General features: G+C 58.9%; 96 protein-coding genes, 2 tRNA genes and 3 pseudogenes (1 of these 101 only partly in view). 79 read left to right on the top strand and 22 right to left on the bottom strand.

Going from position 1 to position 89,758, the window contains the following annotated elements:
• Positions 1 to 159: 159 nt before the first annotated feature.
• Positions 160 to 1,601, top strand: a pseudogene (gene tnpC, locus F8N44_RS15495) (IS66 family transposase).
• Here the strand turns inward: tnpC and ltrA are convergent.
• A complete protein-coding gene (gene ltrA, locus F8N44_RS15490) occupies positions 1,497 to 2,822 on the bottom strand; it encodes a group II intron reverse transcriptase/maturase (RefSeq protein ID WP_224794772.1) in 1,326 nt (441 codons plus the stop codon). The pseudogene tnpC and the gene ltrA sit on opposite strands and share 105 nt — an antisense overlap.
• A 565-nt stretch (positions 2,823 to 3,387) precedes the next feature.
• Here ltrA and F8N44_RS15485 point away from each other — a divergent pair.
• A pseudogene (locus F8N44_RS15485) lies at positions 3,388 to 3,639 on the top strand (transposase domain-containing protein); the annotation flags it as partial.
• 143 nt (positions 3,640 to 3,782) lie between these two features.
• Here F8N44_RS15485 and F8N44_RS15480 read toward each other — a convergent pair.
• The 4 genes from F8N44_RS15480 to F8N44_RS15465 form a co-directional block, all read right to left on the bottom strand.
• Positions 3,783 to 4,945 (bottom strand): IS3 family transposase gene (locus F8N44_RS15480; RefSeq protein ID WP_109627876.1). Its coding sequence is split into 2 segments (ribosomal slippage): positions 3,783 to 4,690 and positions 4,690 to 4,945, totalling 1,164 coding nucleotides; the frame shifts between segments, so codons are not numbered across the junction.
• Positions 4,938 to 5,195, bottom strand: a complete 258-nt coding sequence (locus F8N44_RS15475; RefSeq protein ID WP_150650905.1) for a hypothetical protein — start codon at positions 5,193 to 5,195, stop codon at positions 4,938 to 4,940. The genes F8N44_RS15480 and F8N44_RS15475 overlap by 8 nt, the downstream gene beginning before the upstream one ends.
• Before the next feature lie 113 nt (positions 5,196 to 5,308).
• The gene (locus F8N44_RS15470) at positions 5,309 to 5,827 is read right to left on the bottom strand and encodes a DUF4760 domain-containing protein (RefSeq protein WP_150650904.1); all 519 of its coding nucleotides are present in this window, start codon (positions 5,825 to 5,827) and stop codon (positions 5,309 to 5,311) included.
• 393 nt (positions 5,828 to 6,220) lie between these two features.
• Complete coding sequence (locus F8N44_RS15465) at positions 6,221 to 6,952, bottom strand: XRE family transcriptional regulator (RefSeq protein ID WP_150650903.1); 732 nt, start codon at positions 6,950 to 6,952, stop codon at positions 6,221 to 6,223.
• An 87-nt stretch (positions 6,953 to 7,039) separates the two neighbouring features.
• Here F8N44_RS15465 and F8N44_RS15460 point away from each other — a divergent pair, with 87 nt between their 5' ends.
• The 41 genes from F8N44_RS15460 (at position 7,040) to F8N44_RS15255 (ending at position 33,589) form a co-directional block, all read left to right on the top strand.
• Positions 7,040 to 7,255 carry a YdaS family helix-turn-helix protein gene (locus tag F8N44_RS15460; protein WP_098963812.1) on the top strand — a complete coding sequence of 72 codons (216 nt, stop codon included), beginning with the start codon at positions 7,040 to 7,042 and terminating at the stop codon, positions 7,253 to 7,255.
• Between the two features lie 54 nt (positions 7,256 to 7,309).
• The gene (locus F8N44_RS15455; RefSeq protein ID WP_150650902.1) at positions 7,310 to 7,927 is read left to right on the top strand and encodes a hypothetical protein; all 618 of its coding nucleotides are present in this window, start codon (positions 7,310 to 7,312) and stop codon (positions 7,925 to 7,927) included.
• Between the two features lie 65 nt (positions 7,928 to 7,992).
• Complete coding sequence (locus F8N44_RS15450; protein ID WP_150650901.1) at positions 7,993 to 8,784, top strand: Rha family transcriptional regulator; 792 nt, start codon at positions 7,993 to 7,995, stop codon at positions 8,782 to 8,784.
• The gene (locus F8N44_RS31760) at positions 8,784 to 9,566 is read left to right on the top strand and encodes a Pyocin large subunit-like protein (RefSeq protein WP_150650900.1); all 783 of its coding nucleotides are present in this window, start codon (positions 8,784 to 8,786) and stop codon (positions 9,564 to 9,566) included. The genes F8N44_RS15450 and F8N44_RS31760 overlap by 1 nt, the downstream gene beginning before the upstream one ends.
• Positions 9,556 to 10,362 carry an ATP-binding protein gene (locus F8N44_RS15440; RefSeq protein ID WP_150650899.1) on the top strand — a complete coding sequence of 269 codons (807 nt, stop codon included), beginning with the start codon at positions 9,556 to 9,558 and terminating at the stop codon, positions 10,360 to 10,362. The genes F8N44_RS31760 and F8N44_RS15440 overlap by 11 nt, the downstream gene beginning before the upstream one ends.
• Positions 10,362 to 10,775, top strand: a complete 414-nt coding sequence (locus tag F8N44_RS15435; RefSeq protein ID WP_191630893.1) for a DNA translocase FtsK — start codon at positions 10,362 to 10,364, stop codon at positions 10,773 to 10,775. Before F8N44_RS15440 ends, F8N44_RS15435 begins: the two co-directional genes overlap by 1 nt.
• Positions 10,772 to 11,209 carry a hypothetical protein gene (locus tag F8N44_RS15430; RefSeq protein WP_150650897.1) on the top strand — a complete coding sequence of 146 codons (438 nt, stop codon included), beginning with the start codon at positions 10,772 to 10,774 and terminating at the stop codon, positions 11,207 to 11,209. The genes F8N44_RS15435 and F8N44_RS15430 overlap by 4 nt, the downstream gene beginning before the upstream one ends.
• Complete coding sequence (locus F8N44_RS15425; RefSeq protein WP_150650896.1) at positions 11,206 to 11,676, top strand: hypothetical protein; 471 nt, start codon at positions 11,206 to 11,208, stop codon at positions 11,674 to 11,676. The genes F8N44_RS15430 and F8N44_RS15425 overlap by 4 nt, the downstream gene beginning before the upstream one ends.
• Positions 11,673 to 11,903 (top strand): hypothetical protein, encoded by a 231-nt coding sequence (locus F8N44_RS15420; RefSeq protein ID WP_150650895.1) that lies wholly within the window; start codon positions 11,673 to 11,675, stop codon positions 11,901 to 11,903. Before F8N44_RS15425 ends, F8N44_RS15420 begins: the two co-directional genes overlap by 4 nt.
• Positions 11,900 to 12,535, top strand: coding sequence for a recombination protein NinG (locus F8N44_RS15415; RefSeq protein WP_150650894.1), 636 nt, complete (start codon positions 11,900 to 11,902; stop codon positions 12,533 to 12,535). Before F8N44_RS15420 ends, F8N44_RS15415 begins: the two co-directional genes overlap by 4 nt.
• On the top strand, positions 12,532 to 13,212 hold the full coding sequence (locus F8N44_RS15410; RefSeq protein ID WP_150650893.1) for a hypothetical protein: 681 nt from the start codon (positions 12,532 to 12,534) through the stop codon (positions 13,210 to 13,212). Before F8N44_RS15415 ends, F8N44_RS15410 begins: the two co-directional genes overlap by 4 nt.
• Before the next feature lie 134 nt (positions 13,213 to 13,346).
• A tRNA-Thr gene (locus F8N44_RS15405) sits at positions 13,347 to 13,422 on the top strand.
• A 3-nt stretch (positions 13,423 to 13,425) separates the two neighbouring features.
• A tRNA-Asn gene (locus F8N44_RS15400) sits at positions 13,426 to 13,501 on the top strand.
• 258 nt (positions 13,502 to 13,759) lie between these two features.
• Positions 13,760 to 14,461, top strand: coding sequence for a hypothetical protein (locus F8N44_RS15395; protein ID WP_150650892.1), 702 nt, complete (start codon positions 13,760 to 13,762; stop codon positions 14,459 to 14,461).
• A gap of 123 nt (positions 14,462 to 14,584) precedes the next feature.
• Positions 14,585 to 14,908 (top strand): phage holin, lambda family, encoded by a 324-nt coding sequence (locus tag F8N44_RS15390; RefSeq protein WP_150650891.1) that lies wholly within the window; start codon positions 14,585 to 14,587, stop codon positions 14,906 to 14,908.
• Complete coding sequence (locus F8N44_RS15385) at positions 14,905 to 15,282, top strand: hypothetical protein (protein WP_150650890.1); 378 nt, start codon at positions 14,905 to 14,907, stop codon at positions 15,280 to 15,282. Before F8N44_RS15390 ends, F8N44_RS15385 begins: the two co-directional genes overlap by 4 nt.
• Positions 15,251 to 15,433 carry a hypothetical protein gene (locus F8N44_RS15380; protein WP_191630896.1) on the top strand — a complete coding sequence of 61 codons (183 nt, stop codon included), beginning with the start codon at positions 15,251 to 15,253 and terminating at the stop codon, positions 15,431 to 15,433. Before F8N44_RS15385 ends, F8N44_RS15380 begins: the two co-directional genes overlap by 32 nt.
• A gap of 51 nt (positions 15,434 to 15,484) precedes the next feature.
• The gene (locus F8N44_RS15375) at positions 15,485 to 15,673 is read left to right on the top strand and encodes a hypothetical protein (protein ID WP_150650889.1); all 189 of its coding nucleotides are present in this window, start codon (positions 15,485 to 15,487) and stop codon (positions 15,671 to 15,673) included.
• Positions 15,670 to 15,924, top strand: coding sequence for a hypothetical protein (locus F8N44_RS15370; protein ID WP_150650888.1), 255 nt, complete (start codon positions 15,670 to 15,672; stop codon positions 15,922 to 15,924). The genes F8N44_RS15375 and F8N44_RS15370 overlap by 4 nt, the downstream gene beginning before the upstream one ends.
• Positions 15,925 to 16,242: 318 nt before the next feature.
• On the top strand, positions 16,243 to 16,866 hold the full coding sequence (locus tag F8N44_RS15360) for a putative metallopeptidase (RefSeq protein WP_150650886.1): 624 nt from the start codon (positions 16,243 to 16,245) through the stop codon (positions 16,864 to 16,866).
• A gap of 31 nt (positions 16,867 to 16,897) precedes the next feature.
• On the top strand, positions 16,898 to 17,359 hold the full coding sequence (locus F8N44_RS15355) for a DUF2280 domain-containing protein (RefSeq protein ID WP_150650885.1): 462 nt from the start codon (positions 16,898 to 16,900) through the stop codon (positions 17,357 to 17,359).
• Positions 17,346 to 18,647: a terminase large subunit domain-containing protein gene (locus F8N44_RS15350; protein ID WP_150650884.1), complete on the top strand. Its 1,302-nt coding sequence runs from the start codon at positions 17,346 to 17,348 to the stop codon at positions 18,645 to 18,647. The genes F8N44_RS15355 and F8N44_RS15350 overlap by 14 nt, the downstream gene beginning before the upstream one ends.
• Positions 18,644 to 20,107 (top strand): DUF4055 domain-containing protein, encoded by a 1,464-nt coding sequence (locus tag F8N44_RS15345; RefSeq protein WP_150650883.1) that lies wholly within the window; start codon positions 18,644 to 18,646, stop codon positions 20,105 to 20,107. The genes F8N44_RS15350 and F8N44_RS15345 overlap by 4 nt, the downstream gene beginning before the upstream one ends.
• Positions 20,082 to 21,167, top strand: coding sequence for a minor capsid protein (locus F8N44_RS15340; protein WP_150650882.1), 1,086 nt, complete (start codon positions 20,082 to 20,084; stop codon positions 21,165 to 21,167). The genes F8N44_RS15345 and F8N44_RS15340 overlap by 26 nt, the downstream gene beginning before the upstream one ends.
• A gap of 32 nt (positions 21,168 to 21,199) precedes the next feature.
• Complete coding sequence (locus tag F8N44_RS15335) at positions 21,200 to 21,511, top strand: hypothetical protein (protein WP_099759320.1); 312 nt, start codon at positions 21,200 to 21,202, stop codon at positions 21,509 to 21,511.
• Between the two features lie 95 nt (positions 21,512 to 21,606).
• Complete coding sequence (locus F8N44_RS15330) at positions 21,607 to 22,314, top strand: hypothetical protein (protein WP_099759319.1); 708 nt, start codon at positions 21,607 to 21,609, stop codon at positions 22,312 to 22,314.
• Between the two features lie 11 nt (positions 22,315 to 22,325).
• Positions 22,326 to 23,294 (top strand): major capsid protein, encoded by a 969-nt coding sequence (locus F8N44_RS15325; protein WP_150650881.1) that lies wholly within the window; start codon positions 22,326 to 22,328, stop codon positions 23,292 to 23,294.
• A 51-nt stretch (positions 23,295 to 23,345) separates the two neighbouring features.
• A complete protein-coding gene (locus tag F8N44_RS15320) occupies positions 23,346 to 23,921 on the top strand; it encodes a hypothetical protein (RefSeq protein WP_099759317.1) in 576 nt (191 codons plus the stop codon).
• 56 nt (positions 23,922 to 23,977) lie between these two features.
• Positions 23,978 to 24,481, top strand: a complete 504-nt coding sequence (locus F8N44_RS15315; RefSeq protein WP_150650880.1) for a DnaT-like ssDNA-binding protein — start codon at positions 23,978 to 23,980, stop codon at positions 24,479 to 24,481.
• 25 nt (positions 24,482 to 24,506) lie between these two features.
• Positions 24,507 to 24,854: a hypothetical protein gene (locus F8N44_RS15310; RefSeq protein WP_034152690.1), complete on the top strand. Its 348-nt coding sequence runs from the start codon at positions 24,507 to 24,509 to the stop codon at positions 24,852 to 24,854.
• A 58-nt stretch (positions 24,855 to 24,912) separates the two neighbouring features.
• Entirely contained in the window at positions 24,913 to 25,281 is a 369-nt protein-coding gene (locus tag F8N44_RS15305; protein ID WP_150650879.1) for a hypothetical protein, read from the top strand.
• Positions 25,278 to 25,874, top strand: coding sequence for a hypothetical protein (locus F8N44_RS15300; protein WP_150650878.1), 597 nt, complete (start codon positions 25,278 to 25,280; stop codon positions 25,872 to 25,874). Before F8N44_RS15305 ends, F8N44_RS15300 begins: the two co-directional genes overlap by 4 nt.
• Positions 25,871 to 26,299: a phage tail terminator-like protein gene (locus tag F8N44_RS15295; RefSeq protein ID WP_150650877.1), complete on the top strand. Its 429-nt coding sequence runs from the start codon at positions 25,871 to 25,873 to the stop codon at positions 26,297 to 26,299. The genes F8N44_RS15300 and F8N44_RS15295 overlap by 4 nt, the downstream gene beginning before the upstream one ends.
• 39 nt (positions 26,300 to 26,338) lie before the next feature.
• The gene (locus tag F8N44_RS15290) at positions 26,339 to 26,998 is read left to right on the top strand and encodes a phage tail protein (RefSeq protein WP_150650876.1); all 660 of its coding nucleotides are present in this window, start codon (positions 26,339 to 26,341) and stop codon (positions 26,996 to 26,998) included.
• Between the two features lie 9 nt (positions 26,999 to 27,007).
• Positions 27,008 to 27,388: a phage tail assembly chaperone gene (locus tag F8N44_RS15285; protein ID WP_150650875.1), complete on the top strand. Its 381-nt coding sequence runs from the start codon at positions 27,008 to 27,010 to the stop codon at positions 27,386 to 27,388.
• Between the two features lie 53 nt (positions 27,389 to 27,441).
• Positions 27,442 to 27,711, top strand: a complete 270-nt coding sequence (locus F8N44_RS15280; protein WP_150650912.1) for a DUF1799 domain-containing protein — start codon at positions 27,442 to 27,444, stop codon at positions 27,709 to 27,711.
• 27 nt (positions 27,712 to 27,738) lie between these two features.
• A complete protein-coding gene (locus F8N44_RS15275) occupies positions 27,739 to 30,789 on the top strand; it encodes a phage tail tape measure protein (protein WP_150650874.1) in 3,051 nt (1,016 codons plus the stop codon).
• Positions 30,789 to 31,127 carry a phage tail protein gene (locus F8N44_RS15270; RefSeq protein WP_150650873.1) on the top strand — a complete coding sequence of 113 codons (339 nt, stop codon included), beginning with the start codon at positions 30,789 to 30,791 and terminating at the stop codon, positions 31,125 to 31,127. The genes F8N44_RS15275 and F8N44_RS15270 overlap by 1 nt, the downstream gene beginning before the upstream one ends.
• Positions 31,128 to 31,136: 9 nt before the next feature.
• Entirely contained in the window at positions 31,137 to 31,886 is a 750-nt protein-coding gene (locus tag F8N44_RS15265) for a phage minor tail protein L (protein ID WP_150650872.1), read from the top strand.
• Between the two features lie 358 nt (positions 31,887 to 32,244).
• Positions 32,245 to 32,763 carry a hypothetical protein gene (locus F8N44_RS15260; protein WP_150650871.1) on the top strand — a complete coding sequence of 173 codons (519 nt, stop codon included), beginning with the start codon at positions 32,245 to 32,247 and terminating at the stop codon, positions 32,761 to 32,763.
• A gap of 40 nt (positions 32,764 to 32,803) precedes the next feature.
• Complete coding sequence (locus F8N44_RS15255; RefSeq protein ID WP_150650870.1) at positions 32,804 to 33,589, top strand: C40 family peptidase; 786 nt, start codon at positions 32,804 to 32,806, stop codon at positions 33,587 to 33,589.
• Between the two features lie 122 nt (positions 33,590 to 33,711).
• Here F8N44_RS15255 and F8N44_RS15250 read toward each other — a convergent pair whose 3' ends face one another.
• Positions 33,712 to 33,915 carry a hypothetical protein gene (locus tag F8N44_RS15250; protein ID WP_150650869.1) on the bottom strand — a complete coding sequence of 68 codons (204 nt, stop codon included), beginning with the start codon at positions 33,913 to 33,915 and terminating at the stop codon, positions 33,712 to 33,714.
• Between the two features lie 217 nt (positions 33,916 to 34,132).
• Between F8N44_RS15250 and F8N44_RS15245 the strand changes: the two genes are divergently transcribed.
• The 13 genes from F8N44_RS15245 (at position 34,133) to F8N44_RS32215 (ending at position 42,666) form a co-directional block, all read left to right on the top strand.
• Positions 34,133 to 34,597: a hypothetical protein gene (locus F8N44_RS15245; RefSeq protein WP_150650868.1), complete on the top strand. Its 465-nt coding sequence runs from the start codon at positions 34,133 to 34,135 to the stop codon at positions 34,595 to 34,597.
• Positions 34,598 to 34,626: 29 nt separating this feature from the next.
• The gene (locus F8N44_RS15240) at positions 34,627 to 34,848 is read left to right on the top strand and encodes a hypothetical protein (RefSeq protein WP_150650867.1); all 222 of its coding nucleotides are present in this window, start codon (positions 34,627 to 34,629) and stop codon (positions 34,846 to 34,848) included.
• Between the two features lie 81 nt (positions 34,849 to 34,929).
• On the top strand, positions 34,930 to 35,256 hold the full coding sequence (locus F8N44_RS15235) for a hypothetical protein (RefSeq protein WP_150650866.1): 327 nt from the start codon (positions 34,930 to 34,932) through the stop codon (positions 35,254 to 35,256).
• 2 nt (positions 35,257 to 35,258) lie between these two features.
• Positions 35,259 to 35,681 carry a hypothetical protein gene (locus F8N44_RS15230; RefSeq protein ID WP_150650865.1) on the top strand — a complete coding sequence of 141 codons (423 nt, stop codon included), beginning with the start codon at positions 35,259 to 35,261 and terminating at the stop codon, positions 35,679 to 35,681.
• 42 nt (positions 35,682 to 35,723) lie between these two features.
• Positions 35,724 to 36,332, top strand: coding sequence for a tail assembly protein (locus F8N44_RS15225; RefSeq protein ID WP_122843581.1), 609 nt, complete (start codon positions 35,724 to 35,726; stop codon positions 36,330 to 36,332).
• Positions 36,333 to 36,390: 58 nt separating this feature from the next.
• Complete coding sequence (locus F8N44_RS15220) at positions 36,391 to 39,666, top strand: host specificity protein J (protein WP_150650864.1); 3,276 nt, start codon at positions 36,391 to 36,393, stop codon at positions 39,664 to 39,666.
• A 3-nt stretch (positions 39,667 to 39,669) separates the two neighbouring features.
• The gene (locus F8N44_RS15215; RefSeq protein WP_150650863.1) at positions 39,670 to 40,026 is read left to right on the top strand and encodes a hypothetical protein; all 357 of its coding nucleotides are present in this window, start codon (positions 39,670 to 39,672) and stop codon (positions 40,024 to 40,026) included.
• Positions 40,023 to 40,685, top strand: a complete 663-nt coding sequence (locus F8N44_RS15210) for a hypothetical protein (protein WP_150650862.1) — start codon at positions 40,023 to 40,025, stop codon at positions 40,683 to 40,685. Before F8N44_RS15215 ends, F8N44_RS15210 begins: the two co-directional genes overlap by 4 nt.
• A gap of 25 nt (positions 40,686 to 40,710) precedes the next feature.
• Positions 40,711 to 41,316, top strand: a complete 606-nt coding sequence (locus F8N44_RS32040) for a hypothetical protein (RefSeq protein ID WP_150650861.1) — start codon at positions 40,711 to 40,713, stop codon at positions 41,314 to 41,316.
• 3 nt (positions 41,317 to 41,319) lie between these two features.
• The gene (locus tag F8N44_RS15200) at positions 41,320 to 41,673 is read left to right on the top strand and encodes a hypothetical protein (RefSeq protein WP_150650860.1); all 354 of its coding nucleotides are present in this window, start codon (positions 41,320 to 41,322) and stop codon (positions 41,671 to 41,673) included.
• The gene (locus F8N44_RS15195; RefSeq protein ID WP_150650859.1) at positions 41,670 to 42,038 is read left to right on the top strand and encodes a tail fiber assembly protein; all 369 of its coding nucleotides are present in this window, start codon (positions 41,670 to 41,672) and stop codon (positions 42,036 to 42,038) included. Before F8N44_RS15200 ends, F8N44_RS15195 begins: the two co-directional genes overlap by 4 nt.
• A 59-nt stretch (positions 42,039 to 42,097) precedes the next feature.
• On the top strand, positions 42,098 to 42,520 hold the full coding sequence (locus tag F8N44_RS15190; protein ID WP_150650858.1) for a cell wall hydrolase: 423 nt from the start codon (positions 42,098 to 42,100) through the stop codon (positions 42,518 to 42,520).
• A complete protein-coding gene (locus tag F8N44_RS32215; protein ID WP_412071515.1) occupies positions 42,520 to 42,666 on the top strand; it encodes a hypothetical protein in 147 nt (48 codons plus the stop codon). Before F8N44_RS15190 ends, F8N44_RS32215 begins: the two co-directional genes overlap by 1 nt.
• A gap of 162 nt (positions 42,667 to 42,828) precedes the next feature.
• On the opposite strand, the gene F8N44_RS15180 is transcribed toward F8N44_RS32215, so the two are convergent.
• Positions 42,829 to 44,055, bottom strand: a complete 1,227-nt coding sequence (locus F8N44_RS15180; RefSeq protein WP_150650857.1) for a hypothetical protein — start codon at positions 44,053 to 44,055, stop codon at positions 42,829 to 42,831.
• Between the two features lie 1,261 nt (positions 44,056 to 45,316).
• On the opposite strand from F8N44_RS15180, the pseudogene F8N44_RS15170 reads away from it, so the two are divergent.
• Positions 45,317 to 45,433 (top strand): annotated as a pseudogene (locus F8N44_RS15170) (YceK/YidQ family lipoprotein); the annotation flags it as partial.
• A gap of 97 nt (positions 45,434 to 45,530) precedes the next feature.
• On the opposite strand, the gene F8N44_RS15165 reads toward F8N44_RS15170, so the two are convergent.
• Positions 45,531 to 46,088, bottom strand: a complete 558-nt coding sequence (locus F8N44_RS15165) for an NADAR family protein (protein WP_150650855.1) — start codon at positions 46,086 to 46,088, stop codon at positions 45,531 to 45,533.
• Between the two features lie 41 nt (positions 46,089 to 46,129).
• On the opposite strand from F8N44_RS15165, the gene F8N44_RS31330 reads away from it, so the two are divergent.
• Complete coding sequence (locus F8N44_RS31330) at positions 46,130 to 46,360, top strand: hypothetical protein (RefSeq protein ID WP_191630895.1); 231 nt, start codon at positions 46,130 to 46,132, stop codon at positions 46,358 to 46,360.
• Positions 46,361 to 46,367: 7 nt separating this feature from the next.
• Here the strand turns inward: F8N44_RS31330 and F8N44_RS15155 are convergent, their stop codons facing one another.
• Together F8N44_RS15155 and rtcR are read right to left on the bottom strand one after the other, a co-directional pair.
• Complete coding sequence (locus tag F8N44_RS15155; protein ID WP_150650911.1) at positions 46,368 to 46,646, bottom strand: hypothetical protein; 279 nt, start codon at positions 46,644 to 46,646, stop codon at positions 46,368 to 46,370.
• A gap of 99 nt (positions 46,647 to 46,745) precedes the next feature.
• Complete coding sequence (gene rtcR, locus F8N44_RS15150) at positions 46,746 to 48,347, bottom strand: RNA repair transcriptional activator RtcR (protein ID WP_150650854.1); 1,602 nt, start codon at positions 48,345 to 48,347, stop codon at positions 46,746 to 46,748.
• A gap of 203 nt (positions 48,348 to 48,550) precedes the next feature.
• On the opposite strand from rtcR, the gene F8N44_RS15145 reads away from it, so the two are divergent.
• From F8N44_RS15145 to F8N44_RS15125, 5 genes are all read left to right on the top strand, one after another.
• Positions 48,551 to 50,098 (top strand): TROVE domain-containing protein, encoded by a 1,548-nt coding sequence (locus F8N44_RS15145; protein ID WP_150650853.1) that lies wholly within the window; start codon positions 48,551 to 48,553, stop codon positions 50,096 to 50,098.
• Between the two features lie 335 nt (positions 50,099 to 50,433).
• A complete protein-coding gene (locus F8N44_RS15140; protein WP_064120146.1) occupies positions 50,434 to 51,660 on the top strand; it encodes an RtcB family protein in 1,227 nt (408 codons plus the stop codon).
• A 15-nt stretch (positions 51,661 to 51,675) separates the two neighbouring features.
• Complete coding sequence (locus F8N44_RS15135) at positions 51,676 to 52,464, top strand: nucleotidyltransferase domain-containing protein (RefSeq protein WP_150650852.1); 789 nt, start codon at positions 51,676 to 51,678, stop codon at positions 52,462 to 52,464.
• Positions 52,465 to 52,472: 8 nt separating this feature from the next.
• Positions 52,473 to 53,498, top strand: a complete 1,026-nt coding sequence (gene rtcA / locus F8N44_RS15130; RefSeq protein WP_150650851.1) for an RNA 3'-terminal phosphate cyclase — start codon at positions 52,473 to 52,475, stop codon at positions 53,496 to 53,498.
• Between the two features lie 151 nt (positions 53,499 to 53,649).
• On the top strand, positions 53,650 to 53,979 hold the full coding sequence (locus tag F8N44_RS15125; RefSeq protein WP_016987808.1) for a hypothetical protein: 330 nt from the start codon (positions 53,650 to 53,652) through the stop codon (positions 53,977 to 53,979).
• Between the two features lie 51 nt (positions 53,980 to 54,030).
• On the opposite strand, the gene F8N44_RS15120 is transcribed toward F8N44_RS15125, so the two are convergent.
• On the bottom strand, positions 54,031 to 54,450 hold the full coding sequence (locus F8N44_RS15120) for a VOC family protein (protein ID WP_150650850.1): 420 nt from the start codon (positions 54,448 to 54,450) through the stop codon (positions 54,031 to 54,033).
• 225 nt (positions 54,451 to 54,675) lie between these two features.
• On the opposite strand from F8N44_RS15120, the gene F8N44_RS15115 reads away from it, so the two are divergent.
• Complete coding sequence (locus tag F8N44_RS15115; protein WP_150650849.1) at positions 54,676 to 56,487, top strand: ABC transporter ATP-binding protein; 1,812 nt, start codon at positions 54,676 to 54,678, stop codon at positions 56,485 to 56,487.
• On the opposite strand, the gene F8N44_RS15110 is transcribed toward F8N44_RS15115, so the two are convergent.
• The 3 genes from F8N44_RS15110 to F8N44_RS15100 form a co-directional block, all read right to left on the bottom strand.
• Positions 56,484 to 57,428, bottom strand: a complete 945-nt coding sequence (locus F8N44_RS15110; protein ID WP_150650848.1) for an alpha/beta hydrolase — start codon at positions 57,426 to 57,428, stop codon at positions 56,484 to 56,486. The genes F8N44_RS15115 and F8N44_RS15110 overlap by 4 nt on opposite strands.
• A 111-nt stretch (positions 57,429 to 57,539) precedes the next feature.
• Positions 57,540 to 58,538: an NAD(P)H-quinone oxidoreductase gene (locus F8N44_RS15105; RefSeq protein WP_150650847.1), complete on the bottom strand. Its 999-nt coding sequence runs from the start codon at positions 58,536 to 58,538 to the stop codon at positions 57,540 to 57,542.
• A 61-nt stretch (positions 58,539 to 58,599) separates the two neighbouring features.
• Positions 58,600 to 59,799: a YbfB/YjiJ family MFS transporter gene (locus F8N44_RS15100; protein WP_150650846.1), complete on the bottom strand. Its 1,200-nt coding sequence runs from the start codon at positions 59,797 to 59,799 to the stop codon at positions 58,600 to 58,602.
• Between the two features lie 111 nt (positions 59,800 to 59,910).
• Between F8N44_RS15100 and F8N44_RS15095 the strand changes: the two genes are divergently transcribed.
• Together F8N44_RS15095 and F8N44_RS15090 are read left to right on the top strand one after the other, a co-directional pair.
• Entirely contained in the window at positions 59,911 to 60,786 is an 876-nt protein-coding gene (locus F8N44_RS15095; protein WP_150650845.1) for a LysR family transcriptional regulator, read from the top strand.
• A 177-nt stretch (positions 60,787 to 60,963) separates the two neighbouring features.
• Positions 60,964 to 61,428: a hypothetical protein gene (locus F8N44_RS15090; protein WP_224794769.1), complete on the top strand. Its 465-nt coding sequence runs from the start codon at positions 60,964 to 60,966 to the stop codon at positions 61,426 to 61,428.
• 48 nt (positions 61,429 to 61,476) lie between these two features.
• On the opposite strand, the gene F8N44_RS15085 is transcribed toward F8N44_RS15090, so the two are convergent.
• Positions 61,477 to 62,199, bottom strand: a complete 723-nt coding sequence (locus F8N44_RS15085) for a pirin family protein (protein ID WP_150650844.1) — start codon at positions 62,197 to 62,199, stop codon at positions 61,477 to 61,479.
• A 214-nt stretch (positions 62,200 to 62,413) separates the two neighbouring features.
• On the opposite strand from F8N44_RS15085, the gene F8N44_RS15080 reads away from it, so the two are divergent.
• Positions 62,414 to 63,367 (top strand): GlxA family transcriptional regulator, encoded by a 954-nt coding sequence (locus tag F8N44_RS15080; RefSeq protein ID WP_150650843.1) that lies wholly within the window; start codon positions 62,414 to 62,416, stop codon positions 63,365 to 63,367.
• A gap of 89 nt (positions 63,368 to 63,456) precedes the next feature.
• Positions 63,457 to 64,914 carry an ATP-binding protein gene (locus F8N44_RS15075; protein ID WP_150650842.1) on the top strand — a complete coding sequence of 486 codons (1,458 nt, stop codon included), beginning with the start codon at positions 63,457 to 63,459 and terminating at the stop codon, positions 64,912 to 64,914.
• Here F8N44_RS15075 and F8N44_RS15070 read toward each other — a convergent pair.
• On the bottom strand, positions 64,891 to 67,779 hold the full coding sequence (locus F8N44_RS15070; protein WP_150650841.1) for an ATP-binding protein: 2,889 nt from the start codon (positions 67,777 to 67,779) through the stop codon (positions 64,891 to 64,893). The genes F8N44_RS15075 and F8N44_RS15070 overlap by 24 nt on opposite strands.
• Before the next feature lie 125 nt (positions 67,780 to 67,904).
• A complete protein-coding gene (locus F8N44_RS15065; protein ID WP_150650840.1) occupies positions 67,905 to 68,336 on the bottom strand; it encodes a helix-turn-helix domain-containing protein in 432 nt (143 codons plus the stop codon).
• 249 nt (positions 68,337 to 68,585) lie between these two features.
• Between F8N44_RS15065 and F8N44_RS15060 the strand changes: the two genes are divergently transcribed.
• The 7 genes from F8N44_RS15060 to ycaC all read left to right on the top strand — a co-directional run bounded on the left by F8N44_RS15060 (position 68,586) and on the right by ycaC (position 75,248).
• Positions 68,586 to 69,569, top strand: a complete 984-nt coding sequence (locus F8N44_RS15060; RefSeq protein ID WP_150650839.1) for an MBL fold metallo-hydrolase — start codon at positions 68,586 to 68,588, stop codon at positions 69,567 to 69,569.
• Between the two features lie 54 nt (positions 69,570 to 69,623).
• A complete protein-coding gene (locus F8N44_RS15055) occupies positions 69,624 to 70,547 on the top strand; it encodes a LysR family transcriptional regulator (RefSeq protein WP_016987820.1) in 924 nt (307 codons plus the stop codon).
• Between the two features lie 516 nt (positions 70,548 to 71,063).
• Positions 71,064 to 71,423, top strand: coding sequence for a DUF6124 family protein (locus F8N44_RS15050; RefSeq protein WP_150650838.1), 360 nt, complete (start codon positions 71,064 to 71,066; stop codon positions 71,421 to 71,423).
• A 216-nt stretch (positions 71,424 to 71,639) separates the two neighbouring features.
• Positions 71,640 to 72,053, top strand: coding sequence for a DoxX family protein (locus tag F8N44_RS15040; RefSeq protein WP_150650837.1), 414 nt, complete (start codon positions 71,640 to 71,642; stop codon positions 72,051 to 72,053).
• The gene (locus tag F8N44_RS15035) at positions 72,046 to 72,672 is read left to right on the top strand and encodes an antibiotic biosynthesis monooxygenase (RefSeq protein WP_150650836.1); all 627 of its coding nucleotides are present in this window, start codon (positions 72,046 to 72,048) and stop codon (positions 72,670 to 72,672) included. Before F8N44_RS15040 ends, F8N44_RS15035 begins: the two co-directional genes overlap by 8 nt.
• Positions 72,673 to 72,715: 43 nt before the next feature.
• Complete coding sequence (locus F8N44_RS15030) at positions 72,716 to 74,554, top strand: amidohydrolase (protein ID WP_016987824.1); 1,839 nt, start codon at positions 72,716 to 72,718, stop codon at positions 74,552 to 74,554.
• A 70-nt stretch (positions 74,555 to 74,624) separates the two neighbouring features.
• Positions 74,625 to 75,248 carry an isochorismate family cysteine hydrolase YcaC gene (gene ycaC, locus F8N44_RS15025; RefSeq protein ID WP_007913541.1) on the top strand — a complete coding sequence of 208 codons (624 nt, stop codon included), beginning with the start codon at positions 74,625 to 74,627 and terminating at the stop codon, positions 75,246 to 75,248.
• Between the two features lie 322 nt (positions 75,249 to 75,570).
• Here the strand turns inward: ycaC and F8N44_RS15020 are convergent, their stop codons facing one another.
• The gene (locus F8N44_RS15020) at positions 75,571 to 76,998 is read right to left on the bottom strand and encodes a mechanosensitive ion channel family protein (RefSeq protein ID WP_150650835.1); all 1,428 of its coding nucleotides are present in this window, start codon (positions 76,996 to 76,998) and stop codon (positions 75,571 to 75,573) included.
• A 108-nt stretch (positions 76,999 to 77,106) separates the two neighbouring features.
• Complete coding sequence (locus F8N44_RS15015) at positions 77,107 to 78,129, bottom strand: alpha/beta hydrolase (RefSeq protein WP_150650834.1); 1,023 nt, start codon at positions 78,127 to 78,129, stop codon at positions 77,107 to 77,109.
• 161 nt (positions 78,130 to 78,290) lie between these two features.
• Here F8N44_RS15015 and F8N44_RS15010 point away from each other — a divergent pair, with 161 nt between their 5' ends.
• On the top strand, positions 78,291 to 79,190 hold the full coding sequence (locus F8N44_RS15010) for a LysR family transcriptional regulator (protein ID WP_150650833.1): 900 nt from the start codon (positions 78,291 to 78,293) through the stop codon (positions 79,188 to 79,190).
• Between the two features lie 280 nt (positions 79,191 to 79,470).
• Here the strand turns inward: F8N44_RS15010 and F8N44_RS31325 are convergent, their stop codons facing one another.
• The 3 genes from F8N44_RS31325 to gspG form a co-directional block, all read right to left on the bottom strand.
• Positions 79,471 to 79,953 (bottom strand): hypothetical protein, encoded by a 483-nt coding sequence (locus F8N44_RS31325; RefSeq protein ID WP_191630894.1) that lies wholly within the window; start codon positions 79,951 to 79,953, stop codon positions 79,471 to 79,473.
• Positions 79,954 to 80,027: 74 nt separating this feature from the next.
• Positions 80,028 to 81,215 (bottom strand): type II secretion system F family protein, encoded by a 1,188-nt coding sequence (locus tag F8N44_RS15000; RefSeq protein WP_150650832.1) that lies wholly within the window; start codon positions 81,213 to 81,215, stop codon positions 80,028 to 80,030.
• Between the two features lie 14 nt (positions 81,216 to 81,229).
• Positions 81,230 to 81,658, bottom strand: a complete 429-nt coding sequence (gene gspG / locus F8N44_RS14995) for a type II secretion system major pseudopilin GspG (RefSeq protein ID WP_007913548.1) — start codon at positions 81,656 to 81,658, stop codon at positions 81,230 to 81,232.
• A 206-nt stretch (positions 81,659 to 81,864) separates the two neighbouring features.
• Between gspG and F8N44_RS14990 the strand changes: the two genes are divergently transcribed.
• The 3 genes from F8N44_RS14990 to F8N44_RS14975 all read left to right on the top strand — a co-directional run.
• Complete coding sequence (locus F8N44_RS14990; protein WP_150650831.1) at positions 81,865 to 82,473, top strand: lytic transglycosylase domain-containing protein; 609 nt, start codon at positions 81,865 to 81,867, stop codon at positions 82,471 to 82,473.
• A 199-nt stretch (positions 82,474 to 82,672) separates the two neighbouring features.
• Complete coding sequence (gene mnxG / locus F8N44_RS14985; RefSeq protein WP_150650830.1) at positions 82,673 to 88,507, top strand: manganese-oxidizing multicopper oxidase MnxG; 5,835 nt, start codon at positions 82,673 to 82,675, stop codon at positions 88,505 to 88,507.
• Between the two features lie 301 nt (positions 88,508 to 88,808).
• Positions 88,809 to 89,758, top strand: the 5' end (the start) of a protein-coding gene (locus F8N44_RS14975; RefSeq protein ID WP_150650829.1) for a YncE family protein. Its footprint extends 967 nt past the window's final position; 950 of the gene's 1,917 nt are visible here — the first part of the coding sequence; the start codon lies at positions 88,809 to 88,811; its stop codon lies beyond the right edge, outside the window.

The raw sequence follows: 89,758 nt of genomic DNA, 5'->3' as shown, positions 1-89,758 counted from the left end.
TCCGAGCGATTCAAAACATCGCCCGAAGCCCGCGACGAGGCGATTGTCCTGACAGTCCAGGAACTGAACTGGCTACTCGACGGCTTCGACCTCTGGCGCAACCGCCCTCATCAGGTTTTGACACTTCGATACGTCGCCTGATTCGGTATAATCCGCGGCATGATTTCCATGCCCAAAGACCTTCCTGGTGATCCTGTTTTGCTCAGGCAATTGCTTGAGCAAATGATCAGTGAGCGGGCGTCTGACAAAGGCAAGATTGTTCATCTTGAAGAAGAGAACGCGCTGTTGCGCCAAAGATTGTTCGGGCGTAAGTCCGAGCAAACGACTGATCCGGCAACGCCGCAGCTGGCGCTCTTCAATGAAGCAGAAAGTGTTGCAGAGCCTGTCGATGAAGCCTGCGAAGAAGAAGTTGTCGTGCCGACCAAACGTCGCGGCAAACGTAAGCCGCTGCCCACCGACCTGCCCCGAATCGAAGTCATCCATGAACTTCCCGAGCATGAGCTGACGTGTGCCTGCGGCTGCCGTAAACACGCCATCGGCGAGGAGGTCAGCGAACAGCTTGAAATCATCCCGATGCAGATCCGCGTGATCAAGCATGTACGCAAGGTCTATGGCTGCCGCGATTGTGAGTCGGCACCGGTGGCGGCGGATAAACCCGCCCAACTGATTGAAAAAAGCATGGCCAGTCCGAGCGTGCTGGCCATGTTGCTGACGACCAAATACGTCGACGGTCTACCGTTTCACCGTTTCGAAAAGGTGCTGGGCCGTCATGGCATCGATATCCCGCGCCAGACCCTGGCCCGCTGGGTCATCCAGTGCGGTGAGCACTTTCAGCCGCTGCTCAATTTGATGCGCGATAGCCTGTTGGCCAGCCGCATCATCCACTGCGATGAAACGCGCGTGCAGGTGCTCAAAGAGCCGGATCGGGAGCCAAGCAGCCAGTCCTGGATGTGGGTGCAAACCGGTGGCCCGCCTGACAAGCCGGTGATCCTTTTTGACTATTCCACCAGCCGGGCGCAGGAGGTGCCGACGCGCCTGCTCGATGGTTATCGCGGCTACGTGATGACTGACGATTATGCGGTTACAACGCGCTGGGCGCACAGGCCGGGGTTGAGCGTTTGGGCTGCTGGGCGCATGCACGGCGCAAGTTTGTCGAAGCGCAAAAAGTGCAACCCAAGGGCAAGACGGGACGTGCGGATATCGCGCTGAACCTGATCAACAAGCTTTACGGCATCGAGCGCGACCTCAAGGATAACGTCGATGAAGATCGCAAGACCGGTCGCCATGAGCGCAGCCTGCCGGTACTGGCTCAGATAAGAAGCTGGATGGAAAAGACGCAGCCGCAGGTCACGGCTCAGAACGCCTTGGGCAAAGCCGTCGGTTACTTGGCGAGCAACTGGAGCAAACTTGAGCGGTATGTCGAGCAAGGCTACTTACCGATCGGTAGAGTCGGGATGTGGCGCGGTGGTTTGCGCTCCGTTTCCACACCCCGCTCGTCAAACCGGACGTGCGCTACTAACGCATCCGGCTTTCGTCCGAGATCGATATGCCTTCGCACTCGACACATCGGCCATTCGCGTAGGCAACTGATGGAGGCCTAGCTTTCCGTATAGGAACGCATCCGGGTATAGACGGTACCCAGAACGGCCTCGTCGCTTATGCTTCTTGACCAACCAGCGTCGGATACGGCGCTCGGTATAGCGTTGCAGGATTCGATAGTGCTTGAGCACAGGCCCTTGGTCGAAGTAGCCAGCCCAGCCTCGAAGGATCGAGTTGAGTTCGGCTATCCGGTGCTCTACCGCGTCCCACGTCATACTGATCGCCGTTTCGTCATGGATTTTTCCAATAATCGACTTCATCGCCCCTTTCGAAGGTTGAGTGCCGATATAGGCTTTCCCATGACAGTCGTATTGCCTGCCCAGGTTGTACCCCAGAAAGTCGAGTGACTGTTCCGAGAGTTTCACCAGCGCCGTTTTCTCTTCATTGACGCTCAGCCCCAGCCGCGCCATCAAGCCACTCATCAGTACCATTGCCTGCTCTCCACTGCCGGGGCGGCAGCAGATCACCATATCGTCCGCGTAATTCACAATCTTTGCATGCAGACGTTTGGCGTAGCCAAATTTTTCCCAGGCCAGAATGAAGCGCCTGAAGTACACATTGGCCAACAGCGGCGAAATCACCGATCCTTGGGCGCTACCACGGTGCGTGTGCTTGGCTTCGTTGGTGCGTCGAAGCTTACCGTCAATGAGTTCGATAACGGCCACCTCAAGCCATTGCTTGATCAGCCGCAACACCCTGCCATCCGAGATACGGCGGGCCAGGCACTTCATCAAAGGCCCGTGTGGAATGGTATTGAAATAGTCACGAAGATCCGTATCGACAACGTCTCTCAGCCCAACCCTCGCGGTGTAATGGTGCACCTGCCTCACAGCTTCCTTGGCATCTCGACGAGGTCTAAAGCCATACTGCGACGGCTGCATGTCCGCTTCGAAAATCGCTTGGAGTGTGAGATTGACGGCCATTTGAACAACGCGGTCTCGAATGCAGGGAATTCCCAAGGAACGAAGTTTGCCGTTCTTTTTGGGAATCCATACCCGCCGCAGGGGCTGAGGTCGATATCCACCCGACTTCAACTCCTCGCGTAGCTGAGCCAACCACTCCATAGGTCCTGTGTTTTCAATGTCTTCGAATCGCTGACCATCCACACCGTGGCTGCCCCGGTTTGCGCGGCAACGTTGGTAGGCGATGACCAATACATCGATTCGATAGACTTTGTCCCACAGGCTGTAGAAGCGAAAGTCTGGCTCTGTCTTAGCTTTCACATACAGGGCACGCTGTAGTTTCCGAACGCGATTTCTCACCTGGGTTAATAGGCTTGGAGCCAATCCCATCGTTCTTACCACTTTGTACTCCTCTCTTGAACCAGGGCTCCTTTCCTACTCCGGCATTACCCGGCCTCAACGGTACTACGAGCCCATCCGCCACCTGTCCGAGCCAGCGCCCTCCCTCACGGGCGCACTGTTTGTATGGCCGTGTCTAATGGCCACTTCACCCTGGCAGGCTTCCCCTGTTTCGTATGAGTTCTCTTCTGTACATGCCATCACCACTACCCCGGCGGCAGTGCCAAGTTCGTCTGACGCTCGATCCCTTAGCACTATCAACCTTCCCCGTTATTATGGCGGGTCGGCTACCGCAAGGCATTTTCGGGGCCTGCTCGGTGTTCGCTGCGCGCTACGGCCTGCACAGTCACTGACTTCCTAAAGAAGCCTTTTCTTCAGATACTTCAGCCCATTCGTTGCCTCCTGAACTGCTCCAAAGTGCTTCCGGCCGGAGCGACAGTAGCCGGGTGGGATTCGCACCCACTGAACTCATACGCCTTGTCAGGGCGTACACAACAACGCCGCCGAACGTGCGATCCGGCCCTTCGTCATCGGTAGAAAGAACTGGTTGTTCAGCGACACGCCCAAGGGGGCAATGGCCAGCGCTCAACTTTACAGCCTGGTCGAGACGGCCAAAGCCAACGGCCAAGAACCCTATGCGTGGCTGCGCCACGCACTGGAACGTTTGCCACTGGCGTCCTCGGTTGAGGATTACGAAGCCCTGTTGCCGTGGAACTGCACGCCGGTATCACCTGGCTGAGCGCTCACCCCATCCTGAAATCGGTGGGGTTTATGGAGCGCTTAGTGCGCCAGCCAAGCTGGCAGTTGATAAAGGGTGAAAGTCCCTACGAGAGAAGTTATGGCGAAACACCTCGACCCCGAGTCATGCGTTGTGTGTGGTGGTCAACTAATCCCGGACACGACGTTAAGTTTTTCCTCGGCCCGCGCTGGCGCCAACCCATCGTTGAATTGGTGAGGCCGAATCCAGTTGTAGCGATGCATCAAAAAATGGCTGATATCGCGCTGTGCTTCCTGCGCAGTTCGATAGCCCACGGTCGGTATCCATTCTGTTTTCAAGCTGCGAAATACGCGCTCCATCGGTGCGTTATCCCAGCAGTTTCCTCGTCGACTCATGCTCTGGCGCATGCGGTATCGCCACAACCGCTGGCGAAAGAGTCGGCTTGCATATTGCGATCCCTGGTCCGAGTGGAATAGCAGATCCGAAGGCCTGCCACGCTGCTCGTAAGCCATATCCAGCGCTTTGATCACCAGCTCAGCGTCTGGCTTTTCCGACAGCGCCCAGCCCACGATCCGACGCGTACAAAGATCCAGGACGACAGCCAGGTAATGCCACTTTCCTTGCGCCCAAATGTAGGTGATATCGCCGCACCAGACTTGATTGGGCGCTGGCACGTCGAACTCGCGGTTCAATGTGTTCGGGATATCCAGTCTTTCTACTGTTGCTCGTTTGTAGGCATGGGAGCCGGGTTGTTTGCTGACTAAATCAAGCTCGCGCATCAAGCTACGCACTTTGAATCGACCGAGTTGCTCACCGTCTTCACGCATCAGCGACAGGATGCTGCGACTGCCCGCAGAGCTGCGACTTTGCGAGAACAGCTCACTGACGCGACTACGCAATCGAAGCCGTTCAACATCGGGCGTGCGGCGCCGCAGGCGCTGGGCGTAGTAACACGAGCGAGTGACGTCAAACACCTTGCACAGCCAATCAACCGGCTCATGTGCCCTCAACTGGTCAATCAGCGCGAACGCTCGTGATCTTCCGACATCAAGAGCGCGGTAGCCTTTTTTAGTATTGATTTCTCTCGCTCAAGCCGAGCAATCCGGGCTTCCAGCTCCTGAATTTTTTGCTGTTCCGGAGTCAGTGCCTTGCTCTGCGGGGTGACGCCTTTATGTTCTTTCTGAATCTGGTCAACCCAGCGGCGCAATGCCGATTCACCAATGCCGAGTGAACGGCTGGCTTCGATGTAGCTGTAGTTTTGTTTGAGCACAAGGTCGGCAGCCTCGCGCTTGAATTCAGGAGTAAAGGAGCGGCGTTGTTTAGTCATCTGACACCTCGATCTGGCGAGCATTCTCGCCTAAATGGGTGTCCGGTTTCATTAGACCACTACAAGTCGTGTAGCCCTTCGGGTAAAATGCAAAGATCGAAAAAGAAAATTCTTCGGGTTGAGACGGCATGGCCATCCAGGAAACAGATCGGTTATCAGTGAACCGATCAACTTCATCCTTGAATACCCCTGCGCCTGAAGCACTCGAAAAAAGCAGAGCCACTGCAAAAAAGATAGTTCTCTTGCTCATCGGATCCCTCCATCAATTGAGCTGAGATTTTACCATTCGTGGCTGTGCGCCACCATTGGATTGGTGCGAGGGAAGGGGCGGACATGAAAAGCCCGGCGCTGGGCCGGGCTTTTTCACTTCTTGAGTTCTGCTAAAGGTTTTTTCTTCCACCGCTTGGCGGCGCGCTCAAGGCATTGATAGTACGTGTTTTTTTGCTCTTCTTCTCGTACTGCTTCGATGTAAGTCCTCGCTTGAGTGTAGGTTCGGATCACCGTGTTGTAGTTTGCTTCACGAAGCATGTTTTCATCGTAAATTCCTTGTCGGAGACCGACGAAAATTCTCTCCCAATGATTCAGCACGTAGCGAATCTGGTTAGCTTCATCCGACTGTTTCTTGCCGTCTTTTGCAAGAGCTCGCATATTCGAGTCATCTGCATTATGAAGGCGCTGCAAGCATTTGTAGCCTTCGCTTAGCATGTCATCAGAACGAGTTCCGAACATCATATCGGCAGTTTGTTTTTTTCTAGCGGTGTTTCGAGCACTGATTACAGATGTGATTGCGACAATTACACCTGTCATGATCATGAATCCCCGAAAGGCTTCACTACTCAAGATGTCAGTGATGTAGCACCAGAGTGCACTCAGTAAATCCATTTCCCCAATTCTCCAGACATTAAAAAAGGAGGCCTAAGCCTCCTTTTTTGGAGCTACAAAGTGAATTTTAAAGCTTAGAAGCCTTCATATTCATCACGGATTTTTAGTACGGTCATGTGCTGTGCCTCCATAAGTCCATTTTTTTTCCTGATTCGAGAACCCCGAGATGGGGGTCTGTCGCTTGTTGCCGTTTAGCGTCCTGCTAGCCGGCTTCAAGATTTTTGACATCGTAAACGATCAAATATTCGATCTTACGATTGTCGTGTGCGCGTTTGATACCATTACGCTATAGCCCAAACCAATTAATTTATCCTATCTGACAACGATTGAGATGCAAAAATTGGCGCCTTGATCAATAGAATGGCAACGAATTCTAGAAATTCAAGCCTCGAATTACCTTGAGTACATCGCCCACCAGAACACATGCCCCAGAATCGATATCTGCTGCTCCTGGATCTGCTGGAACGTGTAGTCCTCGTCCGGATGTTCGTCTCTGTTGAAGCTGCGCAAGCGGATTCCGATCGGAATCCGGTAGACCTGCTTCACGCGAAGCTGCCCGTTGTGGTTGATGGCGTACATCTCGCCGTCGACGATATCGCTCAGAGAGTTCTTGCCGACGTTCACGCCGACTGTCGCGCCATCGCGTAGCACGGGCACCATGCTGTTGCCGCCAACCTTCACACACTTGGCGTTGCTGAACTGAACGCCGTTGTGGCGCAAGTCCTTCTTGTTAAAGCGCAGGCGCGAGTTGGCGCTTTCCTCAATCGCAAACCTGCCAGATCCGGCCGCCAGTTCTACTTCATGAAGGAAGGGGACGTAGACCTCGTCATCATCGAGTGGGGTTTCGTCATCCCAGGTTTCGATGGTACCAAGTTTCACGCTGGGCTGGATGCGTTCAGCCTGATGATCAGGCACACCCTTGAGCATGTCACCGACACCTTCAGCCAGCCACATCGGGGACACGCCACATACAGAGGCGATCTGGGCTGCGAAGGCTGTAGCTTTCGATTTTCCCCTCTCCAAATCGGAGATCGAGGTCTGCGTGAGTCCGGCGCGCGCAGCAAGCTCAGTCTGATTGAGCTTGGCGTGGCGACGGGCGGCTTTGAGTCGGTCTTTAAATTCCATCCGTGAAGTATTACGGGCGCTCCCATACCCTTGCAAATCGGTATTCCCATAACCTACTATATGGGTATTCCCGTATGGAGGGGCATCATGAACGCAATTTACAAGGGCCTCGTTGACTACTTCGGCACCCAGGAGGCCACCGCCGAAAAGCTCAAGGTTGATCAAAGCACCGTTTCCGGCTGGGTTCGGGGGAAGCACGGCATGTCTCCGGTTATTGCCAAGCGAGCGGAGGCGCTGACCGAAGGTGCTTTCAAAAAAGAAAAGCTGTGTCCGTCGTTTCCTTGGGCCGAGATGGCCGCCTAAGCGACATCCCTGTCCGCCAATCCGTTGAAGCCAGATTAGAAGAGAGCAGTCCCCATGGAAACGTCCAGTCCAAGACATAGCGCCCAAACCCGCGACCAAGTGCTGGTCGCCCACGCTCAAAACCAGATCGCACGCACCAGCTTGAGCCAGGACGATTTCGCCCAAGCCTTGAGCCGGGAGATCTGCCTGCGAGTTCCCGCCGCCAAGATCGTTCAGGCAAAGGTCCCAGACTTCAATGAGTTGGCGCGCCTTAACGATGTGGGCGAATTCGTGAAGGCGACAGGCCGCTGGTTAAAGCGCGTGCAGCGCTGGCTCTCGGGCGATCAGGAAATGCCGTCTTGGCTGGAAGAGGCCTGGGTGAATGCACTGGAGCCTGAGTTTCGCGACAACTGCATCAATGAGTTGGCTGGCCGCCACGGCTTGACCGGCGCACGCCAGATGCAGAGCGACCAATGTGCCAACAAAAGCTTCGGTGCACTGATCCGCGCACTGGGCGATGTGATCGACACCGGCAGCGAGGTCTTTGATGACCAGGTGATGTGCGAAGAGGACCTGCCGCATCTTCCGGCGTTCGCCGAGCAGTGCCGTCAGGTCGAGGCCCGGGCGGGGGAGTTGGGACGTAAGGCCGAGACCCTGCTTGCTAAACACAAACCGAATTTGAAGCTTGCCTGAATCGCAGGCACAAAAAAGCCGGGATTGCGCCCCGGCTAATTCATTAACACTTGATGAGGCCGATTATGCATAGCCAACCTACTTCAAGCAATACCCCCAACAGTGTCGCGACACGTTTTTCGAATTCTGAAAATGTGTCGCGTACCACCATGTCGTCTCGCGAGATTGCCGACCTGGTGGAGGCGCGCCACAACGATGTAATCGCCACCATCGAGCGCCTCTTCAGCAAAGGACTTTTACGATCTACTCGTAAAACCCGCAGGGAGGCTACCGGCGGACGTCCGACCGATGTTTACGATTTAATCGAGCGTGACACGCACCTGGTGGTCGCCGGTTATAGCGACGAGCACCGAGCTCGCGTCATTGATCGCTGGCAAGAGCTGGAGACCCGGGGCGGCCAGCCTCAGCAGCTTTCCACCATTGAAATCCTGCAGATCGCAATGGAGTCTGAAAAGGCCCGCTTGCTGCTGACTGTTCAGGTCGAGAAACAGGCTGAGAAAATCCACTCCCTGGAAAACCTCTTCAAGGAGGGGATGACCCCCGCCCAATTCTGCAAGGGCCTCAATGGGGTCAACGTCATGCAGGTGGGCAAGTTTCTCGAAGGCCGCAACTGGCTCTACAACGAGAGCAAATCCGGCCTGCGCTTCCGTGTGGCGTCTTACGCCCGCGACAAGTACATGACCGAGCATCAGCACGAAGTCACTCCTCACGGCAAAGAACCGTTTGTTTCCTTTACGCCAGTCTTGCTCAAAAAGGGCGCCGTGCGCCTCTACGACTTGTACCTGGCTGGCGATCTGCCAATGAAGAAGACCTGGGACGGGCTGTTCACCCACGACAAAGCACTGAGGGCCGCGTAATGGCCGGGGACTGGATCAAAATGCGAATCGACCTTCAGACACATCCGAAAGTTTTCCGCATGGTGTCCGCATTGAAAGCGGACAGACTTCGGATTATTGGTGGACTGCACATTGCGTGGAGCATCTTCGACACCCATTCCGACGACGGCGTACTGCACGGTTACAGTGTCGATGCGATGGATGCCGTGGTTGGCTGGCCAGGTTTCACTAAGGCCATGATCGAAGTGGAGTGGGCGTCCGTGCAGGACGATGGAAGCCTTGTAATGCCTCGCTTTGACGAGCACAACGGCGCCAGTGCAAAGCGCCGGGCCAACGACAGCGAGCGCAAGCGTAACGACCGCAAAAACAACTCTGTCCGCAATGTGTCCGCAAGCGATGCGGACAAAACGCGGACCAGAGAAGAGAAGAGAAGAGAAGAGAAGAAAGAGCAAGATCAAAAGCATGGTGCTGGCGCACCCGCGAAGTCTGGCAAATTCGACCCCCTCACAGCCAAGCCCGAGAACGTGTCCGAAAAGGCGTGGGCCGACTGGTGCCAGCACCGCAAGGAAATTCGCAAGCCGCTGACCGCCAAGAGCTGCGAGCAGCAGGCCAAGGCGTTGCTGGGTCATGCCGCGCCGGATCAGGTGCTCGCCACCTCTATCTCCAACGGCTGGACCGGCATCTTCCCGGACAAGGTCGCCAGCAACGTGCACCCATTCCCGCAATCCCGTCATACCGGCTTCGCCGATCGCGATTACACCTCCGGCCTGAAAATGCGGGAGGACGGCAGCTATGCGCTCTGAGCCAGTCCAAAAAACTCCAGAACTTCCGCCTGGCACTCGCATCCAGCCTGCCGAGTGTGAAACCCACGGCGCCTACGAGCAGAAGGTCTATGCGGTGCTGGGCCGCGAGCTGAAGAGCAACTGCCCCGAATGCAGCCGTATCGCCCGGGAGAAGGCCGAGGCCGCTGAACAAGCCAACAAGGCGATGGAACTGCGCATGTCCCTCGCTCGCAAGCTGGGCGATGCATTGATCCCGAAACGCTTCACCACTCGCACCCTGGGCAACTACCAGGCCGAAAACGAAGGCCAGCGCAAAGCCCTCCGGTTCTGCCAGCACTACGTGCAGATATTTGACGAGATCCTGAAGACCGGTCGCTGCATGGTGCTGATCGGACAGCCCGGTACCGGGAAAACGCACCTCGGCGCAGGTATGGCGAACGAGCTGCTGCACAACACGTCGCGCACGGCCGTGTACCGCACTGTCGGCGCAATCCTGCAGGCGATCCGCTCCACGTACGACAAGCACAGCGAACGCAGCGAGGCCGAGATTCTGTCGAGCCTGATTGATCCCGATCTACTGGTGCTGGACGAGGTAGGCGTGAGCAAGGAGCAGCCGAGCGACTTCGAGCTGACGACCCTGTTCGCAATCATCAACGGCCGGTACGAGCAGAAGCGCCCGACGGTTGTGATCTCCAACCTCGAAGCCAGCCAGTTGCCGTCAGCCATGGGCGACCGCTGCGTCGATCGCCTGCGAGAGGGCGGAATGATCGTGGTCCCGTTCGAATGGGAATCTCAGCGCGGCAAGGAGGGCTTCTGATGAGCATCGACAAGATGCGTGAAGAGTTTGAGGCGGCGATAGCTCTGGAAACAGGTCGGCCAGTTCAGGAATTCCGCGATGACCGCCAGGGCGAATCGTATGCCTCGACAGGGCCTAAGTATGCGTGGTGGGGCTGGAAGGCGTCTCGCGAGGCGGTGGAGCAGTCACAGATAAGCCCAGAAGTTCAGGCCATGCTTCAGCAATTCGCGGCTGAGGAAGCAGAAGAAATCCAGCGGGCAGAGAGTTTCGTCCGCGCAACGGGTCGCGCCTCGATTTCGGCTCTGCAGCGCAACTTCAAGATTAGCTACGGAGGGGCGTGCCGCCTCATGGACAAACTGGTCTCCAGAGGAATCGTTTCGCCAATTGACGCCGAGGGGCGCCGATCTGTTCTGCCAGAGCAGGTGAAGCCATGACCATCGACAAACAAAAACTCCAGAAGCTGCTGTGGGCCGAAGCTGCGTCCTTCCGTGCCGACTGCGCAGACTGGAAGCGCAACACCGAGGCGCTGCAGGAATTCCTCGGGGAGAAGACTGTGGAGGAGGTGGCTCTTGAGCTGCTGGCCGAGAACGAAGCGCTGCGCGCCGAAGCCTCGAAGTGGAAGAACGAGAGCGTCAGTGACAGTCAGGAGATTTATGGTCTGACATGCAGCCTTGCTCAGCGTACTGGAGAAGTGCGGGAGCTGGCTGTGGTCGTGGACGACTTGGCTGCGCTGATAAAGCGTTTCGTCTGTCGGCTTCGCAACGCCGCGCCTGGCAACGATCTTCCAGAGCAAGCGCTGGACTACTTGGCTCGCAAAGGTCTTCAAGGTAGTCCGATGCGCTCAATCGTCGAGGCGCGGCTGCCATGACTGACAAGATCAGCGTCAATTGCCAGGCCAAACTCTCCGAGGCAATCACCAAGCTCAGCGCCATGTTCCGTGACAAGAAGTTCGTCGTGGTATCGCTGCGCCCTGGTAAAGACCGCACGCTGGATCAAAACAGGCTGTGGTTCGCGATGTACAAGCGGATTGCCGAGATGACCCAGATCGGCGACGAGTCCGACGCTCGCCGGTACTGCAAGTTGCATGTCGGCGTGCAGATCCTGCTGAACGAGGACGCAGGGTTTCAGGCCGAGTGGTATCGGGTGATGCGCCACCTGCCATACGAAACCAAGCTGGACTTGATGGGCGAATGCCATTTGTTCGGCCCTGACGGGTTCCCGGTGACCAGCCTGTTCAATCGCGCTCAAGGCGTGGCGTACACCGATCGCATTGTCGCGCGCTTCGCACCGCAGGGCGTGCACTTCGATGACCTACTGAGCCAGGAGGCCGCATGAGTCGTCGTGACTGGTATGACCGTCGAACGGATAAGCGTGTCGCTCTCCAGATTGCCGAAGAGCAAGGGATTGTCGCCGACAGCACAGCATTGCGCGCATCCCTTGTTGCCAAGATACATGCGGGCGAAATGACCATTGAGCAGGTTCAGTCCGAGCTGCGGAAGGTTAAGCGCGAGGCCAAGAAAAATGGGCTCAAGACGCGCGATCAGATTTGGAGGTCTGCATGAAGCGCACTCCACTACAGCGCAAAACCCCGCTCAGGTCTGGCGGCCCACGGCGAAAACGCTGTCCATCCTGCCGGGTGATGTTCACGCCAGCGCGTGGCGGCCAGGCTGTGTGCGGAGAGATCGAGTGCGCCATCGCTCACGGCAAGTCCGAGAAGGTGCAGGCAAGTGCCAAGAAAGCCTTAGCCGATGTTGGTCGCCGCGAGATCAAAGTCCGCAAGGAGAAGCTGAAGACCAGGGCTGACCACTTGCGCGAAGCTCAGGCTGCCGTGAACGAGTACGTCCGCCTGCGTGACGCGCACCTGCCATGCATCAGCTGCGACTCGATGCCGAACGACAACGACCTGATGACGGGCAGCCGCTGGGACGCTGGGCACTACCGATCCGTCGGCGCCTGTCCTGAGCTGCGATTCGAGCCGCTGAACATTCATCGCCAGTGCGTGAAGTGCAACCGCAACCTGTCCGGCAACGCAGTCGAGTACCGCATCCGATTGGTTCTGCGCATCGGCGCCGAAACTGTGGCTTGGTTGGAAGGGCCTCATGAGCCCCGCAAATACACCGTCGAAGAAATAAAAACCATCAAGGCTGAGTACCGGGCCAAGACCCGCGAACTGAAGAAGGGGCAGGCAGCATGAATTACCACAATGTGATCTCAGCAGTAGTTCGGGCCTTGGCCGCCGAGACGATCAACAGTTCCGGCGGATGCAACGTCGAGCCCCGGGTGCAGGCCAGCAAGCTCAAGGGGGAGATTTCTGGCAAGGATGCCGCGCTGTTGGCTGACTGCATCGTGCACAAGCTCCTGCACGCTCAGCTTTCTCCGCGGCACTGGAACGCCCTGGTGGCGAAGTACAGCACCCACCGTGGCCGCAAAATCGATTCCATCGGCCGGCTAGTCGCCGTGGTGAATACCCCAGCACCGCAGCGCTTCACGCAACAGGCCGTCTTGGTGTGGGCGGTGCCGCAGCAGGTGAAGGGCATTCAGCGAGCGGTTACCCAGATCAAGGCACCGAAGCACCGGGAGAACAAGGAGGAGGGGCAGTGGGATTGGCGCAACGCGGCAGCAGACGCTGACGTTGCCCGGGCCAACAAGCATGCGCGCGCGGTAGCAGAGGAAAAGCCCGGCGAGATGATCGTCCTGGCCGATTCGAACTACGACATGACGAACTGGGATTCCCAAGGACTTACAGAGCGAACTTACCAGCGCTGGAACAAGGCCATCAAAGACGGTTTGGAATCGCTTGTGAACGAGGCTCTGGTCGAGGCGCAACACATGCTTGAAGCGGTCGGGGTGCTGGAAGGCGAGGCGGCATAAAATAGTCCCTCAAAAGGGCTTGCAATGTCATGTCGCCATGTCGCATTATTCACCCATCCTGTCATTCCTGCGCGTATCGAGGAGTGACAAAAGAAACCCGGCCACTGCGCCGGGTTTTTTATTGCCTGAAATTCGCCGTCATAGCTCCAGCGGTAGAGCAGTCGCCTTGTAAGCGAATGGCCCGGGGTTCGAATCCTCGTGACGGCACCACATTGGCATGTAGCTCAGTTGGTAGAGCAGGCGGCTGTTAACCGCCCGGTCGGAGGTTCGAACCCTCCTATGCCAGCCAGCAACACCTGTAGCCAGGACAGCCTTCGGGAAGGCCTGGACGTCGATAGCCGGATAGTGCGACGTACGGAATCAACGCCGGCAGCCCGCGCACCCTGACCTCAAACTTGCTTTCGGGGTGGCGCGAGACTGGATCAGCGAGATCGATGCAAAGGGGCGTCGACGTTGAGAAAGCCTTTGGCCGACAGCTCGGAAAGACGAGCGCACCTATTCAGGGCCTCTGCATTCGCAGGGGCTTTTTCGTTATGAGGCGAAGCAAATGTCCGGTTCGATTCAATCTGACGACTACGTGCCGGGCGTGTCCGGCTGGAAATTCAACAAAGAAACCAGCGAGTTCGAGATTCACAGCTCGAGCGAGAAGACTTGCGCCGAGCCAAAGCTGATTACGGTCACGGCGGGAAGCTGGTCTGATTACGATTTGCCAGCCAATGCATTGCAGTATCACGAGTTTATCGGTCGGGAACTGGAAAAGATTCCAGCCGATTTTCGCGGTAGCGCTGAGCTTAAAACCGAGGATATTTCTTTCGATCGTGATGGCTCGGACGTTCGCGCCACGCTGACTTATGAGCGGACAGAGACGCCAGACGAGATCAAGTTGCGCATCGACAAGGAATCTTTACCCGGGCGACTCAACGGGCTCGCTGGAGGCAACTTCAGTATCTTCCACAATGGCCAGCTCAGAGTCAGGTTCGGAGCTCTCGAAGATCAAGGGCCGTTTATTGTCGCGGAAGGCAAAGTCTATGTGCGGGAGCAGACTGTCAAAGATGCATCTATCAACAGCCTCCACCCGTCATGGTCGATGAAGCTGGATCGCGCCAATGGCCGGTGGATTTGTGCGGGGATGGGTATTGGCGTTGACGTCAACTCAAGCGGCGTACATCGCCCCGACATCATCGTAAAGGCCGCGAGCATCGAGATGCTCTCTGACGGTATGGTCAAGATCAAGCAGTCACCTGACTAATCAACCAAATTAAGCGGCTCACCATTGGGCCTTACTTTTTTCGGCTCCCCACACCCATTGCTCCGATCTGGGAGTGCAGCGGATGCCGGATTTATCAATCTCCCCAAGGGGGAGGCAACCCGGATGCCAAACATGCCTGACAAGCCAGACACATGGGCCAAGATCTGGCTGGCGTTGAGCAATCCGCTCTGGCAGGGCGCAATCATGGCCATCACCGTATCGTTGCTTCGCGTGATGTACGACGCGAAGGAAACCAGTAAGCGTCGGATCCTTTTCGAATCGCTGATCTGTGGATCGCTGAGCCTTGTTGCGTCCAGCGTGATCGAGTGGATGACCTGGCCGCCCAGTCTGTCGGTTGCTGCAGGAGGGACTATTGGGTTCCTCGGCGTGACAGCCATTCGCGAGCTGGTGACCCGCTTCCTTGGTCGCAAGGCGGATGCCGCATGAAGGCCTTCGCTGCTGCAATCATCATCGCCCTGGTCGGCCTGCTGCTCGTAGGGATTCAACAGTCTCGTGTTGTCGCCCTTCGCGGGGAGGTGGCATTCGAAGCCAGCGAGAAGAAGAAGGCGGTGGACGCCAACCTCGAAAGCCAGGCCACGATCACCACCCTGCGCGCCGAAGCCCAGCGCAACGCCGATTACCAGAAAGACCTGAACAAGCGGTTACAGGCCAGTCAGGCCAAGGCCAGAAAGGCGGAGAAGAACTTTGAAGAACTCAAACGCAGCAGCAAGCCTGTTCGTGATTGGGCTGCTCAGCCTCTGCCTGACGGCCTGCGCGGGAAAGCCGGCGGTGGTAACAAAGACCCAAGCCGTAAGAATTGAAGCGCCTGAGCTGGTGCCTTGTGAGCGAGTTGCTGATGAAGACCTCGCCGACAACGGCCAGCTGTGGGAATTGAAGAATCAAGCCATCAACCTGCTCGACACCTGTGCAGACCAGGTGGACGCGCAGATCAAGCGCAGTCAGAGCAAGTAGGTCGCGACACGTTTCGCGAGAGTGCAAATTGTGTCGCGACACGGAGTGAGCATGACAGCAGAAATCCATGACATCGCCGACCAGCGCCCGCACCTGATGGTGGTAGCCAGTGACGGCGCCCATGTCATCCCGCGCGCGCTGATCCAGTCAGTGATCGACGGCAAGCAACCTTCCACCATCCTCACCGAGCCGGTAGTGCAACGCATCATCGAAGAATGGCTGCAGAAGGTGAGCGCATGACCGCCAAGCTGATTGATTTCAAGCGGGAAGGATGGCGCGACGCTGCCAAGACCCTGCGCAAGATCGCTGACGACCTTGATGCTGGTGTCCATCCGGAATGCACCGTAGGCGCCTTGACCCTGATAGGCCCGAAAGGGCAGGTGACAGTGTTCGGGCTCGGCCCCAAGTGCGACGACCTGCAATGCCTGGGTGCCATGCGCCTAGGTGAGCAGAAGCTGATTGATGTGCTGCTGGACGGCGGGGAAGGGTAGTTGTGCCGCAGGTGAGTGCGGCACTGGCAGATCACTTAGCTTTCAGAGCTTCCTGAATCTGATCTGCGTAGACAGACAGCTTGTCCATTTCCTGGCTGAGGTGCACAGAGGCAGAGCTTAGGACCCTGTTTGAGATCAGCTCCAAAGCAGCGCCTACCGCTACTGCTCTCTGGGTGTCCGGTTGGAGTCGAGCGTATGCCAAGTTGCCATTTACAGAGATAGCTTTGATCGCGTCAGACATGTTGCCTTCCTTGCGCAGAGTTAGTTGATTCCCATCAATACCGGCATCCAGCCACCATTACAAGTGCAAGGTGAGCCATGAACAGGCCGATGCCGCCAGAGTCGCTGCTCGAACTGTCTGATCTATCCAGCTTCGGTATTCGCCTGATCCCTGCGCCTGAGGTGTGGGACTGGCTCCAAGCCGAGATCCTCGCCGACACCGGCAGCATCCACAACGAAGACCACGCCCATCTGATCGATGCGGATATTCGTGTGATGTGGGCGTCTGCTGCCTTCACGAAGAAGGGTCGCACTGTGGTGGGCCAAGCTGAGCAGGTCGCGTTCCGCGCAGGTGGCTGGCAGAAGGCTCGGATGGAACAGCAGATGCAGGATTGGTTCGGCGACGTGCCGGCCTACATCATCACTCTGGCTGCCGACTACTGCGCGGATTGCTCCGACGCTGACTTCTGCGCATTGGTCGAGCATGAGCTGTACCACATCGCTCAAGCGACCGATCAGCACGGCGCACCCAAGTTCACCCAGGAAGGATTGCCCAAGCTTGAGATGCGCGGACACGACGTTGAAGAGTTCGTCGGTGTGGTGCGTCGGTATGGGGCGAGCCCTCAAGTTCAAGAGCTGGTGGACGCTGCAAACAATCCTGCTGAGGTAGGAAATATGAACATTGCGAGGGCCTGCGGAACCTGTCTGCTCAAGTCGGCCTGATTCTGGACAGGCTCTGGACGGATGAAAATCTATGGCAGCCCTTCAAAACGACGTGAAGGCCTTTATCGTTCAGGCCTTGGCGTGCTTCGACACGCCTTCACAGGTTGTTGAAGCCGTCCAAAAGGAATACGGGATATCGGTGACCCGCCAGCAGGTGGAGACACACGACCCCACGAAGACATCAGGGAAAGGCTTGGCCAAGCGCTGGGTGACGATGTTTGAGGATGCCCGCAAGCGCTTCCGCGAAGAAACCGCCGAGATCCCGATCGCCAACCGAGCATTCCGCCTTCGTGCGATGAACCGGTTTGTCGAGCGGGCCGAGACGATGAAGAACATCGGCCTGGCCATGCAGATCCTTGAGCAGGCTGCCAAGGAAGTCGGCGACGTCTACGTCAGTCGCAACCGGAAGGACGAGCCAGACGATGAGCCGGCAATCCCGACGCGCATCCAGGTCGACGTAGTGGATGCGAGGAAGCCGAATGCCGAGCCTTAATGTTCCGCAGTCGCAATTCCTTCTGTTGCCCCACAAGTTTCGCGCCTTTGTTGCTGGATTCGGCTCCGGAAAGACCTGGGTCGGATGCTCAGCACTGAGCAAGCATTTCATGGAGTGGCCCGGCGTCAACGCTGGTTACTTCGCACCGACTTACCCGCAAATCCGAGACATCTTCTATCCCACGATGGAGGAGGTGGCCTACGACTGGGGGCTGAAGACCAAGATCAATCAGGCGAACCATGAGGTTCACATTTACAGCGGCCGGCAGTATCGCGGCACTGTGATCTGCCGGTCCATGGAGAAGCCGCAAACCATCGTCGGCTTCAAGATCGGTCACGCATTGGTCGATGAACTGGACGTGCTGACGTCGATCAAGGCGCAGCAGGCTTGGCGCAAGATCATTGCCCGGATGCGTTACAACCTACCCGGGCTGAAAAACGGCGTGGACGTGACCACGACGCCGGAAGGCTTCAAGTTCGTCTTCCTCCAGTTCGTGAAGCAGTTGCGCGACAAGCCGGCACTGAAGGAGATGTACGGCCTTATCCAGGCCAGCACCTTCGACAACGAGCTGAACCTGCCTGACGACTACATCGCCTCGCTGATGGAGTCGTACCCCGAGCAACTGATTCGCGCGTACCTGAATGGCCAGTTCGTCAACCTGACATCCGGATCGATCTACCACGCCTACGACCGCAAGCTGAACCAGTGCTTCGACACTGTGCAGCGCGGTGAGCCGCTGTTCATCGGCATGGACTTCAATGTCGGCAAGATGGCCGCGATCACCCACGTCAAACGTGATCAAGGCCTACCGCGAGCCGTGGACGAGTTGATGGATGGCTACGACACGCCGGACATGATTCGTCGCATCAAGGAGCGGTACTGGGAACACACCGGCAACGACTACAAGAAGACCTGCGAGATCCGGATCTACCCGGACGCCTCCGGTGATTCGCGTAAGTCGGTCAATGCGAGCCTCACCGATATCGCCATGCTCAAGCAGGCAGGCTTCACGGTCATCGCGCCGGCGGCCAACCCACCGGTGAAGGACCGAATCAACGCCATGAACGCCATGTTCTGTAACGCGCAGGGCGAGCGGCGCTACTTGGTCAACGCGTTTACATGCCCGACATACGCCGACGGTCTCGAACAGCAAATTTGGGCGCCCAACGGCGAGCCAGACAAGAGCCAAGGCAACGACCACGCCAACGACGGCGGCGGTTACTTCATTCACCGCGAGTACCCGATCGTTAAACCGGTCACCTCAATGAAAATGGGAGTCGCCCGATGACGGACGTCACTTTTACTCGTCCCGAGTACAAGGCGGCACAGTACCGCTGGCGCTTGGTGCGCGACGTCTGCAAGGGGTCGGAAACGGTAAAGGCCGCCGGCGATTGCTATCTGCCAAGGCCGAACGCGTCGGACAAGTCCCAGGACAACCGCGACCGTTATGACGCGTACAAGAAGCGCGCGGTGTTCTACAACGCTACCGGTCGCACGAAGCACAGCCTTGTCGGCGCAGTGTTTCGTACCTGGCCTACGCTGACTGTTCCCGGCGCACTCGATTACGTATCCAAGGATATCGACGGGCAGGGCGTGAGCGTTTACCAGCAATCGCAGTCGGTTATCGGGCATCTGCTCGAAGTCGGCCGCCATGGGCTGCTGGTCGATTACGCCGCGGTCGAGGCTGGAACTGTCAGCAAGGCCGACGAGTTATCCGGTCGCGCCCGAGCGAACATCGCCAGCTACACCGCTGAGTCGATCATCAACTGGAAGACCCGCCAAGTCGGCGGCCAGCACCTGTTGAGCCTTGTCGTGCTGCGCGAAACGGTCGACGTAGATACGGACGATGGTTTCGGTAGTGAGCAGGTCGTGCAATACCGGGTATTGCGCCTTGATGTCTCCGGGCAGTACACGCAGGAAGTGTGGGAAGAGGGTTCAAGCGCGACAACTCAGAAAGTCGCGCCATTCACACCATTGAATGGTCTTGGCCGCCCGTGGCAGGTGATCCCGTTCCAGTTTTTGGGCAGCGAGAACAACGACACCAGCATCGATGACGCGCCGCTCTACGACATGGCCGAGGTGAACATCGGTCATTATCGGAATAGCGCGGATTATGAAGAGGCGGCGTACCTGGTTGGGCAGCCTCAGCCTTGGATGGCCGGTCTCGATGAGCAGTGGCGCGATCACATGGAGGAAAGCGGCATCTTCCTCGGCTCCCGCGCACCCTGGATGCTTCCAGTAAACGGCACCTGCGGGGTTTGGCAGGCTCAGCCGAACACGGTGGCCAAGGAGGCGATGGAATCCAAGAAGCAGGACATGGTGTCGCTCGGCGCCCGGCTGATCGAGCGAGGTAGCGCGGTGAAGACTGCCACCCAGGCCGACAACGACAGCGCCGCCGAACACAGCGTCCTGTCGCTGGTGGTCAGCAACGTCAGTGAGGCCTACAGCCAGTGCTTGGCATGGATGGCTGAATTCGTGAATGTTTCCGGTGAGGTGGTCTACAAGCTCAACCAGGACTTCAGCCAGATCACTCTGGACGCGACGATCCTGGCGGCACTGTTCAACGCAGTGCAGGGCGGCAAGTTGCCTGAGGGCGACTTCTGGCAGTACCTGCGCGATCGAGGCGTGATCAATCCGGAGAAAACGGACGATGAAATTCGGGGTGAACTCGAAGCGCAAAGCACCGGACCGGATCTGGATGACGACGACGAGGCAAACCTAAATGGCGGCAAACCAAGCGATCCTTGATGCCACGATTCGGCACGCCGTCTTCCTTGAGCAACTGAAGTCGGGGGAGATGGCCAAGTTCGCACCTGTCCTCAAGGAGATCGACCGCTCGATCCGCGAGCGGCTGACCCGGGCCGACCTGACGGATTACACCGTCGCCCGCCTGGAGCGACTGCTGAGCGAGGTGGATAGCCTTCTGCTCGGCATCTTCGACCGGTACAGCGAGAAGCTGAACCTCGATTTGGTGGATATCGCCAACTACGAGGCCGAGTTTGAGGCGACCAGCCTGACCCGGGCGGCGCCGGTTGGCGTTTCGTTCGATGCGGCGGTGCCGGGTGCTGCAGCAATCAGGGCGGCAATCCTCACCAACCCGCTCAGTGTGCGCGGTGCCGACGGTGGGAAGCTGCTCAAGTCGTTCATCAATGGCTTCACCGCCACCGAACGACAACGCCTCACTGGCGCGATTCGGCAGGGCTTCTTCGAAGGCCAAACCAACTTCCAGATCATCAAGAACATCCGCGGGACCAAAGCGCTCAAGTACAACGACGGCATTCTGGCCACGACCAACCGCAACGCTGGCGCCATCGTGCGAACGGCGGTGCAGCACGTCGCTACCCAGGCGCGCATGGAGACGCTGAAAGCGAACTCTGATGTCGTGCCGTCGGTGGAGTGGGTCAGCACCCTGGATTCGAAGACTACCAGCCAGTGCCGGACGCTCGACAAGCGCCGTTTCAAGCTGACCGAAGGGCCGAGGCCGCCGATCCACATCAACTGCCGGTCGACGGTGGTGGCGGTTACTCGCTTCAGCGCGCTGTTTGCCGAGGGCGCCACGCGTGCATCCGTCGGCGACTCTGGCGCGCAGCAGGTAAGGGCAGACCTCAGCTACTACGACTGGCTCAAGCAGCAGCCGGCAGCGTTTCAGGACAAGGCTATCGGTCCGGTTCGGGCGAAGTTGTTTCGAGACGGTGGGCTGAGCATTGAGCGGTTCGCTGAACTGCAGCTTGATCGCAATTTTTCACCACTGACTCTCGTACAGATGAAAGCTTTAGAGCCTCTAGCGTTTGAAAAAGCCAAGCTGTAGATTCCCAGGCTCATCAGAACGGAGCGTCTAACGTGGTTAAACATTTGACCATTTTCGAAAGGGAAATCTTGTCTGCGATCTTCAAGTGCGTCATGGCCAATCCGAATGATTCGGCTCTATGCAAGGCTAAACACGATGAGCTTAAGGCTTTGACCGAAAGACCGGTGCGCGAAGGCCGGCTTAGAGAAAACATATATGACGCAATGTTGATGGCGTTTATTCAGAACACCTGGATGTATACCAAAGGTCAGGAGCTGAAAAGTATCGAAATGGCGGAGCCGTACTATCCGTTTGGAGAGGACGAAGTGAATATTTGGCGCCTTGAGAGCGATCTCGGCCTGTAGTAACGCCTACTTAAAGACTTGTTAGAAAACCCGCTCCGGCGGGTTTTTTTATGCCCGCAGGCAGGGCCTGCACCTACGTCTCTGGGAGACAACCAATGCTGAAATTCCAACTGGATACCCTGGAAGGGGTAGATGAAGCCGTGCGCGCTCTTTACACCGAGAAGGACGGCAAGTTCGTACTCGGCATTGAAGGTCTGCCGCAGCAAGAAGATGTATCCGGCCTGAAGGCCAAGGTTGATGAGCTGCTCGGCGAGAAGAAAGCCGCCGAGAAGAAGGCGCGCGAAGCTGAAGATGCAGCGCGCCTTGAGCGTGAAGAAGCCGCTCGCAAGTCCGGCAACGTCGAAGAGCTCGAGCGTTCCTGGACTGAAAAATTTACCCGCCGCGAAGCTGAGCTGAACGGCATGTTGGAACAGGAGCGTGGAACGCTGAGCGGGCAGATCCGGGATCTGACTGTTGGCCGTACCGCTACTGATATCGCATCTGCCTTGGCTGTTCAAGGCAGCGCAAAAGCCCTGTTGCCGCACATCGAACGCCGTCTGAGCGTCGAGCAGCGCGACGGGAAGCCTGTTGTGGTCGTCCTCGACGCACAGGGCAAACTCTCGGCGGCAACGCTGGACGAGTTGAAAGCAGAAATCGCGAATGACGCGGCGTTCGCGCCGTTGATCGCGGGTAGCAAGGCATCGGGCGGCGGGGCCGGCGGTGCAGGTGGTGGGGGCGGGGCCCCGAAAGGAAAAATCGGCGGTACCAAAGAGGAACGCACGGCTGCAATCGCAAGCCGGTTCCCAGATCTCCCTCAATCGTAAGGAAATAACTCATGTCCCTGTCGCAAATGCAGGTTTTCAACGAATACATCATGCCGGCGACTCTCGAGACGCTGGATCAATATCTCGCCGCGTTCAACGCTGCGAGCCGGGGTGCTATTGTGCTTTCCCCGGACGGCTTCACTGGCGACTTCCTCCAAGAGTCGTTTTTCCAGACTCTTGCTGCTGCCCAGCGCCGCGTAGACCGCTACAGCGCCAACGCCGCCGTTGCTGCCACCGACCTGACCGAGCTGAAGAACACTTCGGTTAAAGTCGCCGGCGGCTTCGGCCCGATCCGCTACGAGCCATCGCAGATGACCTGGCTGGAGCGCCCAACCGCGCAAGGTATCGAAGTCGCGAGCCGTGCGTTCGCTGAAATCCTGCTGAAGGATCAGTTGAACACTGCGATCGCGGCGCTGGTGGCAGCAATCACGGCCCAAGCCTCCGCGGTCAACGATGTATCGGCGACCGCAGGCATCACCTACGCCAGCCTGAACAACGCCCACGCGAAGTTCGGCGACGCCAGTCAGAACCTGGTCACCCAGGTTATGCAAGGCACCAGCTACCACAAGTTGGTCGGCCAGAACCTGGCGAACCAGCAGCAGCTGTTCCAGGCGGGCAACGTTCGCGTGGTGGACATCCTCGGCAAGATCTCCGTTGTGACGGATGCCCCGGCGCTGATGCAGGCCGGCACCCCGAACAAGGAAATCATCCTGTCCCTGGTGCAAGGCGCTGCGCTGGTCCACGACGGCCGCGACATTATCAGCAACGTCCAGACCACCAACGGCAAGGAGCGTATCGAAACCACGCTGCAAACCGACTACACCTTCGGCCTGGGCCTGAAGGGCTACACCTGGGACACCACCACCGGCGGCAAGTCGCCAACCGACGCTGAGTTGGCAACCGGAACCAACTGGGACAAGACCGCTACCAGCATCAAGCACACCGCCGGTGTGGCCCTGATCGGTGACGCCTCCAAGTAACCCTGTAATGTCCAAGCCGGGACGTGTGCCCGGCTTGGCGGAGATGCAATCATGAGCAACAAAATCTGGTATCTACCCGGGCCGTTTCACCAGTACCGGGAAGACGTGAAGGCGCTGGCGAAGGAATACGGGCTGCGCATCATCGACGCGAACATCACCGAAAGTCGCGAGGGTGAGGCCGATGATGTGCCGGAGGTGACGGTGCGACAGGTTGAACCGGCACCGGTGGTGCTGATCGTCGATAGTGGTGATCACGCTGCGCTGCAGGAGCTGATCGACAAGTTGAATGCGGAGCGTGACGGCATCGTGTTGCTGATCGACGCCGCCGAAGGCCTGACTGAACTGGAACACCCGGGCGCCGGCGAACTGCCAATTCGCTTGTTCGGTGCACTGAAATCCATTCATGAAGGCTTTGAAGCGCTGACGGGGGAGCGTGACAACTTGGCGGGCGAGGTTGAATCCTTACGCGCCGAAGTCGAACGCCTCAAGGCAGCAGCGGAACCGGTCGACAATGTCGAGAAGATCGCTGGTCTCAAAGCGAAGCTCGACGCTGCCAATGTGCCGTATCGAGCGAATGCTTCGGTTGAGTCGCTGGAAAAGGCGGTCTCTGAGCTTCCGAGCGCGTGATAATCCGGGTGCGCAATCACTGGTGCCCGATTCAAAAAAACACAGCGAGCTGATTCATGACTCTCATCATCGAGGACGGTACCAGTAAGCCTGACGCCGAAAGCTACGCATCCGCTGAGGACTTGGCCATGTACGCCGTGAAGTTCGGCGTGGTCATCCCGGCGGAGGTGCCAGCACAGGAAGCATTGCTGCGCCGGGCTGCGCTGGCAATGGACGGTATGGCGTGGAAAGGGCGGAAGACCAACAGCGAGCAGGCCTTGTCTTGGCCGCGCCGAGGTGTTGAGTTGGACTACGAGATCAAACCTGACAACTACCTGCCGGCGCGAATTCAGTACGGCCAGATGGCGCTGGCTGCTGAGATCCACGCCGACGACGTCGATCCGATCGAGAAGCGCAAAGGCGCGGTAACACTGGAGCGTGTTGAAGGTGCGGTAACTCGCGAGTACGCGACGATCTCTAACACCAGCGGCCGACTGCTGCCGGCGGCGCCGGACCGGCCGAGCGCCACGCAGTTTGCTGATTATTTACAGAAACGCGGGTTGTTCGCCGTGAGAGCGTAGTGGTGATGAGCATTTGACGCGGTGAATGAATCAGGAGATCTTCGCTTTTCCCCAAGTGAGTAGAGCCGCAAACGTGGTGGCTGAAAACGGTTGGGGTTATCAGATAACGACAGAGGTTATTAGCATGTTGAATAGCACCAACAAATTTAAAGTACAGAGCATCATTTTCAACAATGGTGAGTTTGCGATCGCCTCGGGATTTTGGGATGGTCAATCCGATCTGAGCGTCGCGTGTCGCTGGTTTGAAGAGGGTGGGATGGGATATCCGCAGACTTTTGGCAAACCTCAATGGATGTTGCTCCCGGAGGTTGGCGTGGACATCCTGAATGCATTAGATCCATCCAAAGCGAAAGTTACATTAACCTTCGGTTGATCCGAGGTATTTGAGGAAGCCCAGCCATCGAGCTGGACTTTTTACATCAGGAGCCATCATGGCCTTCTACGACGAAATGGCCGTGATGGCTCTGGAGATGATCACAGAGTTTGGCCAGCCCGTAACCATCAGCAAGACCGAGCCGGGCGAGTATGACCCGGAGACGGGCGGCGAGGCGCCGGGCGCCAGCATTGAACAGACCGCCCAAGGCGTCCTGCTCGACTTCACCGGTCAGGAGTTCCAGAACAACAGCCTCATCAAGCAGGGCGACAAGAAGCTCAAGATCGCCGCGCAGGGACTGGAATGGGTACCGGATCTGCTGAACAAGGTGATCATTCTGGGCCGTACCTGGTCGATCGTCCCGCCGCTTAAGGAGATCAATCCCGCCGGGACAACGATCCTTTATGAGCTGCAGGTGCGGTCATGAGTAGGGCGGGTGCCGGGCAATCTGGCAGCTTTGCGCTGAGTCTTGCCGAGTTTGCTGCCCAGACCAGCGAAGCCATCGACGCGAGCGTGCGTGAGATCATCATCGAGGTCGGCAGCAGCCTGATCCGCATGTCTCCCGTGGGCAACCCAGAGATATGGGCGCAGAACGCTGTAGCGACCCAGTACAACAAGGCTGTCGACGACCACAACAGCGCGCTGCGCAGTGATCCGGCCAACCTAACCAAGGGCGGCAGGCTCAAAAAAGGCCGCAAGATCAACGACGGCATGGACATCAAGGCACCAGAGGGCTACGTCGGTGGCCGGTTCCGTGCGAACTGGCACATATCGCTGGGCGTGCTCGAGAGCGTCACCTTCGACGAGGTAGACCCGAGCGGCGCCGAAACCACTGCGGCACTGGTTGCTGCGATGAGCGATTTCACCGCCGGCCAGATGGCTTACATCATCAACAACTTGCCCTATGCGATTCCTCTGGAGTTTGGCCATTCCACTCAGGCCCCCGGCGGCATGGTCCGGGTAACCGTGGCTCGCTTCCAGCAGATCGTGCAGGAGGCCATCAGGAACAATCAGGTATGAGTCACGCACGCGCCCGTCAGGCCATCGAAACGAAGCTGGCCGCATGGTCGGCTGCGCGTCCAATACGAGTGGCCTACTCGAATCAGCCATTCACGCCAAATCCATCTGAAACCTATCTCCGGGCCTTTCAGCTTCCAGCCAGCACCACTTGCCGTTATCTCGGCGGGGACGCCTACGAATACGCCGGTGTTTATCAAATCAGCATTGTTTGTCCGTCTGCCCAGGCCATGGCCACCGCAGAGACGCTTGTTGAAGAGCTGACACGACTCTTTCGCGTAGACACGCCACTGGCCCGCAACGGGTTCGATGGCCTCATCACGGAACCAGTAGATCAGGGGCCAACCATCACAGAGTCGGCGACCTATACGGTCCCGGCCAGCTTCACCTACGCAGGTGTCGCAGACCAACCGCCCGCTGGGGCATAACCTACCGCCGTCAGGCGGGCACTCAAGAGGAAACACACCATGGCCGCACGCTTCCCGCTGCCGAACGGCGCTGTGCTGGAGATCGCCAGCATTATGGGATCCGCCGTCGCTTTCACTGCTTTGACCAATGCGAAACCGCCGGTCGCTGCCTCAGTAGGGCACGACATTGAAAACGGCGACGTTTTGCTGATCAACTCCGGTTGGGCGCTGATCAATGACCGCGCAGTAAAGGCGTCCGGCGTCACCGCCGATGCTTTTGCCTTGGCTGGTCTCAATACCACCAACACCGACAAATTCACTGCCGGTGCTGGTTCTGGCTCAGTGATACCCGTGTCCGGATGGACGCAAATCTCGAAAGTTACGTCCTTCACATCCTCCGGCGGTGAGCAGCAATACCAAACTGTCGGCTACCTGGAAGATGACGACGACAAGCAATTTCCAACCAACCGCAACCCGACCACGATCACCATCGTGGTGGAGGATCAGCCGACCGCTCAATACGTCGAGACAGTCGAGGGCTTCGACGACACCAAAGAGCTGGCCGTCGTGCGCATGAAGTTGCGCAACGGCGATCAGATCCTCTACCCGGGTTATGTGAGCATCACTCCTGATCCAACGATGGAGCGTAACAACGTGATGACGCGAACCATCAGCATCGGGCTTTCTGCTCGCTCGCTCCGTTACCTGGCCGGCGCATAAGGACTTCTCATGGCAAAGATCAGGATCGCTCAGAACCCTACGTTCAAGGCTCTCGTGCACATACCTATCGTCGGGTGTGAGCCCGAGGCAATCGAGTTCACCTTCAAGTATCGCGATCGCCCGGCACTCGCCGCGCTCTTCGACGAGTGGAACCTCAAAGCGAAGGAAATGCGCGAGGGATTCGGGGAAAGCACCACATTGTCAGAAGTCGTTGCTGCCGAAACCGAGTATCAGGTGCAGCAGATCAAGGATCTGGTCGCGGGCTGGGGCTTCGATGACAAGTTCGACGACAAGAGCATCCTTGCCCTTGTGAAGTCGTGCAAGGGTACTGCCGAAGCGGTAGTGAATGCCTATCAGAGCGCATTCAATCAGGCCCGTTTGGGAAACTGAGGGCGGCAGCCGCAGCGTTGTACGAAAGCGGACCATCTGCTGAGCAGTTGGCAATCCTCGGGCTGACGGCTGCCGATTTGTCCGGTGACGATGTAGAGGTCTGGCCATGCAACTGGCCGGCCTTTATCTTGTTCAACCGAATGTCCACGCAGTGGCGGGTCGGCACCGGTGGAGCCATCGGCCTCGATTACAACTGCATCCGAGACGTTGCCGGCTTCCTTGGCATCAAGAAAAAGAAACTCGCTGAAATCTTTCCTGACCTGCAGGTGCTGGAAGGCGAAGCCCTGCGCGTTATGGCGGAGGAAAGGGAAAACAGCCCGTAAGCACGGGCATTTATTCAAGGTGAGTCGATGAACATTTCCGAACTCGGCATAAAGATCGACTCGGCCGATGCGATCGAGGCAAAAACCAGCCTGGATGAAATGGCGAAGGCCGGCGGCCGGGCCGAGCAGTCCGCCGTTTCGCTGATGAACGAAATGCAGGCGCTGGAGAAATCGCTTTCTACCAACGCCAAGACCACACAGGACCTTGCCAAACAGCGCGATGCGTTGGCGAAGCTGACCAAGACCGGCGCCTATGGCGAGGCTGAGGCCGCGAAGATCTCGGCGCAGCTAGACAAGCAGCAAGTAGCGCTGGCCAAGTCGACCATGGATGAGCAGAAGGCACTGAACAGCCTGTTGGGCGCCATTGACCCGGCCCGCGCCGCACTGGCGAAGCTGGACACCCAGGTCGAGCAATTGGGCAAGCATCTGGACGCCGGCCGAATCAGTCAGGACGAGTACAACACCGCCCTGAGCAAGATCGATAAGGACTACGACAAACTCAACAAAACCACCACCGGCTTCGACAAGCTGCGCCTCGGCACTCGCCAAGCGCAGGAAAACGTCGTGCAACTGGGGAATGCACTGTCTTCGGGTGACTGGGGTAGCGGCGTTCGCGCAGTCGCACAATTGGGCGCTGGTGCGGGTGAGGGTGCGGCGGGACTGCTCGCAATTCTTGGTCCGCTTGCGCTCGCCACCGCTGCCGTAGGTGGGCTGGCATACGCTTTCTACAGGGGCAGCGAGGAGCAGGATAGCTACAACAAATCGCTGATCCTGACCGGCAACTACGCAGGTGTGAGTGCCGGGCAATTGGGCGACATGGCTCGCCAGGTCAGCGCAACCGTTGGCACCACTGGTCAGGCCGCCGCAGTGCTGGCTCTGCTGGCCGACAATGGCAAGATCGCCGGCGAGAGCTTCACCGGAATCACTCAGGCCGCTGTTTCGATGCAGGAAGCGACTGGCAAGGCCGTAACCGAGACGGTAGCGGAGTTCGCCAAGCTCGCCGACGACCCGGTAAAAGCCTCTGCCGCACTGAACGAGCAATACCACTACCTGACCGCGTCGGTTTATTCGCAAATCACCGCGCTGGAGAAGCAGGGCGACCATGCCGGCGCCGTGAAGCTGGCCACCGAGTCGTTCGCTGATGCAATCAACGAGCGCACACCGCGAATCCTCGAGAATCTGAGTTTCTGGGAGAAGGGCTACAACGCCGTTGCTCGGGCTGCTGATGGATTGAAGAATATCGGGCGCAGCGATATCGGCGCCGATATCGAGCAAGCCCAGCGCGACTTGGCGAGCGCTCAGGCAGGCAATGTCGGCCTGTTCCAGAACAAGCAGGAGATGATTGATCTCTACCAGAATCGTCTCAACATGCTGGAGGACCAGAAAGCTGCTGAAGCGGATATCGCCAAATGGCAAGGAGAGCAGGCGAAAGCTCAGGGCGATGCCGTCTCCTCAATGGCCAAGGTCGACGCACTCACCAAATCAGCGTGGACGAATGAGCAAAAACGTACCGACGCGATCAAGGAATACAAGCGGCAGCTCGAAGACATCCGCAAGGTCGCACCCAGCGACCCACGCCTGAATCAGGCGGCAATCGACAAGAACCTGGCGAACATCAGCGACCAGTTCAAGGATTCGAAAGCGGCTGGATCGCAGGTTGATCTGACCAGTTTCAACAACGCCAAAAACAACCTCGCAGCCATCAGCGAAGAGTACAAAAACGCCCAGAAGGAACTGGACGCCGAGCAGAAGGCCGGGCTCGTTTCTCAAGCCGACTACGCCCTGAAACGCGAAGCGCAGATCGGCAACGAGCGCGACGAGGTGACTGCAGCCTACGAGGCGGAGATTGCTGCGCTGGAAGCCGCGAAGGCGAAGAAGACCACTTCTGCCGCGCAAGGCATCCAGCTCGATCAGAAGATCGCCGACGCGCACGCGGGCATGGTCAAAGCGCAGAAGGACGCGGACAGCCAGCTCGAGGTACTGGCCACGAATGAAACCGGCCGCCTTGCCCGGCAAGAGCGGGCGATCACGACCTACGTTCAGGCGTTGGCTCAGCAGCAGCGCGCACTGGAGCTGGCAGGGCAGCGCGCAGTGCTTGGTGTTGGACAGGGCGATCGCCAGAACGCGCTCAACAGTGAGTTGAACAGCCAGCAGGATCGGTTCGCACAGCAGTCGCTGGAACTGGCAAATCAGAAGTCCGACCCGTCGCGGAATATGTCGGAGGAGGAGTTCGCCCGTAAGTCGCAGGCTCTCGCCGATGCGAACAAGGCCGCAACCGATCAGATCCGGCAGAACTACGCGGATGTTGAGGCGGCGCAGGGTGATTGGACCAAGGGCGCGACATCGGCCTGGGCCAACTATCTAGACTCGGCGAGCAACATTGCCGGCCAGACGAAAACCCTGTTCGGCAATGCCTTCAGCTCGATGGAAGACGCGGTCGTCAACTTCGCCATGACGGGGAAGCTGTCGTTTGCTGACTTCACCAAGTCGATTTTGGCGGACATGGCGCGGATCGCGACCCGGCAGGCCAGCTCGGCGCTGCTGAGCAGCCTCGTGGGTGCCGCCACTAGTTACTTCACTGGCGGCGGTGGCGGTAATGGGCTGGCGGCTGGATCAGCGGGCGCGACGTCGTCAAATCTCGGCGCATCCTCGGCAGGTTACTCCAACACTTACTTCCCGCAGGCTCTCGGCGGTGCATGGTCGTCGGGTGTGCAGATGTTCGCCAACGGCGGCGCCTTTACCAACAGCATTGTCAGCGCGCCGACCGCCTTCGGGATGGCCGGAGGCCGGGCGGGTGTCATGGGTGAGGCGGGGCCGGAGGCGATCATGCCGTTGACCCGGACTTCCAGCGGCAAGCTGGGTGTTCTCGCGGCTGGCGGTGGTTCCGGGACTGCAATCAGCATCAGCGCGCCGGTCACGGTGGTGACCGAGGATCGCAGCTCCGAAGGCATGCAGATCGACCAACAAGCGCTTTCCAAAAACCTACAGTCGCAAATGCAGGCCGTGGCCGAGAAAGCCGTTGCTGACTCTTGGCGTGCGGGCGGTACCAGCTTCCGAAATGCAAATGGGAGGGCCTAATGGCCATCGAGAAATTCACCTGGCCAACCCAGCGCGGGGAAACACCCGATATCAATTATCGGGTGCGCACCTCGAAGTTCGGCAACGGCTACGCGCAGAACGTCGGCGACGGCCCGAACAACAAAGAGGACTCCTATCCAATCACCTGCGTCGGGCACAAGGCCAAGGTGCAGCAGATCATGGCGTTCCTCGATAGACACGCCGGGGCAAAAGCGTTTCTCTGGACAACGCCGCTCGGCGAACTCGGACTGTTCACCTGCAAAAATCCCGCTCCCACACCAATGGGCGGTGAGGTCTTCAAACTCACCGCCACGTTCGAGCGGGCATTCAAACCATGAGGGGCAATCATGCCGCTGATCAGTGACATCCAGGTGCTTGAACCTGGCAGCGAAGTGCTGCTCTTTGAATTGGACGGCACGGACTACGGGGCGGATGTTCTGCGCTTTCACGGGCACGCGATACCGCACACTTCGGCCGAGCTGATCGCTGCAGGCGCCGATGCCGATCAACTGCCGGCGAAAGCTATCTACTGGCAGGGCAACGAGTACAGCGCCTGGCCGATGCAGATCGACGGCATCGAGTCGAACGGCGACGGCACGGCGGTCCGGCCGACATTGTCAGTGGGTAACGTCAACGGGCGCATCACTGCGCTATGTCTGGCGTTCGAGGATCTGCTCGAGTTCAAGCTGACGATGCGCCATACGCTCGGCAGTTACCTCGACGCGGCGAACTTCCCGGCCGGCAACCCAACGGCCGACCCTACCCAAGAGACGATCGAGGTCTGGTACATCGACCAGAAAACGAACGAGGACGGGGAGAACGTCAGTTGGGAATTGGCCAGCCCGGGCGACGTCGGTAACGAGTCCATCGGCCGGCAGGCCACTACGCTGTGCCACTGGTGCCTCACCGGTGGCTACCGTGGGCCGAACTGTGGATACACCGGCCCGTACGTGACCAAGGACGGCGTCGTTACCGACAACCCGGAACTGGACGAGTGCGACGCCACGTTGGGCAAGGGCTGCATACCGCGCTTCGGCGAGGGCAATCCGCTGCCGTTCGGTGGATTTCCCGCTGTGAGTCTCGTGGCAAGATCATAGTAGAATGCCTTTGTGGCTAGGGTAGCTCCCGAAAAGCCGGCCCCTAACCGGTCTGCCACTCCCACATTTAGGGTTCATGCTGTAGGGGTGTGAAGTGAAAGTAAAATATCCATCAGACCTAGTGGGATTGCGATTTGGCAACCTCACAGTCGAAAGCAAGCAACCGAACGACAGACCATACAAAACCAGCTTGTGGAACTGCATTTGCGATTGCGGAGAATCGCGAGTAGTCCAGCGAAGCGCGCTTGTGTGCGGGATACAGGTATCATGTGGTTGCTACAATAAAAAGCGCGTAATCGAAACTCACACCATCCATGGATTGCACGGGCACTCAGCCTACGGTACGTGGAAGGCGATGATGGACCGCTGCTACAACCCGCTTAGTAAGGACTATCCAGATTACGGAGGCCGCGGAATCCAGGTTTGTGAAGACTGGCAGGAAGTCGCTGGTTTTATCGCTGGGATGGGCGAAAAGCAGAAAGGTCAGAGTATCGATCGAATTGACGAGAACGGTGACTACACGCCCGACAATTGTCGCTGGACCGACGCGATGGGCCAAGGCGAGCACAAGCGCAATAACGCGATGGTGAACCATCAAGGTGTTATAAAGCATCTCGCTGGAGTTTGGCGCGATACCGGGATGAAGGAGTCGACCCTATACAACCGACTAAAAGCTGGTCTAACCGTTGACGAGGCAAGTTCTAAGCCTGTGAGAGAGCACAACGCCACGCTGATAATTGATGGTGTTGAGAAGACGCTAGTCGATTGGGCTGCAGTTGCTGGAGTGACACGCAAGACCATTCGCAACAGAATGAACGCAGGGCTTGTGGGTGCAGATGTGCTCAGGCCACCGATATCAAAGAAAACTCCAAATTAGTAAAGGGCGCTTCGGCGCCCTTTTTGTTGGGTGAGAATAAATGCGCAAACACATTCTCAACGCGATCCAGGCACACGCGGCAGCCGAGTACCCGAAAGAGTGCTGCGGGCTTCTGCTGGCGATCGGTCGCAAGCAACAATACTTCCCCTGCATCAACGTCGCGACCGAGCCGAACGAAGAGTTCCGGATCGACCCCGAGCAGTACGCCGCAGCTGAGGACGTCGGCGAAGTGATCGGCGTGGTGCATTCGCATCCGGACGCAACCAGCAGGCCATCACCGCGCGACCTTGCGATGTGCGAAGCGACGGCGATGCCTTGGCACATTCTGAGCTGGCCCGAGGGAGATCTGCGCACCATCGTCCCGACCGGCGAGGTGCCGCTGCTGAAGCGGCCATTTGTGCACGGGGCCTGGGACTGTTGGCAGGTCTGCGCGGACTGGTACAAGCGCGAGTGGGGGCTTGAGTTCGAAGCGTTCAAGCGCGCCGATGGCTGGTGGGAAAGCAAGGACAGCACCAGCCTCTACGAAGCGAACTACGAGGCAGCCGGCTTCTACCGCGTCGACCAGCCGCAGCGCGGCGACATGATCGTGATGGAAGTGGGGCGCACCTTTTACCCAAACCACGCCGGGATATTCCTCGGCACTGATCCTGCGCTTCCAGGTGAGGACGCTGCAACGTTCGGCCCCGGGCCGTTCCTGCTGCACCACCTGTACGGCAGGCCATCTGAGGTCATTGTCTTCGGCGGTCCTTGGCTCGACCGCATGCGCCTGATTCTCAGGCACAAAGATTCACAGTCACATAACGCGGCTGGGCCGCAGGAGAACTAAAATGGATAAGGACAAATCAGAATTGCTCAAGTGCCTGGACTCGATGGCGCTTTCTCTAGCGGAGCATGATCATGAGTGGAGCCATGAACAGCGCCAGGCATATGAATCAAGCGTTGCCTACCTTACTTCTGGCGATTGTAAGGAGACTGGTTCGTCGGTTTGAGGCTTACATTTTCTTCTGCAGCTTTCGAGTAGATAGAATCCTCTGACCGGCCTAGTTTTAGTCCGATTACCCTGGTTGGAGTGTTTTCTTTGGCCAGTTTTTTCAGTTCGGCTACGTCAGCCGCGCTCCAAGCCTTTCCGGCGTTTTCAGGTTTTTTTGCCATTTTGACCTCCAGGTCATAAACGCGCCGAAATTGGCGCAATCCCAGTCCTTGGGCTTGCAGGCAAAGGACTGGGGAATCCGTTGCGTGAGGGCAAGAGGCTACTATCGCAGGGAGGCGCGGCGATACTGGTGATTCGTACAGATGAAATTATTCTGGGCAACCCGCGTCGACTGTTTTCTAATGAGTCCGGGCTAGTGATCACGCGGACTACCAATGAATGGATACGATTATGGCGATGGGGTTAGGAGATAGGCTCGGGATATTTTCGTTTTGGTGCGGGATTCTTGCGGTAATTTTCACTTTTCTTGGGCTTATTTCCGGATTCGTCGGAACGCAGCTAACTGGGAAAGGAATATCTGACACCATTAAGGCGACCCATGAGACGGCGCGGCAGGCTTCAATTCGTGTAGATCCACAATGGGGGGAGTTCATTAAAGTCGTCACTGACGCATTGCCGTACAATGCAATTAAAGCAACTCTCAAATATCAGATGACCGCTTCTGACACCAGGCTCCCTCTTCAAATCAGGTTTTCGGCATTCGAAAATGGCTGGATTCACACTATTCATTCTGGCGAATCAGGTATGGCTGAAGTGAGGCTTGAAGAGCCTCGAACTTTTTATGTTAGTGCTGGGCATCCAGGTGTGGATCTGATCATTAGCGTTGCAGGATACGAATTTTGACTTCATTGTTTCCCACAGGAGTGACCTGCATGAAATTGATCGTAGGAGCGCTGGCGGTAGCGCTTCTGTTGGGGTGCTCCCACAAGAGGCAACCACTTGATAATCGTGACCCTTGCTTAGATTTCGGCCCCCCTGAAAGCTCAGGTTTTAAAGCCTGCTTAGATCGTCGAGCCCAAGCTCTGAAGGAGCTTCTTGAGGGTACTGGTAGAAAACAGTATCAAATAGTTTTCGATGAGAAGGTCGTTCCCTGACTCGAAATCACGAGCGCAACTGGAACTGGTATTGGAGTAGTAGCGCTGCGTGCTTCAGCCGATCTGCAATCGGAGTCATAAATGGAGTTGCCTCTCTTAAACGAACTCCTTTTCGAGCACAATTGCGTAGCTGCGATCAAGCTCGAAATGGTGGATTTCAAGTACAGCCTCAGCCTGACTATGTCTTCCTCGGAAGATCCAGAAATCGAGGGTGTGACGGCTATTTTTCATGATGTCAGCTCACTGAACCTAAGCGGCTTCGGGGGCGGACTAACCCAATTCATGGACCTCGTCGTAACTCGCATCGACCGCGGTCTGGATAGAATCCGTTACGAGTTAAGGGATATCGAGGACGGAAAAATTTCGTTCTATTTCTTCACCTTCAGCGTGCGAGACCATAAGGAGTAAATATGCGGATTGTGATAGGGGCGTTCGCGGTAGCGCTGTTGGCGGGGTGTGCAACTTCGCCAACGCCTTCCAGTGAGGCCAAGCAGGCGCCGGCTAGTCAGCTTTCGGCATACCAGGCCAAGCCAACAGGGGCATATGGGACACTGCAAGTGATCCGTGACTCTGGGCAGACCGGTAGCCTTTGCGCGATGGCAGTTTTTATCGATGGCAAACAGGCCGCCAAGCTCGAGCCGGGCCAGAAAGCATCGTTCTACCTGCCGCCGGATTCGGTTTCAGTCGGCGCGGCTTACACCGGCTCTGGCATCTGCTCGATGGGGGCTGCGCGAGTGGAGCGGGAAGCGATCGTGAAAGACGGAGCGGTCAAGAAATACCGAGTTTTCACCGGAGGCGATGGGCAGATCGACATACTGCCCACGACCCTCTGAACAGACCGCCTTCGGGCGGTTTTTTATTGCCTGGAGAATGGCATGTGCTCAGCAATTACCTACACGCCGATGACGAAAGTGATGCTGTCCGGTTCGCTCGCCAAGAAGTTTTTTCGAAGCAAGCAATTCCTTCTCGACGGCGGATCCGCCGTGGAAGTGTTCCGCGCGCTAAATGCGACCATTGATGGGTTCGCCGAGGAAATTAAACGACTGGAGCGCCTTGGACTGAAGTTTGCGATCTTCCGGAATCGCGCAAACATTGGGATGGACGGATTCGATCTCGGCGGTACGCGTGAAATCCGCATTGTTCCGGTGATTGCGGGGAGCAAGCGCGCCGGCGGGCTGCAAACAATCATCGGTACAGTGATGATCGCCGCAGCATATGTACTGTCATTCACCCCGTTTGCAGCCGCATCGCCGTTTTTGTATGCGGCTGGCGCGTCGATGGCGATCGGCGGCGTGATCCAAATGCTCAGCCCCCAAGCCTCAGGCCTGAAGCAAAGCGCTTCCCCTGAAAACTCCCCGTCCTACGCCTTCGGCAGTGCCAAGAACACCACGGCCAGCGGCAACCCGGTACCGATCTGCATCGGCGAGCGCCGGTGGGGCGGCATGATCATCTCGGCCTCGATCCTGGCTGAAGACAAAGTGTAATCAGGACAGCAGCACACCGACCGCCCGCGAGGCGGTTTTTTTATGCCTGGAGGAAAGCATGGGCGCAGCAGCACAGATCGATATCCACGGTGAGAAAGGCGGCAGCAGCAAGCCCAAATCGCCGACCGAAGCCAGCGACAGCCTGCGCTCGACCAACCTGGCCAAGCTGCTGATCGCCGTGGGCGAGGGTGAGTTCGACAGCGTTCCGACCGATTACGACATCTATCTGGATAACACGCCGATCCGCGATGCGAGCGGCAACTACAACTTCCCGAACGTGAAGTGGGACTGGCGCCCGGGTTCGGTGGATCAGACCTACATCCCGGGCATTCCATCGGTGGAGAACGAGACGTCGCTGAACATCGAGTTGCGCAGCGATTCGCCATGGGTGCGCTCGATCACGAACACCCAGCTTTCCGCCGTGCGCATGCGTTTGGCTTGGCCAGCGCTGCAACGGTCTGATGACCAGGGTAACGTCGGCGGTTACCGCATCGAATACGCGATCGACGTGGCCACCGATGGCGGCTCCTATCAGCAGGTGCTGGTGGATGCGGTCGACGGAAAAACCACCACGCGCTACGAGCGCTCGCGCCGCATCGATCTGCCGGACGCCACTACCGGCTGGCAGATCCGCGTGCGCCGCCTGACACCGAACCAGAACACCAACAAGATCGCCGACACCATGCTGGTGGCCGGTTACACCGAAGTCATCGACGCTAAGCTGCGCTACCCGAACACCGCGCTGCTCTACATCGAATTCGACGCCGAGCAGTTCACCAACATTCCTGCCGTCACCGTGAAGTGCAAGGCCCGCCGCTGGATGGTGCCGAGCAACTACGACCCGATCCTGCGCACCTATACAGGGACGTGGGACGGCTCGATGAAATCGGCCTGGACCAATAACCCGGCGTGGATCACCTACGGCATCTGCACTGAAGACCGCTTCGGCTTGGGCAAGCGCATCAAGCCGTTCATGGTCGACAAGTGGGAGCTGTACCGAATCGCCCAGTATTGCGACCAGCTGGTGCCGAACGGACTCGGTGGGCAGGAACCACGCTTTCTCTGCGACATGAACCTGCAGGGCAAGGCTGATGCCTGGTCGCTGCTGCGTGATATCTCGGCGATTTACCGAGGCATGACCTACTGGGCGCAGGGGCAACTGGTGATGCAGGCGGACATGCCGCGCGCGCAGGACTTCGACTATGTCTTCACGCGTGCCAACGTCATCGATGGCAAGTTCTCCTATGGCAGCGCTTCGGCGAAGACGCGTTACACCCGGGCGCTGGTGAGCTACGACAACCCGGCGAACAACTACGACACCGACGTCATTCCGTTCGCTGACCTGGATCTGCAACGCCGCTACGGCGACCGCCCGACAGAGTTGAGCGCCATTGGCTGCACCCGCGCCTCCGAGGCTCAGCGCCGTGGCAAGTGGGCGATCTTGAGCAACAACCAGGACCGCACCGTGTCGTTCAAGACCGGCATGGAAGGTGTGATCCCGCTACCGGGTCACATCATCCCTGTGGCTGACTCTTTGCTGGCGGGCCGCGAAGTCGGCGGCCGGATCTCGGCGGTGGCGGGGCGGGTGATCACCCTCGATCGCGACACCCAGGCCAAGGCCGGTGATCGTCTGATCATCAACCTGCCGGGCGGACGCGCCGAAGGTCGCACCGTGCAGAGCGTCAACGGCCGCGCCGTTACGGTCACTGTCGCCTATAGCGAACCGCCGGTCGCGCAGTTGCAATGGGCGCTTGATGCCGATGATCTGGCCATTCCGCTGTACCGCGTACTGCGCACCAAGCGCACCACCGAAGGCGACTACGAAATCAGCGCGCTGCAATTCGAACCGAGCAAATTCGCTTTCATCGACACCGGCGCACGACTGGAAGAGCGCCCGATCAGCGTGATCCCTATCACCGTTGTGCCAGCGCCGGCGAGTGTTTCGCTGTCGGCGACTTCATCGGTGGTGCAGGGTCTGGCCGTGGCCACAATGACCATCAGCTGGCCGGCCGTGGATGGTGCGGTCGGCTATGACATCGAATGGCGCAAGGACAGCGGCAACTGGATCAAGCTGCAACGCACCGGCATGACCAACGTCGACGTGGTCGGCATCTACGCCGGCGCCTACGTGGCCCGTGTCCGAGCGGTGAGCGCGTTCGACATCTCGTCGATTTGGCGTAATTCGATCCTGACCAACCTCAAGGGAAAGGAAGGATTACCGCCGGCTGTGTCGTACCTGATGCCGACCAGTCTTGTTTACGGCATCCGGATGGCGTGGGGCTTCCCACCAGGCGCAGAGGACACCCAGCGAACCGAGATCTGGTATAGCAAAACGACCTCTCGCGATGATGCGATCAAGCTCGGTGACTTCGCCTATCCGCAGGCATCGCACGAACTGCAAAACATCCTGGCGGGAGCGAGCTTCTTTTTCTGGGCGCGCCTCATCGATCGGACGGGAAACATCGGGCCGTGGTATCCGGAGGGGATCGGTGTCAATAGACAAGCAAGCTCTGATCAAACCGAGTATGAGAAATATTTCTCCGGACAGATCGGCGACTCTGCGCTCGGCCAGCACCTTGGCGATCGAATCAATCTCATTGATGGCCCGGCTGATCTCCCGGGATCGGTCAACAACCGAATTCAGGTTGTAACTGGCGAAGTTGATGCGATTTCGGAGAAGGTCGACGGCGTCTTCGCGCAGGTCAATCCACCGCTCGCTGGTGAAACCGAAGGTTTCGCAGGCTCGACTCAAGCCTTTGTCGGCGTCTGGTCATTGCAGTCGGCAGTGATCGAGGGTGATGTCGCCATCGGCAAGCAAGTCGACACCGTCCAGGTCGAGATGGGCAAGAACAGCGCGGTCATTCAGCAGGTCAGTCAGGCGCAGGTTGCGTTGGATGGCAAGGCGTCGGCCATGTGGTCTGTAAAGATGCAGATCGATTCCAACGGTCGATACGTCGCCGCGGGCATCGGCTTGGGCATCGAGAACGGCCCGGCGGGTTTGCAAAGCCAATTCATCGTGAGTGCGGATCGCTTCGCGGTCGTGAACAGCATCACCGGTGGGCCGCTAGCAGTTCCATTTGTCGTGCAAAACGGCCAGACGTTCATCAGTTCTGCGTTCATCGCTGACGGCACAATCACCAACGCCAAGATCGGCAGCTACATCAGTTCCACCAACTACATCGCCGGCCAACAAGGCTGGATTCTGAATAAAGACGGCACACTCGAAATTAACGGCATCGTTCCAGGGCAGGGGCGCTTGGTGATCAATTCACTGAATGTCTCGGTCTACGACGCCAACAACGTGCTGCGTGTTCGTCTCGGCTATCTGGGGTAACCAATGGCTACATTCGGCCTACGCGTTTTTGACGAGAGTGGTCAGCTCGCCATGGACACCAACAGCTCCACCTACCAAGTGATCTGGCAGGGCGTTATCGACTTCAGTGGAACAACGCCCAGCTACACGATCAGCATCCCCGGATTCAACCCGACCAACTGCGTGTTCATGATCATTCCGACGAGGGCTCAGGACGTGCAGTCATCGGAAACAGATGGCAGCGGCAACGCCAAGTCATACCCCTATGTCACGACATCTTCTGGCCAGGTGGTCGTCCTTCCGAAAAACCCTTCATCCCCTGCCGGCACGACTCAGACACGGATTGTAGCCAAGGGATACGCCATCAGGTTCGCCGCATGAGCTATGGATTTCAAAGCATCAATGACGGCCTTCTGGTTCAGATCGATTCAGAGGCTCCACGTCTCTGCATGCTTACCAAAGGGTCATATTCAGGGGTTGCCACTGCATCGGCAGTGTTTGCCCGAGCGATTACAAGCCAAGACCCGCCGATAGTTTTCATCCGGCCAGATCAGGGTGGGCCGATCCAGGTGCCTATTTCTGCGTGGTTTACCGGTGGACCGGGGAACTGGACCGGTTTTTCGATGAACGCATCAAAGGTCTACGAGACTTTGAGCGGCCAGTACTTCGTGGCCGCTTGGGCTTCCATGGGAACCGCTTCGTATGGGCTGCGTTTGTGGGATCAAAACGCCGCGCTTGTTTATGACAGTGGCGCCCCGGCTGTTGTTGTGACCTATGCCGCCGGCAATTGGACATATCTCGGCACTGAAGAGCTAGGCGTTGGACGCCGGTATCTGTGGGGAATTTCTAAAAGCCTAGGTGTCGGGGAGTACGTCTCCCTGAATCCATTCACTATGAATTGCCACAACAGCGGCGTGGGCGGCGGGTGCGCCCTCGGCGTTGATTACGTGAACAACCGAATAATGATGTACAGCCTCGCTTTCGTCGCGTGGACCGATCAAGGCCACCGCCCATTTCTTTGCGCCAAGTTAACGGCCTAATCCGACCATCGATAAAGGGACAAACATGTCAAAGCAGACGATTAATCTCGGCACTGCGCCTACAGGCGTGGGCGGTGATACGCCGCGCAGTGCGTTCACCAAGACACAAAGCAATATCGACGAGATTTATGCAGCGCTTGGGGCTAGCGGCAGTCCGGGTACTCTTCCTGCATCACTACCAGTAGCCCAGGGAGGGACGGGAGGAACGACTCAAGCCACGGCGCGCACCGGCCTTGGCCTTGGGTCAGCTTCGACAGTGGACGCTGTAGGCCTGATGTCGAACAACGCCATTATCGAGACTGGAAGTAGTGCCACCGGTATTTGGACCAAGTTTGCTGACGGAACAATGATCACACAACATCGCGGCACTATCGCGCTGAACATCACTACCGTTTACGGCGCTTTGTTTTATGGCAGTTCAGCTGCAATTTCCTTCCCTCAAACATTTGTCGGGGATCTTCCAAAGTTGTCGCTGAGCGTAAGCAATGGGCCGGTCGCTGCATTATGGGTGGGTCGGCAGTCGGCCGTTACGGCATCCAGTACTGGTTCATTTATCGTCATCGCTCCCTCGTCGCTCTCTAACGCGGTTGTGGTCGTTGACATCATCGGCATCGGCAGATGGAAGGTTTAATCAATGAAGATCAATCTGATACCACAGGGGCGGCCTGAAACGCTGGAGGTCATCCGGCTTGGTGACACCCTGAACATTAATGGCGAAGATTTCGATTTCTCGCCAATCGGCGAAGGTGACACCCTGCCAGCTACTGCGGTCAGCTCAAGTTGGTTCATGGATAAGATCGAGAGAGTTAACGGTGTAATTGAGCTGACACTGATACTCCCGCTTCCCTCGAATTACAGTCCAGAACAGGCGTTCCCGGTGCCTTTGGTAGATGTTCCAGATGGTTCGGTTGCCTTTCCGCAACCACTGCCCGAGCCCATGCCCCCCGCACCCAACGCGACATCGATCAACGGAGGGCCTGACGAATGAGCAATATTGACTGGAGCAAACTCAACACAAAGGCGATGAAGGATGCAGCTATTCAAGCTGCCCAACTGAGCTCGGCCAAGGCTGATCTCTCAGCGAGAAATGCGAAAGCTGTCACTCAGATCGCACGCATTCAGGATCGTGTCGATACGATCGGTTTCGGCATCGATATCGGCGAGGCAACCGCAGAGGACGAAGCCGAACAGACCGCATTGCTGCTCAACTTGAAGGCGTGGAAAACGTACAAGTTCGCATTGGGCAAGGTCACGGTGCAGCCGACTTGGTATCAGGCGCCGGTATGGCCAGTCGAGCCACCGATCCCGGAAATCATCGCCGCGCCGTTGCTGAGCGAGCCATACACGATCTGACTTGACCCGAACACCGAAACCCGCCAGTGAGCGGGATTTTTTTTGCCTGGAGAAAAGATATGCCTGTAACTGAGAAAGACCGCGACATCCTCGCCCGTACGATTTGGGGAGAGGCGCGAGGCGAAGGCACTGCCGGCCAGGTCGCAGTAGCCTGGACGATCCGCAACCGCGTGTTCGATGGGAATGAAAAGTCGTGGTGGGGCGAGGGCTACGCCGGCGTCTGCCAGAAGCCGTACCAGTTCAGCTGCTGGAACAAGACCGACCCGAACTATCAATTCCTGGTCGGAGTGAAACAGATCCCGTTCCGCGAGCTGGCTCAATGTCGGATCGCTGCTGACCAGGTGATCGACGGCAAGGTGTCTGACCCAACTGGCGGCGCCACGCACTACTACGCCACCAGCATCAAGGCACCGGCCTGGACGGCGATGGCAAAGCAGACGCTCAAGCTTGGCGGTCACGTGTTCTTCAAGGATGTGCCGTGATGGTCGTTCCGTGGCGCCTTCTCGGGGCGCTGGCGCTGGCGCTGGTTGTCGCCGGGTTCGGCAGTGCCTGGCAGTATCAGGACTGGCGCTACGGCCGGCAACTGGCAGAGCAGGCGCGACTGAACACCGCCCCCCCAACCAACTGACCCAGGCCGCTGCCACCGCGCAGCCGTACGCGCCCGACTTGCCCCGGCGCATGCTCAACAAATTATCGCCATCACCGACACCGGGGACCGTGGAGTGATCGCGCTGCCGGCGTGTCACTCCTATGTTAAAGACGATATTAAAGTATCGATTTTTAAATATAACTACCAGTGTTTGGAATAGAAGAATAGCTCCTGGTTGTAAAAAAATACTCCGGATAAAAAATGCAGGAAAAATATACAAAAACAGATCGCGTACTTTGTTTTTTCATATCTGGTTCGTGTAAGGGTGTCGAAGTTCTTTAAAAGAAAGGATACCGAAAACAGAAACGTCAGGTAGAGCCCGATTTGTCCGCTCCACCAGAAATTCCCATGGTACATTCTGCCCCCGCTTTCGGCGAAAAAGTACATAAATGTAGCCCCGATAAAAAGACAGAGTAGAGCGAAGATGACTTCGTTATCTTTTATGTACTGCTTCGGGTAGAGCAAGAATATCGAAAGAGGAAAAGTTATGGATAGGAGTAGCTTTGGTAACAAGTAACTTGAGTAATGGGATACTGTTTCAAATGGCATGAAAACAATGTGGTTTTCAGCGTCTTTCGTTACTTTTGAAATATCTTGAAGTACGAATGTTTGGAAAAACTGTAGGCTAAGCACTGTTAGGATCGGTAGGAAGAAGCATAAATAAATGTGTGCGCGACTTAATGTCAGCTTGAATTTTCCAGTAAGAAGTAAAAATGCCAGAAATGCAGGTAGAACCACTATCAAAAAGTTTGGTTTTGAGATGCCACAAAAAAACAAGGATAAAGCTAGAGCTACGCCGATAGGCCACTTATTGATGGATGAACCATCTGAGGACTTAAGGGTATAATAAAAGACCAATAAAGATAATGGCTTCAACAACAGCATGGTGGGGCTGTGGTAGATGCTAATGCCTATGTAGCCAAAATATAGATGATGATCTGTAAAATAAAAAAGCTGTATAGGAGTGATGATCAGTAGCGATAGAGAAAACGCCGTCGCGATGGACGGCGAAGTGTGCGAAAGAAGGATTCTGTAATTCAATATCGCAAGAAAGAAAATTGACGCAACAATTACTATTGTTGATGCTTGTATATAATTTGTGGCGAGTGCTGTCTTAACCAGTATTGCCAAGATGTGATAGAGAGGGTGCGGGAGGTTTATTATGTGACTTGTTTCTATTTCGCCAGCCCATTGCAGGTGTAGCTTATAATCACCACCTATTGCAGAAAGAGAGCTAATAAGCGGCACGAATAAAAGCACGCACGCCGTCAACAAAACTGCGTATGAAATATAATTCTTGATTCGTGCCTGTGATTCGTTCTGATGTTTTCTTTCAGTTGTCGGCCCGCCAGTGTGAATCATCGCCATCGACAGTATCCTTTTCAAATTAACTATCTTGTAAAAGTGCGGTAATTTATGCGGCGAGTGTATACGCGACAGCGGTTATAAGCCAAGGTTAACCGTTCGCTCCTTCGGGATGGATAGACTGAGATTAGTTTCTCCTGATCCTGTGGGACGTGCCCGGCTTAGGATTTACGATTCCTGATGGGGAAATGAGTGCGCATGCGGGTTCTCTACTTTTAGTGTCTGAATTGCTATCGCTAGGTGGGAGATGTGTCTGTCCTTCGCCATGAGTTCCGAGTTGCTCTTAGTTTCGATATCGGGTAGAGCAGCCTGCTGGCATCAACTGCTTCTGACTTCGCGGCACTCAATTGGGATCTGAGTTTATCGCACTCGGCCGAAGCGGCAGCGTGCATCTCAACCAGCTTGAATATCCGCTCCCTGGACTGTTGCAGCTGAAGGTTCAGCTCCTCAAACTCATTTTCGTAGAGGGCCAACTGGTGCCGGCAAGTTTCGATCGGCGTCGGGCAGCCGAGCCAGTCTTCGGTATTTTCGATATCGGAGGGGGCCACGGGAAACGCCTTGCTGATTACTGGCTTTATATACAGTAATCGAGGCGAGGCAGGCAGGCGAGGGTGAGGCGACGAGCTGTAGGGTTTTGGATTGGTGTTCGGTCGGCAGGACGCCGTAGAGCAGGGACTTTCTGGTCGAAAGCCTGTAGGGACTTTTGCGGGGATTCGTGAAATACGGTTAGTCACGGTTAGGCATCGATTGCAGTGGGCGCCGTTCCAAAGGACTGTTCCGTATAGCTTTTTCGCACTCCTGCAAGCATGGGGTGCTAGGGGTCGAGTGTTCGAATCACTCCGTCCCGACCATAATTCCTGAGTAAAATCAGACACATAAGCCGATCATATAGATCGGCTTTTTTGTGCCTGCGCAAAAACTACACGTTAATTTCTTTAATAAGATCTGAATTCGCTCCGGCCAGGTGATCTTTGCTGAGCCCTTCAAATTCAATCCTGACTATGCGTAGTACAAGTTCAGCGCAATCAGCTCAAACACAACCACAAATACGCAGAACGCAACGAATCTTCGGGTAAACACCCGGCGAGGCTTTTCATAGCCTTGGTAGTTACTGAATGCGCTGCAAAGGTTCCCCAGAAAATCAATAAAGTCCATCAGATCTGCATCCTCCCCTGCGTGCTTCATGCATCTTGCCAATTCAAGTCTGGTTAAGATTTCTCATTGTCCTTACGATCGGCCTCGGTAGTCGGCGTAGGGCTCTACGTTGGCCGGTACATCCAAAGGCAAGTTGATTCCCTTTTTACTGATCGACGCGCCATTTTCATGGGTGATCGATACAGTATTCTTCCCCTTCGAATATCAATACACCTGCAATCTATGACTTGCGGCGAGTGCAACTTAAAGCGGTATAAAAGTCCCGTAGAAAAACCATGGCATGCGCCAAGGATTTTCGTTTCTGACGCCACCGCCGATAAAACTCAGGATGATCCGACCCTGCCGTCCCGAACTTGCATCAGTGCAAACCCCAAAAGATTCAGGCCTTTCCACAGATTCGGATCGTTCACATCTGCGTGATCCTGCGCGAGCCCAATTCCCCAAATGGTATCAACCGGGCTCGCTTCGACAATCACCCGAGATCCAGTGCGCATCAGGTATTCGTCCAGCTCCGGGTTTTGGGAGAACTTGGCTTGGTTTGCCTGGACGACGATGTCGTATCGGTGTTGCAGCCAGAGTTGGTCGTTGAACCCGCGCACCTTGCGGCCGAGGGCTTTGGCGGCGTTCGGGGTCGGGGCCTGCAGCACTTGTGCACGAATTTCCTGATCGTCGAACAACGCTGCCTTCTCGGCCATCATGAAGTGTTCGGCTGTCGGGTAGCGTTGTCCCTCGACAACGAATTCGGCTTCGTACCACTGGCTGAAGCACGAAGCCGTGACGGCGTTCTTGCTTCGCTGGTGTCCCCAGAAAAAAGTGAAATCCAGAGGCTCTCCGGCGTTGAAGCGAGCGCGTAGATCTTCGAGAAGTTTAGAGTCGTGCAATGAGATTTCCTCGGTAACTGACGTTCGACGTTACAGTTGCTGTGCGTGTCAGGGCAATACGCAATATCGCCCAGACACTAATCCAGTGGGCCCAATACCTGGCGGTAGTGTTCTTCGCCTTGAGGCGTCTGCCGGGTCAGGCGCAGATCGACGGGTTGAAGGATTCGCTGTTCGACCCTGTGTCGTTCAGCGAGCATGGCGCTGGCAACCCGTGGCAAATCACCGGGAGTGTCGGGCTGACATTCAAGGATGTGCAGCCGCCACCTTTGTAGAGCCTGATCAAGGTTTCGGTGATTTACCGAGGTCTTCCGAGTCGCTTGAAGTGGCTGCATCTTTCGCCGTTTCATGCGACTCGGCGCCGGAGTTTGAACCCGAAGCCTCTTCACCTTTCTTGTCGGCCTTGTCTGCGTTGGATTGAGCTTTGCCGGCCTGATTCACGCCGGGAAGCGCGGTCGGTGGCGCGGCAGACTCGTCAGCTGCCTGCCCGGATGCCGAGGCGAAAAGCGGGCAGGCCGAGAGCAGGCCGGCCAGGGTGATCGCTGCAATTTTGCTGTTCATGATGGTTGTCTTCCGGTCGAAGCGGATGGTGATCATTGGAAGCACCCGGCGAGCGAAGGTGCCCGCGGTTGGACGGGCGGTCAATTGCTGCCGTTCTCATCACGTGAGGTCGACGATCTGGCTCCACTCAAGCCCGAACCGGCCAAGGTATTTCCTCAGTCGATCGGCATCATTGGGTTGTGCCTTGGCCTGGCGCGATATTCCGAACAGCCGGCGGCCGGCATCGGACAAGCTGTCCGCCTGCCGGCACACCTCGATCACTGCCTTCAATTGCAAGCGGTCAAACAGGTCCATGGTTTCGGCATCTCCCGGTAACTCTTCTGAAATCGCCTGCGGTTGCGCCAAGCCCCACGCGTAGCGCAGCCGATCAATTTCTTCCTGTACCTGTGCTTCATCAATGCGCCCGCTGTCGGCGAGGGTTGCCATCCGCGTGATCGAGGCGGAGAGTTCGCGGAAGTTGCCCAACCACGCCGCCTCACGAGAGCTGGCGAACGCCAGATAACTGCGCCGGGCTTCCAGGTTGAAGCGCACCAGTTGCCCGTGTTCGCGGGCGTGGCGTTCCAGCTCGAAATCAATATTCGGTTCGATGTCCTCGCGGCGGCCGGCGAGGCCAGGCAGGTCGAACGTCCACAGGTTGATGCGCGCGTACAAGTCTTCGCGGAACAAGCCGTCAGCAACTCGGCTGCGCAGGTCGCGGTGGGTGCCGGCGATGATCAGGAAATCACTTTCGACCTCCTTGTCCGAGCCCAGCGGAAAGAAGCGTTTTTCTTCAATCGCCTTGAGCAGCATCGCCTGTTCGTCTGCACCCAGTTCGCCGATCTCATCGAGAAACAGCATGCCGCCATCGGCAGCGCGCAGCAGGCCGTCGCGAGCGTTCTGTGCACCGGTGAAGGCACCTTTGACATGGCCGAACAACGCCGACATCGCGCCATCGCCACGCAGGGTGGCGCAGTTGACCTCGACAAAGCGCCCCTGCATTTGATGGCGGCTGCGTTTGAGTTCGTAGATGCGTCGGGCGAGGAAGGATTTGCCGGCGCCGGTCGGGCCGATCAGCAGCATCGGCGCCTTCGAGCGCACGGCCACGCGTTCGATTTGCTCGATCGAGCGGTTGAAGGCGGCGTTGCGTGTGGCGATGCCGGACTTCAAGAACTCCAGGCCTTCGAGGCGCTTGTTGGCGAAGCGCGAAGCGATGCGATCGTAACGCGACAGGTCGAGATCGATCAGGGCATGAGTGCCAATGGCGTGATCGCTTTCGTTGCGCTTGGCCGGGGAGGTCTGGATCAGCCGCGCCGGCAGATAGCGCGCCTCGGTTAGCAGGAACCAGCAAATCTGCGCGACGTGGGTGCCGGTGGTGATGTGGACGAGGTAGTCCTCGCGCTCAGTGTCGAAATCGTAGGCGGTGGTGAAGTCGTGCAGCGCACCGTAGACCTCTTCGAAATCCCATGGGTTGCGCAGTGACATCGGGTGCAAGCGCACCTCGGTCTCCGGCGAAACCTGCTGGATGTCGGCGCGCACCCGCTCAGCCAGGCTGACGTCGCGGGCGTCGATGCCGTGAATCAGTTCGAGCCGGTTGATCAGCACGTCCTGCTGTTGGCACAAGCCAACACTGGGGCGCCAATGGCTCCAGCGATTGGCGCCTTTGCCGACGCGATCGAGGGTGGCGCCGATAAAACCGATGGCGACGGTTTGCTTGTTTGGCATGCTTATCTCAAAAGATAAAAAACGATATCCAATGATAAATATTCGGTGAGGGGTTTGTCGTCGATTCATTTAACAGAAACCAAAAAATAAATAAAAACCATATAAATCAACAAGATATAAATATTTTCGAAAAGAAATCAAAAGCTGGCACAGCCGCTGCAATACCTATCGCAACGAACAGGACAACACAGCGAGACGCCAAGATGGCCAACTCAAATCTCTTCAACACGCAATCCAATCACTTGTCGGCCTGCGATACCTTGAATGCTTCCGGTGCCAGCGCTTATGCCTACAGCCCGAAGCATCAACTGGCGCAATTGGCAGTGACTGGTTGCCTGAACCAGACCTTCTACGCCTCCGCAGAAAGTCAGTTGGACCAAGTGCTGAAGCTGGTGGCCGAGCTCGACAGTCGTTTCGTGGCGAAAACCGCGATCTACGCTCGCCAAAAGGGTCACATGAAAGACATGCCAGCATTGTTACTGGCGGCATTGACCGCGCAGCGTTCAAGTCTGGTGCCAGAGGTTTTCGAGCAAGTGATCGACAGCGGCAAGATGCTGCGCAACTTTGTACAGATCCTCCGTAGTGGTGCCACCGGGCGTAAATCCCTTGGCTCGCAACCCAAGCGTCTGGTGCAGAACTGGCTGAACAGCGCGACCGAGCGGCAACTGCTGCAAGCGTCGATCGGCAATCAACCGTCGTTGGCGGACGTGGTGAAGATGGTTCACCCCAAACCTGCCGAAGCGTGGCGCGAAGCGTTTTTCGCCTGGTTGATCGGTAAACCGGTGGAGGCGAAGGCCTTGCCGGAGCTGACTCGCGATTTGCTGGCGTTTCGCAGCGGCGCGAGTGATGAAGTGCCGGCGGTGCCGTTTCAGTTGCTCGGCAACGAAACACTGAGCAAGGAGCAATGGGCCACTCAAGCCCGCAACATGGGCTGGCAGGGATTGCGCATCAACCTCAACAGCCTGGCGCGCCACGGCGCGTTTGAAGTACCGGGTTGCATCGAATATGTTGCGGCGCGGTTGGCCGATCCACAGGAAGTGGCGAAGGCGCGGGTGTATCCGTACCAGTTGTTGGCGGCTTATCGGATGATGGGTGAAAACACCCCGGCAGCGATCCGCGACGCCTTGCAGGAGGCGCTGGAGTTGTCGCTGGCCAACGTGCCCACGCTTGAGGGCGCGGTGGTGGTTTGCCCGGATGTGTCGGGTTCGATGGGCAGCCCGGTAACCGGTTATCGCCCTGGTGCGACCTCGCAGGTGCGCTGCATCGACGTGGCGGCGCTGGTGGCTGCAGCGGTATTGCGCAAGCAGCCGGCTGCCCGGGTGATGCCGTTCGAGATCAACGTGGTAGGTATCCAGCTCAACCCGCGTGACAGTGTGATCAGCAACGCCGAGAAGCTCGCCGGGATTTTTGGCGGCGGCACCAACTGCTCGGCACCGCTGAAGAGGTTGGCGGACAGCCAGGCCAGGGTCGATACGTTGATCATGGTCTCGGACAACGAATCGTGGATCGATGCGCAGCGTCGCGGCGCCAGCGAGACGATGCGGCAATGGGAGCGGATCAAGAAGCTCAACCCACAGGCCCGACTGGTGTGCATCGATATCCAGCCAGGCCATGCAACACAGGCAGCGTATCGTGATGACATCTTGAATGTCGGCGGTTTCAGCGATGCGGTGTTCGACGTGATCGAGCAGTTCACCAGCGGCCAATACAGTGCGCAGCACTGGGTCGAGGCGATCGAAAGCGCGTCATGAATTGATTGATCACCGGCGCTGAATGCCGATGGGACTACATCCAAGACGTCTCATCAAGCCCTTGTCAGCGCCAGTGACGGCACGAATGCCTGATGGCTGTACATCCAAGGCCGGTTAACTCCGGAGCGCGGCAACGCGCAACAGTCATCAACTTTTGTCGTGCCACTTTTTTGCAGTTATTGGCAGCGAATGCGACAGGTACTACATCGGAAAGCGGGTTCGACTCCCGCCCCGGCAACGGGGGCTCAACTGGCAGAGCCACAGTGCCTGTGTTTTTGTCGCTGCGACTTATAGAACAACGCCGAATCATCGGCCCATGAATAAAGAATGAAGACATGAAAGAACACACTTACCAACTGCTCGAAGTCGCCAACGGCAAACCGATCAAACTCTGGACCGAAGGCGTCCCGGTGGAAAACGAGGCCCGCGAGCAATTGATGAACACCGCGAAAATGCCGTTCATCTTCAAGCATCTGGCGGTCATGCCGGACGTGCACCTGGGCAAGGGCTCGACCATCGGCAGCGTGATCCCGACCGTCGGCGCGATCATTCCGGCCGCGGTCGGCGTCGACATCGGCTGCGGCATGATCGCCGCGCGCACGTCGCTGACCGCCGCTGATTTGCCGGACAACCTGCTCGGTCTGCGCAGCGCCATCGAGCAAGCGGTGCCCCATGGCCGCAGTTCAAACCGCTCGCGACGCGACAAGGGCGCCTGGGATGAAATCCCGCAGCAGGCCGATCAGGCCTGGGCGGGGTTACAGCCACGGTTCAAATTGATCACCGACAAGTACCCGAAACTGGCCAACACCAACAACCGTGGGCACCTCGGTACGCTCGGCAGCGGCAACCACTTCATCGAAGTGTGCCTGGATGAAGCCAACCGGGTCTGGTTCATGTTGCACAGTGGCTCGCGCGGTGTCGGCAACGCCATCGGCAACCTGTTCATCCAGATGGCTCAGGCGGATATGCGTCAGCACATCGCCAACCTGCCGGACCGTGACCTGGCCTACTTCGAAGAAGGCAGCCAGCACTTTGATGATTATGTGGAAGCGGTGGGTTGGGCGCAGGACTTCGCCAAACAGAACCGCGAACTAATGATGCGTGCGGTGATTCAGGCGACGCGACAGATTATTCGCAAACCGTTCGAAGTGGCGCTGGAAGCGGTCAACTGCCACCACAACTATGTGCAGAAAGAGCGGCATTTTGGTGAAGAGGTGCTGGTCACCCGCAAAGGCGCGGTGTCGGCGAAGAAGGGCGAGCTGGGGATTATTCCGGGCTCGATGGGCGCCAAGAGTTTCATCGTTCGTGGTCTGGGCAACGAAGAGTCGTTCAGTTCCTGCAGCCACGGCGCCGGTCGCACCATGAGCCGTACCAAGGCCAAGAACACTTTTACCGTCGAGGATCAGATTCGCGCCACTGCCCACGTGGAGTGCCGCAAGGATGAAGCGGTGATCGACGAAATTCCGATGGCCTACAAGGACATCGACAAAGTCATGCACGCCCAGCGTGAGCTGGTGGAAGTGCTGCACACCTTGCGTCAGGTGGTGTGCGTCAAAGGATAAAAGGAAAAGCAGGTCATGGAACTGGAAGAGCGTCATCCGCTGTGCGCCACGATGCGTGCGAGGGTACTGGAAGAGCTGGCGCGCATAGAGCGTGAACGCAATGTCACGGTGTTATACGCCTGTGAGTCAGGCAGCCGGGCCTGGGGTTTTGCCTCGACCGACAGCGATTACGACGTGCGGTTTGTTTATGTGGAGAAGCCCGAGTGGTTCGTCCAGGTCGATGCGCCGCGAGATGTGATCGAACGTCCGCTGGACGATGAGCTCGACGTCAGTGGCTGGGAACTGCGCAAGACCCTCGGGTTGTTGCGCAAATCCAATCCGACCTTGCTGGAGTGGCTCGACTCGCCGCTGGTTTATCGCAGTGAAACCGCGCAGGTGGCACAACTGCGCGAACTCGCCGAACTGTTCTACAGCCCGCCCGCGGCGCGTAATCACTATCTGTCGATGGCGAAGAAGAACTTTCGCGGTTACCTGCAAGGTGAAACCGTCCGTTTCAAAAAGTACTTCTACGTGCTGCGGCCGCTGCTGGCGGTGCGCTGGATCGACCAAGGCCGAGGGCGGCCGCCGATGACGTTCGCCGACCTGCTGACCACGGTCGACGACCGCGCGCTGCTCGCCGAAGTCGACGAATTGCTGGCCCTTAAACGCTATGCCGACGAGAGCGCCTACGGGTCGCGTCGTCCGGCGCTGCAAGGGTTCATCGCCGCCGAGCTTGAGCGCGAAGTGCCCACATTACTCAGAACTTCGGAAGATTCGCGACGCCTGGATCGGTACCTCAGGGAAACCGTCGGTTTGTACGCGTAAGGAATGCAATGAAACAGGAAGTGATAGAACTGGACGGTGCCATCGGTGGCGGCCAGGTGTTGCGCAGTGCCTTGAGCCTGTCGATGGTGACAGGCCGGGCGTTTCGCATTAAACAGATCCGCGCCAAACGCAGCCGTCCGGGACTGCTGAGGCAACATTTGACGGCCGTCATGGCGGCGGCCGAGGTCTGCGGCGCGACGGTTTCCGGTGCGCAGTTGGGCTCGCAAGCGTTGAGCTTTGAACCCGGCGCGATTCGCTCTGGCGATTACCAGTTCGCCATCGGCACGGCTGGCAGTTGCACGTTGGTGTTGCAGACCTTGTTGCCGGCGCTGTTGCAGGCTCCGCAGGCGAGCCGGGTGCGCATCTCGGGTGGCACGCATAACCCGCTGGCGCCGCCGACCGATTTCCTCACGCGCAGTTGGCTGCCGCTGCTGCGGCGTATGGGCGCCAACGTCGAGCTGGACTTGTTGCGACATGGATTTGTCCCGGCAGGCGGCGGTGAGATTGAGGTGCACGTACAGCCGTCGAAGCTGACTCGGCTGGATCTGTGTGAACGCGGCGAGGCGATATCGCAGCACGCATCGGCGCTGACCGCCGGGCTGGCACCGACGGTGGCCGAGCGTGAGTTGAGCCAAGTGGCCAAGCGTTTGAGTTTGCCGCCTGCGGCACTGCAACATGTCACGCTCGATCCGGCGCGGGGGCCGGGCAATGTGTTGTTGCTGGAGTGCGCATTCGAGCACGTCACCGAAGTGTTCAGCGCGTTTGGCCAAGTGTCGCTACGGGCTGAAAAGGTCGCCGATGCCGCGATCAATCAGGCCGCCGACTGGTTGCGCAGTGGTGCTGCAGTCGCCGAGCACCTTGCCGATCAGTTGCTGTTGCCAATGGCGCTGGCCGGTGGCGGCTCGTTCACCACGCCGCGCATGACCGAGCATCTGCACAGCAATATCGCGGTGATTGCGCTGTTTTTACCGGTTCGCATTGATTGTCGGGAGGAGGGCGCTGATCGATTGCGCGTTGAGGTTAGCACCCACTGATCGTCAGGCAAGGGGCGGTGGGATTTCATCAGGAAATCCCACCGCCCTTTTTTACGTCCGTAAAAAACTCGCGAAAGGCGGCAAATTGCTGGCCCCCGGTTTTCTGCTTCCCCGGCAAAATCGCCTTTTTTCAAAAGGTTAGGTTAGCTCTATGCGGACGATTGTCATCACCGTTGCAACGCTTTCCCTGGCTGTTTTCGCGGTGGGGGTGCAGGCGAAAGAACTGAGCAAAAGCCATCGCTTTGCCTGCACTTGGGGCTCGGACATTGCTGCTGGTGCCCAGCAATCGAAGTTGTCGGGCGTCTCGCTGTACGGCGCACGCAAACAACTGCAGGTGCGCCGCTTCCAGCAGCCATGGATGCGCATGACCGCGATGGGGATTACCGAGCAAACCTACAACAGCACGTCGAAGCTCAAGCCTGCGGCAGTCAAGCAGACCTACTACGAGCAATGTGTGCGCCACGAACTGGCCCAGCGATAACGCAGAAAGCCCAATCTTTTCAGGTTGGGCTTTTTCATGCCTGACGAAATGTCAGAGTTGTTTTTCGCTTTCGCAATTGACCATCCACGATACGCCAAAACGATCCACCAGCATGCCGAAGCGCACCGCCCAGAAAGTCGCCTCCAGCGGCATATCGATGCGACCGTCCTTGGCCAGAGCGTTAAACACCTGCTCAGCTTCAGCAATGCTGTCGACATTCAGCGAAATCGAGCAGCCGCTCATGCCCTGAGTCGGGCGGTCGGGCGTGGTGTCCGAGGCCATGATCATCTGGTCTCCGAACCTCAGACAGGTATGGATGATCAGGGAGTGATGCTCTTTGGGTACATGCTCGGCGGCGGGTGTCTCGCCGAACGTCATCATCGCCTCAAGCTTCCCTTGCAAAGCTTGCTCGTAAAAGGTGAACGCTTCCCGGCAGTCACCATTGAAGATCAGGTACGGGTCGATTCTCATGTCTCTGCTCCCGGCAGTCAGGCGCGGAGGGTGGCGGGGGGGGCGCCGGGTTCCGCGTAGGGCGGTTAAAACATAGCAGAGCGTTGGACGCCGGAAAGGCCTGAGTCTCCCAGATGTTTTTGTTCTGAAAAGCACGTCGACAATAACGCGCTCGTCGTTTGGAGTTCATCGCGTAGCGCTGGAGTACCATAACGCACCGCCATCGCCTGCCGAGTCCATCGCCCCATGCCTGATCTATCGCGTTTCACCTCCTTGTTCGATCAGGCGCAGCGAGCCTTGCGCTTGGTCTGGGGGACATCGCGTGGCTTGTTTCTGGGGCTGGTGCTGGCAACGTTGATTGCCGGATTGCTGCCGGCACTGGCGGCATGGTTGGGCCAGCGGATTGTTGATGCCGTGGTGGCGGCGATGCAGTTGCACGCACAACACGGCAGTGCGCCGCTGTGGCCAGTGTTGCGTTACGTTTTGTTGGAGGCCGGCGTATTGGCGCTGTTGTCCGGCACACAACGGGCACTGTCGGTGCAGCAGTCGCTGTTGCGGGTGCAGCTGGGGCAGAAGGTCAATACGCTGATCCTGGAAAAAGCGCAGACCCTGTCACTGGTGCAGTTCGAGAACTCCGAGTTCTACGACAAACTGGTGCGTGTCCGTCGCGAGGCGTCGACCCGGCCACTGGCGCTGGTCATGAAGTCGTTGGGCTTGATTCAGAACCTGATCATGCTGATCAGCTTTGGTGTGCTGCTGGTGCACTTTTCGCCTTGGGCGCTGGCGCTGCTGGTGGTGGGGGCGTTGCCGGTGTTCTTTGCCGAGGCGCATTTTTCCGGTGACGCCTTTCGCCTGTTCACCCGCCGCGCGCCGGAGAGTCGGCAGCAGAATTACATCGAAACCTTGCTGTCCCACGAGACCTATATCAAAGAGGTCAAGCTGTTCGGTTTTGCACCGTTGTTGCTGCAACGCTACCGCGACACGTTCGCCAGGCTGTATGCCGAAGACCGGCGCCTGACACTGCGGCGCGACGGCTGGGGTTTTGGCCTCGGTCTGCTTGGAACTGCGGCGTTTTACCTTGCCTATGCCTGGGTGGTGATCGATGCCGTACATGGCCAGATCAGCCTCGGCCAGATGACTATGTATCTGGTGCTGTTCAAGCAAGGCCAAAGCGCTGTGAGCAGTAGTCTGAGTGCGATCAGCGGCCTGTACGAGGACGGCCTCTACCTGACCAGTCTTTATGAATACCTGGCCGAACCGGTTCAGGTTGATACAGGTCACCTGACGGTCGGCGTCTGCCCGGGCGATGGTTTGCGTTTCGAGAACGTCGGTTTCCGTTATCCGGGTGCCAGTCGGCCAGCGCTGGAAAACATTGATCTGCAACTGGTGCCAGGCAAGAGCATGGCGTTGGTCGGAGAGAACGGTTCAGGCAAGACCACACTGATCAAGTTACTGACCCGGCTCTACCGCCCCGATCAAGGGCGCATCCTGCTCGACGGCAGCGATTTGCAGGATTGGCAGGAGACCGCGTTACGTCGGCGGATTGGCGTGATTTTTCAGGACTACATCCGCTATCAGTTCAGCGTCGGAGAAAACATCGGCGTCGGCGATACCTTGGCGTTCAACGACCCGCAGCGCTGGAAGGAGGCCGCCGCCCAAGGCATGGCGGCTCCCTTCATCGAAGGGCTCGATAAGGGTTATGCCACGCAACTGGGACGCTGGTTTGCCGGTGGCCAGGAATTGTCTGGCGGGCAGTGGCAGAAGATTGCCTTGTCCCGCGCTTACATGCGCCGTGAGGCCGACATTCTGATCCTCGATGAGCCGACGTCCGCCCTTGATCCGGCGGCCGAAGCGGCGGTGTTCGAGCATTTCAGCCAGCACAGTGAAGGTCACATGACGTTGCTGATTTCCCATCGTTTTTCCAGCGTGCGCAATGCCGACCACATCATCGTCCTGCAACAAGGCCGGATTCTGGAGCAGGGCGGCCACGATCAACTGGTCGCCGCTGCGGGGCATTACGCGCAACTGTTCGATTTGCAGGCTCGCGGTTACCGTTAAGTGTCCCGCCCGCTGCGCACGGTTGCCGGCCCGGCCACCCGAGGTGCGGGCTTGCTTTGCATAAGGCTGTCGAGCGCCTTGCGATAATTCTGCCCGCCGAGCGCCATGCTGTTGTTGTGCGTCGCGCCTGGCACCAGCAACAGGCGCTTGGGTTGTTGCGCGGCATTGAACAGTTGTTCGCTGAAACGCGGTGGCACGAAAGCGTCAGCCAGACCGTGCACCACCAGCAGCGGCATGTGAATGTCGGCAATCTTGTCGATCGAATCGAATTTTTGCGACAGCAGCCAGCGCACCGGCAGCGAAGTGTTGGCCACGGACGCGGCAACATCCGCCAGCGTGGTGAAAGTCGACTCGATCACCAGTCCGCGCACCGGTAACGCGGAATGATCCCGAGCGGCGGTCTGCCCGAGTTCAGCGGCCAGATCGATCGCCACGGCGCCACCGAGGGAATGTCCGTAGATCAAGCGTTTGGCCGGATCCGGTTGCAGCAGTTTGAAGCGCTCCCACGCCACCCGCGCGTCTTCGTAAACACTGCTTTCCGATGGCAGATCACCGTGACTTTTGCCGAATCCGCGATAGTCGATGGCCAGCACTGAATAACCCGCCGCGCGCAGTTGTTCGATGCGGAACAACTGCCCGGTAAGGTTCCAGCGCACGCCATGCAGATAGAGAATGGCCGGCGCATTGGCTTTTTCTGCCGGCCACCACCAGGCATGAATGTTTTCCCCGGCCTTGAAGCTCTTCGGCTGCAGGTCGAGTTCCTGCACGCTGCCGGGCAAGCCGCGATACCAACCGGCGGTGCCCGGTTCGATGCGAAACAGCAATTTGCGTTCGGTGTGTTCCAGTACGGCACAACTGGTCGGCACGCCGATTATCAGCGCGGCCATGCAGGCGAACGCCAAACGGCGGCGGCGCAGACGCGTCATGAAGGTCAGGAACATTAAACGTTTCACCAAGGCGCAGACAAAGAACGCTTTTTACCAGATGCCTCGGTCTGCGCGTGAGTTTTTCGACCACCGCCCCGGCGCAACGATTACCAAATGCTGCAAAATTCACACGACCTGCAGCACGATCTTGCCGATATGGTCGCCAGCCTCCATGTGCGCATGAGCCTGAGCGGCGTCGGCGAGTGGGTAGACCTTGTCGATCATCGGCAGTAAGCGCCCGGCAGACAGTGCCGGCCATACGTGCTCGCGCAGTTGAGCGGCGATCTCGGCTTTTTCTGCCGCGGTACGGGCGCGCAAGAGGGAGCCGGTGATGACTGCGCGTTTGGCCATCATTGCCAGCAGATCAAAGTCGTTGGCCCGTGCGCCGCCGAGGAAACCGAGCATGACCAGTCGGCCATCCATCGCCAGGGCGCGGACGTTACCGTTGAGGTACGAGCCGCCCATGATGTCGAGGATCACATTGACGCCCTGGCCTGAGGTTTTCTCGGCGATCACCTCAGCGAAATCCTCATCGCGATAGTTGATTGCTTGAGCACCCAGATCGCGAATCGCCGCGCATTTTTCCGGGCTGCCGGCGGTGGCGAACGCTTCTATACCGAACTCGCGGCAAAGCATCAGTGCGGTAGTGCCAATGCCGCTGGTGCCGCCGTGAATCAGCGCGCGTTGACCACGGCTGGCGCCGCCAAGGCCGAACAGGTTGGCCCACACGGTGAAGAACGTTTCCGGGATCGCAGCCGCCTGCACCCAGTCCACGCCATCAGGAATCGGCAAGGTCTGGCCGGCGGGGACTGCGCAGTATTCGGCATAACCGCCGCCGTTGGTCAGCGCGCAGACTTTGTCGCCCAAGGCGAACTGACGGACACCGGCCCCGAGCGCCACGACTTCGCCGGCGACCTCCAGCCCGGGAATCGGGTTCATCCCGGGTTTCATCGGGTATTTACCGGCACGCTGCAAGGCGTCCGGCCGGTTGATTCCGGCGGCGTGTACGCGGATCAGCACCTCGCCTTCTGCGGCGATTGGCAGCGGTACGCGGCGGAGTTGCAAGACCTCGGGCCCACCGGGTTCGCTGATTTCGATTCGGGTCATTTCATTGGGCAGGGACATATCGATTCCTGTTGGCATAAGTTCTGTAGATGGGAGCGTGCTGCGCGCGCAATGATTCCCTTCAATTTGCGCAGCAGCGCGGCTCAACCGGGGCGGGCAGCCATTTCATGGCCTGCTCCAGCAGCAGCGCCACGACGATCGCGCCAGCGGCAATGACGAACAACAACGCGTGATGACCGACACTGGCATTGAACAGCGCCGAATAGGCAAAACCAGCCAGCGCCTGAAACGTGGCGAAGGACACCGTGGCACGGCTCCAGGCGATTTGCTGGCGATGATGCTCCGGCACCAGTTCATGTACCCGCGCCAGGGCCAGCGGCACGATGCCGGGCGGAAATGAACCGAGAATCACCGCCAGCAACGCCAACGCCAGAAAAGAATGAGTCAGCGCCAGCAGCCCAAGAGCAATCGCTTGCACTACCAGCACCAGACGAATGCCGGACCGTGCGCCGAGGTGATCGGCGAGGAAGCCATAACTCACCGGGCCGACAATCGCACCCAAGCCATACATCACCCAGATCAACGCGCCGATGTGCGCCCCGGCACCGAGTCCACGGGCCACGTAATCCACTAGAAACACCATGGCGGGCACCAGGCCAGCGGCCATAAAGGCGTATTGAGCGAACAGCAAGTACACACCGCGTGGTGTCGGTTCTGCAGACACCGTTTCTTGTGCAACGACCGGGTGCGGGAAGTCAGACGGCCAGCCGAACCAGCTCAGCGCCGTCAGCACCAAGGCCAAAGCCCCCAGGCCCAGCCACGTCGCCTGCAAACCCAGACTCAACAGCGGCGGCACAAGCGTCCCGGAGCCGGCAATGCCGAGACCGATGCCGAGGAAGATCGCGCCACTGGCCAGTCCTTTACGCGCCGCCGGAACATGCGGCAGCACCGTCGCGGCAACCAGTACCATGATCGCGCCGCCGGCGATCCCCGACAGCAGCCGCCAGCCGAAGAACCAGTTCACCGACAAGGGAAATGCACAGGCAAAAAATGCGGCGGTGACGATCAGCATCATCAAGCGCAAGGCAGTTTTATTGCCGAGCTGACGCGCTGCCGGGCGGCCGAGCAGGGCACCGATCAGGTAGCCCACCAGATTGGCCGCACCGAGGTAGACCACATCATTGGCGCTAAACCACTGCGCTTCAATCAGCGAAGGAATCAACGGCGTGTAAGCGAAACGCGCCAGACCGATGCTGACCAGGCTGGCGCACAGGCCAGCAAAGATCGGCAACCAGATACCGGTGGGACTAGGAGTGCGCATGTCAGCAATCTCGTGGAAGGTTTATGGCGCTCAGCATATCGGCTATCGTTGCTGCGTTAATGCAGCGATTAAGCGGCACGCTGATGCGAATTTGCATTGTCTGGAGACAGCATGAATTGGGATGACGCACGGGTATTTCTGGCCGTTTGCCGCGAGTCGACGTTGCGCGGCGCAGCGCGGGTTCTGGGGGTGGATCAAGCGACTGTCGGGCGGCGCATCACGGCGCTGGAAAAGTCCCTGAGCGCGACGCTGTTTCTGCGTACCTCTGACGGGTACGCATTGACGGCGGTGGGCGAAGCAGCGCTTAAAAGCGTGGAGAAAATGGAGCATTCGGCGCTTGAGCTGGAGCGGCAGATTCAGGGCCTGGACGATCGCCTGACCGGCACGGTGCGCGTCAGTACTACCGATTCACTGGCCATTGATTTCCTGATCCCGGCGATTGCCCGCTTGCACGAGCAGCACCCGGACGTGCGAGTGCAACTGGATGCGTCCACGCAGATCCTCAGCCTGGCCAAGCGCGAGGCGGATATCGCCGTGCGCAACACCCGGCCGGACAACCCTGACCTGATCGCCCGGCGCATTGCCCGATGGCCAGTGGGGCTATTCGCCTCTCAAACCTACATAGACGCCAATGGAGCGCCGCAGCCGGGCACGGCATTTGAAGGGCATGATCTGGTGGTTTATCAACCGTATCTGCAAGGCAAAAAGGACCTGACGTTGGTATCGGAGCCAATGAGTCGTGGTCGTATCGTCGCCAGCCTCAGTTCCAGTTTGCTCGTTCGTCGTTCGATTGCAGCAGGGTTGGGTGTAGGAGAAATCCCTGTGTACATGGGCGAGCGCGATGGCCTGATCAGGCTTTGGCCGGAGCGCACCACGCCATTGCCCTATGAGGTATGGCTGGTAACCCACGCGGATCTTCGCCATACCGCGCGGGTGAGGGCGGTGATCGAGCAGATTGTCGACGTGTTCGCGTCGGAGAATGAGTAGGTAGACGCTGTTTTGGCAGGGCTACAACCTCTGACGAAACGGCCTACACCAGAGGCAGAATCTCCCGGCTTGTGAGCATTCTGGATGGGGCCTATCTTTTCATCAGTTCGGTGAGGGGCGTTGGAAACTCACCGATTTAATACCAGGGACGGTATGTAGACCCAGGAAGGTGTCGAATTGAAAACCTCGGAATTCAGTCAAAATCCAATCAGTGATCTATCGAGTAAAAGCCGGAATACTCAAGCCATGAACGCAATAAGCCGTGAAGAATTCAATGCCAGGATCGAGACCATTGAGACCAGGATGGACGCTCGCTTCGAGGGTGTGTCGGCAAAAATCGATGCTTATCTTTTGACTCAGGCGGAGAGGGACAAACGATACGATTTGATGTGGGACGGCGTACAACAAATCGCCGAGGACTCAAAAGAAGCCATCAAACATGCCTCGACAGTGAAGGCGCATTACTGGGCGACAACGGCCGTCCACTTTCTCGGAATGATCACCGTCGTGGTGGGGGCCCACTTCGCCAATCAAGCGGCTGTGCTAACCACCCTGCAGACGACACTCGCTGCGATCCAGATAGGCAAAGATATAAGTGCACCAAAGCCTGCTTCGCCGCAAGCAACCGAATCAGCACAATAGAAAACGGCCTTCAAAGAAGGCCGTTTTTGTGGGTATTGAGACACCGTGTCATGGCATCTCTGGCAATTCCTGCGGCCGCAAGTCGAACACCAGCACCTCGGCATCGACACCGTTGCTCAACGTCAGCAACTGTTCTTCGCGAGCCCGTACGCCGTCACCTTCACGCAGTTGCTGGCCATTGAGTTCGACACTGCCGCGCGCTACATGCACATACGCATAGCGGTTGGTCGGCAGTTCGAGCGTGGCGCTTTCCTTGCCGTCGAACAGCCCGGCGAAGACCCGTGCATCCTGGCGCACTTTCAGTGAACCGTCGTGGCCGTCCGGCGAAATGATCAATTGCAGACGACCGCGTTTTTTCCCGGCGCTGAAATGTTCCTGTTGATAGCGCGGTTTGGCGCCGCTTACATCCGGTACGATCCAGATCTGCAGGAAGTGCACCGGTTTGGTCGCCGAATGATTGAACTCGCTGTGCGCCACACCGCTGCCTGCGCTCATCAGTTGCACGTCACCCGGGCGAATAACCGAACCCGTGCCCAGCGTGTCCTTATGTTCCAGTGCGCCTTCCAGCACGTAGGAAAAGATCTCCATGTCGCGATGCGGGTGCTGGCCGAAACCTTTACCAGCGGCAACACGGTCATCGTTGATCACCAGCAGGTCGGAAAAACCCTGTTCGCGAGGGTTGCGATAGCTGGCGAAGGAAAAGGTGTGAAAGGACTTCAACCAGCCATGATTGGCGAGGCCACGATCGGAGGCTTTGCGAAGGGTCAGCATGATGAAATCTCCTTGCGGGACGTGAATTCGTCCGAGTGAGGAGAAGGTTACTGGTTACTGTGAGGTGCAATAAGTAGATGGAAATTGAAAGACTGTCCTGATCAGGTTGACAGTTGTGCGACGCGCTTCGCATAAACTTTTGCGCCTCGAATGTCGTAGTTGTCCATAATGTCTGGCCTGTCTCATGTCTCCTTGATTTAAGTGATGTCTTCCCATGAAAACCGTGGCAATGGTGCTGTTTCCCGACTTTCTCCTGCTCGACATGGCCGGGCCATTGGAGGTTTTTTCGGTTGCCAACCGCTACCTGAAAGCCGAAGCGCATTATCAATTGATCACGCTTGGCACTGAACGTGGCCCGCTGCGGGCATCCAATGGCGTGTTGGTACATGCCGATCGGGCCATTGATGATGCCGATACCGAGCGTTATGACTTGCTGCTGGTGCCGGGTGGCCCCGGTGCCTACAACCAGCAGTTTCCGGCGTTGTTTGCCTGGCTCAAGGGCGCGGTCCAGCGCGTCGAGTATTACGGTTCGATCTGCACCGGCGCCTTTGTCCTGGGCCATGCCGGGTTGCTGGACGGTTACCGGGTGACCACCCACTGGAACTACACCGAACGGCTGATCAAGGGCTTTCCGAAAGCCCAAGTCACGACCGATCAGATCTATGTCGAAGATCGCAACCTGATCACCTCCGGCGGTGTCACGGCCGGGATCGATATGGCGCTCGCCGTCATCGCCCGCGATCACGGCAAAAAACTTGCCCAGGATGTGGCCAAAGTCCTGCTGGTGGTGATGAAGCGGCAGGGGGGGCAGGCGCAGTTCAGTCCGCTGATGGCCGCTGTGGCACCGCAGGAAACCCCGATCACCCGCGCCCAGAGTTACGTGCTCGAACACCTCGACGAAGCCTTTACGGTTGAGCGCATGGCGGCCATCGCCAATATGAGTGCGCGGCACTTTGCACGGGTGTTCACCCGTGACATCAACATGACGCCGATGGAGTTTTTGCAAAGTGCGCGCATCGACTGCGCACGCAATCTGCTGGAAACCAGCGATCTGCCGCTTAAAACCGTGGCTTACAAAAGTGGCTTCGGCAGTGTGCGGCACATGCGTTCGCTGTTTGCAGAAAAGCTCGGCCTGACCCCTGCGCAGTACCGCGAACAGTTCAGCTAGAGCGCTTGTGTCCGTCTGGCGCACCCGGATGTCCGTGCTGCGCCCCGTGTAGCGGTTGTCGCGTCATCTGAGCCTGCCAAGATAGTTGCATGGATAGCCTCATCGATTTGTATACGGCGTCAGTGCTGCATTTCGGCCCTTACGCTTTCCACCTGCGCCAACGGCTGATACTCGACGGAGATCGGCCCTTGCGCATGGGCGGGCGCGCGCTGGACATCTTGCAGGTGCTGGTCGAGCGTGCCGGTCGAGTGGTCAGAAAGGAGCAATTGATCGCTCTGGTATGGCCAACGTCGGTGGTCGAGGAGATCAACCTGCGCGTGCACATCGCTGCGCTCCGGCGGGCCTTGGGTGATGGCGAAAACGGTCAGCGCTACATCGTCAACGTGCCGCAATGCGGTTACAGCTTTATTGCCCCGGTGCGTTGCAACAATGCCGCGCAAGTGGTCTTCGAGGGCTTGCAGACACCCCTGCACAATTTGCCAGCTCGACTGACCTCGGTCACCGGTCGTGACTCGCTGGTTGGCGGGTTGGTGCGACAAATGCCGCTGTGTCGGCTGATGACCATCACGGGAGCGCCGGGCGTAGGCAAGTCCACCGTGGCGCTGCGGGTCGCGGAACTGCTTTTGCAGTACTACAGAGACGGTGTGTGGCAAGTAGATCTGAGCTTGATCGACGACGACACGCCGCTGCTCGACCAAGTGCTGCGCACCCTCGAAAGCGATCTGACCGGGCTGTCGACCCGCCATGCGTTGCTGCTGCTGGATAACTGTGACCAGCGGCGCGACGCTTGCAGAACAGCGGTTGCAACGTTGCTCGAAGCCGCGCCTCGTCTGTCGATAGTCGCCACCAGTCGTGAGGCCTTGCAGGTCAGTCTGGAAACCCTGCAGCGTGTGCCACCGCTGGCCGTTCCGAAACGCTCGGCGACCGATTGCATCACTGAAGCCATGGGCCATTCTTCGGTGCAGTTGTTCGTCAGCCGTGCCCGGGCGCGACAGCATGATTTCAGCCTGCGTGAGCAGGACGTCAAAGTCGTGGTCGAGATCTGTCGGCAACTCGACGGTTTACCGCTGGCAATTGAACTGGCCGCGGCGCAGATCGATGCGCTGGCGCTGGTCGGCCTGCAGGCGCAAATGGCCAATGGTCTGCAAGTGCTCCGCCATGGCCGGCGCACCGCTGTACCCCGGCACCAATCGATGCAAGCGGCATTCGACTGGAGCTATCAGCGCTTGAGTGAGCAGGAACAACGCGTGCTGCGGCGCTTATCGGTGTTCAAACTGACATTTACGCTAGAGGCGGCGTTGGCGGTGATCAGTTGCCCGCAACTGGCCGTGTCGGAGCTTGCCGCGATCATCGAAGGTCTGGCGCAGAAGTCTTGGTTGTCACTGGAACGCGGCGTCAGTGCAGGCCGGTACCGGATGCTCAATACCACCCGATGCTATGCCCGCATGCAACTTGAGCGCAGCGGCGAGGGAATTGATCTTGAACGCCGGCATGCCCGTTACATCAAGCGGATTTGTCTGGCCTCAGGCGTGCACGCCCTCGCGTAATTCGTCGATCAGCAAGTGCACCTTGCGCAGGTCCGGGGTCGCGTAGCCCTCGGTGAAGCGTTGATAGATCGGATTGAGCAAATCCAGCGCCTCACGACAGCGCGACTGGCGCTGCCAGAGTTGCGCCAATGAAGTGGCACTGCGCAGTTCCCAGGCAAGCGCGCCTTGGGTGCGAGCGATGGTCAGGGATTGTTGCAGGAGTGTTTCGGCTTCCTGAATGGCCCCTTCGCGAGCAGGCTCGCTCCCACTTGGGGCCTGAGTACATCCAAAATCCCGGTGGGAGCGAGCTTGCTCGCGAAGAGGCCCGCCCAGACAAACCAACTCTTCCTTCAATAACGTATCCGCCTGAGCCCGCAGAATCTCCGCCGTGCTCCACCCTGCATCACCACTCAACGCCCGCACAAGCAGCGCGTCATCCATAAAACGGCCATCCAGCGTCACCATGATTTCCCGGATCAGCCCGCTGCTGTCCGTCGGCACCGGGGCCTTGGCTTGCGCGTCAATCACCTGTGCGTAGTGCCGCGCCCAAGTGTTGAACAGCAGTACCGAATGTTTCTGCGACTGCTCGAGCAGCAACTGCAACAGCGCCCGGGCGTTCTGCTGATCCCCGTTGTAATGAGCGATCAGGCAACTCGCCAGCGCCAGGGTGTAGCAAATCGAGGTGCCATGGTCGATCTGAACGGCGATGTCGAGGGCCTGCCGCGCCGTGCGCCAGGCTTGTTCCGGCAGACCTTGCATCCATAAAACCCGTGCCAGCACCGTCAGCGACGCGACGCTCTGGTCGTACTGCACGCCAAAGCCATGAGTGAAACGGTTGACATGGCCGCTGTGCGCCATGCGCTGGAGCACCTGTTCGGCGTGAATGCGCGCCTGCAATTGGTCGCCGGCATAATGCAGGGCCAATACGCGCAAGCGGTGGGTACTCAGTGACAACTGCGGGTCGCCGTGCAGGCCGAGGCGGTCGAAGTGCTCGCTCTGTGCCAGCGCCAAGCGGTAGTGCCCGCAACTGAGGTTGACCGCCATGTGCCCGGAAACTGCGCGCAATTGACCGGCAATGTCGTCGTGCTCGTGGGCCAACTGGCGGGCTTCGGCGAACGCTTCGATGGTTTCCGCCGTGCCGCCCCAGGTGTGATAGCAGGCACTGCCAAGGGCCAGTTTGAGGGCGACTTTCAGGCGCGGGCAGGGTTCGCCGAGTTCATCAAACAGGCTCAGCGCCCGGCGCACATAGGCGCCGTACTCCTTGAGCAACGACAACTCCTGCCACAAGGGCGCCGACGCCGCCGTCAGCCGAATTCCCAAACCACCAGTGCCGACACCGTTAAGGCTCCAGTCCAGCGCTGCGCGCAAATCTTCCAGCCCTCGGGCGTAGCGATCGATCCATAACAATGTCGGCGTGTTTTCCCAATCGTTCTGCGCCTGCTGCATCAACGCCAGACAGCGTTCGGCATGCCGCTCACGGGTTTCTTCGCATTCGGCAGCGTGATCGAGTTTTTCCAGCGCGTAACGCCGGGTAGTGTCGAGCAAGCGGTAGAACACGTCCTCGTCACCGACCTCGACGGCGAGCAGGGATTTGGCCACCAGTTGCGTGATCGACACAAACACCACACCGGGGTCGATCTGTTGGCCGACGATAACGGCCGCCGCCGACTCCAGGGTGAAACCACCGCGAAACACGCCCAGACGACGCAGGCAGGTTTGCTCGCAGTGGTCGAGCAGATTGAAACTCCAGTCCAGCGTTGCGCGCAGGGTGAGATGGCGCTCCAGACTGCTTTGATTACCCGCTGCCAGCGGCGGCAAACGGCCTTGCAATTGCCTCAGTAGACCGTCCAGTCCGAGTTCGGCGACCTGCGCTGCCGCCAGTTCCAATGCCAGTGGAATGCCGTCGAGCCGATGGCAGATCTCGATTGCCTGCGGCAGCTGGATATCGCTCAGTTCGAAGCTTTCCTGCGCGGCCGTCGCTCGTTCGACGAACAGCTGCAGCGCCGAAAAATTCAGCGTTTGCTCACGATCCAGCGTCGTCGTCATCGGCGGGTATTCGAGGGAGTCCAGACGCTGTACGTATTCGCCTTCGGCTCGCAGACTTTCGCGGCTGGTGGCGAGGATATGCACGTGCGGCGCCCCGCGCAGAATGCTTTCACTGAGCGCCGCAACGGCATCAATCAAATGCTCGCAGTTGTCGAGCAGCAATAGCATCTGCCGCTGTTGCAGGCCCTTGACCAGCGCTGTCTGCGGGTCGCCTTCGAGAAGTGTCAGATCAAGCAGGGCGGCCAAGTGTGAACAGATCAGCCGGGGATCGCTCAGAGGTGCCAGATCCACCAGACGAATGCCGTCGCGATAGTGCCCGATCAACTGCTCGGCTACCCGCAGGGCCACGGTGGTCTTGCCGATCCCGCCGGGGCCGACCAGGGTGATGCAGCGTTGGCGCGGCAGTTGCGCCATCAAGCTGTCGACCAGCGGCTGGCGACCGATCATGCGCGTGCGCCGCAAGGGCAGATTGTGTCGACCGCCAACATCGCCCACAGGACGCTCCTCCATGGATTCCATTAATACCGGTGCGACAAAACTGTAACCGCGTTGCGCCACGGTGATGATGTAGCGCTGGCCGGCCTGACCGTCACCGAGCGCCTTGCGCAGCGCTGCCATGTGCACACGCAAGTTGATGTCTTCAACGACACTGTCGGGCCAGACCCCGGCCATCAATTGCTGCTTGCTCACCACTTCGCCGGCGTGGGCCAGCAGAATCAGGAGAATGTCCATCGCCCGTCGGCCCAGGCGTAACGGCTGCTCGCCTTCGAGCACCCGCCGTTGTCCGGGATGAATCCGATAGGGGCCAAAACCGAGGGCCTGATTCGGCGAAAGACTCAACAGCTCACTCCTGCGGTGCGACGATGGACAGTGCGGAATAGTGCCGAGCGTGTGCGCGGGCCTTCTATTCCGGGGTGTCCCGGCATAATCCTCAGGTTTGAGCGTCAGTGCAACGGGGGCCGCGATCAAAACACGGCAGGCTGTGCACGGTTAGCTTTGGGTTCACGCATGATCTGGCAGCGCCAGGCAAACGGATTGATGCCTTCGCTGCGGGTGAACATGTGGCAGAAATGCGCCTGATCGCAGAACCCGCATTCCAGGCTGATTTGCGTCAGGCTCAGGTCGGTGTGCTGGATCAACAGCTTGGCCCGCGCGAGGCGCTGGGTGCGAATCCAGTCCTGCGGCGACAACCCGGTGCTGCATTTGAAGGCGCGGGAAAAGTGACTGCGCGACAGCGAGCAGGCGCGAGCCAGTTCGGTCACTTCCAGGCTTTCGCCCAGGCGTTCGAGGATCAGTTGTTTGACCTGCCGTTCGCGCTGCGGACTGAGCCCGCCGATCCCGGTCTTGCGTGGTTCGTTGGCAGGGGCGAGGGCGACGCTGTGCTGTAAATGAGCCATGGCCAATGTCCGTGTCGATGGGGAATGCACGGTCGGCGCATCCCCTCAGGTCAAAAAAACAACGCTGCGCAGAGAGTTTCATTGTTGGGCGATAGCGGGAGGCTGACGAGTTAATCGTTGTTAATTCCCGCGCATTGATCTGAACTCAGCACATCTCTGCAAGTCTGCGCCCCACGGTTTGCGGCACGATGACAGCAAGCGTGGCGAGCCGATGGGGGCGCCGCAATCGGCAGGTCCAAGGGGAATCAGATGAAAGGCATTTTCAACGCAGCGGCGGCGCTGACGTTCGCGCTGGTCACTTCCAGCGCCATGGCACAGGCACCCCAGCAGGGCACTCAGGCGCCGGGCTATTTCCGCCTGGCCTTGGGCGATTACGAGGTCACCGCATTGTTCGATGGGTACAACGACCTGTCGCCGAAGCTGTTGCAGGGCATGAGTCAGGCGCAGATTCGCGCATTGCTGGCACGCCGTTCGATTGAAACTCCGGGGGTTCAGACGGCGTTCAATGCTTTCTTGGTCAATACCGGCAAGCAACTGATTCTGGTCGATAGCGGCGCCGGGCAATGCATTGGCGCCACCTCCGGACAGCTTCTGGCGAATATGCGGGCTGCCGGCTACCAGCCAGAGCAGGTCGATACGATCTTGCTGACGCACCTGCATCTCGATCATGTCTGTGGTCTGGTCGATGCACAGAAACAAGCGTTGTTCACGAATGCCACGGTGTACGCGGCCAAGGCTGAAGCGGATTACTGGCTCGATCCGGCCGCGCTGGCCAAAGCTCCGACCGGCGCCAAAGAGTTTTTCAAGATCGCCCAGGACTCCACCGCGGCCTACGTCGCCGCCGGGCGCTTCAAGACTTTTGCCGCTGGCCAGTCACCGTTGCCGGGATTAGTCGAAGCGACACTCGAAGCCGGCCATACGCCGGGCAGCACCACCTACCGTTTCACCTCGCAGAATCAGAGCATCGTTTTCATGGGGGATCTGGTGCATAACCTGGCTGTGCAGTTTGAGCATCCAGAAGTGTCCATCGGCTTTGATGTCAACAGTGCGCAAGCGATCAACGCGCGTCAGGCAGTCTTCAGCGCGGCGGTGGCGAGCAAGACGTGGGTGACGGCGGCGCACCTGCCGTTCCCGGGCATCGGTCACATCACCGCGCAAGGCAAGCACTTTCAGTGGGTGCCCGTGGAATACGGTCCGTATAAGCGCGCCGCCAAAGTGCCGTTAATCGAGTAAAGTGCGCGGCGCCCACCCGCAAAAGCAGCTGACACCGAAAAGGAAAACATGCCTATGAACCGTAACGATCTGCGTCGCGTCGACATGAACCTGCTGGTGATTTTCGAAGCGCTGATGTTCGAAAAGAACCTGACCCGCGTCGCCGAAAAACTGTTCATGGGGCAACCGGCCGTCAGCGCTGCGTTGGGCCGGTTGCGCGATCTGTTCGATGATCCGCTGTTGTTGCGCAACGGGCGTGGCATGGAGCCGACCGCGCGGGCGCTGGCGATTCTCAAGGAGTTGCAGCCGGCGATGGACGTCATCTCTGGTGCGGTGAGCCGAGCCAAGGAGTTCGAACCGGCGAGCAGTTGCGATGTGTTTCGCATCGGCCTGTCGGATGACGCCGAATTCGGCCTGTTTCCACCGCTGCTGCGCCAGCTTCAGCAAGAGGCGCCGGGGATTGTCGTGGTCGTGCGCCGCGCCAATTATCTGCTGATGCCGGCGCTGTTGGCATCGGGGGAAATCTCCGTCGGCGTCAGTTACACCACTGAATTGCCGGCCAACGCCAAGCGCAAAAAACTGCGCGACATTCCCTGCAAGGTTCTGCGCGGCGACGACCGTCCGGGGCCGCTGACGCTGGATGAATACTGCGAGCGCCCGCATGCGATGGTGTCGTTTTCGGGCGACCTGAGTGGCAATATCGACATGGACCTGGCCAAGGTCGGCCGTACGCGCCGCGTGGTGTTGGGCGTGCCGCAGTTCAGCGGTTTGCGCGCGTTGCTCGCCGGCACCGAGATGATCGCCACCGTGCCGGATTACGCGGCCTGCGCGCTGGTTGAAGGGTGTGCGTTGCGCGCCGAAGATCCACCGTTCCCGATCGATGCAGCGCAATTGTCGATGGCCTGGAGCGGGGTGCATGACAACGACCCGGCGGAAAAATGGCTCAGAGCGCGGATCAGCCAGTTCATGGCGGCGCCGCTGGATATTCCAGCGGTTTAAATCCCTGTGCCAATCTCACAAACAACACCAATCCCCTGTGGGAGCGAGCCTGCTCGCGAAAGCGGTGTGTCATTCAAAGCATTTATCAACTGACCCGACGCCTTCGCGAGCAAGCTCGCTCCCACATTGGGACGGCGTGATCCCTGAGTTGTTGGTGGTTTAAACATCGCCGTTTAAGCAACACCCACAGACACTCTTTCAGGCTACGCAACCTTGCGCCTTTGCCTACAGCTACGCCAGAATCCGCCGGCTTGTGCGCTTTTGGTCGGGTCTCTATCGTTTGGTGGTCGCTGAAAACTCAGCGATCGGGTTTAGCGACTCGGACCAAAAAAAGTGCATCAGCGCCCCATGCTTCGTTGCAGGCTATCGTCTGCACTTCGCTATGGCGGCTGTATGCGGGAGACCTTCGGGTCTACCGGGTTGCCTTTTTACCGGTTCGCTAACCTGCATACGGTCGCCACCCATCCTGTTTAGCGACAGGACGTGATGATCCCGGTTCTAAAAAGGAGATTCACCATGTTCAAAGTCACATCCAACCCGCCAGACATCGACCCCACATCGTCCTACGAATCCATCGACTCCCGAAAACTCCACGAAGTCGCCGACCGCGCGCTCGACCATTACCTCCTTCCACCCGGCTCCACGCCACCGCCACGCAGAACCCGTGGTATGTACGCGGTAACTGCCGACACCAAAAATGAAGAACTGCTGACCGATGCCAGCGAAACACTCGCCTCGGCCAAGACCATCGCCCAGGACGTCGCCAACCTGTTGCCCGCGCCGCAGCGCCGGGCGTTATTGGGGATTGCGCAGTTGATCATGCTCGGTGAGCTGGCAGTGAACCGGGTGCTGGATAACCTCGAAGCACCGGCCTAAGCCCCCCCCCCTGTGGGAGCGAGCCTGCTCGCGAAAGCGGTGTGTCATTCAAAACATTTGTTGACTGACCCGACGCCTTCGCGAGCAGGCTCGCTCCCACAGTGTTCTGCGGTGTTTCAAAAATCCTGGCACGCCGTGGAACTGAGCACACCCATCCAATTTCTTCCCGACCATCATTGGCATGATTCCAGCCAATGACATTTCAAGGGTCGGGTCATGAATGCCTCAACAGATGAACAGGCACGCGATATCGGTTTGCTGTTCCTGCGGGTCAGCGGCGGGTTGTTTTTGCTGTGGGTCCACGGCTTGCCCAAGCTGCTCGACTTCACCGCGCAGTTGCAACTGATCGAAGACCCGTTCCACCTCGGTTCTCAACTCACCCTGATCCTGGCGATCTTCGCCGAAGTCCTCTGCCCACTACTGATCGTCGCCGGGGTGCTGGCGCGATTGGCGTGCTTGCCTATTCTCTTTGTGCTGCTGGTGGCGCTGCTGGTCGTGCATCCGCAATGGAGTGTGGCCGAAGGGCAGTTCGGCTGGTTGCTGTTGATCGTGTTTACCACTGTGTTGATCGCCGGGCCGGGACGGCTGGCGATTTCTGTTCGTTTGCCCGGAGTGTTGCGTTATGCCTGAAGTCTTCAATCCACAGTCACCGGGGGCCGATGAGACGGTCACATTGATCATCAAACACCGGGTCAAGGCCGGTTTCGAGTCAGCGTATGAGGCCTGGCTGCGCAATATCGTCCGCGTGGCGGGGCAGCGTGAAGGTCATCTGGGGGTGGACGTGGTGCGCGGCAAGCGCGGCCGTCTCGATTTCTATACCTGCGTGCTGCGCTTCAGCTCCACCGAAGCGATGCAAGGCTGGCTGGAGTCGCCGCAGCGTCAGGCGCTGGTCGCCGAAGCCGCGCCAATGCTGGCTGATGGCGATCAGACCGAAGTCGCGCCGATCAATGAATTCTGGTTCTCGCCACTGGCCGATGCCGCTTCGCCGCCGCCACGCTGGAAGCAGGCCGTCGTCTCGCTGCTGGTGATTCTGCCGCACACCTTGCTCGTGCCGCTGATCTGGGGGCCGCTGCTGGCGCTGCATCCGATTCTTTCCAACTACGTGGTCGCCACGTTCCTGATCACCCTGACCATCGTCCTGTCGGTGGTGTACGTGGTGATGCCACCGGTCACCCGTTTGTTTACGCCGTGGCTCGAAGCCAGCCAGGCCCATGAACACCTCGATTCCCAAGAAACCTCGCCACGCTGAGCGCGCGGGGTTTGCTCCTTTTCACTTTGCTTGAGGAACTGCGATGAGCGCTGATCTGATTTTATTCAATGGCCAGTTTCATACCGTAGACCGCACCAAACCGCTGGCCAGTGCCGTGGCCATCACCGACGGCCGCTTCGTCGTCGTCGGTAACGACAACCAGGCCATGGCCCTGCGCGGGCCGAACACGCAAGTGGTCGACATGCACGGCCGCTGCGTCATTCCCGGTCTCAACGACTCGCACTTGCACCTGATCCGTGGCGGTTTGAACTACAACCTCGAACTGCGCTGGGAAGGCGTGCCGTCTCTGGCCGATGCGCTGCGCATGCTCAAGGATCAGGCTGACCGTACGCCGACCCCGCAATGGGTGCGCGTGGTCGGTGGCTGGAACGAATTCCAGTTCGCCGAAAAACGCATGCCGACCCTCGAAGAAATCAATCAGGCCGCGCCGGACACCCCGGTGTTCATCCTGCACCTGTATGACCGCGCCTTGCTCAACCGCGCCGCTTTGCGCGTCGCCGGTTACACCCGCGACACGCCGAACCCGCCGGGTGGCGAGATCGTCCGCGACAGCAATGGCAACCCGACCGGCATGCTCGTTGCGCGGCCTAACGCGATGATTCTCTACTCGACGCTGGCCAAGGGGCCGAAGCTGCCGTTGGAATATCAGGTCAACTCGACCCGCCAGTTCATGCGCGAACTCAATCGCCTCGGCCTGACCAGTGCGATCGATGCCGGCGGCGGTTTCCAGAACTACCCGGACGATTATCAGGTGATCGAACAACTGGCCAAAGACGACCAGTTGACCGTGCGCATCGCCTACAACCTGTTCACCCAGAAGCCGAAAGAAGAGCTGAGCGATTTCCAGAACTGGACCGGCAGCGTCAAGTTGCATCAGGGCGATGACTTCCTGCGTCATAACGGCGCCGGCGAGATGCTGGTGTTCTCGGCAGCGGACTTCGAAGACTTCCTCGAACCGCGCCCCGATCTGCCGCAGACCATGGAAGAAGAGCTGGAGCCGGTGGTGCGCCACTTGGTGGAACAGCGCTGGCCGTTCCGTTTGCACGCGACTTACAACGAATCCATCAGCCGCATGCTCGACGTGTTCGAGAAGGTTAACCGTGACATTCCGTTCAACGGTTTGCCTTGGTTTTTCGACCACGCCGAAACCATCACCCCGCAAAACATCGAGCGGGTGAAAGCGCTGGGCGGCGGCATCGCGATTCAGGATCGCATGGCGTTCCAGGGCGAGTACTTTGTCGATCGTTACGGCAAACAAGCCGCCGAAGCGACGCCACCGATCAAACGCATGCTCGCCGAAGGCGTACCGGTCGGCGCCGGCACCGATGCCACGCGCGTTTCCAGCTACAACCCGTGGACTTCGCTGTACTGGATGGTCAGCGGCCGCACCGTCGGTGGTCTGGCCTTGTACGAAGAAGGTTTGCCGCGCACCACTGCGCTGGAACTGTTCACCCACGGCAGTGCCTGGTTCTCTTCGGAGCAGGGCAAGAAGGGCCAGATCAAGGTCGGGCAACTGGCGGATCTCGCGGCGCTGAGCGCGGACTTCTTCCATGTCGAAGAAGAAGCGATCAAGTGGATCGAATCGGTAATGACCGTGGTCGGCGGCAAGATTGTCTACGCCGCCGGCGACTTCGAAGACCTCGGCCCGCGTTCGATTCCAGTGCTGCCGGACTGGTCGCCGGTGGTGAAGGTCCCGGGCCACTGGCGGCCGAATTCGCCGTTGCAGGCGCAGGTGCACCAATGCAGCGGCCCGTGCGCGGTGCACACCCACAGCCATGAAAAGGCGCGGATGTCGAACGCGCCGGTCAGCGACTTCGCCGGTTTCTGGGGCGCGTTCGGCTGCTCCTGCTTCGCCTTCTGATTTCCCCTGAAGCGCCGGCCATCCGGTCGGCGCTCAACGCTTCATCCATCCGTCCATCAGGAGTTTTCCCATGAGCGTTCCTTACACACGTCTGAACAAAGATGATGCGGTCGTACTGCTGGTCGATCACCAGACCGGTCTGATCTCGCTGGTACAGGATTTCACCCCGAACGAATTCAAGAACAACGTGCTGGCGCTGGGCGACATCGCCAAGTTCTTCAAACTGCCGACCATTCTGACTACCAGTTTTGACGCAGGTCCCAACGGCCCGATCGTGCCTGAATTGCGCGAGCAGTTTCCGGATGCGCCGTTCATTCAGCGCCCGGGGCAGATCAATGCCTGGGATAACGAAGATTTCGTTAAAGCAATCAAGGCTACCGGGCGCAAGCAACTGATCATTGCGGGTGTGGTGACTGACGTTTGCGTAGCGTTCCCGACCTTGTCGGCCATTGCTGAAGGTTACGAAGTCTTTGTGGTGACCGACTCGTCCGGCACCTTCAACACCACCGTGCAGCAGGCGGCGTGGGCGCGGATGTCGGCGGCGGGTGCCCACCTGCTGAACTGGTTCTCGGTGGCGTGCGAGCTGCAGGGCGACTGGCGCAATGACATGGAAGGTCTGGCGCATCTGCTGTCGGAGCGTCTGCCTAACTATCGCAACCTGATCAACAGCTATACCAAGTTCACTGCCAAGTAATTCGGTGTGAGTTTGAACAGCCCCTCACCCTAGCCCTCTCCCAGAGGGAGAGGGGACTGACCGAGGGGTTCTTTCAAGGTACGCCGACGTGCAATACCGAGCCGAACTTCAGTTTTGAACAGCTTGAAGATCGGCTCCCTTTCCTTTGGAGGTCTTGGGGATAGGGGACTGACCGAGGGGCGGCTTTCGGAATACATCGACCTGGGGAATCGAGTCGAACTCCAGACTTGAAGCAAACGGAGATCGGCTCCCTTTCCCCCTCGCCCCCTTGGGGGAGAGGGTTGGGGTGAGGGGGTAGGCTTTTGATCTTAAAATCTTCGCATCACCGCTTCTGCAACCAACCCAGAAACCCACCTTTCCTCACCGCCACCGGTTTGCCCATCAACGCGAGGCGACTATTCTGCTGCCGCACCGCCTGCAACTTATTCAACGCCCGACCCACCTCTGTGCGCTGTTCCATGCACTGACGGGTGAGGCTCTTGTCGAGACGATAAATGATGCTCGACGTCAACGCCGTGAACGTCGCCTGCGACGGTGTATCGGCCAGAATGCTCTGTTCACCCATGACCTCACTCGGCCCCATCCGCCCGGCCTCGACCTTGCTGTCGCCGTCCGCCACAGTCGCACTGACCACGCCGGTGGCAATCACGAACAGACTGTCCGGCACTTCATCCAGATCCAGCACCACTTGGCCTGCGGTGTATTGCTGCGCAACCATCGATTCCGCCAGACGATCACGTTCTTCGCTGCTCAGCGAGCGGAAGATTTTCACCTCATCCAGCAATGCGCGGGCGCGGGTCGACGGTTCGATCACACCGTCGGGATGGCGCGAAATGCCCGCCGCTTCGAGATGCCGGTGAGCGAGGTCGAACAGTTGATTGCGCACTTCGCTTTTTTTGCCCAGCTCGGCGATGAAGCCGCTGGCGACGTATTCCGACATGGTTTCACCGGCCTCTTTCAACACGGCTTTCGGCGCCGGACTCAACAACAGAGAACTGCTGCCCTGCAAGGTGCGATCAAGCGCATCGAGTACCCGACGCGGGCGGATGTGATTCGGCACCTGAATGCTGATCGACACGCCGTGCATGTTATTCGGACGGCTGAGGTTGACGATCTTCGCCTTGGCCGCCACCGAGTTCGGCACCACCGCCATGGTCCCGGCACTGGTCAGCAGGTGCGTGGCGCGCCAGTCGATGTCGAAGACTTTGCCTTCGACGCCGTCGATTACCACAAAATCATCCACCTGATACGGCTTGGTGGTGTTGAGCACGATCCCGGAAAACACATCGGCCAGGGTGCTTTGCAGCGCCAGACCGACAACGATGGCCACCACGCCCGAAGTCGCCAGCAAACCTTTCACCGGCAACTCCAACACGTAACCGGCAGCGGCGACGGTGGCCACCAGAAACACCAATGCGCCGATCACGTCCTGCAGCAAACGACCGCTGTGGCCGATGCGGCGCATCAACGCCAGGCCGATCACCTCGGTCAGCACTCGCGCAGCGTACAGCCACCAGAGAATCCCCAACGCCGTTGCACCCAACTGCGCCACGCGGTCATCGGTAAATTGTGGTGCTTGCAAAGGACTGACGCCGGCGTTGATCACCAGCGCCGTGAACGCCAGAAACAGCACCAGCCGCACACCGACTCTCGGGGCGCGATGGGTGAAGGGCGAGAAGTGCCAGAGTACGGCGTCGAGCAGCAGCAGGGCGGCGCTCCAGGACAGCAGATGAGTGTAGAAAAGGGTCATGGCCGGTGCTCCGAAGTGTCTGCCAATAAAAAGATTGCAGCCTGCGGCAGCTCCTACAGAAGAACGTATTCCAATGCAGGAGCTGCCGAAGGCTGCGATCTTTTGCTGTTATGGATTCAGGTGAGTTTTCAGCTCAGCCGCCGCCTGACGCACCGCCGCTTTCACCTCAGGAATCTGGCTCAGCGGATTGAGCAAACCGAAGTCATGAATCATCCCGTTGTAGCGCACCGAGGTCACCGCCACGCCGGCCGCATCAAGGTGCCGCGCATAACCTTCGCCTTCATCACGCAGCACGTCGAATTCGGCGGTTTGCACCAGTGCGGCAGGCAGGCCTTTGAGCTGTTCGGCGCTGGCGTTGAGCGGCGAGGCGTGGATCTGCGCACGCTCGGCCGGGTTGGTGGTGTAGTTGTCCCAGAACCACTGCATCATGCCTTTGGTGAGGAAATGGCCCTCGGCGAATTGCTGGTACGAACCGTCGTCGAACTGCGCGTTGGTCACCGGCCACATCAGCAACTGGAAGCGCAGCGCCGGGGCTTTCTGTTCCTTGGCCATCAACGCCACGACTGCCGCCATGTTGCCGCCGACGCTGTTGCCGGCCACCGCCAGGCGCTTGCCGTCGACACCGATATCTTTGCCGTGCTCGGCTACCCATTTCGTCGCGGCGTAGGCCTGGTTGATTGCGGTTGGGTACTGCGCTTCCGGCGACGGCGTGTAATCGACGTACACCGCGACCGCGCCAGAACCCACCACCAGGTCACGAATCAAGCGCTGGTGCGTCGGGTAATCACCGAGTACCCAGCCGCCGCCGTGGAAGAACATGAACACCGGCAACTCGCCTTTGACCTTGGCCGGACGCACCACTTTCAGGTTGATCGTCTGGCCGTCGACCTTGATCGCCTTGTCGCTGACTTCAACACCCGACAGATCCACTTTCACCGAAGCCTGCGCGCCGGTCAGCACTGCACGGGCGTCTTTCGGGCTCAGTTGCTCCAGCGGGCGGCCACCGCCAGCGGCGAGGGCATCGAGGAAGGCCTGAGTGTTGTGTTCCACGCCAGGGCTGCCGGCGGCAAAAGCGCTGCTGACGGAAAGGGCGAGGAGGGACGCGGCGAGGGTTTTCTTGACGATGTTCATGGTGGAAATCCTTTTGAATATTTTTGATTTTTTATGCCTGGGTTGCGGGCTGCTGTGGCGCTGGGCTTCAGGCCTCAGCAACACCGTGAGCACAGATTAATGAGCTGCTTGAAAGTGAAAAAGCGGCTATAAAGCGTTTAACTGTCCACCAGAGAGTGACAATGAACCCGTTCGAAGACATGCGTATTTTTTGCCAGGTCATGGACTCCGGCAGCTTCACCTCAGCGGCCGATCAATTGGGCCTGTCCAAGCAGTTCGTTAGCCGGCGCTTGATGCAACTGGAAGAGCGCCTCGGCGTGCGCTTGTTGAACCGCTCGACCCGGCGCCTGGACGTGACGCCGCTGGGGCAGAGTTACTACGAATCGGCATTGCGCCTGCTCGGTGAAGTCGAACAGATCGAGCAGGGCATCGCCGGGCAAACCGCGGAGCCACGCGGGACGATTCGCCTGAGCGCGCCGCTGTCGTTTGCCGTGGCGCATCTGGGGTGTCTGCTGCCGCTGTTCTTGCAGCGTTATCGCGAGGTCACGGTGGAAGTGGATTTGAGCGATCGCCCGGTGGATTTGCTCGGTGAGGGCTACGATCTGGCGCTGCGCATTGGTGTGCTGGAAGATTCGACCCTGATTGCCCGGCGCATCGCGTCGATCGAACGGGTGTACTGCGCCAGCCCGGCGTATCTGGCCGAACGCGGCACGCCTCTTGATCCGGAAGACCTGCACAACCATGACTGTTTACCGTACGGGCACAGTCGTTCGGTGCAGTGGCGCTTCAACGCAGGGCAGGGCAAACCTGTGTTGGTCAATGTCACCGGGCGCATGCGCGTGAACAACGGCGAGTTGCTCAGGGATGCGGCGGTGCAGGGGATGGGCATTACCTATTTGCCGACGTTCATCGTTGGCGCGGCGCTGAAGGATGGACGGCTGGTGCCGGTGCTGGATGATTTGCGGCCGGAGCCGCTGACGTTGTCGGCGGTGTATCCGCAGCATCGCCAGGCTTCAAGGCCGGTGCAGGCGCTGGTCGAATTTTTGCGCGAACGCCTGAACGAGAGCCACGTCGCCCTCTGAGCTCAGCAGTGGATCTTCCAACCGCTGCAAAACCTATGTGGGAGCGAGCCTGCTCGCGAAAGCGTACTGTCAGTCAAAACATCATTGGCTGACCTACAACATTCGCGAGCAGGCTCGCTCCCACATTTGATAACGGTCGTCTGCGGAATCTGCGCACGCCACAAAACCCTGTGGGAGCGAGCCTGCTCGCGAAAGCGTCCTGTCAGTCAAAACATCATTGGCTGACCCTCAGCATTCGCGAGCAGGCTCGCTCCCACAGGTTTTGTGGTGTTTCTAAAAATCAGTTGGCGCGCTTGTCATCGCCCGGCTCGACGCCGACATGCACGCCACGATCATCACCGACTTCGCCCGCGCGGTGGACCCCGTGGTCATCACCGACTTCACCAGCGCGGTGGACGCCATGGTCATCCCCCGCTTCGGCGTGCGTGCCGCTGCGACCGGATGAGCCGCTGTCGCCCGAGTGTCCCGAGCCGTGGTCGCTGCCGCTGTGGCCACTGTTACCGCCGCCACCGCCACCGCCACCGCTGCCGCTGCCGCTGCCGCTATTGCCGCCGCCACCGCTTCCACCACCGCTACCACCGCCATTGCCGCCATGACCACCTCCGCCACTTCCGCCGCCACCGCCACCGCCGCTACCACCACCGCTCCCACCATCCTTGGCATGAGCACTGGACACTCCCGACAAACTGTCCGGAATGAGTACCGTAGACGCTGACAGAACTGCGCCGATGGCCATTGCGAGCACGAGCTTTTTAATGTGCATATCGTTCTCCGTCTTTGTGGTTTTGTTGGGAACGTAAAAGTGCGTTGTTGCCGGGATCGGACCCGTTCCCGGAGTCAGTGAATACTCGACGCCAGTTCGAAAATCGGGATGTACATCAGGATCACGATGACCCCGATCAGCAGGCCGATGAAGGTCATCAGCAGCGGTTCGAACAATTTCACGAACCACTCCAGCCAGCGGCTGATTTCCTCGTCGTAGAAGTCGGCGCTGCGTTCCATCATCTGCCCGAGGTTGCCGGACTGTTCACCGGCGCGCAGCAGGCGCAGGGACACCGGTGTCACCAGGTGATTGAGCTCCAGCGCGGTGGACAATGACTGTCCCTCGCGCACCCGCTCGCAGGCCTGGTCGAGCCGCACACGCGAAGCCACGGTGAGCAAACCGCGCACCATGCCCATGGCGGTCACCAGCGGAATCCCGCCCTGCAGCAAGATTCCCAATGAGCGGTAAAACCGCGCCAGTTCATACATGAAAATCCGTTGATGCACGGCCGGCAGTTTCTCCACCAATCGATCCAGCCCACGGCGAAACGCCGGTTGCTTTTGCAGCACGGCGAGGGCGATGACGATCGCGGCCAGCGCACCGAAGAATTCTGCCTGATGCGCATGCAAAAACATGCCGCTGCTCATCAACACCTGCGACAGCCACGGCAGGTTATTGCCCAGCCCTTCAAACACCAGACTGAAACGCGGCACCACATAACCCATCAAGAACAGCACCACGCCACCGCCGACGATCAGCAACAGCATCGGGTAGATCGACGCGCTGATGATCTTCTGCCGAACCTCGTCCATGCGCTGGCGATAACTGACGTAGCGCCCCAGCGCATCGCCGACCGCGCCGGTCTTTTCGCTGGACTGCACCAACGCCACGTACAACGGTGGGAACACCGCCGACAACTGGCCTAACGCTTGCGAGAAGGATTTGCCCTCGTACAGCAGGCGTACCAGCTCACTCAAGGTTTTCCGGGCGGCGGGGGCGGTTTCTTTTTCGGCGAGGCTTTCCAGCGCATCGATCAGCGGCAGGCCGGCATTGAGCAGCGTGGTCAGTTCCTGGCTGAACAACACCAGATTGAAGGTCTCGCGCTGGCGCAGTTTCAGCGAACGCCAATGTTTGTCGGCGTGCGAACTGAGCACACGCAAACCCTGATCCTCGGCGATCCGCCGTGCTTCGCTGTCGCCGGGTGCTTCGACGCTCAAGGACACCACCCCAGCCTTGCCGACCGCTTTCAAATGAAATCGCATGGGCCGCGCTCCGCTCACTGCCAGTTGGTCACTTCGGCGTTTTCACCTTCTCCGCCGGGCTGGCCGTCCTTGCCCATCGACAGCAAGTCGTACTCGCTGTTTTCGCCGGGATAACGGTAGGCGTAGTTACGCCCCCACGGATCTTGCGGCAGTTTTTTCTGCAAGTACGGGCCGGTCCATTTCGCCTCGTCACTCGGTGCGGTGACCAGAGCCTGCAAGCCCTGTTCGGTGGACGGGTAGTGGCCGACTTCCAGTCGATAGATATCCAGAGCTTTGCTCAGCCCTTCGATCTGCGCCTTGGCCACTTTCACTTCGGAGCGACCGAGTTGGGCGAAGTATTTCGGCGCGACGATCCCGGCCAGCAGGCCGAGCACCACCAGCACCACGAGCAATTCGAGCAGGGTAAAGCCGCGTTGGCCACGCGGACGAAATTGCAGCTTCATGATGACCTCCCGTGAGTGGCAGCCGTGTCGCCAGAACGGCTTATGCAATTGCCATGCTCAGCCCCCACTGAAAATCACCTGATTGGCTGAAACCCTTGAAAACCGGGCGCTTAAAGAGTCGGCACGGTGCTTGCGTATGGCTCAAACGTGATCGGCCATTGGGGCATTTCCCCCAATTTATCGGGGTCGATCCGGGGAGGCCCGACATGAAATTCCTTGCCAGCGGATTGCTCGGTTGTGTGCTGCTCAGCAGCGCCGCGCAGGCCGATGTGTTCATTTCGGTGGACGCCAAGGGCAGCTATGTACTGTCCAACGTTCACCGGCCCGGACGCACCTACGAACGGGTGATCCACGAGGCTGAAATGCCTGTGGCCAGCCTCGATCAGCAGCCACAAATGATCGCCAACCAGCCCTACGCGGAACTGGTTTCGGCAGCCGCCAAAGTCAATCAATTGCCCGAAGCGCTGTTGCATGCGGTGATCAACGCCGAATCCCGTTACAACCCCGGCGCCACCTCGCCCAAAGGTGCGGGCGGACTGATGCAGTTGATGCCCGACACCGCACGCGAGCTGGGCGTGACCGACGTCTACGACCCCAAGGCCAACATCCAGGGCGGGGCCAAATACCTCAAGCGCCTGATGACCCTGTTCGACAACGACATCGCCCTCGCCTTAGCGGCTTACAACGCAGGTCCCGACGCGGTGCTCAGCCGTGGCCGGGTGATTCCGCCGTTCGCCGAAACCCAGCGTTATGTGCCGAACGTGTTGCGTCAGTACCGACGTCTGCAGGGCCTGGCGATGGATGCGCCGTTGTGACCCCAACCCGGTTTCCCCACTTTCGGGGCAAACCGGATACACCCGAAAAGTGGGGAAAAGGGGTGGGGAATATCCCCCGGATTCTCAAGTGGTCGCGGTAACTGATTGAACGGTAATGAGATTTTTTGTGGCACGCGGATTGCTCCTAGGCATTTGTCGAGAAGTGTTCCCAAGAGCACCTACTACGAGGTTACTGATCATGGCTGGCTTTCCTCACGCTCCGTCCCTGATTAACTGGCTGCTGATTCTGGCCTCGATGCTCAGCGTCGAGCTGGCCGGCGCGGCCGTACGTTGCGAGCGCAACCTGGTGGCCAACGTCGTCGCCTTCGATCAACCGCTGATGTTCAATCGCCTCGGCGCGCAGAACATCAACGGCATGATGTTCGCCCTGCGCCGCGATGTGGTCGATGAACATGAGCAGTCGCTGGCTTACGGCGGCGCCGCCGTGCCGGGCAAAGTCTCGCTGCGACCCGACAAGCGTCCACGGCCGTTGGTGCTGCGCGTGGCGGCGGGTGATTGCTTGACGATCAATCTGCAGAACCTGCTCGACTATCAGGCCAACCCGAACAAGCACTTTGAAAACGAGGGCGAAGAGGAGGGGGCGGAGAACACCAACGGCGCCGAAGACTTCAAAGTCGATGAGCAGGTGGCGGATCGTCATGTCGGTTTCCAGGTCAACGGCCTGCAAGCGGTGAACAGCATCGATGACATTTCTTCGTTCACCGGGCGTAACGCCAACACCCTGGTGCCACCGGGCGCGAGCCGTTCCTACACCTTGTTTGCCGAACGTGAAGGCGCGTTTGCCGTCAGCAGCCGTGGCGCGACGTTTGGCGGCGAAGGCGCGGCGGGTAACGTCGCCAATGGCTTGTTCGGCCAGGTTGTCGTCCTGCCCAAGGGCGGTCGCACCTATCGCAACACCCTCACCGAAGAAGAAATGCGCCTGGCCACCACGGGTCGCGCACCCACCGGCCAACCGATCGTCGATTACCAGGCGCGCTACCCGCAGCGCGAACCGTGGTTGCGTGAAGGCAAGGCCGGCACGCCGATCATCGGCATGGTCGACGGCAATGAAATCATTTCCAGCGAGAGCGATGCGATTGTCATGGGCAGCAACGCCGATGGCAGCTTCCCGTCCAGCACCTATCCGCTGGAATCGGTCGGCAAACGCAACCCGGCGATCCCCAACCGCCTCGACGCGTTCCGTGATTTCGCCTCGCAATTCCAGGACGAAACTGCCGCCACCCAAGCGTTCCCTGCGTATTGGGCCGACCCGGTGATGGCCCATGTGCTGGAGCCGACCCGCGACTCGTTCATGATCAACTACGGCTCCGGCGGCATGGGCGCCGAAGTGGTCGCCAACCGCTTGGGCGTGGGGCCGATGCACGACTGCCTGTCGTGTGCCTATGAAGAGTTTTTCCTCAGTTCCCACACCGTTGGCGATGTAGCGATGCTGGTGGATGTGCCGGCCAACACCGGGCTTGAGAACATCGCCCCCGGCCAGATACCGCGCGCCGATCAGATCGGCGTGAAAGCCACCATGGCCCTGTATCCGTCGGAGCCGTCGAACGTCAACCACAGCTACATCGGTGACTTCGTCAAATTCCGCAACACCCACAATGGTCACGAGCAACACATCTTCCACCTGCACGGCCATCAGTGGCTGTTCAACCCCAACGACGACAATTCCGATTACGTCGACGCCCAGGGCATCGGCCCGGGCGCCGGTTATACCTATGAAATCGCCAACGGTGGTTCGGGCAACCGCAACCGCGTGGCCGGCGATGCGATCTATCACTGCCATTTCTATCCGCACTTTGCCCAGGGCATGTGGGCCATGTGGCGGGTGCACGATGTCTTTGAAGAAGGCACTCGACTTGATGTTTCGCAGCAGGGCGCCGACGGCTATCACAGCGAACCGTTTGCCTTGCGCAGCGGTAAACCGGCGGCCGGCGCGCGGGCCTTGCCTGACGGCGAGATCGTTGCCGGCACACCCATTCCGGCGATTGTGCCGCTGCCGGGCAAAGCCATGGCGCCAATGCCGGGCAAAGTCGTGGTGGTGCCGAAAATCGGTGAAACCCTGATCGCCGGCAATGATGACGACGATGACGAAGAAGAGGGCGATGATGACGGCGAGCACCATGGTGGCAATGCCGGTGGTCAAGCCATCGGCTCACTGGCGCTGGTCGATCGCAGCGAAGCCAACCGCAATGCCGACGGCAGCCTGAAAAACCCTGGCTACCCATTCTGGATCGGTGGCATGGAAAGTTCGGTCGGCCAGCGTCCGCCAACTCCGCCGCTGGACATGCTCGACGCTGCCACGGCGCAATCGCTCAAGGCCAGCGGCAAAGCGCTGTGGGCCAACCTTGACCCGGCGCAATCCGGTGGTTGGGATGGCGGCTTGCAGCGGCATGCACTGGATGGCGTCGCGGCCGGTGGCGAAGCGCACACCGTGACCACCTCGCTGGACTTCTCCAAGGAAGTCACCCGCGCCAAACCGATTTATCTGCCGGAAGAAGGCACCGAAGTCGAACAGGCGGCGATGGCCTTCCACGCGAAAAAAGATCATCCAAGCTATGCCTTGCTGCCCGGCAATCAAGTGGTGGCCAAGGCGTTTCGCACCAACGGTGCCTTGCCGATGGCCGGTGCGCCGTACTACGAACCGTGCATGGACGACCGGCAAAAACGCCTGACCGCCAGCGCCGGTAGCGGTGAGTTTGCCAGCGGTGAACGCATCGACGGCATGTCCTTCGTCGGCGCCTCGAGCTTCACCGCCGACCGCCCACGCATCTACAAAGCCGCCAACATCCAGTTCGACGCGGTGTACAACAAGGTCGGTTACCACTTCCCGCAGGCGCGCATTCTGGCGCTGTGGGAAGACGCCTGGCCGGTGATCACCAAGCAGCGTCCGCCTGAGCCGCTGGTGATGCGCATGAACACTTTCGATTGCGTGCAGTACCAGCAAACCAACCTGGTGCCGGCCACCTATGAGATGGACGACTATCAGGTGCGCACGCCGACCGATGTGATCGGCCAGCACATTCACTTGCCGAAGTGGGACCTGACCTCGGCGGACGGCTCCTCCAACGGCTGGAACTACGAGGACGGCGTGCTCTCGCCGGGCGCGGTGCAGGAGCGCATTCACGCGATTCGCGAGTTCAACCAGTGCGCAGGCACTGACCCGCGCGACGGCACTCAGGCCTGCCCGAGAGCCAAGAACCATCCATTCTTCGGCCAATACGGCCGCCCCGATTGGCTCGGTGCGCGCACGGCGATGCAGCGCTGGTTCGTCGATCCGGTGGTCAACGCCAAAGGCGTCGATCGCGGCCTCGGCACCATCTTCACCCACGACCACTTAGGCCCATCGACGCACCAACAGATCGGTTTGTACGCGACTGTGCTCGCCGAGCCGGCCGGTTCCACCTGGTTCCACGCCGAAACCGGCGAGCCTCTCTATAGCGGCGCGCGTCAGGATGGCGGCCCGACCTCGTGGCAAGCGGTGATCAACACCGGCGACCTCGATGGCGACGGCAAGAACGACAGCTTCCGCGAGTTTTTCCTCGAATACAGCGACTTCCAGCACGCCTATGAAGCCGGCGTCTACGTCGGTGCCGGCCCCAACGGTGTGCCGAACGCGCAGGCGTTCCCGGCCACCGCCGACAGCTTCCGCTACGCGATCAATCCGCCAGTGCGCAACAACGCCAGCAACCTGCTTGAAGGCGTACTGGAAGTGCAGGGCGGTCAAGTGCCGGGCTGCCCGAGCCGGCCATGTCCGCAGGCGATCTCGGTGGATGATCCGGGCATGTTCGTCGTCAACTATCGCAACGAACCGCTGGCTCTGCGCGTGTACGACCCGAACAAGGTCGGCCCGGACGGCAAGCGCGGCATGCAGGCCGACGGCCTCGGTGGTGATCTGTCGTTCGCCATGCAAAGCCGTACCGACCGGGCGATCCCGGCGATGAACCTGGCGCCGAATCTGCTCACCTCAGCGACCGGCCCCACCGGCGGCACCACGCTGTTCCCGCCGCACATTAACAAGGGCGGCGCCGAACCGGGCGATCCGTTCACGCCGATGCTGCGCACCTATACCGGCGACAACGTGCGGCTGCGGGTGCATGCCGGCGGCCATGAAGAAGAGCACAACGTCACCCTGCACGGCGTGAAATGGCTGCAGAGCGGTTCCGGTTTCGGCAACAGCTCCAACTCCGGCTGGCGTGCGTCGCAGATGATCGGCATCTCCGAGCAGATGGGCTTCATTGCGCCGGTGTCGATGCTCTCCAGTTCGGCGGCGACCACGGGCGACTATCTGTACTCGATGGACGCCTCGATCGAAGGCTACTGGAGCGGTATCTGGGGCGTGATGCGCAACTACACAGCCAAACGCGCCGACCTGTTCGCTATCCCTAATAATCCAAGCCCGGCGGGCATGCGCAACACTGTGGCGTTCGAGGGCAGTTGCCCGCGCTATGGCGCCAACCCTAACGGCATTGGCACCCGGCCAACCGTGCAGCGCAACTATGAAGTGGTCGCGGCGCTGGCCAACGACATTCTCGGCAATACGCTGGGCCTGACCATCGGCGATCCCGAAGGGCTTGGTCAACATGTCGGCGGGCCGCTGAATCCAGCGGGCGGCACCCTGGTGCTGAACTCGCGCACGGTGAGCATTCCACAAGTCACCGTGACCGATCCGGAGGATGGCGAAACCATCACCATCGGCGGCCAGAGCGGGCCGTTGCATGACCCGACCGCGATCCTGTATGTGCGTAAATCCGATCTCGATCCGGTCAGTGGCAAGCTCAAACCCGGCATCCCGGTCGAACCATTGGTGCTGCGTGCAGCGGCAGGGGACTGCATCAACATCACTCTGGAAAACCGTCTGCCGAGCGTGATGCCTGACCTGACCCAGACTGCCGTGATGCAGGGCATGGTCAAGCGTGATCGCAACAGCGGTCTGGGCTCGACCACCTTCAGCAACAACCTGATGCGGCCGTCCAGCCACGTCGGTCTGCACGCGCAGTTGCTGGCGTATGACATCACCAAATCCGACGGCGCCAACGTCGGCGCCAACCCGATCCAGACCGTGCCACCGCGCGTCGGCAGCAGCGGCGCGTACCCGACCCGTACTTATCAGTACTACGCCGGGCACCTGGAGCGTGAAGGCAAACCGGTGACTCAACTGGGGCGCAGCGTCGACAACATCAACGCCACGGCGGTGGAGTTCGGCGGCTTGAACATCACCCCGGCGGACGTGATCAAGCAACCGCAAAAAGGCCTCGGTGGGGCGATGAGCATTCTGCCGATCGGCGCGACTTGGGTTGACGATGCACGCAAGGTCAACGCCACGGTCACTGCGCCTGGGCAGACCAGCTACCGCGACTTCGCGATGGTCTGGCACAAGGCGTTGAACACCCGTTGGGCCAATGGCCGGCCGGTGGAAGGGATTGCCGCCGAAGGCTTCGGCGTGCCGACCGATCCGCAGGACAACTCGAGCATGGCGATCAACTACAAGACCGAACCGCTGTGGTATCGCTTCGGCCTCGCCCCGGATGCACCGTTCGGGCATGCCGACGGCGCGGGTTACGGCGACATGGTCAACGCGCACATGGCTTACAGCAATGCACTGGTCGGCGGTGATCCGCAGACGCCTGTGCTGTATGCCAAACCGGGGCAGCCGTTGCGTACGCATATTCTGATGCCGAGCGGTGGCAGTCGCGGCACCACGTTCCAGCTCGACGGGCACGTCTGGTCGGTGAACCCGTTCCAGGCCGAGAAGAGCGACACCGGGGGTTATCCGATGGGCACGCCGGGCGTAGGTTCGGTGCGCTTCGGCTACAACCCGATGTCGATGTACATCGGCGCCCACGAAAGCATCCTGCCGGCCGCGCACTTCAGCTTCATGATTCCGAGTGCTGGCGGCAGTAATGCGATCCCGGGGGATTACCTGTTCCGCGACTACGCCGCCTATGGCAACACCTCCGGGTTATGGGGACTGCTGCGGGTGACCAACGAACCGGAACCGGCGCCACCAAGCCAGTAGGTACAACGGTAATGCCCCGGCGGATGAAAATCCCTGTGGGAGCGAGCCTGCTCGCGAAGAGGGCGGCACATGCAACAGGTGTGTTGGCTGACAGACCGCTTTCGCGAGCAAGCTCGCTCCCACAGGGGGCAGTGGTTGGTAGTGAGGAAGTGGATGTACGCAAATCCCTTGTGGGAGCGAGCTTGCTCGCGAATGGGGGCAACTCGGTTTGTGAGGGTGAGGCTGAAGACGCTTTCGCGAGCAGGCTCGCTCCCACATGGGGGGCGGTGTTTTGCCAGGTGAAGAGGTAGGGGAGTTCGAGATGAACAGGATCATCAACATCATCGGTATTTGCTCGCTGGCCGTGGCCGGGGCGTTGCTGACGCTGAGTGAGATTGCGCTGGCCGGTGGCGGGCAAACTTTGGCGCGTGACGGTGTGGCGGTGGACTTCAACCTCAAGCCGCTGGCCGCCGACGGCAAGCTGCGCGAAGGCGAATTCGCCGATGTGCAGTTCCGCGTCACCGACAGCGCTTCCGGCCAGCCGTTGTCCGGGGTAGCACCTGGCGCCTGGGTCGATCCGCAAACCCTCGCCGCCGATCAAGCCCAGGGCCGCGACAAGAGCTGCAAAGCCCGGGTCGGGGTGTTCCTCAAGTCCAACATTGGCGCGCGGCCATTGTTGGATCTGAACAGCTATTTCCTGCTGGTGATGAACCGCGACGCCAGCATCGCCGTGGTCGATCCGTCGGTATCGGTCGGCGGCATCACCAGCACCCTCGCGCGGATCGAACTCAAGCAACCGCCGATGGACTGGGTCACCCCCAAAGACAACAAACGCGTATTCGTCTCGATGCCGACAGCGGGCGAAGTGGCCGTCATCGACAGCGAACAATTCAAGGTTCTCGATTCGATCAAGGCCGGCAGCCAACCAGTGCGCGTGGCGCTGCAACCCGATGAACGTCTGCTGTGGGTCGGCAACAACGCGAGCAAAGCCGAAGACTCCGGCGTGACGGTGGTCGACACGCAAAGCCTCAAATCCCTCAAACATCTACAGACCGGTCGCGGCCACCACGAAATCAGCTTCAGCAAGGACAGCCGTTTTGCCTTCGTCAGCAACCGCGACGACGGCACCGTCAGCGTTATCGACATCGCCAGCCTGAACATCGTCCAGCAGATCAAAACCGGCTCCCATCCGTTATCCGTCGCTTACTCGCCATTGTCCGGCGCGGTCTACGTGGCCGACGGCAAGGACGGCACCGTCACCGTGATCGACGC

Source organism: Pseudomonas fluorescens, assembly GCF_902497745.1.
Taxonomy (GTDB): domain Bacteria; phylum Pseudomonadota; class Gammaproteobacteria; order Pseudomonadales; family Pseudomonadaceae; genus Aquipseudomonas; species Aquipseudomonas fluorescens_BM.
Note: the sequence above shows the minus strand (reverse complement) of the source record. Positions and strands in the feature narration are given on the sequence as shown.

What these genes read in the sequence shown, in the direction of transcription:
- F8N44_RS15475 (WP_150650905.1), bottom strand. Translation starts at nt 5,195, where the DNA reads ATGAGCAAGAGAACTATCTTTTTTGCAGTGGCTCTGCTTTTTTCGAGT.
- F8N44_RS15470 (WP_150650904.1), bottom strand. Translation starts at nt 5,827, where the DNA reads ATGGATTTACTGAGTGCACTCTGGTGCTACATCACTGACATCTTGAGT.
- F8N44_RS15465 (WP_150650903.1), bottom strand. Translation starts at nt 6,952, where the DNA reads ATGGAATTTAAAGACCGACTCAAAGCCGCCCGTCGCCACGCCAAGCTC.
- F8N44_RS15460 (WP_098963812.1), top strand. Translation starts at nt 7,040, where the DNA reads ATGAACGCAATTTACAAGGGCCTCGTTGACTACTTCGGCACCCAGGAG.
- F8N44_RS15455 (WP_150650902.1), top strand. Translation starts at nt 7,310, where the DNA reads ATGGAAACGTCCAGTCCAAGACATAGCGCCCAAACCCGCGACCAAGTG.
- F8N44_RS15450 (WP_150650901.1), top strand. Translation starts at nt 7,993, where the DNA reads ATGCATAGCCAACCTACTTCAAGCAATACCCCCAACAGTGTCGCGACA.
- F8N44_RS31760 (WP_150650900.1), top strand. Translation starts at nt 8,784, where the DNA reads ATGGCCGGGGACTGGATCAAAATGCGAATCGACCTTCAGACACATCCG.
- F8N44_RS15440 (WP_150650899.1), top strand. Translation starts at nt 9,556, where the DNA reads ATGCGCTCTGAGCCAGTCCAAAAAACTCCAGAACTTCCGCCTGGCACT.
- F8N44_RS15435 (WP_191630893.1), top strand. Translation starts at nt 10,362, where the DNA reads ATGAGCATCGACAAGATGCGTGAAGAGTTTGAGGCGGCGATAGCTCTG.
- F8N44_RS15430 (WP_150650897.1), top strand. Translation starts at nt 10,772, where the DNA reads ATGACCATCGACAAACAAAAACTCCAGAAGCTGCTGTGGGCCGAAGCT.
- F8N44_RS15425 (WP_150650896.1), top strand. Translation starts at nt 11,206, where the DNA reads ATGACTGACAAGATCAGCGTCAATTGCCAGGCCAAACTCTCCGAGGCA.
- F8N44_RS15420 (WP_150650895.1), top strand. Translation starts at nt 11,673, where the DNA reads ATGAGTCGTCGTGACTGGTATGACCGTCGAACGGATAAGCGTGTCGCT.
- F8N44_RS15415 (WP_150650894.1), top strand. Translation starts at nt 11,900, where the DNA reads ATGAAGCGCACTCCACTACAGCGCAAAACCCCGCTCAGGTCTGGCGGC.
- F8N44_RS15410 (WP_150650893.1), top strand. Translation starts at nt 12,532, where the DNA reads ATGAATTACCACAATGTGATCTCAGCAGTAGTTCGGGCCTTGGCCGCC.
- F8N44_RS15395 (WP_150650892.1), top strand. Translation starts at nt 13,760, where the DNA reads ATGTCCGGTTCGATTCAATCTGACGACTACGTGCCGGGCGTGTCCGGC.
- F8N44_RS15390 (WP_150650891.1), top strand. Translation starts at nt 14,585, where the DNA reads ATGCCAAACATGCCTGACAAGCCAGACACATGGGCCAAGATCTGGCTG.
- F8N44_RS15385 (WP_150650890.1), top strand. Translation starts at nt 14,905, where the DNA reads ATGAAGGCCTTCGCTGCTGCAATCATCATCGCCCTGGTCGGCCTGCTG.
- F8N44_RS15375 (WP_150650889.1), top strand. Translation starts at nt 15,485, where the DNA reads ATGACAGCAGAAATCCATGACATCGCCGACCAGCGCCCGCACCTGATG.
- F8N44_RS15370 (WP_150650888.1), top strand. Translation starts at nt 15,670, where the DNA reads ATGACCGCCAAGCTGATTGATTTCAAGCGGGAAGGATGGCGCGACGCT.
- F8N44_RS15360 (WP_150650886.1), top strand. Translation starts at nt 16,243, where the DNA reads ATGAACAGGCCGATGCCGCCAGAGTCGCTGCTCGAACTGTCTGATCTA.
- F8N44_RS15355 (WP_150650885.1), top strand. Translation starts at nt 16,898, where the DNA reads ATGGCAGCCCTTCAAAACGACGTGAAGGCCTTTATCGTTCAGGCCTTG.
- F8N44_RS15350 (WP_150650884.1), top strand. Translation starts at nt 17,346, where the DNA reads ATGCCGAGCCTTAATGTTCCGCAGTCGCAATTCCTTCTGTTGCCCCAC.
- F8N44_RS15345 (WP_150650883.1), top strand. Translation starts at nt 18,644, where the DNA reads ATGACGGACGTCACTTTTACTCGTCCCGAGTACAAGGCGGCACAGTAC.
- F8N44_RS15340 (WP_150650882.1), top strand. Translation starts at nt 20,082, where the DNA reads ATGGCGGCAAACCAAGCGATCCTTGATGCCACGATTCGGCACGCCGTC.
- F8N44_RS15330 (WP_099759319.1), top strand. Translation starts at nt 21,607, where the DNA reads ATGCTGAAATTCCAACTGGATACCCTGGAAGGGGTAGATGAAGCCGTG.
- F8N44_RS15325 (WP_150650881.1), top strand. Translation starts at nt 22,326, where the DNA reads ATGTCCCTGTCGCAAATGCAGGTTTTCAACGAATACATCATGCCGGCG.
- F8N44_RS15320 (WP_099759317.1), top strand. Translation starts at nt 23,346, where the DNA reads ATGAGCAACAAAATCTGGTATCTACCCGGGCCGTTTCACCAGTACCGG.
- F8N44_RS15315 (WP_150650880.1), top strand. Translation starts at nt 23,978, where the DNA reads ATGACTCTCATCATCGAGGACGGTACCAGTAAGCCTGACGCCGAAAGC.
- F8N44_RS15310 (WP_034152690.1), top strand. Translation starts at nt 24,507, where the DNA reads ATGAATCAGGAGATCTTCGCTTTTCCCCAAGTGAGTAGAGCCGCAAAC.
- F8N44_RS15305 (WP_150650879.1), top strand. Translation starts at nt 24,913, where the DNA reads ATGGCCTTCTACGACGAAATGGCCGTGATGGCTCTGGAGATGATCACA.
- F8N44_RS15300 (WP_150650878.1), top strand. Translation starts at nt 25,278, where the DNA reads ATGAGTAGGGCGGGTGCCGGGCAATCTGGCAGCTTTGCGCTGAGTCTT.
- F8N44_RS15295 (WP_150650877.1), top strand. Translation starts at nt 25,871, where the DNA reads ATGAGTCACGCACGCGCCCGTCAGGCCATCGAAACGAAGCTGGCCGCA.
- F8N44_RS15290 (WP_150650876.1), top strand. Translation starts at nt 26,339, where the DNA reads ATGGCCGCACGCTTCCCGCTGCCGAACGGCGCTGTGCTGGAGATCGCC.
- F8N44_RS15285 (WP_150650875.1), top strand. Translation starts at nt 27,008, where the DNA reads ATGGCAAAGATCAGGATCGCTCAGAACCCTACGTTCAAGGCTCTCGTG.
- F8N44_RS15275 (WP_150650874.1), top strand. Translation starts at nt 27,739, where the DNA reads ATGAACATTTCCGAACTCGGCATAAAGATCGACTCGGCCGATGCGATC.
- F8N44_RS15270 (WP_150650873.1), top strand. Translation starts at nt 30,789, where the DNA reads ATGGCCATCGAGAAATTCACCTGGCCAACCCAGCGCGGGGAAACACCC.
- F8N44_RS15265 (WP_150650872.1), top strand. Translation starts at nt 31,137, where the DNA reads ATGCCGCTGATCAGTGACATCCAGGTGCTTGAACCTGGCAGCGAAGTG.
- F8N44_RS15260 (WP_150650871.1), top strand. Translation starts at nt 32,245, where the DNA reads ATGGACCGCTGCTACAACCCGCTTAGTAAGGACTATCCAGATTACGGA.
- F8N44_RS15255 (WP_150650870.1), top strand. Translation starts at nt 32,804, where the DNA reads ATGCGCAAACACATTCTCAACGCGATCCAGGCACACGCGGCAGCCGAG.
- F8N44_RS15250 (WP_150650869.1), bottom strand. Translation starts at nt 33,915, where the DNA reads ATGGCAAAAAAACCTGAAAACGCCGGAAAGGCTTGGAGCGCGGCTGAC.
- F8N44_RS15245 (WP_150650868.1), top strand. Translation starts at nt 34,133, where the DNA reads ATGGATACGATTATGGCGATGGGGTTAGGAGATAGGCTCGGGATATTT.
- F8N44_RS15240 (WP_150650867.1), top strand. Translation starts at nt 34,627, where the DNA reads ATGAAATTGATCGTAGGAGCGCTGGCGGTAGCGCTTCTGTTGGGGTGC.
- F8N44_RS15235 (WP_150650866.1), top strand. Translation starts at nt 34,930, where the DNA reads ATGGAGTTGCCTCTCTTAAACGAACTCCTTTTCGAGCACAATTGCGTA.
- F8N44_RS15230 (WP_150650865.1), top strand. Translation starts at nt 35,259, where the DNA reads ATGCGGATTGTGATAGGGGCGTTCGCGGTAGCGCTGTTGGCGGGGTGT.
- F8N44_RS15225 (WP_122843581.1), top strand. Translation starts at nt 35,724, where the DNA reads ATGTGCTCAGCAATTACCTACACGCCGATGACGAAAGTGATGCTGTCC.
- F8N44_RS15220 (WP_150650864.1), top strand. Translation starts at nt 36,391, where the DNA reads ATGGGCGCAGCAGCACAGATCGATATCCACGGTGAGAAAGGCGGCAGC.
- F8N44_RS15215 (WP_150650863.1), top strand. Translation starts at nt 39,670, where the DNA reads ATGGCTACATTCGGCCTACGCGTTTTTGACGAGAGTGGTCAGCTCGCC.
- F8N44_RS15210 (WP_150650862.1), top strand. Translation starts at nt 40,023, where the DNA reads ATGAGCTATGGATTTCAAAGCATCAATGACGGCCTTCTGGTTCAGATC.
- F8N44_RS32040 (WP_150650861.1), top strand. Translation starts at nt 40,711, where the DNA reads ATGTCAAAGCAGACGATTAATCTCGGCACTGCGCCTACAGGCGTGGGC.
- F8N44_RS15200 (WP_150650860.1), top strand. Translation starts at nt 41,320, where the DNA reads ATGAAGATCAATCTGATACCACAGGGGCGGCCTGAAACGCTGGAGGTC.
- F8N44_RS15195 (WP_150650859.1), top strand. Translation starts at nt 41,670, where the DNA reads ATGAGCAATATTGACTGGAGCAAACTCAACACAAAGGCGATGAAGGAT.
- F8N44_RS15190 (WP_150650858.1), top strand. Translation starts at nt 42,098, where the DNA reads ATGCCTGTAACTGAGAAAGACCGCGACATCCTCGCCCGTACGATTTGG.
- F8N44_RS32215 (WP_412071515.1), top strand. Translation starts at nt 42,520, where the DNA reads ATGGTCGTTCCGTGGCGCCTTCTCGGGGCGCTGGCGCTGGCGCTGGTT.
- F8N44_RS15180 (WP_150650857.1), bottom strand. Translation starts at nt 44,055, where the DNA reads ATGGCGATGATTCACACTGGCGGGCCGACAACTGAAAGAAAACATCAG.
- F8N44_RS15155 (WP_150650911.1), bottom strand. Translation starts at nt 46,646, where the DNA reads ATGAACAGCAAAATTGCAGCGATCACCCTGGCCGGCCTGCTCTCGGCC.
- rtcR (WP_150650854.1), bottom strand. Translation starts at nt 48,347, where the DNA reads ATGCCAAACAAGCAAACCGTCGCCATCGGTTTTATCGGCGCCACCCTC.
- F8N44_RS15145 (WP_150650853.1), top strand. Translation starts at nt 48,551, where the DNA reads ATGGCCAACTCAAATCTCTTCAACACGCAATCCAATCACTTGTCGGCC.
- F8N44_RS15140 (WP_064120146.1), top strand. Translation starts at nt 50,434, where the DNA reads ATGAAAGAACACACTTACCAACTGCTCGAAGTCGCCAACGGCAAACCG.
- F8N44_RS15135 (WP_150650852.1), top strand. Translation starts at nt 51,676, where the DNA reads ATGGAACTGGAAGAGCGTCATCCGCTGTGCGCCACGATGCGTGCGAGG.
- rtcA (WP_150650851.1), top strand. Translation starts at nt 52,473, where the DNA reads ATGAAACAGGAAGTGATAGAACTGGACGGTGCCATCGGTGGCGGCCAG.
- F8N44_RS15125 (WP_016987808.1), top strand. Translation starts at nt 53,650, where the DNA reads ATGCGGACGATTGTCATCACCGTTGCAACGCTTTCCCTGGCTGTTTTC.
- F8N44_RS15120 (WP_150650850.1), bottom strand. Translation starts at nt 54,450, where the DNA reads ATGAGAATCGACCCGTACCTGATCTTCAATGGTGACTGCCGGGAAGCG.
- F8N44_RS15115 (WP_150650849.1), top strand. Translation starts at nt 54,676, where the DNA reads ATGCCTGATCTATCGCGTTTCACCTCCTTGTTCGATCAGGCGCAGCGA.
- F8N44_RS15110 (WP_150650848.1), bottom strand. Translation starts at nt 57,428, where the DNA reads ATGTTCCTGACCTTCATGACGCGTCTGCGCCGCCGCCGTTTGGCGTTC.
- F8N44_RS15105 (WP_150650847.1), bottom strand. Translation starts at nt 58,538, where the DNA reads ATGTCCCTGCCCAATGAAATGACCCGAATCGAAATCAGCGAACCCGGT.
- F8N44_RS15100 (WP_150650846.1), bottom strand. Translation starts at nt 59,799, where the DNA reads ATGCGCACTCCTAGTCCCACCGGTATCTGGTTGCCGATCTTTGCTGGC.
- F8N44_RS15095 (WP_150650845.1), top strand. Translation starts at nt 59,911, where the DNA reads ATGAATTGGGATGACGCACGGGTATTTCTGGCCGTTTGCCGCGAGTCG.
- F8N44_RS15085 (WP_150650844.1), bottom strand. Translation starts at nt 62,199, where the DNA reads ATGCTGACCCTTCGCAAAGCCTCCGATCGTGGCCTCGCCAATCATGGC.
- F8N44_RS15080 (WP_150650843.1), top strand. Translation starts at nt 62,414, where the DNA reads ATGAAAACCGTGGCAATGGTGCTGTTTCCCGACTTTCTCCTGCTCGAC.
- F8N44_RS15075 (WP_150650842.1), top strand. Translation starts at nt 63,457, where the DNA reads ATGGATAGCCTCATCGATTTGTATACGGCGTCAGTGCTGCATTTCGGC.
- F8N44_RS15065 (WP_150650840.1), bottom strand. Translation starts at nt 68,336, where the DNA reads ATGGCTCATTTACAGCACAGCGTCGCCCTCGCCCCTGCCAACGAACCA.
- F8N44_RS15060 (WP_150650839.1), top strand. Translation starts at nt 68,586, where the DNA reads ATGAAAGGCATTTTCAACGCAGCGGCGGCGCTGACGTTCGCGCTGGTC.
- F8N44_RS15055 (WP_016987820.1), top strand. Translation starts at nt 69,624, where the DNA reads ATGAACCGTAACGATCTGCGTCGCGTCGACATGAACCTGCTGGTGATT.
- F8N44_RS15050 (WP_150650838.1), top strand. Translation starts at nt 71,064, where the DNA reads ATGTTCAAAGTCACATCCAACCCGCCAGACATCGACCCCACATCGTCC.
- F8N44_RS15040 (WP_150650837.1), top strand. Translation starts at nt 71,640, where the DNA reads ATGAATGCCTCAACAGATGAACAGGCACGCGATATCGGTTTGCTGTTC.
- F8N44_RS15035 (WP_150650836.1), top strand. Translation starts at nt 72,046, where the DNA reads ATGCCTGAAGTCTTCAATCCACAGTCACCGGGGGCCGATGAGACGGTC.
- F8N44_RS15030 (WP_016987824.1), top strand. Translation starts at nt 72,716, where the DNA reads ATGAGCGCTGATCTGATTTTATTCAATGGCCAGTTTCATACCGTAGAC.
- ycaC (WP_007913541.1), top strand. Translation starts at nt 74,625, where the DNA reads ATGAGCGTTCCTTACACACGTCTGAACAAAGATGATGCGGTCGTACTG.
- F8N44_RS15020 (WP_150650835.1), bottom strand. Translation starts at nt 76,998, where the DNA reads ATGACCCTTTTCTACACTCATCTGCTGTCCTGGAGCGCCGCCCTGCTG.
- F8N44_RS15015 (WP_150650834.1), bottom strand. Translation starts at nt 78,129, where the DNA reads ATGAACATCGTCAAGAAAACCCTCGCCGCGTCCCTCCTCGCCCTTTCC.
- F8N44_RS15010 (WP_150650833.1), top strand. Translation starts at nt 78,291, where the DNA reads ATGAACCCGTTCGAAGACATGCGTATTTTTTGCCAGGTCATGGACTCC.
- F8N44_RS31325 (WP_191630894.1), bottom strand. Translation starts at nt 79,953, where the DNA reads ATGCACATTAAAAAGCTCGTGCTCGCAATGGCCATCGGCGCAGTTCTG.
- F8N44_RS15000 (WP_150650832.1), bottom strand. Translation starts at nt 81,215, where the DNA reads ATGCGATTTCATTTGAAAGCGGTCGGCAAGGCTGGGGTGGTGTCCTTG.
- gspG (WP_007913548.1), bottom strand. Translation starts at nt 81,658, where the DNA reads ATGAAGCTGCAATTTCGTCCGCGTGGCCAACGCGGCTTTACCCTGCTC.
- F8N44_RS14990 (WP_150650831.1), top strand. Translation starts at nt 81,865, where the DNA reads ATGAAATTCCTTGCCAGCGGATTGCTCGGTTGTGTGCTGCTCAGCAGC.
- mnxG (WP_150650830.1), top strand. Translation starts at nt 82,673, where the DNA reads ATGGCTGGCTTTCCTCACGCTCCGTCCCTGATTAACTGGCTGCTGATT.